The sequence below is a fragment of the Aeromonas sp. SrichE-2G genome (genome assembly GCF_017939565.1).
In the GTDB taxonomy this organism is placed as follows: Bacteria; Pseudomonadota; Gammaproteobacteria; order Enterobacterales; family Aeromonadaceae; genus Aeromonas; species Aeromonas taiwanensis.
Map to the genome: position 1 here is coordinate 474721 of NZ_JAGKRG010000053.1, position 114338 is coordinate 589058.

Consider the following 114338-nt stretch of genomic DNA (forward strand, 5'->3'; position numbering starts at 1 on the left):
TTACTTGTTGGTTAGAATGCACTACTAAGCTAGTGAAATGAGGTCAACATTGGACAGGTTATTATTAAAGAATATTTTTTCACTTTTTAGTATACAGGCTGTTAATTATATACTTCCTCTTTTGATTATACCTAGATTGGTGCAGGTTTTGGGGGTTGATCTTTTTGGTGTTTACATTCTTATATTTACTGTAATACAGTATTTTATAATATTAAGTGAGTATGGTTTTAACTTGACAGCAACGCGGAAGTTGGCGATAAATATTGATAATAAAAAATTTGTGTCGAAGGTTTTTTCTTCGGTGATTCTGTCAAAGTTAATGATAGCGGCTTTGGGCTTTTCTATAATAAACAGTTATGTACTTTTAACATCTACTTATAGAGAGCATTTGATATATTTTAATTTAGGTTATCTAAGTGTTTTTGGGAGTGTGTTTTTTCCTGTGTGGCTTTATCAGGCATATGAAAAAATGCAATGGATTGCTGTCTGTAATTTTATCTCTCGTGTTTCTGGTGTTGTTCTTATTTATATTTTAGTCAATGATAAGCATGATTTCTCTTTGGCTATTATATTACAGGCGAGTATGCCATTAGTTGCCTCTGTTATTTCACTTTTTTATTGTTTTTCAACCAGGATGGTTTTTTTTGCTAGGGTTAATTTTCAGGATATAGCTGTTGAGATAAAAGATGGGTGGGACATTTTTGTTTCTACATCTTTTGTCAGTCTTTATACAACAAGCGTCCCATTGATTTTAGGGTACACATCTGGGGCCGCCAGTGTTGGTATTTATGCAGCAGCAGACAAAATTAGATTAGCAGTGCAATCAATAATTAATCCCGTGTCTCAAGCATTGTACCCAAGGCTAAGCAGGTTAATGCTTGAGAAGCAGGATGAGGCTTATGGTATAATTAGAACGGTTTTCAAATTCTTTGTTATCCCATTTTTTGTTTTAAGTTTAATATTAATGTGTTTTTCTGAACACATTATTAATGTGTTGTATGGTGATAGCTTGCCGGGTGCTGTTATTGTACTGAAAATTTTAATTTGGATTCCACCTGTAGTTGCCATTGCAAATATGCTCGGTATTCAGATTATGCTGCCTAAGGGGATGACTAAAGAGTTTAGTATTACCTATATAGTCTCGGGTGTTATAGGATTCCCTCTTCTAATAACCGGCGCATATTATTTCTCAGTTATAGGTGTGAGCATAATATCTGTTTTTATTGAGGTTGTGGTTATTTCTTTGTTTTTGATGTTCCTGAAGGGGCGCTCAAGTTGTTCAAGTCATTAAAATCATTCAAGTCTATAATTGGTTGTGAGCAATGATAATTATCTCGGTTTGTATACCTACAAAAGATCGTTTCGAGTTGTTGGTGGACACAATTCAGTCTATTATTTCTGATGGTGTTCCTGTGTCAAAGTATGAAATAGTTGTTGCTGATAATTCAGATGGCTATCAGGTAGAGGAATATTGCGTTCTTCTAGCTGAGAAAGGATATAACATAAGGCATGTTCGTAATCCAGTATTGGGTTTTTATAATTCAATAATTGCATTGAAGTCTGGCTCTGGGCAGTTACTAAAACTACACAATGATTATAGCTGCTTTATACCAGGCATGTTTTCTAAAATGGTCGATGTGGTTGAAAGGAATTTAGTTGATAAATCAACTCTGTTTTTTTCTAATAATACCTTGGGTTTATCGAGTGACCGATATTGTAATGATTTGAATGAATTTATCGGCTGCACTAATTTTCAGAATACTTGGAGTTCTGCTTTTAGTATTTGGAAGGCGGACTTGGAAAGAGTGCCAAATGCGAAAGAGCAATTGAATTATATGTTTCCACATACTTCACTGCTTTTTAATTGCAATACAAAATACTTGGTTTTGACGGGTTATTATTTTGATAATAAATCTGTACCAGGGAAAGGTGGGTATAACTTATTTCACTGTTTTTGTGTTAATTATTTAGGGATGTTAAGAAATGAAGTGGCAAAAAAATGTGTAACTAAAAGTACGTACTTAAAAGTGAAGTGGCTTTTGTACGTGAAATTTATTATTCCTTGGTATTATAAAACAGTCTATACTAGTCAAGGATATACATATATTGTTGATGATGCGGACTCTATAATAAAAGAAACTTATGGAAGGGTGGCGCTTTTGGCAATGAGGTTTGCTTGCCGACTAAAAAATATCACAATGAGGTGATTGTTAAATGGTGTTGAGGTTATTGAGGGAGCGATTTTTGATCGCGGTTCTTCGTGTGTTTTCATTTTTTTTCTTAAAAATAAGAAATAAATACTATTCATATGCATTGAATGCAGTGAATCTAATCGTTGGTCGTGGTGTGTCTATTGTTGGGTCTAAAAATATTTTTATCGGGAGGGGGGTTAATCTTGGGCGGTTTACGTGGTTGGATGCGATAGGGGAGGGCATGATTCACATTGGTGATAATGTTTCTTTAAGTCAGAATGTTCATATTGCAGCAGCGAAACTTGTTGTTATAGGGGACGGGTGTCTGATTGGTAGTGATGTTTTGATTACAGATCATAACCATTCATTTGGTGTTGATTATCTTGATATTTTGCCGAGTTCTAGGCCTCTTGATGTTAGAGGGGGGACTGTTCTTGGTAAGCATATTTGGCTTGGTGATAATGTTAAAATTTTGTCGGGTGTTGTTTTGGGTGATAATGTAGTTGTGGCAGCTAATTCGGTTGTTACTAAATCTTTTCTTGGTAATGTAGTAATTGCTGGTAATCCTGCCAAGGTGATTAAAAACATCTTGTGAAAAAACTATTTTACCACAGAGTATTAATGATATGAGTACATGTTTATGAATAAAAAGGTATTAATAGTCGGTGGTTCAGGTTTCATTGCTAAAAATTTAATAGAAAAATTGGTTTCAGAATCTTATGATGTTTCGGTTTATGGTAGAAATAGTCCGTCTGTATGCACGGCTAATGTGAGATATATTGAGGGGGAGTTGGGTACTATAGCGTCAAACATGAGAGATATTGATGGCTCTTATTTTTCTGATGTTATATATTTATCAAACAATATCCCTGTTAATTCCTCTGTAAATAATTACAACGAGCTTGTTGGGATAAATAAAATCGCAATTGATTATCTTTGCAAAGTGACGAGTCGATTTGTTTTTTTTTCTTCCGGTGGAAGGGTTTATGCCGATAGTCTCTTCTCACATAGAGAGACAGATCTTCTTGGGGCCCGCTGCCTCTATGGTAAAAGTAAAATTGAACTTGAGCATTATGTATCGGCAGCGGCAAATATAAATAGATGTGATTTCTTGATTGTTCGCCCATCTAATCCTTATGGACGTTATCAGCTATTGAATTCTAACCAGGGGTTGATTTCAGTCACCATCGGTAAAGTATTGTCTAATAGTCCTGTCGAAATATGGGGTGGGGGGGCGGAGATTCGAGATTATATATTCATAGATGATTTCATTGACTCATTTTATCGTTTGTTATCGTTTCGTGCTCTTCCTTATAATATATTTAATATCGGTTCAGGACTCGGTCATTCAACATTAGAAGTTGTGACGACAATACTAAATTTGATGGGTAGACATGATGTTGTTGTTGATAAAGTTAATGTCAATCATGCCCTGATACCATCGAATATTCTTTGTAACGACAGATTGTATGAGGTTATTGGCCGTAAATCATACACCTCATTATCAGATGGTATCAGAAAACTCCTTGATTATCATCGTAACACGCCTTAATGATTATTATATTTAGGCTTGTGTTTTTAGGTGTGAATTTCATGTCCCTTTAGGTAGGGGATGTATAATTATTGTTTTATTTTCATGGAATATAAAGAATATAAAGAATGTAATAAATAATTTATTGATTTAATTAAGCTATCACTATGGAGTTAGATGGTGGAATTATCACTGCTTTTTTTTACATCATTTATGATTTTGTTTTTTGCAAGAAAGATTGCTCAAAAAATAAAATTGGTAGACAGGCCTAATGAGCGAAAACTACACCAGGGGCAGATTCCATTGGTTGGCGGCATATCAATATACTTAACATTGATGTTATCTTTATGGTATAAACCAGGTTTATTGGTTCACACTGACATTTATTTGCTTTGTTCTTCAGTTTTAGTAATTCTTGGTGCTATTGATGATAAATATGATGTTGACTATCGTATTCGTTTAGTTGCTCAAGTCTTTATTTCATGTGTGATGATTTTTGGTGCAGGTCTATCCTTAAAAAGTCTTGGTTTTCTATTTTTTGGTTATGAATTTAATTTAGGGCCGTTAGGATACATTGTAACTGTATTTGCTGTTCTAGGTGCAATAAACGCATTTAATATGGTGGATGGGATTGATGGGTTATTAGGTGGACTTACAATGGTTACCTTTGGTGCATTATCTTATATTCATTATGCTGATGGTCAATTGCCTCTCGCTCGTTTCTGTCTGTTGATGATGATTGTCGTTGTCCCCTATATTTGTTTGAATTTAGGATTCCCATTTGGCATGCGAAAAAAAGTATTTATGGGAGATGCTGGTAGCATGTTTATCGGCTTTACCGTTATATGGGTTTTGCTACAGGGGACTCAGGGGCCGAGGGCTCAAATGAACCCGGTTACAGCGCTTTGGTTGATTGCTATCCCATTAATGGACATGACATGTATTATGGTACGACGTATACGTAAAGGTGTTTCGCCATTTAAACCAGATCGTGAGCATCTACATCATATCTGCCTGCGAGCGGGGCTATCATCTCATCAGGCGTTGGTGGTAATTTGTGGTATTGCGATCTTGTTGGCCGTTACCGGTATTGCCCTTGAATATGGTGGTGTGCCTGAATGGATTAGCTTGCTGTTGTTTGCTCTGGTTTTTTTACTCTATTACAAGTTACTTAACAATATCTGGCGTATTCTGGCTAAAATAAGACCAAAGACTGCCAGTGAGCCTCGCTGAGTTACCTCCATTTTTTATTTCTCAACTACAGTCATTGTATCCTTGTTATTATTAGATGGTAACGGTTGATTTAGGTGGGTACTACTATGGCAATTAAATCCGATTCATTATCTGTGCATCTACAAGCAGGGGGATTACAATCTTAGCAGCTGGTTGCTTTGGTTCAACTGCTGTGGTTTAGTGCAACGATTACTATGTTCATTAACTGGAAACATTGCTTAAGTGGTCAGATCCGATACTGGCTATTGGGTGGCTCCTGATGGATAATTCGCCACTGTTTTTGTCAAACTAAGACAGTTTCGTTCCTTTTTTGGTAATCCCTTCATTTTTAGAGCCCAATATGAAAAAACAGGTACTCGATAATTCGAACAGTAAATTGCCTCAGGGTTGGCAAGCCTCTTCAGGTGACGAAATCGATCTTCGTGAATTGCTTCTGGTGTTGTGGCGCCAGAGACTCCTTATTTTGCTGATTTCGACCCTTTTTGCCGGGGTTGGCATCACCTATGCTCTGCTGGCTCCACAGACCTGGGTCAGTCAGGCCGAAATAAAGTTACCTACTCTCAAGGAGGTGGAGTCGCTTGAGCTCAACATTAATCAGTTGATCAATGCCCAAGTGCCTGCAACGGCTTTCACCTCCTTTGACAAGAAAGCGCTCTATGTTGACTTTGTCGATAATTTCAACAGCTTTAATAATAAGCGCCAATTCTTGGTTGAAAGGGGCTACTTGGACGCAGAGGCTACTCAGCGCGAGATCACTGATCCGAAAGGAAAACGGAGGTTGCTCAAGACGATGGCTGAGGGGATCAGCGCCAAGGCTCCGGACAAGTTGCGAGAGGATGTCACCCTTTCCTTCGCTGCAGACAGTGCGGTCGAAGCTAAGGCTCGCTTGGAGCAATACATCTCCTTTATCCAGCAGCAGGAGTCGACGAACAAGGGTAAGGAGCTCACCACCATCTGGCAGAGCCGGATCAAGACATTGCAAACCCAGTATGAAAGTGCCAAGGCCGATACTCTCAAGCAACTGGAAGATGACATACAGCGTACCTCATACAGCCTGCGTATCAGCCAAGCAGCAGGGATCGATTCTCCGGTCGAGAATCTCAATATCCGCGATGGTTTTGCTATCGACTTGGGAGCCCGCGCGTTGGCGGAGAAACTCAAGGTTTTAAAGGAGATAAAAAACCCTGATATATTAAATCCGGCTCTGAGTGCTCTTCGCCTACAACTGAGCAGCCTTCAGGCTATCAAGCCCGAGAAACTGCCATTCAACTCTTTCTCCTACTTAGCCTCGCCAAGCGAGCCCTTGAGCCGTGACAAGCCCAAGCGTCCCTTGGTCGTGGTGCTGGCCACCCTGCTTGGCGGCATGCTGGGAGTGGGAATCGTGCTGGTGCGCCATGCTTTTCGCAAGCATGAGCCAGAGCAGGCATAATCGTTACTAGATGAATCAAAGGGGGGCTTAGCCCCCTTTTTGTTTCTTGGGTGGAGTGATGAACATGAGTGAGTGGGGTCAGGGAAGATGACGTCAACTGCAAGGGCTTTTGTGGTGGTCAGCGTGCTGTACTGGCTGCTTGGCATGCATTTCTTTATGCACAACCCAGGCGGGGCCGGGCTCTATCTGCCGTTCAACGCCTGGGGCTGGATCTTCGCCAGCCTGGTCATGGCGCTTGGGCTGTGGCAGATCACGCTCAACCAGCGGCTGATCGCCTCGCCGCTGCTGATGACCTTGTGGTTTGCAGGTTTGCTGCTGCTGTTGCCCATGGCCTATCCAGGCTTTGAGCTCAAGGACTACGCCATTCCCCGTCTGCTGGGGCTGTTTGCCGGGCTGCTGTTTTTGGTGAGCCTCTATCAGTGGCGGTTTGATAGAGAGGCGCGCGACAGGCTGCTCTATTTGCTGCTCGGTGCCGTGGCAATCGAAGCGCTGCTCGGCCTGGTGCAGTATTACCTGCTGGTACCGGGTAACTGGATAGGCTACGACACCCGGGTCAACCGGCCCTACGGCATCTTTCAGCAGCCCAACGTGATGGCGAGTTTTATGGCGACCGGTCTGTCGCTGGCCATCTGGCTGGAGATGAGGGGGCACGCCAACCCCTGGCTCAAGGGATTGCGTTATGGCGTGATCCTCGCGACGTCGGTGTTGCTGGTGGTGTTGCAATCCCGGGTGGGGCAGCTGGGTGGGCTGCTGGCACTGTTCCTGCTTGTTCCGCAGCTCTATCGCCAGCACCAGCTGGGCAGGGTTCTGGCGCTGGTTGGGTTGGGCATCGCCCTGGGGCTGCTATCTCTGTACGGGTTGTCAGGGGCCAAGCGTGGACTGGAAGCATATCAATCCGGCGGCATGCGCTCCATCTACTGGCCTTACGCTGCCAAGCTTATCGCAGAGACACCCTGGACCGGCTGGGGTTATGGCAGCTTTGAGTCGGTGTTCCTCCATCACTACATGGCCGACAAGGCGCTGAACCCGGCCATGGTGCAGATCGAATACAACCTCGATCACCCTCACAACGAGTTCCTCTACTGGGCGGTGGAAGGAGGCCTGGCTCCCATGGTGGGCATGGTGCTGATGGGGGTTGCCCTGCTGTGGCGTGTGAGTCGGGCTGGCTGGGTCAAAGGCACCGCCTTGCTGGCGCTGGTGACCCCCATTCTGCTGCATACCCAGACCGAATACCCGTTCTACCACGCCATCGCCCTGTGGTGGGCGCTGTTGCTGCTTATCCATGTGGTGGACGCGGAAGTGGAGGAGCAGGAGCATGCGAATTGGCGGGAATATGTCTGTCGCCCCTGGCTCTTGTTGCGCTTCGCGGCTATCGCCATTCCCCTCATCGTCGTGCCCTTTATGCTGACGGCCATTCACACGGCCTGGGTGGTGACCAAATATGAGCGGGGCGGTTACAAACAGCCGGCACTCCTGCTCGACATCGTCAATCCCATGGCCTGGCTGGCCCGGGTGGAGTTTGACGTGAATGCGGTGCGCCTCATGGTGGGCCTGCAGGCCAACAACAAGGTCGAGCTGGAGGCCTATCTCGACTGGGGGAGGGCATTCGTGCGCCACACCCCCAGGGCCAACATCTACGCCAACATGGTGATCGCCCTCAATGCTCTGGGTCGCAGTGGGGAGGCTGAGCGCCTGCGCACCGAAGCCCTGATGCTCTATCCGGGTGAGCCCTTGCTCACCGGCTCGGCGGCCAAACCGGTTGCCGCGACGCTGGAGCGTGCCCCCTCTTCATAGTCAGGTGTGACAGCACTCGGGATCTCCATCACGGCCGCTTTGCGGCCGTGATCATTTCCACACTGGGCAAGCTGGCAGTCAGCTTGGATCAGGTAGCCTCCCGAGAGGGATGGCTGGCCGCGGCAAGGCGGTGCCATCGCGTCTTGACTGTTACCGGAGCCGATATCGTGAAGAAGAGTGCGTTCATCGTCATCAGCCTGTTCACCCTGATGGGGCCGCCCACGCTTGCGGGCACCAGCGCCGTGGTGGAATACGGCACAGTGCAGGAGAGTCGTCTCATCACCCAAGCGGCGTCTCACCAGAGCGGGGCCCGTCCTCTTCGCACCCTGGGAGCCGCGGCGCTCGGCGCCGCCGTGGGCAGCCAGTTTGGCGGTGGCTCAGGCCAGACAGTCGCGACCACAGTGGGGGCCGTCGCGGGGGCCGAGGTCTCGCGGCGCCGCCAGGGGGACAGCGTTCAGAGCAAGCCGAGGGTCGAGCTGCTGATCAAGACGGAGGCGGGAAAACTGCTGAGCGTCATGCAGGAGCAGGATCCTGCTTTCACCTTTGCCAGGGGGGAGAGGGTGCGCATCCTGACCATGGGGGCGGATACCCGGGTCGACAAGTCGCTCTAGGGCAGTGCCGGCAGTGGCGGATTGCTCAAGGTTGCAGCAAGGGGGTCATCGGTTCGCAAAAATGGGGTTCTCTGCTGGACGGCGGGCACGCCTTGGCTAAGATAACCGTCTTAACGTCTTGTTTGGCAAGGGAGTATGACATGGAGATAGTACTTGGCCCGCTGGAGGCTCGCGTTATCGGCTGCCTGATTGAGAAAGAGATCTGCACGCCGGATCAGTACCCTCTCTCGCTCAATGCGCTGGTCAACGCCTGCAACCAGAAGAGCAACCGCGAGCCCGTGCTGGAGCTCGCCGAGCTCGACATCCGCGCCGTGATCGACGAACTGATCCGCCGCCGCCTGGTGGTCAATACCGCCGGTTTCAACGCCCGGGTGCCCCGTTACCAACACCGCTTCTGCAACACCGAATTTGGCGAGCTCAAGTTCACGGCCCAGGAGCTCGGCATCGTCTGCGAGCTGCTGCTGCGCGGCCCGCAGACCCCGGGTGAACTGCGCTCGCGGACCAACCGTCTGTGCAGCTTCGACGACGTGACCGAGGTGGACGGGGTGCTGGCCGGGCTCATCGAGCGCGGCCCCTACGTGGTCAAGCTGCCCCGGGAGCCGGGCAAGCGGGAGTCCCGTTACGCCCACCTGTTCAGCGGGGAGATAGATCTGGATGCCCTCGCCGAACAGATGCCCGTTGCCGGCAATTATGCCTCGCCGGCGGCGGACAGGCTGGCGGCCCTGGAGGAGGAGGTCGTGACCCTCAAGGCGCAGTTGCAGGCCCTGGAAGCCCGCCTGGCACAGCTAGAAGGCTGAGCGCCAAGCCAGATCCCCCTCATGAGGCGCTGCGGCGCCTCTTTTATTGCGCCGGCCAACCTTCTGGTGGGCGACCCATCCGGCATTATCCTCCGCTTTTTTTGCACTATTTGATCCTTAAGGGTCGAGCCGCCGCCGCTTTCCCGTTAAAATTCCGCCTTTGCATCTGCCCGTGAGTTCCGATGTCAGCCTTCACCCTCTCTTCGGATTGCCATGCCCTGCTCAGCGAGCTGCAACTGCAGCGCGCCGCCAGCACCCGTTACCTGCAAGACACGCTGTACCCGCAGCACACGCCCGAGCAAACGCTGACCGACACCTTGAACCAGTTGCAACACCTGGGGCTGATCCGACAGCGTACGGAACAGCAGTGGAGCCTGACGGCGGAGGGAACCCTGACCCTGATCCTGGCGGTGCGAGCGGGGGAGTGCCCCATGCCGGACTGGAGCCGGGTGCCCTCGGTCACGGGCCAGGAGATGGCCCAAGGGGTGGTGCGTCAGCTCTGTCTGGGGGAGGCGGGGCAGATCCCGCCCTATTACTCGGCGGCTGAGCTGCTGAGCCTGCTGGATCTCCCCGATGCCCACCGCCTGCTGCCGGGCTCGAGCCCGGCCTGGCAAACCCTGCTGCTGGAACACTTCGCCCTGCAGACCCTGCTGGACGCCGAGCCGGACGCGAATTGGCCGCTGACCCCGGTGGTCGCGGCCTGTGGTCCGGCACTGACGGCGCAGGCCGATGCGCTGGCTGCCGAGTGGGCGTGGCTCTGCGGCCCGCTCGGCGGCGAGGTGATCACTCACTGGCCGGCGCTGCAGCGACTGGCCGAGCAGGGGGATGAAGGCCCCCTGCTCGAGCGGCTCCTGGGGGCCCTCGACCAGTGGCGGGCGGGGGGAGAAGCCTCCTGGCCCAGGATGTTCAGTGCCTTGCTCTGGTTGGGGTGGCTGCAACAGGCGGATCCCGTGCGGGCCAGCGAACAGCGCAAGAAGTGGCAGCGCAGCCTGGGTCATGGCTTCCCTTTGCTGGCGGATCTGCTGGGGCAGTGGGCCGGTGATCGCCACGGTCAGGCCGTCGGCCTGTTCGATACCCTGCAGTTACCGCCGGAGGAGCTCCACTGGGGCTACCTCTGGCTCGATCTCTGCGCCCTCGCGCGCCACGGCGAGCAGAGCCCCCAGGTGGTCATACTGCACAAGTGGGACCTCTCCCACGTGCTGGGGGCCGAGCCCCGCCACCGGCTGATGGCCTTCTGCCAGGATCTGCTGCGGCTCCTGCTGGGCAGGGAGGTGCGCCATGCCCCGCTGCATGCATTGCGTGTCGCCACCCAGGAGGAGGCTGAGCCGGATGACGAGGGCAAGGCGCCCGCATCGGCCAACTGGCTCAACTGGTTGCAGGGGCTGGGGCGCTCGAGCGGCGTGCGCAAGCCGCAGGAGCGGCTGGTCTGGCTGCTCCACGCCGAGGGACCCGAGCTCGAATGCAAGATCCAGAAGCAGAGCACCAAGGGGGAGTGGACCGCCGGGCGCCGGGTCGATCCGGCCCTGCTCTCCACCCAGTACGCCAGCCTGCTGGACGAGGCGGACTGGGCGTTGGTGCGCACCCTGCCACGCAACATGGGCAAGCTGCCGCGAGACGCCTGGGAGCCCCTGGCGAGCCATCCGCGCCTGTTCAATGCCAGGGGGCAGAGGCTGCAACTGGCCATCAGCGCCCCCCTGCTGCAGATAGTGCGGGTTGACGGTGCCGGCGAGCAGGCGCCTCACGAGGTGCACATGAGCGCCTTGCTGAGCCCGGCTGCCGCGGCCCGTGGCGCCCATATCGTGCCCCTGGCCCAGGATCTGTGGCAGCTGATCCTGACCCCCCAGGCGCTGGTCGACAGGCTGCCTGCACTGGCTTCCATTCCGATGCTGCCACCGGCGGGGCTGGAGGAGCTGCAACGGGTCCTGGATGCCATCCCGGATCTCCCCTGGCACAGCCAGGTGGCGGGGCTTTCGGGCAATGCCGAGTTGGCCCCCTGGCCCGGCGTCCCCTCGGTCCAGCTGGACTGGCAGGAGGGGCAGCTGGTGGTCCAGCTGGTGACCCGCGAGGGCGAACAGCCCCCCTTGCCCCTGGGCAAGGGGGAGGCCATCGTGCGCCAGGGGATCCGCGAGTACCACTATTGGCAGCGTGATCTGGCCGCCGAGAAGGCGGAGGCCCAGCGGCTGCGCAACCAGCTGCCCATCGGCCTGCCCGGTATCGAGTGGAAGCTGGATGGCGAGCAGGCGCTGACCCTGGTCAACGCCTTGCCCGAGCTGGTGGACGCCGGTGTGGTCGTGCACTGGCATCAGGACAGCGCAAGGCTCAAGAGCCTGGACGAGGCAGCCCTGAGCCTGCGCATCGAGCGGCGCCAGGACTGGTTCCAGGTGGAGGGGGCCCTGGCGCTGGACGAGCACCAGATCCTCGATCTGCGCCTCATCCTGCGCCAGCTGACTCCGGGTCAGCGCACCGTCCAGCTAGACGAGAAGACCAGCCTGATGCTGAGCGACAAGCTGGTGGAGCGCCTCACCGTGCTGGGGGCCATGCTGGACGGCGAGCAGCGCATCAGCCACAAGCTGGCCTACCCGCTCACCCGCCTGCTCTCCGTCATTACCACGGAGGGAGACGACGCCTGGCACGCCCTGCAGCAGGAGTGGCAACAGGAGGTGAGCTGCCCACCCGAGCTCCTGACGGCGCTGCGGGACTATCAGAAGGAGGGGGTGCGCTGGATGGCGACCCTTGCACACCACGGCTTCGGGGCCTGCCTGGCCGACGACATGGGCCTTGGCAAGACGCTGCAGGCGCTCATCGTACTGCGCATGCGCCAGCACCTGGGCCCGGCCCTGGTGGTGGTGCCCAAGTCAGTGGTCACCAACTGGCAGGAAGAGGTGGCACGGTTCGCCCCCGAGCTGGAGGTGGTGGTGTTCGACAACCCCGCCGAGCGGGCGACGCTGATCCAGGAGGCCAGGGCCGGGCAGATCGTCCTGGTCAACTACGGCATGCTCGGCAGCCTGTCCCAGTCCCTCAAGTCCCGCCATTGGGCGAGCATGGTGCTGGACGAGGCGCAGCAGATCAAGAATGCCGGCACCCAGCGCGCCAAGCTGCTGTTCCAGCTCGACGGTGATTTTCGCCTGGCCCTCTCCGGCACCCCCATCGAGAACCATCTGGGGGAGTTGTGGAGCCTGTTCAGCTTCATCAACCCCGGCCTGCTCGGCAGCCTCGGGGAGTTCAAGCGTCGCTTCGGCAAGGCGGTGAAGGATCCCCAGCACATGGCGATGCTGCGGGCGGTGATCAGCCCCTTCATCCTGCGTCGCCTCAAGCAACAGGTGCTGAAAGAGCTGCCGGACAAGACCGAGATCATCCACCACATCAGCCTCTCCCCGGAGGAGCGCCAGCTCTACGAGGCGACGCGGCGCGAGGTGGTGCAGCAGGTGCAAAGCGCCGATGGCCGGGCCCTGATGCACGTGCTGAGCGGCCTGACCCGGCTGCGGCGCCTCTGCTGCTCCCCCCAGCTGGTGATGCCGGAGTGGTCCCAGACCAGCAGCAAGCTGGACGAGGCCATGGCGCTGCTGGACGAGGCCATCGACGGCGGCCACCGGGTGCTGGTGTTCAGCCAGTTCGTCGATCTGCTGAGCCTGCTGCGCAGCCGCATCGAGCAGCGCCAGTGGGACTACTGCTATCTGGACGGTGGCTGCTCCGCCAAGTCCCGTCAGGAGTCCATCCTGCGCTTTCGCCACGAAGCGGTGCCCCTGTTTCTCATCAGCCTCAAGGCGGGGGGGACCGGGCTCAACCTGACCCAGGCCGATACCGTCTTGCACCTGGACCCCTGGTGGAACCCGGCGGTGGAGGATCAGGCGAGCGATCGGGCTCATCGCATGGGGCAGACCCAGCCGGTGACCGTGTACCGGCTGGTGTGCGAGCAGACGGTGGAGGAGAAGATAGTGGCGCTGCACGACGAGAAGCGGGCCCTGGCAGACGGCCTCCTGAGCGGCCAGTCCGAGGTGAAGGGGCTGGATGTGGAGAGCCTGCGGGCCCTGCTGATGAGCTGACGGGCAATCACGGACGAGGGGGAGCATCATGCTCCCCCTCGTCGTTTTCGGGTTGTGTGGCCGGCCGGTGCTGGCGAGGAGCGTTATTGCCCGTGTTACCCCTGATAGAGGTAGAGGTGCAGCCGCTCTATGATGGGATCGCCGCCAATCTTGCGATCCCGCCGGGCCTGGCGCAGCTTGGGCGGGTAGTGCCCCAGGTGGGTGACGCCGGGGGGCGTGTCGGAGCAGAGCAGCAGCGGCAGGCTCGCCTTGAGCTGCTGCTTGCGTGGCTCCCTGTCCTGCCAGAGCAGGTTGATCATGGGGTGGGTCTTGACCGGCCGGCGGATCCGAAGCTCGGCATCCGCCGGCAGACGGCGAATGTCGTACACCTCCTGATCCACCATCTTGCTCCACTCCTCGTTGTCCGACAGCGCCGGGATGTAGCGGCGGCTGCGCTCAAGCATCTCCAGCACCTGCTCGCGGCTGAGGCGGCTGATGCTCTGCTTGTCGGCCCAGGTGAAGCCGAGGGAGTGGAGCTCCCCCTCGAGCAGGGTCAGCTTGCGATAGACCTGCAGGGTGATGACGCCGGGCAGGGCGCCGTGCACCAGCTCGAACTTCTCGTCCCGCCCGCCGGCGGCCTGTACCAGGGTCTTGAAGGCGAGCTTGTGGCCGTTGATCTCTTCGAGCAGCGGGCGCAGCCATGCAGCGCTGGCGGCGGGGAAGCGCAGCCAGCCCGGCAGCCGGTGCGTGGCCTTGGTGGAGCAGCCGGGGCGGGCGCTGTGATCCTGAAAGGCCGCCAGGGTTGCGGCCAGCGCCGCCTCGCCCGAGAGGTGGCCCACGTCGATGGTCTCGATGGGATCGTGCTCTTCCCCCTGCGCCACGGGAGGGAGAGGATAGACATGGGCCTCCAGCAAATCGAGCTGGCCGAGCTGCCGGGCGAGGCGGGCCAGGGCCTCTTCCAGCAGGACCATCTGCTGACGCAGGGCGGCGGTGGGGGTGAAGGTATCCATCGGCAGGTCCTGTGTGTGGCCTCTCCATCGTTCACCGGGGAGGGCAGCATGATAAACTACTGTATAAATAACCATACCAGCATGTCGACAGAGTGCCAAGTGCCCCTTTTTCACCCCAAGCGGTGCAATCAGTCTGGCGGCCAGGCCGAGTTACCCATCAGTATCTTTCTGTTAAATAACGATCTTTAAATGATCCAATCGTTAACAATTGACGGTGAGGGCACCCGGGGCGCTCGTTGCCGCCCTAGTGACCAGTGCATAGCTAACATGGGAAAGTGCATAGTTAGAAGCCCGGGATGCAGGAGAAAATGCTGCCGAGTGGTCAAAGGTGATTGTTGGTTGTTATTTTGTAGATAATTCATGTGGTTACAGTGTTAGGTGTGGCGACATCAACCATTACTTTTACTAATGTAATGTATCAAAATTCGTCAATTGAGACGCCTCGGCGGCCTGACTAAGCTCTGCGCATCAAATCCGAGCCTTGCGCAGAACTAGAGAGAGGAGCCATATCATGGCCAACATGACTTATACCGAAGCCGGTTACCAGCATTCCAGCGAATCGAATCTGGTTGCTCGCGCCAAGATGACCGTACTGACCTGGCTGGAACGCAGCCGCAGCCGCCGCCAGCTCTCCGAGCTGCCCGCCTACCTGCTCAAGGACATCGGTCTGAACGAAGCCGACCGCTATCAAGAGACCACCAAGCCGTTCTGGCGTGGTTGATCAGCCGGGCATGGATGCCTTGTTTTTTTGCTGATTGTTTGGGCATGATGCCCATGGCCCGACCTGAGGCCTGATTTTCTCCCTGTGTGTTGCAGCCCCCCGATACGGCTTCCTGCCTTTTGCTCCCCCTTATGTTCGTGCCTCACGAGCAGCCATCATCAGTTGTTAATGTTGTATCCTTACTGTTTGAATTTGTTTAAAAACTGATTTTCAGCCCGCCCGCTTTACGTATAATCCGCCCATGGTATTCCCGACAAGAGGGTGAGATGGATGATTCCCCAGCATGACTTTTTGGCCCTGACACGCCGCCACGAGTGGCAGCTTGATCCCTTCGCCTTCGACCTGCCTGATGGCACCAGAGTGAGCGTATGGGACACAGGTGTGCTCTGCCTGGAACCTGCCCATGGGGCAGGGGAGCTGCCGGGGGGGCGCAAGGATATCGTGCTCTCCTGCGGCATCCACGGCAACGAGACCGCTCCCATCGAGATCTGCAACCAGCTGCTGGGCCGGCTGCTCAGCGGGGAGCTCAGGGCCCGCCACCGGGTGCTGTTCCTCTTTGGCAACCCCGCAGCCATGAACCAGGGGCTGCGGGAGGTGGAAGAGAACATGAACCGGCTCTTCTCCGGCGCCCACAGCAGGGGGGAGGGGCTGTGCAACCGGGAGCGCATTCGCGCCATGCGCCTGGAGCAGTATGTGAGCCGCTTCTTTGCCAACCCGGCCAGACCCCGCTATCACTACGATCTGCACACCGCCATCCGCGGCTCGCGCCACGAGAAGTTTGCCGTCTATCCCTTCCCCCACGAGCGCCCGCACTGCAAGGAGCAGGTGCGCTTCCTCGGGGCCTGCGGCGTACGCACCATACTGCTTTCGAGCGGTCCGACCACCACCTTCAGCTATTACAGCTCGCACCAGCACGGCGCCCATGCCTTCACCGTGGAGCTGGGCAAGGTGCGCCCCTTCGGCGAGAACGACATGACCCGTTTCATCGAGGCGCGCCAGGCGTTGCAGGAGCTGGTGACCCAGGACGAGGTGCAGCTCGAGCCCTGGCAGGCGGATGACTTCACTATCTTTGCCATCGATCGTGTGATCAACAAGCAGTCGGCCCAGTTCCGCTTCCTGTTTGCCAGCGACGTGGACAATTTCACCGAGTTTCCCCAGGGGTTTGTGCTGGCCGAAGACGGGGATCTGCAATACAAGGTAGAAAAACCGCGGGAGGCGGTGGTCTTCCCCAACGCCAACGTGGCCATCGGCCAGCGCACCATGCTGCTGGTGGTGCCTACCCGCTTGTGGGAGTGACTCGGGTCTGCCTTCTCGAAGCAAACCCGCGCCCCGGGCGGCCGACAGCGCCGCTCTTCGGGGAGAAGTGATCCCGAACTCACTCTGGAAGGGAGCCTGAATAGGCTCCCTTCTACGTTTCTGCTCGCCGAAAATTCACTGCCTTTCAGAAATTAAAGAAGTTTCTACTGGTCTTACCTGACTGAATCCCATTGCCCTTTGATTAACATTCTATTTACATTCTAAGGGTCACCTCATGGTGGTGACGATGACAACGGCAAGGAGCCAGTTATGACCCATGTCGACATCCCCTTCCTTCGTTACCTCGATGAGGAGGGGCGCCCGGTCGCAACACTGCCGACCTGGCTGGACAAGGCGATACTGCACACCTTCTACCGCAACATGGTGATGGTGCGCAGCTACGACAAGAAAGCGATTGCACTGCAGCGGACCGGCAAGCTCGGCACCTTCCCCTCCCACCTCGGTGCCGAGGCGGTAGGGATAGGGGTCGGTCTCGCCATGCAGCCCCAGGATGTCTATGTGCCCTACTATCGGGACATGCCCACCCTCTACGTGCGTGGGGTACCCATGGAGCAGAACCTGCAGTATTGGGGCGGGGATGAGAGGGGCAGCGTCTTTTACAAGGCCGATGGCGAGCTGTCGGAAGATCTGCCTATCTGTGTGCCCATCGCGACCCAGATCACCCACGCCGCCGGGGTGGCGGCCGCCTTCAAGCTGCGCAACCAGCCCAGGGTGGCCGTGGTCACCATCGGCGATGGCGGCACCTCCAAGGGGGACTTCCTCGAGGGGCTCAACTGCGCCGGTGTCTGGCATCTCCCCATGGTGATGATCATCAACAACAACCAGTGGGCCATCTCGGTGCCCCGCAAGCTGCAGTCGAGCGCCCCGACCCTGGCCCAGAAAGGGATAGGGGCCGGGGTGCGCAGCATCCAGGTCGACGGCAACGATGTGGTGGCCGTCTTCGATGCGACCCGCACCGCCATCGAGCGTGCCCGCAGTGGCAAGGGGCCGACCCTCATCGAGGCGGTCAGCTACCGGCTCGGGGATCACACCACCGCCGACGATGCGACCCGTTATCGCGACGGCGCCGAGGTGGAAGCCGCCTGGGCCAAGGAGCCTGTCAAGCGGCTGCGCCAGTTCATGGCCGGGCAGGGGTGGTGGGATGAAGCGCTGGAGCAGGCGCTGCTGGCGGAGGCAAGCCGGGAAGTCGAGCGCGCCGTCGCTGCCTATGAGGCCGTGACGCCCCAGGCGCCGGAAACACTGCTGGATTACCAGTTTGCCGAGCTGCCGAAGGACTATCACGCCCAGCGTCGGCGCATCATCGCCAAGGGCATGCAACAGCATGGCGGGGAGGAAGCATGAGTGATATGACGTTGCTTGAGGCCGTCAATCTGGCGTTGCACCACGAGATGGAACACGACCCCGACGTGGTGGTGCTGGGAGAGGACGTGGGGGTCAACGGCGGGGTATTTCGTGCCACCGTGGGCCTGCGCGACAAGTTCGGCTTCAAGCGGGTGATAGACACGCCGCTGGCGGAGGGGCTGATCGCCGGGGTGGCGGTGGGCATGGCAACCCAGGGGCTCAAACCCGTCGCCGAGTTCCAGTTCCAGGGGTTCATCTTCCCCGGCATGGAGCAGATCGTCTGCCAGGCGGCACGCATGCGCAACCGCACCCGTGGCCGCCTCACCTGCCCCATCGTATACCGCTCGCCCTATGGCGCCGGCATCCACTCCCCCGAACACCACAGCGAGAGCGTGGAGGCGTTGTTTGCCCACATCCCCGGGCTGAGAGTGGTCATCCCCTCCAGCCCGAGACGGGCCTATGGTCTGTTGCTCTCGGCCATTCGCGACCCGGATCCCGTGCTCTTCTTCGAGCCGGATCGCATCTATCGCTCCATGAAGTCGGACGTGGTGGATGACGGCGTCGGCCTGCCCCTGGATGTCTGCTTCACCCTGAGACCGGGCCGGGATCTGACCGTGGTCGCATGGGGGGCCTGCATCCAGGAGGTGATGCGGGCAGCCGCGCAGCTGGCGGAGCAGGACATCCAGTGCGAGGTGCTGGATCTCGCCACCATCAAGCCGCTGGACATGGAGACCATTCTGACCTCGGTACGCAAGACCGGGCGTCTGCTGGTGGTGCACGAGGCCTGCGGCAGCTTCGGGGTGGGGGCCGAGATAGTGGCGCGGGTGACCGAGGAGGCGCTTACCAGCCTCAAGGCTCCCCCCAGGAGGCTGACCGGGGTGGATGCCGCCGTCCCCTACTATCGCAACGAGGAGTATTACCTCATCACCGAGCAGGATATCGCGGAAGCGGCTCGCCAGTTGATGGAGAACAAATGGCTATGACGTTACAAGGATGTCTGCGAGCAGGCGGCCGGGCAACGCCCCGCCATGCATGCTGTCAACTTTTGGTGATGTCTCTGCGGATGGAGAACGGGTCATGAAATTTTTCAAATTACCGGATCTGGGTGAAGGACTGGCCGAGGCCGAGATCGTCGAATGGAAGGTGAGTGCCGGCGATACCGTGAGTGTCGATCAGGTGCTGTTGTCGGTGGAGACCGCCAAGGCGCTGGTGGATGTGCCCTCGCCGGTGGCCGGGGTGATCGCCCGGCTGTGCGGCCAGGAGGGGGACATCATGCACATCGGCGCCCCCCTGGTGGAATTCGAGGGGGGCGAGGACGACGGAACCGTGGTGGGCAAGGTCAGCTCCCATCAGCAGCACATCGAGGATCACTTCGTGGTGGGGGCCATGGCCCCCGGTGGTAGCCTGGTGCAAGCCATGCCTGCAGTGCGCCTGCTGGCGCAAAAGCTGGGGCTGGACATCGACAGGATCAAGGGCAGCGGCAACGCCGGCATGGTGACCGAACAGGACGTGCAGAGCGCCTTCGAGGGCCAGCAGGAGAGCGGCAACGAATTCCTCAAGGGATCGCGGCGCGCCATGGCAAAAGCGATGGAGCACTCTCACCAGACTGTGGTGCCGGTCAGCATCACGGACGAGGTGGATTTGCGCCACTGGCGGGCTGACGAAGACGTGACGGTGCGCCTCATCAAGGCGATTGGCGTCGCCTGTCGGGCCGAGCCTTCCATGAATGCCTGGTTTGACGGAGACACCCTGTCGCGGCGCCTGTTCAAGGAGGTCAACGTGGCCATTGCCGTGGATTCCAGGCACGGGCTCTATGTGCCGGTGATGGAGAATGTGGCAGAGCGGGGCAGGGCTGACATCCGCCAGGGGCTGGATCGGATGATCGCCGACGTGAAGGCGCGGGCCGTGCCGCGGGAGATGCTGCAGGGGGCGACCATCACGCTCACCAACTTCGGCGCCATCGCGGGCCGTTACGCCAGCCCCATCGTCACGCCACCCCAGGTGGCCATCATAGGGGCGGGGAAACTGTTCGAGAAGGTGGTGTTCGTGCATGGGGAAGCGCGCCCGGTGAGGGCACTGCCGCTGTCGATGACGTTCGATCACCGGGCCTGTACCGGCGGCGAGGCGGCACGCTTCCTCAAAGCCCTGGTTCAGGCACTGGAATCTGCGGAGGTATAAGCGTTTGTACCCTGCCTCTGGCAGGGTACAAATTTGTTTGCGTAATCGACAAAGGGACGTATAATCTCAACCAGCTTGAAAGGGCGATAGTTATGTCAATGAATATGATGTTTTGCATCTTTTCCTGTTGTTCATAAGTTAATCCCGTTTTTTGAGCTTTATCCGCTGAAAAGCATAAGTAATTATTTTGAATACAGGTTTAAAGATATGTCCAACATGATCACCGGTACCGTCAAGTTCTTCAACGAAACCAAAGGCTTTGGCTTCATTCAGCAAGAAAACGGCCCGGACGTTTTCGTTCACTTCAGCGCCATCCAAGGTAACGGCTTCCGTACCCTGGCTGAAGGTCAGCGCGTACAGTTCTCTGTGACCCAAGGTCAGAAAGGCCCGCAGGCTGAGAACGTAACTGCTCTGTAATTCTTACAGAATTTAAGAAAGCCGTGGTACCTCTGGTGCCACGGCTTTTTGTTTTGTGGCATCTTTATTATATCCCCTTGCCATGGCCCTCACTATGCTCCCATCACTCCTCTTGACTCTGACGCTGCTCACTCCCGTCAATGCCCAGATGGCGGATCCCGTTGCCCGCGATGCCGTGTCCGTGTGCCAGCAATTCGTTCAGGTCAGGCTGGGAGAGGCGACGCTGCCGGAAGAGGTGAAAGCACGGCCTGTACCAAAACGGGCGGGTGAGTGGCTGATCGATGGCAAGATAAAAGGACCCGAAGGTCCTTTGCTGTTTGCCTGTCTGCTGCGCCAGGGGGAGCACTGGGAGTTGCTCAACTTCTCGCTCTGGGCGCCGCAAGAACTCAACTCGGCTTGAGTGCGGCCAGCAGGTGCTGGAGATGTTCCAGCATGGTCATCCCGAAGGGGGTCAGATAGCCGCCATCGGTGGCGCTGATGAGGCCCTGGCTGTGCAGACGCTCCGCCGCCTGGCACAGCTCGCTGGACATGTCGCTGCGCAGCTTGATCCCCTGGCTCATGTTTGCCGGATCAAAGCATGCCAGTATTTTCAGCTCATTCACAAAATCGTCAGAAACCTGGTTGATCCCACTCATGGATGCACTCCTTAACGCTAAAGATGTATGCAACCTAGCATCCCCGGTGCCACTTTAGTGGGCGCTGGCTCAAACTATTGGCCTTTATCGGGACCCGTGCGGCGAGAACGCTGCTTTTTTGGGCTGTGACATGCCGCTCGCCGGGTGGGCGGGGCAGGGCCCGAGTCCCCCCAAACATGATAGAATGGGTTCTCGTTTACTCCCATGGCCGGGTATGACGCCGGGTCATTCAGTTCAAGGCGCGTCTCATGACAACTGTCACTCTGGTATCTCTGCTGCACTCCCTGGGCCCCCGTTTTCCCGTCTACGCCCCGTCCTTGCTGCTGCCCTTGCTCGATGGGCATCAGGGGGATCTCTGGTTGCCACCCATCGAGGGGGAGGATGTCGGTGCCCTGCGCCAACATGCCAAGGGGAAGGCAGCTCAGAGCCTGGCGCCGCTGGCGGCGGGCTGGTGTGACTTTGCACTCTCTGACGGGGGGGATGCGCCCGAACTCGAGGCGCTGGCGAGCTACGATGAGGAGATGCTGGACAACCTGCTGATGTACTGGCGCTACCCGGACAAGATAAACAGCCCGATCACCGATAACCTGTTCGAGCTGCGCCGGGAGGTGGTGGATGAGGCTCATGGCGCCAGACTGGCGGGGGTCTGGCAACAGCAACAGCAGGCGCGGCTCGGGCAGATCATGGAAGGGGCGCGGGCCGGGCGCGATCAACTCTGTTTCGTGGAGGTGGAGTCCGCCTACTGGCTGCGCCAGCAGTTGATGGAGCTGGATGGCATCACCCTGGTGACGCCGACCCTGGAATGAGGCGCCGACGTGTCTCCTGCTGGACAAGGCGACGGCAAGATGTGAACATGTCGCCCTTTATTGAATGAGAGACTTGACCGATGAGCTATGAACTTAGCGACACCGAGCGCAATGCCGCGCTGCAACTGAACGCCGACTACCGCTTTGATCACTTCATCAGCAAGCTGGTCGAGCATGAGGAGCTGTTTGTCCTGACCGACGAACACGGCGTCATGATGCTGACCACCGAAGAGGAAGACTGCATCCCGGTGTGGCCGCACCCCGACTACGCCAAGGCCTGGGCCGAAGGGGAGTGGGCCGAGTGCAAGCCGCAGTCCATCACCCTGAAGGTGTGGCTGGATCGCTGGGTGGACGGCATGGAGCAGGACGAACTCTGCGTCGCCGTGTTCCCGACGCCGGATCAGGAAGGTATCGTGCTGGATCCGGCCGACGTGGCCGACGCCATCGCCCAGAAGCAGGCCAAGCGCGGCTGATATCCCTCCGCTTGTCGCTGCCACCCTGATTGCAGAAAGACCCCGCCAATGTGCGGGGTCTTTTGTTTGTGGCGCGGCCAGGCCGCGCAAGCCGCCTCATTTCTGCTGATAGGTGGTATCAATCCGGGTGACAGGCGGGAAGGTCTGGCCTGACTTGATGGCGGCCCGGGTCTGCGCCTTCGCCTCTTCATCTATCCAGAGCAGGCCGCCATAGCTGTAGCCGCTGTTGCCACCGTCCAGCGGCCAGTAGAGCAGATCACTCTGGGGCGTGGCCGGCACCTTGGGCAGTCGTACCCAGCGCCAGGCACCGGCCCGGGTATAGGGGACCTGGTAGGCGGGGACGAAACTGGCGAGCTCATAGAGCCGCTGCTGGATCTGGCGCGAGAGCTCGGCCTTCTTGCCGAAGTCGAAGGCCTTGTCGTACTGCTCCACCAGGGCCGAGATGGCATCATCGTCGATGTTCATGATGTTGTTGGTCTGGGGTTTGTTGGCGTTGACCTTGTGGAAGAACTCCCAATAGGCGGGGTAGCGGCCACCGCTCCAGGCCATCCAGGCGCTCTGGTGTTTCTTCTCCAGCATGGATTTGAAGCCGGCTGAGGCATCCATCAGGTTCAGCTCCAGATTGAGCCCCGCCTTCTTCGCCTCTTCCCGCAGCAGGGTCAGGCGCTGGGCGTGCTCCGCAGTGGTGTAGGTGATGTTAAGGCTCAGGGGCTGGCCCTTGTCGTTCTGCAGGATCCCGTCCGGCCCGGTTTTGGTGAAGCCCGCCTTGGCGAAATATTCCCGCGCCAGCTTGGGATCGAAGGAGCGTGCCTTGATGTCGGTGTTGGTGAAGGCCCCCTGGCCAGAGCCATAGGTGTTGAGGCGCTGGTAATCCCCCCGCAGCAGGGTCTCGAGCATCTTGTCGAAGGCGAGGGCATGCTGGATGCCGAGGCGCACGTCGAGAGACGACAGCAAGGGGTCTGCGGTGTTGAGGTAGAGCCCCATGGGGGGCTGGGGCGTCTGGTTGTAGAACCAGAGCCGTTCGATATAGCCCTTCTCGAATTCGGCGGTCTTGCTCTTGTCATGCCACCAGTTGGGCATGGTCAGCGGGAAGGTATCCAGCTCGCCGCGCAGGAAGTGCTGCCAGGCGATGTTCTGGTCCCTGAGCACCTTGATCTCGATGCGATCCGGGTTGAAGCGGTGCTGGAAATAGCGCTCTCCGTCCCCCCACCAATCCTTGACCCGGTTGAAGGTGACCGACTTGCCCTTCTTCACCTCGCCGATCCGGTAGGCGCCGGTGACCGGCAGTACCTTCCAGTTGTACTCCTTGACCCAGTTGGCGGTGAGCTTGATGGCGTGGCTGGGCTCCGGGCTGAAGGGCAGGGATTCCAGCAAATCTTCCCGACTCTTCTCCGTACCGCTGGTGATGGCGAGGGTATGGTCGTCGAACTTGGTCACCTCGCTTATCTGGGTGCTGTAGTAGTTGTTGTACCAGGGGTCGTTGATCTCCTTGCTGCGCATCATCTTGAGGGTGAAGACCCAGTCGTCGGCGGTCACGGGCTGGCCATCCGACCAGCGTGCCTTGGGGTTGATGCGAAAATAGAGGGTCTTGTGATCGCTTCCGAAGGCCCACTGGTTGGCGAGCATGGGGAGGGGATTGCCGGTCACGGGGTGGGTGCTCAGGAGCGGCAGATTGGTCTCCCTGACATAGCCCGCGAAGCCGCCGTTGGAGTCGGGCCCGTACTTGCGCAGGGTGAGGGGGAAGCTCGACATGAACTCATGGAAGGTCCCCCCCCGTCTGGCGTCGGGGTCGGCATAGACGGGATCGGTGTCGTTGCTCTCCCACTTGAGATCCGCAGGCAGGGTGGCACTCCAGCCGAAGGTGCTCCAGCACAGGGGCAGCACGATGGCTGTGACCCGCAGGGCGCAGGGTAAAGAGGGAATGATCGAAGGTGACGGGTGACGCATGTCCTTGCTCTCCTGATGATGGCGTCCTGCCGGAATAACGGGATCGGGCCCAAGAGGGCCTGACCCATGATGGGAAGTTTCCCGGGTGAGGTCAATCCTCGGTTTGGACCCGGAAGAGGCGCATCTTGCCCCCCAGCAGATGGACCACGAAGCCGAGCAGCACCAGGCCCGATCCCAGCCATTGCAGGGAGGTGGGGTGCTCACCCAGCAGCAGGGTCGCGGCCACCATGCCGACACAGGGCACCAGCAGGGAGAGGGGGGCCACCTGGGCCACCGGATAGCGCATCAGCAGCCGGCCCCACAGGCCGTAACCGAGCCAGGTGGCGACCAGCGAGAGGTAGAGTACGCACAGGATCCCCTGCCAGCTGATGTGCAGCAGGCTGTCGGCCATGCGTTCCGGCCCCTCGAAGATCCAGGAGAGGGCGAGGAAGGGGAGGATGGGCACCAGGCCGCCCCAGGCGATAAGGCTCGGCAATGGTGTCTGATAGCGCAGCCCGATCTGGCGGTTGATGACGTTGCCAAGGCCCCAGCTGGCGGCGGCGCACAGGGTCAGTACGAAACCGAGCAGGGTGAGGTTGCCCTCGCCGTGGGTGGCGATGAGATAGAGCCCCAGCCCCGCCAGGGGCAGGGCTACCCAGTGATGGGGCTGCCAGCGCTCCCCCAGCCAGATCATGGCGAACAGCAGGGTGAAGATCACCTGGGATTGCAGCACCAGGGAGGCCATGCCCGCAGGCATACCGAACTTCATGGCGCAGAACAGGAAGGCGAACTGGCCCAGACTGATGGCTCCGCCATAGGCCAGCAGCCAGCGCCAGGGCATGGCGGGCCTGGGGACCAGCAGGATGGCGGGGAAGACCACGCCGACGAAGCGCAGGGCCCCGAGCAGCAGCGGCGGTATGCCCTCCAGCCCCCACTTGATGGCGACAAAGTTGAGACCCCAGCAGAGGATGACCAGGGCGGCCAGGCACTTGTCCTTGGTTTGCATGCAACGTCCTTGTATGAGCGGTACCGCGACGACATGGCACCGGAAGGGAACGAGCATACCCCCGTGAGGGTGGGCCGCGTCAAGCGGCCAGGCAGGGAGGTGTCAGGCCGCGAGCGGCAATGACGAGGTCAGGCGGTGACGCAGTAGAGGCTGATGCCACGGGCCGCGATCGCCGCCCGCATGGGGGCGGGCAGGGCATCGTCGGTGACGAGTACGCTTATCTCGCCGGGCTGGCCGAGGGGGCTCGGGTGGATGGCGCCGAACTTGCTGCTGTCGGTGATGACCACATTGGTCACCCCCTTGGCCAGTACGCTGTTGACCACGTCCGCCCGCATTATGTCGCGGCCGGTGAAGCCCACCTCGGGATGAAAGCCGTCTACCCCGATGAAGGCCTTGGAGAAGTGCACCTGCTCGATGCACAGGCGGGTCAAGGGCCCCACCACGCTCTCGCTCTGGTGTTGGAACAGGCCTCCGAGCAGTACTACCTGGGCCTGGGTGTCCTTGAGCAGGTGGGCGATATAGCTGCTGATGGTGATGATGGTGACCCGCTTGTGCAGGGCCAGATGACGGGCCAGCAGGGCGTTGGCGCTGCCCCCCTCGATGAAGACCGTCTCGCCATCTTCCACCAGCTGGGCCGCCCGCTCGGCGAGGCGCTCTTTCAGCAGGTAGTTGATATTCATCCGCGCGTCCGGATCGTCGCTCTCCAGCGCCATGGCCGAGCCGTGCACCCGTTTGAGCAGCCCCTGCTTCTCCAGGGCGGTGAGATCGTTGCGCACCGTCACCTCCGATACCCCGGTGCGTTGGGAGAGCTCGCTCACGCTCATCTTGCGGGCCTGGTGGACCAGGGTGAGGATCTGTTGGTGGCGTGAATTCATGGGACCTCGCAGGCGGGTGGATGGCGGCAAGCCCCCCTGGGGTGGCTTGCCTCTCTTTGATGCACTGGCTCTCTGGGGCTCGTCAGAGGCTGTGCTCGGTGCGGGCGATGATATCATCTTGCGCATCGGGGGATAAGGCGGTGAAGAAGGCCGAGTAGCCCGCCACCCGCACCACCAGATCCCGGTACTGATCCGGATGGGCCTTGGCCGCCAGCAGGGTCTCCCGCGAGACGATGTTGTACTGCACATGCCACCCCTTGTGGACCTCGAAGAAGGTGCGCAGCAGGCTCATCAGCTTGGCCTTGTCCCGCTCACTCTCAAGGCTCGCCGGGCTCAGCTTCTGGTTGAGCAGCACGCCACCGAGGATGGCCGGGGTGGGCAGCTTGCCGAGGGAGTTGAACACGGCCGTCGGGCCCAGGCGATCCGACCCCGATGCTGGGCTGGCCCCCTCCGCCAGCGGCGTCCTGGCATGACGGCCATCCGGGGTCGCCAGGGTAGCGGCACCGAACGGCACGTTGGCCGAGATGGAGGAGGTGCCGGCGTAGTAGGTGCCGCCGATGGGGCCGCGCCCGAAGCGGGTGTTGTGCAGCCCCTTGAGTTCGTCGATGTAGCTCTGGTAGGCCGCCACCAGCAGCAGATCCACTTCGTCCAGATCGTTGCCGTATTTGGGCGCTGCCTTGGTGAGGCGCTGGCGCAACTGCTCGCCGGCGAGCCCAGCAAAGTCTTGCTCCAGCGCTTCGGCCAGCTCGCGCTGATCCACCATCCCCTGCTCGAACACCAGCTTCTTGATGGCGGCCAGGCTGTTGCCCAGGTTCGCGATCCCCACCTGCAGGCCGGAGACCCAGTCATAGACGGCCCCACCCTCCTTGATGGTCTTGCCGCGCTCGATGCAGTCATCCACCAGGGTACTGCAGAGGATGTCGTGGGCCTGGGCCTCCAGCACGCTGTCCACCACGCAGTCGATCTCGATGGATTTGCGGGTGAAGTAGCGCACCTGCTCGTCCCAGCGGGCCATCACCTCGTCGAAGGAGGCAAAATTGCCTTCGCGCAGTGCCTGGGACTGGGGCAGGAAGACCTTGCCCGTGGTGGCATCGCGGCCGCCATCCAGTGCCGCCAGCAGGATGCGGGCGAAGTTGATGAAGCTCATGCCGGTGCAGCGATAGCCCCACTTGCCGGGCACCGCGGTCTCGATGCAGCCGATGGCGGCGTAGTGGTGGGCATCCTCCACGCTCACCCCGAGCCTGATGAACTCGGGGATCACCACCTCGTCGTTGTTGAAGGCGGGCATGCCAAAGCCGCAGCGGATCACCTGGATGCAGGCGTCGAGAAAATCCTCGCTCATGCCGGCGTGGTAGCGCACCGAGAGGTTGGGCTGGGTCGAGCGCAGCTGGCCGCAGGACTCCAGAATTGCGTAGGAGAGGCCGTTGACCGCGTCATGGGCACTGCCGTTCCGCCAATTCTGGCCGCCGATGGTGACGTTCTGGTAGAGCGGGCTGCCGGCGGACGCCTTGGAGTGGGTGCCGGAGCGGATCTTGTTCACCTCCAGCAGCTTGAGCCAGCAGGATTGCAGCAGTTCGATGGCTCGCTCGCGGGGCAGGGATTCCGACAGCTCCACCTCCCGGCGATACCAGGGATAGAGGTACTGATCCATCCGGCCGAAGGAGACAGAGTGGCCGTTGGATTCGATCTGCAGGATGAGCTGGATGAAGTAGCAGAGCTGCAGCGCCTGCCAGAAGGTCTCCGGGGGCTGGTGGGCGATACGGGCGCAGTTGGCGGACATGGTCAGCAGTTCGGTGCGCCGTTCGGGAGACAGTTCGCAATCCGCCATCTCGCGGGCGAGGGCGGCGTAGCGGGCAATGTGATCGCTGACTGCCTCCAGGGTGATGGCGACGGCCTGCAGGAACTGTTCGCGCTGCAGATCGGCCCAGTCAGTCAGATCCAGCCGGCCGCGCCGCTCGGCCACCCTGACCTTGAAGCCTGCCAACCCCAGGGTGAGCAGCTCCTCATAGTTGACCGCGAGGTGGGCATCCCCCGAGGTCATGTTGCCCTCGGCCTTGATGATGCCGCTCTCCAGCAATGCCTTTTGCTCGTCGGTGAAGAGGCCGTAGCAGCGATCCTGCACCGTCTGGCCGCGCCAGAAGGGGGTGAGGGCATGGATGGCCTGCTTGTCTGCTTCGCTTACCGCAAAGCCGGCACCGGGTCTGTCCGCCAGCTCGTCGATCTCCTTCTCGATCCAGCCGACCGTGTACTCGGGGAAGAGGGGGGCGGCGCGCACCTGGCTTGCCTGGTTGCCGACGATGAGTTCGTCGTGCTTGATCCAGATGGTGCGCTCCTTGAGGTGGTGAGCCAGCGCCAGGGCACGGCGCACCGGCAGGGGGCGGGCGAGATGGGCCTGATAGGCCTCTGTGTAGTGGCGGGCCCGCTCGGTGCAGACCGGTGGCTGGACAATGTGGATCAGGCTCTCCTTGTGGGCGCGGATCCGGGGGCTGAGGGTATTCAGATCGAGCTGGGTCATGAGCGTTTCCTCTGGTCGGGTGGGAAAGGGGGTCGGTGACTGGGTCATGGCGATGTGCCTATCCCCGGGTGACGGGGGCCAGCCCCCGTCGCCGGGCGCAGTCATGGGCGAAGGCGAGCAGTGCCGGGTCATCGAGTGGCTGGAGGGGGGCCTGATAGGGTTGGTCGAGCAGGGCATACTTGCCCACGCCCAGAGTGTGGTAGGGGAGAAAGTGGATCTCCTGCACCGTGCCGAGGCTGGCCGCGCTGTCGACGATGGCCGAGATGCTGGCCTCGTCGGCGTTGAAACCGGGGATGAGCGGTACCCGGATCTGCATGGGGATACCGGTGCCGGCGAGGCGCTGGAGGTTGTCCTGCACCCGTGCCACCTGGCCGCGGGTCCACTCGAAGAAGCGCTTCTCATCCACGTGTTTGAGGTCGGCCAGCACCAGATCGAGGTGAGGCAGACTCGGCGCTATGTGGTGCCAGGGCACGTGCAGGCAGGTTTCTACCGCGGTGTGCAGCCCCTCGGCCTTGCAGCGGGCCAGCAGGGCGGCCGAAAACTCGGGCTGCATAAAGGGCTCGCCGCCGGAGAGGGTGACACCGCCACCGCTGCGTTCGAAGAAGGGGCGGTCACGCAGTAGGGTGGTCATGAGCGCCTCCAGGCTCTCTTCCCGACCGCACACCTGCAGCGCCTCGCTCGGGCAGAGTCCGCGCAGCCGCTCCACGTCCTGGGCTCCGAGGTCGGCACGTATCAACCGGATGCCTTGATCGTTGCGCAAGATAGCCGGGCAGGCCTGGCTGCAGAGGTCACATCCCTCGATACAGTGGCGCCGATCAAACAGGATGTCCGGTCTCGGGGAGCGGCTCTCCGGGTTCTGGCACCAGCGGCAGGCCAGGGAGCACCCCTTGAGAAACACCAGGGTGCGAATGCCGGGGCCATCGTGAGTCGAGTAACGTTGCAGGTCAAAAATCATACCGCCTCCTTTTGTTTTTATTTTATTAACTTTCATTCGAAAGTTGATTTGATTTCGATCAAGCTTTTTGTGGATGCGTTATCGCTAGAATGGGGGCAGATTGAACATCCAACGAAGAGGAGTCAGACATGGAGCTTTATCTCGACACCGCCGATGTGACTGCGGTGCGCCGCTGGTCCAGGATCCTGCCGCTGGCCGGGGTCACCACCAATCCTTCCATCACCGCGGCCGGTGACATGCCGTTGTCCGAACTGCTGCCCGCCCTGCGGGAGGTGCTGGGGCCCAAGGGACGGCTGTTTGCCCAGGTGATGGGCAAGACCGAGAGCGAGATGGTGCGCGAGGCGCTGGCGCTGCGGGAGCTGGATCGGGATCTGGTGGTCAAGGTGCCGGTGTGCGCAGAGGGGTTGGCGGCCATCAAGGAGTTGATGGCGCTAGGGGTACCCACCCTGGGGACTGCCGTCTATACCCCGATGCAGGGTGCTCTGGCGGCTCTGGCCGGGGCCGAGTACGTGGCGCCTTACGTCAACCGGCTGGACGCTCAGGGGGGCGATGGCATCAAGGCCGTGCAGGAGCTGCAACAGTTGCTGGCGCTGCATGCACCCGGGAGCAAGGTACTGGCCGCGTCGTTTCGCACCCCGCGCCAGGCCCTCGATTGCCTGCTGGCAGGCTGCCAGTCCATCACCCTGCCGCTGGACGTGGCGGAGCAGCTGCTCAATGTGCCGGCGGTGGACGCGGCGCTCCTGAAGTTCGATCAGGATTGGCAGAGGGCATTCCCCGACGGCGGAGTGTGACGAGAGGCGCTATCAAGGGGCGGCGGGCGGGCTAAGCTAAACATAAGAGTGCCCGATATGGCGGGCCTGTAGCGATGGCTGACCGGAGGTGACCATGAGCGATCATACCCTGCTGCCCCATGGCGAGGATCTGCGCCGCGCCGTGCGCTGGCTCAGCGACCATCATCTGCACGATATCCGGGCCATCGAGGAGGCGTGCCTGCGCTTTGACCTCTCCCCGCTGGACGAGGAGTTCCTCATTCGCTACTGCCGCGAGCAGGCCCCGGAATCCCGGGTCCGCTAGACGAAGTTGGCCAGGTTGATGTCGAACTCCTTCGGGTCCACCGTGTTCTCTATGGACTCCTGCCCCCCGCTTCTCGCGAGGTCGAGCCACTGCACCTCGAGGTAGTGGCGATGGGCCGCGTGATAGATCACCTTCACCACGGGTTTGAGTGGCTGCTGCTCGTTGCGCTGCATCACGATGGCGAGCCGCTGGTTCGAGAGCATGACCAGGGTGCCGACCGGGTAGACCCCCATGCATTTGATGAACTTGGTGACCAACTCGGCATCGAAGTGGTGGTTGATGCCCTTTAGCAGGATGCGAAACGCCTGGGTCGGCGACATCCCCTGCTTGTAGACCCGGTCCGCCGTCACCGCGTCGTAGACATCGACGATGCCGCTCATGCGGGTGTAGAGGGAGAGTTCGTCCCCCTTGAGGCGCCGCGGGTAGCCGGTACCATCGAGGCGCTCGTGATGGTTGGCGGCCACCTCCAGCATGGTGGGGGTGATGCCGGCCGTCGCGATCAGGATGTCGTGACTGTGTACCACGTGCTCGCGCATGACTCTGAACTCGTCGTCCGTCAGCTTGCCCGGTTTGTTGAGCACGGCATCCGGGGTCATGATCTTCCCCACGTCGTGCAGCAGCCCCCCCAGAGTCAGCTCCTTGAGCACGCCGCGATCCAGCCCCAGGTAGCGGCCGAAGTTGGCGAGCAGGATGGCCACGTTCATGGAGTGCTCCATCAGATAGGCGTCCTTGGCCCGGATCCGTGCCAGGCAGAGCATGGCATCTCCGTGGGTGAACATGGTGTCCACCATCTCCTCGGCCACCGCGGCCAGCGGCGTAATATCGATGGGTTCCCCCGACTTGAGGTGGCGGATGAACTTGCCCTGCAGCTCCCGGGCCTCCTGATAGAGGCGACGGATCTTGAGGGCGCGCCCGTCACTGCTGCCGGCCGGCCGCAGGGCGCCGGACACAGCATGGGTGAGCTCCGGGACAATGGCCTGATCGTTTCCGGGCAGCTTGCTGCGGGCGAGATCCACCCGCACCGTCAGCACACCGCGCCGGATCAGCGTCTCCACCTGTTGACGGGTAGTGACCAGCCCCGTCTGGGCTATCTCCATGGTACCGGTCTGGCTGGTGATGGCCATCACGTACATGCCGGGCTTCAGGCGGCTGACGGGGATAACGGGATGAGGCTGGGTCGGCTTCATGGGCGGTCCTGCAATGAGTATCGGGCGTGGGGTCACGCTGCTGGCGGCAGTCTAACACCAGAGCCGGATGACGTCAGGCGCCATCCGCCACTCTTCCCGCTTAGTGCTGGTGTTGTGAGCATCGGCCTATATAATGTCGCCCCTTATCATGATGGCTTCCGAGGTTTTTGCATGCGGCTCGATAAATTTCTTTGCGATTGCTCCGACTTGACTCGCTCCCAGGCGGGCAAGCTGATCCGTCAGGGGGAGGTGCTGGTGGATGGTGTTCTGATCAAGCAGCCCGCCTTTCACATCAACGAGCAGAACGAGATCGAGTTTGACGGCGTCACGCTGACCCTGAACCGGGCCCATCGCTACTTCATGCTGCACAAACCGGAAGGCTACGTCTGCTCCAACGAGGATCCGGATCACGCCACCGTCTTCCATCTGCTCGATGAGCCCGCCATGGGCAAGCTGCACGTGGTGGGGCGTCTGGACCTCGACACCACGGGGCTGGTGCTGATCACCGACGACGGCCAGTGGTCCCACCGCATCACCTCGCCACGGCACGAGTGTGCCAAGACCTATCACGTCTGGTTGGCGGATCCGGTGAACGAGGAGGCCATTTCGCTGTTTGCCGACGGCGTCTATCTGCGCAACGAGACCGACAAGACCCGGCCCGCCGAGCTGGAAATCCTGGATGAGCGGGAGGCGCGCCTCACCATCCACGAGGGCAAGTACCACCAGGTGAAGCGGATGTTTGCCGCCATCGGCAACAAGGTGATCGGGCTGCACAGGGAGCAGATCGGCGATCTGGCCCTGGATGAGGAGCTGGCACCGGGCGAATACCGCGAACTCACTGCGGACGAAATCGCCCGTTTCTAATTCGGTGCAGGGAAGCGGGTAATGGCCATGCTGATCCGTTTGCCTGGCGATGGCCGCGTTCTATGGTGCTGCGGGCTCGAGTGAGCGATAAGGCGGGGGACTAGGCAGTCCCCCGCCTCGTTTATCCCGCCCCCAGCACCAGCGCCGTGCCCAGGGTGGCCAGGAGGGCGCCGGTCCAGGCGGGGAGCGAGGGTCGCATCCCGGAGTGCCACCACAGCAGGGGCAGCAGGATGACCGGGGTGGTGGAGGAGAGGATGGCCACCATGCCGACGTCCCCCTGACGCAGGGCCACCAGGATCAGCGTCATCCCCAGGGCCATCGCCAGAAAACCGTTGATGCCGATCATGCCGAGCACCTGGCGGTTGATGGGGTGTTGCGGCATGGCGAGCGGCAGGCGCACCGCCCGCAGGGCACAATGGGCCAGCAGGGCGCTGCCCATCCGGATGCCGGAGGCGCTCACCGCGTCCACGTCGCCGCTCATCATCACCGGCTTGGCGATGATGGCCCCCAGGCTCTGGCACAGGGCGGCGGTGAGGCCGAGGGCGATACCGACCACCAGGCTGCCGCGCACCTGTTCCCATTCACTCTGCTGGTTGTTGCCGCGCCGCCCGAACAGGATGGCGAGCATGACCCCGGCCAGCACCAGCAGGGCACCCAGCAGGCGCCAGCCACCGAGGTGCTCGCCAAACAGCCAGAGCCCGAGCAGGGCGGAGAAGAGCGCGTGGCAGGAGAACAACAGGCCGCTGCGCCTGGGCCCCAGCCGGTTCATGCAGGCAAAGAGGGCGGTGTCGCCGACGAAGATGCCGACGAGGCCGGAGAGGGCGAGCAGGGGAAGGGCGCTCTCGGTGAGGGTCTGCCAGCCCCCGGTGGCGAGGCTGGCAGCAGCCAGCATCAGGCTGACCAGGAACATCCGCCAGCGGCTGTAGGCAAAGGCTCCCAGATGACGCGCCGGTTTGACGGAAATGAGGGCGGCGATCGCCCATAAACTGGCGGCGGCCAGCGCCAGCCATTCGTAACCCATACAGACCCCTGAAACGGTAGACATCAGCCTGACGGACACCGGTGTCGGCCGTCATGGCGGCCCGATTGGCCGCCGGCAAGGCGAACTGGGCATGCCAGCGGCGGTGCTGGCATAAAAACCCCTGAAAAAATTAGCCCGAAAGACTCCATCTGCCGGGCAAGCCCGATACAATACGGGGCGTCTTCGGGGATAACAAGTGCGGTTTCATGCATTCGCTTTCAGGCGCGCCGCCGGCCTTCCCCACACCATGCAGTCCAAAGAATTGAATAGAGGTTGATGTCATGTTGTACCGTTTTGCCGCCAGGCCAGCCCGTCGCTGGCTCTCTCCCTTGCTGTTGGGGCTGATGATGACACCGTCGCTACAGGCGACCACGGTGGGGCAAACGCCCGTGCTGTCGGACAGGCAGGTCCTGGTCAAGGGGAACGGCGCCGAACCCGAGTCCCTCGATCCCGCCCTGATCCGTTCCGGCTTCCCGGGGGAGGTGGTGCTGGTGGACCTGTTCGAGGGGCTGGTGAGCGAGGACGGGCAGGGCAGGATAGTGCCCGCCCAGGCCCAGCGCTGGGAGATGCGGGAGGACGGGCTGGTGTGGCGCTTCTTCCTGCGCCCCCAGCTGAAGTGGTCCAACGGGGAGCCGCTCACCGCCAGGGACTTCGTCTACGCCTGGCGGCGGTTGCTGAACCCGGCCCTGGCCTCGCCTTCCGCCGGCCTGCTGCTGGCTACCGGGATCAACAATGCCCAGTCCATCTATGGTGGTGCCCTGGATCCCGAGGCCCTGGGGGTGGAGGCCGAGAGCGATCTCATCCTCAAGGTGACCCTGGAGCGTCCCGTGCCCTACTTCCTGCAGCTCATCAGCCAGCGCCCCTTCGTGCCGGTCAACGAGCAGGTCATCGCCAGGTTTGGCAAGGCATGGACCCAGCCCGGCAATCTGGTGAGCAACGGCGCCTACCGGCTGGTGAGCTGGGTGCCGAACGAGCGCATCGAGGCCGAGCGCAACCCCCAGTACTGGGATGACGCCCACACCCGGATCCAGCGGGTGACCTATCTGCCGCTGGCGTCCCAGCATGCGGAGCGGCTGCGCTACGAGGCGGGGGAGATCCAGCTCACCAACAAGGTGGCGCTGGAGTATTACCAGAAAACCATGGCGGAAGCGCCGGAGCGGATCTGGGGTCTGCCCCTGCTGGGTACCTATCTCTATACCTTCAATCTGCACCGCCCCGAGCTGCAGGACGTGCGGGTGCGCCGGGCGCTCTCCATGGCCATCGACCGTCGCCTGCTGACCGAGAAGGTGAGCGGCCAGGGAGAGCGTCCCGCCTGGTCCCTGCTGCCGGACATGCCGGGTTACGACGAGCTGGGATCCCCCCTTGCCCTGGAGGCGCCGGCCACCCGGCTGGCCCAGGCCTCGGCGCTGCTCGCCCAGGCCGGCTACAACAGCGCCCGTCCGCTCAAGCTGACCCTGACATACAACACCTCGGAGAACCACAAGAAACTGGCGCTGGCGGTGGCCGCCATGTGGAAGCCCCTGGGGGTCGAGGTTGCCCTCAACAACATGGAGTGGAATGCCTATCAGGTCGCCAAGGACAGCGGGGATTTCATGGTCGCCCGCTCCTTCCTGTTCGGTGACTATGTCGAGCCCTCATCCATGCTGGGCAGTTTCCGTTGCCAGGATCCCCAGAACGAGAGCGGTTACTGCAACCCGGCCTTCGACGGCCTGTTGCAGCAAGCATCGGATACCCTGGATGCCACGGCCCGGGCCGGGATCTATCATCAGGCCGAGCAGCTGCTGATGGAGGAGATGCCCGTCATCCCCGTCTACCACTACAACCAGATGCGGCTGGTGGACCCGCTCCTGCGCGGTTTGCCGAGCCGCAACCTGAAGGGGGCCATCGCCACCAAGGATCTCTACTTCGGCCAGCCATGAGGAGCGAGCGATGAAGATAGCCATCATTTCGGATCTGCACGGCAGCCTGCCTGCCCTGGAGCAGGTGCTGGCGCAACTGGCCCCCTGGCAGCCGGATCACTACCTGCTGCTCGGGGATTTGCTCAACCACGGACCACGCAATCCGGTGCCGGCGGGCTATGCGCCTGCCGACGTGGCGGCGCGACTCAACGAGCTGGCGCCCGGGATCATGGCGGTGCGGGGAAACTGCGACTCCGAGGTGGACCAGATGCTGCTCGACTTCCCCATCACCGCCCCCTACAACCAGTTGCTGGTGGACGGGCGGCGCTGGTTCGTCAGCCATGGTCATCTCTATAAACCGGATGCCGTGCCCCTGCCGGCAGGCAGCCTCTTCATCAGCGGCCACACCCATCTGCCGGTATTGCAGCGAGAAGGGGAGCTGGTGTTGATGAATCCGGGGTCCATCTGCTTTCCGAGGGGGGAGTGGGCGGCGAGCTACGGCCGTTACGAGGATGGCGTCATGAGCATCCACGCCTGCCAGGACGGGGCCACCCTGATGCGGCTGGTGCTCTGATGGCGTGACGTCGGGAAAGAGGGGACAAACCGGCCTTGCAGTAAAGTAAGGAGAGGGGCCTCAGGCCTTGATCCCCAGGGAGCGGGTGCCGGAGCGGGTGTTGCCCTTGGCATCGTAGGTCAGGGAATTGCTGTCTCTGAGCTTGCTGAGGAAGCTGGCCAGCCTGCGATTGGAGATGATGCTGAGCTCGAGCAGTCGGCCATTGAGGTCGTTCTGCTCCTGGCAGGCGCCCAGCTTGGCTTGCAGGGCCTGCAGCTCGCTGGGGAAGGCGTCGAGCTGTTGCTGGAGATCAGGCAACTCGGCCAGGGTCTTGTCCAGCGTCTCGATGGCCACCAGCAGTTGCTGCTTGCGATCGGCCAGAGCCGGCAAGGCGAGGGCACGGTGTGCCTTGAGCAGATCAAACTCCTCCGCCAGCAAACCCTGCATCTGGGAGAGGTTGTCGTCCTGGGCGCGCAGCAGCGAAGGCAGGTCCATCATCCCAGTCGCTTGTCCAGATCGGCTTCGAAGCTGAACATCTTCCGGGCCACGGCTTCGCTGTTGACCTTGTACTCCCCACTGGCCACGGCCTTCTTCAGGCTCTCGACGCGGCTCTCGTTACCGGTGGAGGCGGTGTTGAGGGTCTTCTGCATCTGTTGCAATTGCTGCGCCTCGCTGGTCAAGGAGACTGAGTCGCTCTTGACGGTCGTCGCGCGGTTGCCCTCGCTCGAGGTCGCGGACTTGGTGGCTACACCCTGACTGGTCCCGTTGTTTTGCAACCGGCTGTTAGCCAAGTTGTTGATATTGTTAATAGCCATACGGTTTACCTTTGTCTGCTTTGCTGTTCGCTTACCTGTATATCGGTGACGGCGGTCAGAACTTTAGAAAAAAATTGCGGCTGTCGTACTGTCAGAACGTGACGATCACGGACCCCACGGCACTGACCTGACCCTGCACCGCTCTGCCCGAGCGAATGTTGACAAGCCGGATCATGTCTCCGAAGCTGCCATCTTGCAAGGCACGGGCCATGGTTTTGATCTGCATGCTGCTGTTTTCGGCCACCAGGGTCACCTGATCCCCCTTGCAGACCACGCAGACCTGGGTGAGGCGAATGGGTTGGCCGGGCTTGAGCTCACGTTTGCTGCGCACCCCGATGAGGGCGGTCGGATCGGTCAGATAGTCGCCCCGGATCAGGGTCTGATCCTGATAGGCCAGGGTCAGCATGGACTCGCTCAGTATGTCGCCCTTGGCCACCGGGGCCGCGACCGTGACATAGGGCTTCTGGATGCTGACCCGTACCGGCAGGTAGAGATCCCAGGACTTTTCCTCTTCGCACTTCAGATAGACGGTGGTGTTGCGGCGCACCTCCATCCTGGCCGGCAGGGAGATGGTGAGCGCGTCCTCGCAGCGCGTCAGGGGGAGGCGTTCGTCAATGGTGCCGGCCTTTACCTCGGCCTGGGCGTCGAGGGGCATATCCAGCTGACCCAGCACGAACTCCTGCGCCTGCTCCTGCAGATAGTCGGTGACCTCGGATGCCACGGCGTGAGACAGGCTGCAAAACGGCAGTAAGATGAGGAAAAGTCTATTAATCATTTCTGCTTACCGGTCGATAAGTTATTCACGTCTACCACCGTAGTTAACTATGCTTGCACCAGAATTCGGTTGTGGAAACAACGATGGTCTGCTGCAAGCCAATGTGCATGGATAATAACATGCACGATCAGTGCCAAGCATTTTTAGGGAGTGTTTATGGCGAGTATTCTGGACTCGGTCAACCAGCGAACCCAGTTAGTGGGACAAAACCGGCTGGAGTTGCTGCTGTTTCGTCTCAACGGACGTCAAAGATTTGGCATCAACGTATTCAAGGTACGTGAGGTGCTGCAGTGCCCTCCCTTGACCGTCATGCCCAAGCTCAACTCCTGCATACGCGGTGTGGCCCACATTCGCGGCCAGACCATCTCGGTGATCGATCTCAGCATGGCGATGGGCAAGCGTCCCATCCAGGACCTCTCCAAGTGCTTCATCATCATCTCCGAGTACAACCGATCCATTCAGGGCTTCCTGGTCCATTCGGTGGAGCGCATCATCAACATGAACTGGGAGTCCATCCTGCCGCCCCCCAAGGGCGCGGGTCGCATCAACTACATGACGGCGGTGACCGAAGTGGATGGCGAGCTGGTGGAGATCCTGGACGTGGAGCGCATCCTCAACGAGATCTCGCCGGTCTCCACCGAGGTGAGCTCGGAGATCGTGGAGGCGAGCGTGGAGCGCAATCCCCACGGCCGTCCCGTGCTGGTGGCGGACGACTCCTCGGTGGCGCGCAAGCAGGTGCAGCGGGCGCTGGAGGCCATCGGGGTGCAGTGCGTGCTGGCCAAGGATGGACGGGAGGCGCTCAACATGCTGCTGGAGATGGCCAAACAGGGGCCCATCAAGGATCAGCTCGCCCTGGTCATCTCCGACATCGAGATGCCTGAGATGGACGGCTACACCTTCACGGCGGAGATCCGCAACAATCCCGCACTCAAGGATTTGCATGTTATCCTGCATACCTCCCTGAGTGGGGTATTCAATCAGGCTATGGTGCAGAAGGTTGGTGCTAACGACTTCATCGCCAAGTTCCAGCCTGATGAACTGGCCAAGGCCGTACAAGGCGCCCTCTAATCAAGAAGAACAACTGCATGAAGACAATTTCGGACGACTTATACAGGCAATTCAGCAATTTTCTGGCGCAACAGAGCGGCATAGTGCTGGGTGACAACAAACAGTATCTGGTCAAGAGTCGCCTGTCGCCCTTGATGACTCAGTTTGGTATCGAGAGTCTGTCTGAACTGGTCACCCGGGCGATGAGCGTGCGCGAGCGGGAACTCAAGATGGCGGTGGTCGATGCCATGACCACCAACGAGACCCTGTGGTTTCGCGACAGCTACCCGTTCCAGCTGCTGAGCGACAAGATATTCCCGGAGCTCGGCAAGAGCGGTCGCCCCATCAAGATCTGGTCGGCGGCCTCCTCGTCCGGGCAGGAGCCTTACTCCATCGCCATGACGGCGCTGGAGCAGCAGGTCAAGCGGCCGGGCACCCTGCCGGGCGGAGTGCAGATAGTGGGGACCGATATCTCCACCACCATGCTCAACCAGTGCAAGGAGGGGGTCTACGACAGCCTGGCGCTGGCGCGCGGTCTCTCCCCCGAGCGCAAACGGCTCTTCTTCGAGCCCTGTGGCGACAACAAGATGCGGGTCTCGGAACGTGTCAGAAAATTGACCAGCTTCCGTCCCCTGAACCTGCTGGAGAGCTACAGCCTGCTCGGCAAGTTTGACATCATCTTCTGTCGCAACGTGCTCATCTACTTTGCACCCGAGGTGAAGTCCAAGATCCTCAACCAGTTTGCCGGCAGCCTCAATCCTGGCGGCTATCTGATGCTGGGGGCCTCGGAGTCCCTGGCCGGCCTCACCGACAAGTTCGAGATGATCCGCTGCAACCCCGGCATCGTCTACAAAGTCAAATAACCCCTCCTTCAAGTCCCTCTTTGGCACACCTCTTGCTAAACATTCGTGAAGCAGGAGGTGTGCTATGGCAATTTCGTTCGACAAGGCATTCGGTGTTCACCAGTACACGCTGAGCGTGCGCGCCAAGCGTGCGGAGGTGTTGTCCAGCAACATCGCCAACGCGGATACGCCGGGTTTCAAGGCCCGTGACATCGACTTCTCCCAGGCGTTGCAGGATGCCCAGAGCCGGCAAGGGTTCGGGCTGAGCACCACCAGCGAGAAACACTTCGCCTTGCAGATGGATGCGTCCGGGTCGACCCAGTACCGCAACCCCCTGCAACCGGATACCGGTGATGGCAATACGGTGGACGTGCAGCAGGAGCGCAGCGAATTTCTGCGCAACAGCCTCGAATACCAGGCCTCCCTCGAATTCATGAACGGCAAGATAAGCGGCCTGCTCAAGGCACTGAAAGGAGAGCAAGGATGAGTTTGTTCAAGGTCTTTGACATTGCAGGCTCCGCCATGAGCGCGCAGTCCGTCCGCCTCAACACGGTGGCGAGCAACATGGCCAACGCAGACAGCGTCAGCTCCAGCGTGGAAAAAACTTACCATGCCAGGCGGCCAGTCTTTGCCGCCCAGCTGGATCAGGCCATGTCCGACAAGCAGGCCTCGGTCGGGGTGGATGTGAAGGGGATCGTCGAGAGCGATGCCCCCCTGCTCAAGGAGTACAACCCGAACCACCCGATGGCGGACAAGGACGGCTTCATCTTCAAGCCCAACGTCAACATGGTGGAGGAGATGGCGGACATGATCGCCGCCTCCCGCAGTTACCAGACCAACGTCCAGGTTGCCGATGCGGCGAAGAAGATGCTGCAACAGACCCTTGGCCTCGGCAAATCCTGATAGAGGTGGACCCAGATGACAGAGACCCATGACAGCCAGGCCGGCAGCTGCAAGCGACCGGACCGGCAAGCCCTAGAGGGGGACGCATAAGTGGCAGATACCTATGACAGCCTGCTGGGTGTCAACCGGACGACGTCGGCCCAGACCAGCACGGCCAGCACCAGCACCCAGAAGAAGGAGCTGGATCAGGAGTCTTTCCTGAAGCTGCTGACCATGCAGCTCTCCTATCAGGACCCGTTCAAGCCGGTGGACAACGCCCAGATGCTCTCCCAGATGACGTCCATGTCGACGTCACAGGGGATCAGCAGCCTCTCCACCCAGATGGAGAGTCTCAACAGCCTGATGACCTCCAGCCAGGCGCTGCAGGCGTCGGCCCTGGTGGGTCAGAACGTGCTCATTCCCTCCAACACCGGCTATGTGGAGAAGGGGGGCACCCTCTCCGGCGTCATCGCCACCGGTGACGGCGGCAGCAACATCAAGGTGACGGTGAAGGACGAGAGCGGTCAGGTGATCAAGGAGTTTTCCATCGAGGGGGATCAGAAAGGCAACGTGCCCTTCACGTGGGATGGCCTCGACAAGTCGGGCAATGCGGCCAAGAGCGGGAAGTATTCGATAGAAGCCTACGCCACCGTGGACGGCAAGTCGGAAAGCGTCCCCGCCCTGACCTACGCCAAGGTGGAGAGCGTTACCCTGGGCACCAGCTCCAACCCCAGTACCCTCAAGCTCAAGGGGCTGGGCGGCATCTATCTGACCGATGTATTGGAAATTGGCGGGACGACCGGCAACACGACGACCAAGTCGGCTTCGACCTCTAACGCAGTGATCTAAGGAGAAAGACATGTCATTCAACAATGCCCTCAGCGGCATCAATGCGGCTCAAAAAGACCTGAACGTCACCGCGAACAACATTGCCAACGTCAACACCACCGGCTTCAAGGAGTCCCGTGCCGAGTTCGCCGACGTCTACGCCAACTCCATCTTCGTCAACGCCAAGACCCAGGTCGGCAACGGGGTGGCGACTGGCGCTGTGGCCCAGCAGTTCCACCAGGGCGCGCTGCAATTCACCAACAACGCGCTGGATCTCGCCATCCAGGGCAACGGCTTCTTCGTGACCTCGGACGGCCTGACCAACCTGGATCGTACCTACACCCGTTCAGGCGCCTTCAAGCTCAATGAAAGCAGCTACATGGTCAGCAACTCCGGCGGTTATCTGCAAGGGTACGAGATCAACTCTGACGGCACGCCGAAGGCGGTGAGCATCAATGCCACCAAGCCCATCCAGATCCCGGACAAGGCCGGTGAGCCGGTGCAGACCACGACGGTCGAGGCTGGCTTCAACCTGCCTTCCAGCACGAAAACGCTGATGGATGTGAATGCCTCCAAGTTTGACCCCACGGATTCGAGCACATATGCCTCCTCCACCTCTGTGGTGGTCTACGACTCCCTAGGCGAGCCACACACCATCACCCAGTACTTCACCAAGGAAGCGGATCCGGCCGATCCTACCCAAGCGGCGGTGCCGACGGCCTGGCGCATGTACCTCTATGAAGGGGACAAGCCCATCGACATCGTAGGCGGTACGGCCACCACCATGGCGACCGGCGTCAGCCAGGCCCCCCTGAGTGCCCGGGTGACCTTCGATGCCTCCGGCAAGATGGTCACACCCACCACCCCGGCGGTCATCAAGACGGAACCCCTGGGGGCGGCGGGGGCTGGTATCATCACCAATGGCGCCGATGGCACCCAGGAGATCGAGTTCAAGCTCGGCACCGTGACCCAGTACGCCTCCCCCTTTGAAGTGAGCAAGCTGACCCAGGATGGTTCCACCGTCGGTCGCCTGACCAAGGTGGAGATCGGGGCGGATGGCATAGTCTCCGCTACTTACAGCAACGCCACCACCGTCAAGGTGGCCATGGTGGCCATGGCGAAGTTTGCCAATGCCCAGGGTCTCACCCAGGTCGGCGACACCTCCTGGCGCCAGTCCCTGCTCTCTGGCGATGCCTTGCCCGGCACCCCGAACTCTGGCACGTTTGGCTCCATCAAGTCGTCGGCGCTGGAGCAGTCCAACGTGGACCTCACCACCGAGCTGGTCGATCTCATCACTGCCCAGCGCAACTTCCAGGCGAACTCCCGTTCCCTGGAAGTGAACAGCTCCCTGCAGCAGAACATACTGCAGATCCGCTAAGCTTTTTGGCGGTTACAAGGGGCGCTTCGGCGCCCCTTGTCGTCTGCGGCAGGCGTATTTTCCTCCTCCATGTCGTCGCTCTTCTCTCTTCTTGGCATCCTACTTGCAGTTCTCCCGCGAGAGTCATCTGTTTGACGGAGGATCCCATGGATCACCTGCTTTACATTGCCATGTCCGGGGCCAAGGAGAACATGAACAGCCTGGCTGTGCGTGGCAACAACCTGGCCAACGCCAACACCATCGGCTTCAAGTCTGACTTCGAGCAGGCGCGCAGCATGCAGGCGTTTGGCGAAGGGCTGCCCACGCGGGTGTTCGCCATGACCGAGCGGCCGGGCCAGAACCTCCAGCACGGCATGCTGCAGACCACGGGCCGGGATCTTGACGTCGCCGTCGATGGGCCGGGCTGGATAGCGGTGCAGGATCCCAACGGTGGCGAAGCCTACACCCGCATGGGCAACCTCCAGCTCAATGCCACCGGCAACCTGCAGACCTCCACCGGTCTGAACGTGGTGGACGACGGCGGTCAGCCCATCGTGCTGCCGCTGCCCATGGAGAAGATCGAGATCAATCGGGATGGCACCATCAGCGGTCGCCCCGAGGGGGCCGCCGCCAACCTGCCGGAGGATTTCCAGCGCATCAAGCTGGTCAACCCGGCGGGGGATGCGGTTGAGAAGGGTCAGGATGGCCTGTTTCGCCGCAAGGATGGCCAGAAGGAAGCCGCTTCTGCCGAGGTGGGCCTGATCGCCGGTTCCCTTGAGGGGAGCAACGTCAACGTGGTCGACGAGATGACCAACCTTATTCGCCTGCAACGTCAGTTTGAAACTCAGGTCAAGATCATGAAGACCGCCGAGGAGAACGACGAGGCCCAAACCCAGCTGCTGCGTATCAGCTAATCAAGGAGCACACCATGAATCCTGCACTCTGGATCAGCAAGACCGGCCTCGATGCCCAGCAGACCAACATCTCGGTCACCTCGAACAACCTGGCGAACGCCAGCACCGTGGGCTACAAGAAGGCGCGAGCCATCTTCGAGGATCTGCTCTACCAGAACGTCAACCAGCCCGGTGGCCGCTCCTCGGCGGACACCGAACTGCCCTCCGGCCTGATGCTGGGGGCGGGGGCCAAAGTGGTTGCCACCCAGAAGAACCACAGCCAGGGCAACGTCCAGACCACGGACAACTCCCTGGACCTGATGATCAGCGGCCGCGGCTACTTCGAAATCCAGCTGCCGGACGGCAGCGCGGCCTACACCCGCAACGGCCAGTTCACCCTGAACGATGAGGGCACCATAGTGACCCCGGGCAACGGCTATCCGCTGCAGCCGGAGATCCAGATCCCCGAGAACGCCCAGAGCGTGACCGTGGGGGAGGATGGCCAGGTCTCGGTGCAGCTCAAGGGGGACGGCCAGTCCCAGGTGGTGGGCCAGATCAACACCACGGACTTCGTCAACCCGACCGGCTTGCAGCCAATGGGGGAGAACCTCTTCGTCGAGACCCAGTCCAGCGGCGCCCCCATCCAGGGAACCGCCGGTGCAGACGGGCTCGGGGTCATCAAACAGGGGATGCTGGAGACCTCCAACGTCAACGTGACCGAGGAGCTGGTGAACCTCATCCAGGCCCAGCGGGTGTACGAGATGAACTCCAAGGTCATCTCTGCGGTGGACTCAATGATGTCCTTCCTTACCCAGCGCACCTGATTAGGAGAGTCATGATGAAAGCCATCTGGATGCTGAGCCTGCTGACGCTGGCAGGCTGTACCAGTACCCTCAACACCCCGAGACCCGACGATCCCGAGTTCGCCCCCGTGTACGGCGAGTCGGAGCCGGTGTCGGTGCGCCCGACCGGGGCCATCTTCCAGCCCGAGCAGGTCAACGGTATCTACTCGGACATCAAGGCGCACCGGGTGGGTGACATCATCACCATCCAGTTGGCGGAGTCGACCTCGGCGTCGAAGAAGGCCAACACCCAGAGCGGCAAGGACAACAAGCTGGCGCTCGACCCCGTCACCCTGGGTGGCGTGCCGGTCACGGCGGGGCCCTACGATCTGTCGGCCTCCATCGGCCAGAACAGTGCGTTCAAGGGGCAGGCCAAGGCGGATCAGAGCAACAGCCTGCAGGGCAACATCTCGGTCAGCGTGGTCAAGGTGCTGCCGAACGGCAACCTGCTGGTGCGCGGCGAGAAGTGGATCATGCTCAACAACGGCAACGAATACATCCGCATCACCGGCCTGGTGCGCCCGGAGGACGTCAGCTCCGAGAACAGCGTGTCATCCCAGAAGGTGGCGAATGCGCGCATTCATTACGGTGGGACCGGCGATCTGGCCAACACCCAGGAACAGGGCTGGCTCACCAGCTTCTTCAATGGCCCCTGGTGGCCCATCTAAGCGTCAGGTGCCCGGACAACCCATTCGATCCGGGCCACAGTGGTTTTGTTAGGAGATGTCATGAACCGATTCCGTCTGCTTGCCCTGCTGTGCTGCCTGTTGCCGCTCGGGCTGGCGCACGCGTCCCGCATCAAGGATCTCGCCTCGGTGGAAGGGGTGCGCAGCAACCAGCTGATCGGTTACGGTCTGGTGGTGGGTCTGCCCGGCACGGGTGAGAAGAACAACGCCTTCACCGAGCAGACCTTCAGGACCATGCTCAACAACTTCGGCATCAAGGTGCCGGACAACATCAAGCCCAAGATCAAGGACGTGGCGCCGGTGGCCATCCACGCAGACCTGCCTCCCTTCTCCAAGCCGGGCCAGACCATAGACGTCACCGTCTCCGCCATCGGCGAGGCGAAGAGCCTGCGGGGCGGCACCCTGCTGCAGACCTTCCTCAAGGGGCTGGACGGCCGCGTCTATGCGGTGGCCCAGGGCAGCCTGGTGGTCGGTGGCCTGGGTGCCGAGGGGGCGGACGGATCCAAGGTGGTGATCAATACCCCGACCGTGGGACGCATCGCCAACGGGGCGACCGTGGAGCGGGAGGTGCCGAACTCCTTCAGCCAGGGGGACACCATCACCTTCAACCTGAACCGGCCGGACTTCACTACCGCTCGCCGGGTGGCTGACGTGGTCAATGATCTGGTGGGGCCCAACACCGCCCAGGCGCAGGATGCCACCTCCATCAAGGTGTTCGCGCCGCGGGATCCGGCCCAGCGGGTCTCCTACCTCTCCACCATCGAGAACCTGGAGGTGGATCCGGCGAGCGAGTCCGCCAAGATCATCGTCAACTCCCGTACCGGCACCATCGTCATAGGCAGCGAGGTCAGGTTGCGCCCGGCCGCCATCAGCCACGGCGGCCTGACGGTCACCATTGCCGAGAACCAGCAGGTTTCCCAGCCCAATCCGCTGGCGGGCGGGCAGACGGCGGTCACCAACAACTCCACCATCAATGTGCAGCAGGATCCGGGGCGGATGTTCAAGTTCGATACCGGCGCGACCCTGGACGATCTGGTGCGGGCGGTGAACCAGGTGGGGGTGGCCCCGGGCGACCTGATGGCGATCCTGGAGGCGCTGCAGCAGGCGGGCGCGATCCAGGGGCAGCTGGTCATTCTGTAGTTTCTTGAGCGGCAAGCGGTTGCCACGGGCGGCAAAGAGGTAGTTATGGCAGAGTTCGACACCCAGAGCGGTATCAATCTTGGCATGGTGCAGGACGTCCAGAACCTGGACAAGCTGCGGCGCATGAGCCAGAGCAAGGAAGGGCAGCAGGGGGCACTGATGGCGGCAGCCCGCCAGTTCGAGTCCATCTTCACCCAGACCCTGTTCAAGGGGATGCGCCAGGCCAACTCGGTGCTGACCGAGGGCAACCCGATGAACAGCAGCTACACCCAGTTCTATGAAGGGATGCTGGACGAGCAGCGGGTTGCCGACATGTCGAGCAAAGGGGGGCTCGGCATTGCCGAGATGGTGGCCAGACAGCTCTCCCCCGAGAAGACCTTCACCCATCAGGACGGGCGCGTGCTCAAGCTGCCCGAGCGTACCGAGCGGGTTTACAAGCCCTATCAGCCCCCCAGTGCTTCCAACGATCTGATCGCGGCCTCCAAAGTTGGCAAAGATTTTGCTGATAACGAAATGAAGAGCGAGATGAATGGGGGTGAGTCCCGGCTGGCCCCGCCTCGTCGCCCTCACCGCACCGTGCCGCCCATGGGCAGTATCCAGCGGGCGCCGGCCCTGGATGGCAGTGCCAAGGTGTTCGACAGTCCGGAAGAGTTCGTCGACAGGCTGATGCCGCTCGCCAAGAAGGCGGCGGACAAACTGGGGCTGAGTCCGGCGGTGCTGGTGGCCCAGGCGGCCCTGGAGAGCGGTTGGGGCAAGCGGGTGATCAAGGACGGGGAGGGGCAGATAACCCACAACCTTTTCGGCATCAAGGCCGATCCGCGCTGGGAAGGGCCCAAGGCCGTGGTGAGCACTCTGGAGTATGAACAAGGGGTGGCGTCGCGTCAGAAGGCGGCGTTTCGTTCCTACGAGTCGTTCGAGGAGAGCTTCAACGACTATGTGGACTTCCTGACCTCGGGCACCCGCTACAAGGGGGCCCTGGCCAAGGTCGACAGCCCGGACCGCTATTTCGAGGCACTGCAGCAGGCCGGGTATGCCACCGACCCCCAGTACGCCAAAAAACTTAAACAAGTGTTGCGCAGCGATGCCATCGCCGGCTACTCGGCGCCCGGCAACGCTGCGACCAGGAACACAGAGATGGAGCTGTAAGCTATGGCAAGCGATCTGCTTGGAATCGGGACATCGGGTGTATTGGCCCAGCAGCGGCTGCTGCAGACCACCAGTAACAACATCGTCAACGTCAATAGCCAGGGCTATGTACGTGAACGCACCCTGATCTACACCAATTCCATCGGATTGGGGACGGGGGACATGGTGAGCGAGCGCGTCATCAACGCCTATGCCCAGGCCGAGATGCGTCGGGACACCTCCGCCTACCACGCCTCAGGGGCGCGCTACGATCAGCTGTTCCAGCTCGACAGTCTGCTCGGTGACAGCAGCAACAGCGTGGGCACCACGATCACCTCCTATTTCAAGGCCTTCCATACCGCCAACGAGTCGCCCGCCGAGATCGGGGGGCGCAAGACCACATTGAGCGAGCTCAACGGCATGGTGGACAGGTTCCATACCCTCTCCGCCCAGCTCGACAAGCAGAGCGACACCATCAATGCCACCATAGGCGACGAGACGGACAGGGTGAACAGCCTGCTGAACAGCATCAACGACCTGAACCAGGCCATCATCCGCACCCAGGGCTCGCCGGAAGAGAGCCTGATGCTGTTCGATCAGCGGGACGAGGCCATCCGCCAGCTCTCCGAGAAGATGGAGATCCGCACCGTGACCCAGCCCAACGGCAGCATGCTGGTCAACATGAGCACCGGGCACTCCCTGGTGCTGGACGGTGGCGTGGCCCAGTTCAAGGTGGTAGCGGGCAACCCTGACTCCCGGGATGCGACGTTGCAGCTGACCCTGGGGGCCAACAAGGCCACCATCAGCGACAAGGACATGGGGGGGACCATAGGCGGCCTCTTCACCGCGCGCCGTGATCTGGAGCCGACCAAGCGGGAGCTGGGGCAGCTGGCCGTCGCCCTGGGGGACGCCATGAACCAGCAGAACCGGCTGGGGATGGATCTGGACAACGAGCTGGGAGGGGATCTCTTCACCCTCGAGGGGAGCCAGGGGTTGCCGTATGCCGGCAACCAGGGCAGTGGCGCCGCCAGCGTGAACTTCGTGCCCGGCAAGGGCAGCGAGGTGACCACCTTCGACTACGAGGTGCAGTTCAACGGCCCCACCGGCTATGAGGTCTTCTCCATCGATGCCAGTGGCCAGCGCACCTCGGTGGCGACCGGCACCACTCCGCCCGCCAAGTTCGAGGTAGCGGGGCACGGCATCGAAATAGAGCTTTCCGGCGCCCCGGTGGCCGGCGACAAAATTGTGCTGCAACCCACCAAACATGCCGCCGCCGGCCTCGAGGCCGCCATCACCCGGCCCGAGGACATCGCGCTGGCGTCCCCCATCAAGGCGGACAAGAACGCCCAGAACCTGGGCTCGGGCGAGATCACCATCAGCAGCCTCTACAACACGGGAACGGGGTCGGGCTTTGGCACCAACACCCTGGACCCGAGTGCCCCCCAGGTCATCAAGATCGACGGTAGTGGCAATTACGAGGTCTACGACAAGAACAACAACCTGCTCGGGGTGGCGCCGGCTTCCACCAAGGGGCAGAACCTGATGTCCGCTCTGGAGATGCCGCTTGGCACCCCCATAGTGCCGGCCCTGACCCCGGGCTACGACTTCAGCATCACCGGCAAGGTGGAGGCCAATGACAGCTTCACCCTGAGCTACAACAAGGACGGCTTCGCCGACAACGCCAACGGCCTGGCGCTGGCGGAGCTGCAGAACAAGGAGCTGGTGCGCAAGAACAACAACGCCGCCACCAGCAACGACAAGATGACCTTCAACGACGCCTACTCCGGGCTGGTGAGCGGGATTGGCAACAAGACCAGCCAGGCCAAGACCCTGCTGGAGGCCAACGAGGCGAAGCTGACCCAGAGCACCGGCATCTACGAGAGCGTCTCCGGGGTCAACCTGGAGGAGGAGGCGGCCAACCTCATCCGCTTCCAGCAGTCCTATGCGGCCTCTGCCCAGATAGTGAACACCGCCAAGACCATCTTCGACACCCTGCTCTCCTCCGTGAGGTAAGTCATGCGCATTACCACCAACATGATCTATGACCGCAACCTGGCCACCATGAGCAAGGTCAGCGAACGCCAGAACACGGCCTACAACCAGCTGATGACGGGGGACAAGTTCACCCGCTCCGGCGAGGATCCCTCCGGCATGAGCCAGAAGATGGCGCTCACCAAGGAGATCGACCTCTTCAAGCAATACGGCGTCAACGGCAGCCTGCTGGAGAACAGCCTGGGCCACGAGGAAACGGTGCTCACCTCCCTCAACAGCGCCATGATGAGCGCCCAGACCCTGATCCAGAAGGCGAACAACTCCGCCATGGGCGCCGAGGAGCGCAGCGCCATCGCAAGCGAACTGGAGGGGCTGCAAAAACAGATGTTCGATCTGATGAACAGCAAGAACTCCCAGGGGGAGTTCATCTTCGGCGGCAACCAGAGCAAGACTCAACCCTTCATTCAGGATGCCAGTGGCAACTACGTGTTCCAGGGGGACACGGGCCAGCGCAGCATCCAGATCTCCCCCACGGTCAAGATCCCGGCCAACGACTCCGGCTTCGATCTGTTCGAGACGGTGGCCACCCGACGCACCGCCAGTGCCACCAGCACCAACATCCAGGTGGGGGTCGGGGATCAGGGGAACTTCGAGAGCTTCTATCGCAACAACTACGACCCGGCCACGGCGGCCAACAACCAGTTCACGGTGAGCACCCTGGCGGGCCCGCCGGATACCTACGAAATCAAGGACAGCGGCGGCAACCTGCTGCAGAGCGGCGACTATGTAGCGGGTAACAAGATTCCCTTCAACGGGCTGGAGCTGACCCTGGATCTGCCAGCCGGAGGGACGGATCAGACCTTCGCGCTGGACACCCCGACAAACGACAGCGTGCTCAATGGCATGTCCGACTTCATCTCGGCCTTGCGCGACCCCGCGCTCCCGGCAAGCGACTTCCAGCTGGCGGTGGCGGATGCCACCACCCATATAAACAACGCCAGAACCAAAGTGGACCGGGGTCTTGGGGAACTGGGGGGGCGGATGAACAGCCTGGAGCAGGTGATGGGCTCCAATGAGGGGCTGAGCACCCTGAACCAGCAGGCGCGGGCCAAGGTCTCGGAGGCCGACATGTACGAGGTGATCGCGACCCTCTCCAAGGAGGATGCGGCCATGAGCGCCTCCCAGCTCGCCTTCAGCAAGATAAGCAAGCTGACCCTGTTCGACTATATCCGCTGATATCTGCTATCTGCCGTTGACCGCTGCTCCCTCGTGGCCCTGGCCCGGGGGAGCGATCTTTTCATCCCCAGCCAGCCTCTTGCCCAAATTGTAACAACCCGTTGCCAGGGGCCGAACCGCCTTGACGTCATAGGCCCGGGCGCCGATGATGCCGACCGCACGGCACGCCGTGCGCATCATTCGCAGCATCTCGTTAGGCGAGGCTCCTGCATAAACACAGGCCACTGATCTCACGACGTCCAGAGACGCCCAAGATCAGGACAGTTTTCATCGGATTAAGGTGTCAACCCAAGTGGCTTCCGGCATGCCGGATACGTTATGCAGTGCTAAAGCTGGTACGTGGGGATGAAAACACGCCGGACGGCGTCATTTCCTGCCTGTTACTCGTCAATCAAATTGCTGTTTTCTTGCAAACGGCAGCCGGTATGACCGGCTGCTCCCGGGCCCGACCCGGGATCACATGAGGACATCTGTGATGAAGAAAACACACACCCTGCTCAACCGTCATCAACTGCTCGACCCTGTCGCCCTGCGGGGTTGGCTTGCACACAACCAGGATCCGGTGGCTCGCGCCGATCAGCTCCTGGTCCTGCGTCCGGAAGAGCTCAACTGCATCTTCGATACCCTGCCCGAGCGCGAAGGGGCGGCCTTGCTAGGCTCCCTGCCTGCGGCATGTGCCGGCCAGCTGCTGCTCAGGCTCCATGGCAGCATCGTCGGGGTCCTGCAGGGGGCCATCGCTCGTCGCGACCTGCTGACCATGCTGCGCAGGCTCGATGAGCACGATCGCAAGACCCTGCTCGCCCGTCTGCCCGATCCGGCAAGGCGCGTCTTCCTGTCGCTGCTGGCCTGGCCGGGCGAGTCGGTGGGGACCAACATGCGCCATGAATACCTTTCTGTGACGGAGGGGGCGACGGTGGAGAGCGCCAGGCAGCTGATCCACGGCGCCTGGGATCAGGCCCGGCTGTTCGGGCACCTCTATGTGGTGGACGACGAGGGGCGTCTGCTGGGCCACGTCTCTCTCAAGTCGCTGCTGATCGCCGATCCCCGGCAGGGGGTGGGGGAGCTGATGGACAGGGAGACGGTGCGCATCAATGCCCGGGCGGATCAGGAGCTGGCTGCCCGCCTGCTGATCGATCGCGACCTCTCCATCCTGCCGGTGGAAGATCAGGGGCGTCTGGTGGGGGTCTTCCACGTGGACGATGCCGCCGACATCCTGGAGCTCGAATCCACCGAAGATGCTGAGTTGCAGGGGGGATCCTCGCCGCTGGACACGCCCTACCTGCAGGCGACCCCCTGGCAGCTGTGGCGAAAGCGGGTGGGCTGGCTGCTCATCCTGTTCGTGGCGGAGGCTTACACGGGCACGGTGCTGCGGGCCTTCGAGGAGCAGCTGGAGGCAGCCATCGCGCTCGCCTTCTTCATTCCGCTCCTGATCGGGACCGGCGGCAACAGCGGCACCCAGATCACCACCACGATCGTGCGGGCCATGGCGGTGGGGGAGGTGAGCCTGAAAAACCTTGGCACCGTGCTCAAAAAAGAGCTCTCCACCGGCCTGCTCATCTCGGCGGCCATTGCCCTGGCCGCCTGGGTGAGGGCCTGGAGCCTGGGGGTGGGGCCCGAGATCGGCATGGTCGTGACCCTGACCATCGTCGCCATCGTGCTGTGGAGTGCCACCGTCGCCTCGGTGATCCCCATGGTGCTGCGCCGCCTGCGCATCGACCCGGCCGTGGTCTCGGCCCCCTTCATCGCCACCCTGGTGGACGGCACCGGCCTCATCATCTACTTCGAGATAGCCAAGCTGATCCTGCCTGACCTGCAGTGAGACCGGCATAACGACAAAAGGCAGCCATCGGCTGCCTTTTCGTCTGGGTTTGGCCCTTATCCGAGCTGGAACAGCAGGGGCCAGCCCTGCTCCTGGCAGTAGCGGTGCTCCTTCTCCAGATTCTGCATCAGGAGCCGGTTCTCGTCGCACCAGTCGAGCGGCAGGGTGACCACCAGTTGATCGCCGGCGGCCTGCACGTTCCACTCGGGCAGCAGGTTGTCCTGGCGCCTGTGGTGGGCCGCCACCGCGAGGCGCAGGATGCGGATGCAGCGCAGCACCGTCTGCTCGTCGTGGTTCGGCAGGGCGGGCAGCTCGGCGAGCTTGAGTCCCTTGCGCTGGAAGCGCACCAGGGCCGCGAGCAGGGCCTGATCGTCCTGGTTGAAACCGGGCAGGTCGGTGTTTTGCAAGATGTAGGCTGAGTGTTTGTGGATGCCGCTGTAGTTGATGGCGAGGCCTATCTCGTGCAGTCGCGCCGCCCAGCCAAGAATGGCGCGATAGGGCTCCTCCGGCATCTCCCAGGGGCCGCTCAGGGCATCGAACAGGGCGAGAACGCTCTGCTCCACCCGGGTGGCCTGGCGCTTGTCGATGTGATAGTGGGTGGAGAGGGCCAGGGCGGTGCGCTCGCGAATGTCGTGGTGCTGCAACCGCTCCTCGAACTCGTAGAGCAGCCCCTCGCGCAGGGCGCCGTCAGAGTACTCCATCCGCTCGATGGGCAGGGAAGTGAAGAGCCCGAGCAGGATGGCCACGGCGGCGGCGAACACCCCCTGGCGCTCCTCGGTGAGGCCCGCCAGCTTGAGCTGGTCGACCTTCTTGTGCTTGAGCATCTCGGTTTTGAGGCGCTCCAGGCCCGCCAGGGTGATGGCGCCGTCGGTCCACTCCTCCCCCTGCAATACGTCACGCACGGTGCGAATGGATCCGGAGCTGCCAAGGCAGCTCTGCCAGCCGAGCTTGCGGTACTGGTTGATGATGGGGGCGAGCTGGTGCTGGGCCTCCAGCACGGCGCCGTTGAAGGCCTTCTCGCTCAGCTTGCCGTTGGGGAAGAAGCTCTGGGTGAAGCTGACGCAGCCCATCTTGCGGCTGGTGAGGGCCTTGGGCTCGAACCCCTCGCCGATGATGAGCTCGGTGCTGCCACCGCCGATGTCCACCACCAGCACCTGGCCCTCGATGTGCTGGGTATGGGCGACCCCCTGATAGATGAGGCGCGCCTCCTCCTGGCCGCTGATGATCTCGATGGGGTGGTTGAGCACCTTGGCCGCCTCGCTCACGAAGGCGCGGGCGTTGCTGGCGCGGCGCAGTGTGTAGGTGCCTGCGATGCGGATCTGATCCGGCTTGATGTTGGTCAGGCGCTCGGCAAACAGGGCGAGGCAGTCGAGGCCGCGGGCCATGGCCTCCTCCGACATGCGGCGCTGCTCGTCCATCCCTTCCGCGAGGCGCACCCGCTCCTTGATGCGATCGACGATCTGCATCCGCCCCTCGTTGAGGCGGGCGATGACCATGTGGAAGCTGTTCGACCCCAGATCGACAGCGGCGTACAGACTATTGTCCATGGTGTGACTCTATGCGTTTGAGGTAGTCGTAAATCGCGACCTGGGAACGGACCTTGCGGCGGTTGCCCCGCTTCACGTACTCGTTCTTCTGGTCTGCATCGATGACCCGTGCCTTGCAGGTGTCGCCCAGCTGCAGCTCGAGAATGTCGAGGATGCGCTGCTTGAGCCGCTCGTCATAGATGGGGGTACCCACCTCGATGCGGCCGTCGATGTTGCGGCTCATCCAGTCGGCACTGGAGATGTAGAGCTGGGGGTTGCCCTTGTTGTGGAACACCATGACCCGCGGGTGCTCGAGGAAGCGGTCGATGATGCTGATGACCCGGATGTTGTCGCTCAGGCCCGGTACGCCCGGGCGCAGGGCGCACATGCCGCGGATGATCATCTGGATGGGCACCCCGGCCTGACCGGCGGCATAGAGCCGGTTGATGAGGTCCCTGTCCACCAGATTGTTGATCTTGAGGGTAATGCCGCTGGGCTGCCCTGCCTTGGCGTTGGCCAGCTCGTTGTCGATGAGGCGATAGAGCTGGCGTCGGCTGTTGATGGGGGAGACCAGCAGGTGGTTGAACTTGTAGCGCCGGTACGGGTATTCGATGTACTCGAACACGCTCTCCACCTCGGCGGTGATGTCCGGGTGGCGGGTCAGCAGGGAGAAGTCGGTGTAGATCTTGGCGGTCTTCTCGTTGAAGTTGCCGGTGCCGATGTGGGCGTAGCGCACCGCTTCGCCGTTCTCGTGGCGGGTAATGAGGCAGAGCTTGGAGTGGATCTTGAGACTCGGCACCCCGAACACCACCTTGACCCCCGCATCGGTCAGGATATTGGCCCAGTCGATGTTGGCCGCCTCGTCGAAGCGGGCGCGCAGCTCCACCACCACAGTCACCTTCTTGCCGTTGTTGGCGGCGTCGATGAGGGAGTGGATGATCCGCGATTTCTTGGCGACCCGGTAGATATTGATGCGAATGGCGCTGACCGCCGGATCGAACGCCGCCTGGCGCACCAGCTCCGTGAAGTGGTGGAACTTGTGGTACGGGTAGTAGAGCAAGATGTCCTGTTTGGTGATGGCGTCGAAGGCGTTGACGAAGCCGTCGAAGTCGCGGCAGTCCAGCGCCGGCAGCTTGGGGTTTTCCAGGTAATCCCGGCCCACGTTGGGGAAGCCGATGAAATCCTTGAAGTTGTGATAGCGCCCGCCCGGCATGATGGCGTCGTAGGAGCTGATCTGCAGCTTGAGCTTCAGGAAGCTTATCATGGCCGCGGGCATCTCCCGCTCGTAGACGAAGCGCACCGGCATGGCGGTGAGGCGCTGCTTCAGGCCATCACTCATCTTGTCCACCAGGCTGAGGTCCAGCTGGTCGGAGAGATCGTATTCGGCATCCCGGGTCAGTTTGACCGCGTAGGCCGCAATCTCGTCGTAGTCGAAGAAGCCCTTGAAGATCTCGTCGAGACAGAAGCGGATGACGTTGTCCAGGATGATGATCTGCTTCTTGCGGCGAGTCCCCTCCGGCGGCAGCTGGAAGAAGCGGGGCAGATCGTCGGTCGGCACCTCCACCAGGGCGTACTGGATCACCTGGCCGTTCTTTTTCATCTCGATGGCGAGATAGGTGTGCTCGTCTTTCAGGAACTTGACCGGGTTGACCTCCTTGTTGAGGAGGATGGGGATGATGTGCCGCAGCACCTTTTCCCGGAAGAAGACCCGCAACCACTGCTGGATGGACTCGGAGAGCTGGTTCTCGTTGACCAGGAAGATGTTGTGGCGGGCGAGGGCGAGCAGCAGCTCCTTGTAGGTGTTGTCGAATGCCTCGCCGAGGGCCATCACCTTCTGCTGGATGGCCCGCAGCAGCACCTTGGCCTCGTCGTCGCCGCCGTGCACCTCGTTGATGAGGATGCGGCGCTTGACGTCCGAGACCCGTACCTTGAAAAACTCGTCCTGGTTGGAGGAGAAGATCCCGAGGAAGCGGACCCGCTCGATGAGGGGGACCGTCTTGTCCATGGCTTCTTGCAACACCCGTTCATTGAATGAGAGCCAGCTAAGCTCTTTCTCTTCATACTGCTTGTCGGTGCTCATCTGGTTCCTCTGTGCTCTGATTGCGTCTGCGCGGAAGTTATGGCGTCAAACCATGACGGATTTATGACAGTCAGCGCTATTCGCTCAGATCCTGATCGATGTCGACCACCAGGTCGTCGGAGAGGGACTCCAGGGCGGTGACGAGATCGTCCAGTGCCACCTGCGGCGGCAGGGCCACCAGGGCATGGGCATAGAAGAGGGGGGCGCCGGAGTGGGGCGCGGGTTCGCAGCCCGTGGTGAGGTCGGCGACGTTGACGTTGAGCTGGCGCAGTATGCTGGCCACCTCGTGGACGATGCCCGGCCTGTCGTTGCCGGTGACGCTCAGCATCACCTGACAGGCCGGTTCCGGGCTGAGCTGGCCTTCGGCGAAACTGACGGTGAGACCGGGCAGCATCACCAGCGCCTCGCACAGGCTGCGGTAGTGTTCGTCGGGGACGGCGACATGCAGGATGCCGGCGAATTGCCCTGCCAGTTCACTCATGGAGCTCGCCAGCCAGTTACCCTGCTGTCGGGTGATGGTGTCCGCCAGGCTCTCGACGATACCGGGCTTGTCTGCGCCGATCACGGTGACGACCAATTGCTTTTGCATCCTGCTCTCCTTGAATGGGCTGCTTGGGGTCTGTTGACGTCTGGGGACGACCGCGCGTGGGCCAAACGTCCATGGGCTCTAGCATTGTGCCTGCTGTGACAGGCCAGATGAAGCCCGCCCCGCGCAAATTTAGTGAAAAAACGCGAATGCCGGAGCGGCGTCGATTTCCGCTCTGCCTGAGGCGCGTCCCCCGTGGTAGAGTGTGGCCCCTTCGTGTTGGTTTGAGCTGAATATGTCTTGTGAACGGGATGTGCGTGTATGAATAGCCTCGTCGTATCGGGATCCGTGTTGTTGGTGCTGCTCCTGCTGGTGATCGTCTGGCGTCGGGGCAAAGAGAGCAGGGCCGAGCCCTATGAGTTGCAGGAAACCTTGCTGAGCCCTGCCGAGCGCACCTTCCTCGGTGCGCTGGATCAGGCCGTGGGCGACCAGGCGCGGGTCTTTGCCAAGGTGCGCGCCTCTCTGGTGCTGACGCCGGAGGCACGCCTGGGCAAGGGCAAGCGGCAGCAGGCGCTTGGCAAGATTGGCGACAGGCACTTCGACTACCTGCTCTGCCATCCGGCGGATCTCTCCTTCCTCTGCGCCGTCGAGCTCGATGAGAGCGGCCACCGCCATCAGAAACGCAGCAAGGGGCGGGATCTTTTCCTCAAAGCCGCCTGCGATGGTGCGGGCCTGCCGTTGCTGCAGATCCCGGCTGGCAGCCATTATGATGTGGAGGAGCTGCGGGAGCAGCTGCTGCCCCTGCTGACAACGGCGAGCGCCCCGTCGGAGGATCTGCTGCCGGGGGAGCGCCGCGAGCCGACCTTCAGTCCATTGCTGCTCGATGGGGTGGATCTCGGCGCCCCCGGGCATGGCGCGGGCATGCCACTGATGGCGTCCCCTTCAACCGTGGAGACGCCCGTGGAGCCGGAGCCCCTTGTTGCTGCTTCCCAGCTCGTGGCGCCTGAGCCCCTGCTGGTGGACAACTCCTTCCTCGACCCGGATGAGGATGATGACTCCCGGACCGAGACTCCGCACTGCCCCCGCTGCGCGGCCCCCCTGGTGGAGCGAGAGGCCAAGAAAGGCCCCCACGCCGGCCGCCTCTTCCTCGCGTGCAGCCGCTTCCCCGAGTGCCGTTACGCCGCCCCCCAGGACAGGGTCAAGCACTGATCCTGTTCGAGGCGCCGGTCCCTGCCGGCGCCTCGCTTTCCCCCTGTCAGACTTTCGCATGACACCGGGTTTACCGAGAGCGTGATCCCCGTCCCGCCCAGACAGGCTATAATCCGACAAGTTTTGACAATCCGCCGGAATTTTGGCACTTTGTGCCCCTCGTGGCACAGTGCATAGCTGTTTATAATAAATACTTTAAAAACAATAACTTGGCTTCAGGTGTGAAAAATATGGATAGGATGGCTATGGGGGTGCTGCTCGTTGATGGGGATGAGCAGCGGCGTCAGCAATTGGGGACAGTGCTCTCCTTCATGGGGATACCCTGGCAGGAGGTGGTGGAGGCCGATCTCGACGTGGCCATCGACTCTTCCGGTCCGCTGCAGGGGATCCTGGCGGGCGGATTGAGCGAGCGCCCCCTCGGCGAGCTGCTGGCCACCTACCCGCGCATCCCGTTCATCTCCCTGATGCCGGAAGACCATGGCTCAAGCAACTTCATCGGGGTGGCCGAAGCGCCTTTCACCTATGAGTCCCTGACCCGTCACCTGCACTTCTGCCAGGCGTTCATCTCCCTCCATCCCCGTCACCAGCTCCACGACAAGGGCCAGACGCTGCTGCGCCTGCTGGTGGGCAAAGGGAAGGGGATCCAGGAGGTGCGCCGCCTCATCGGCCAGGTGGCGGAGACCGACGCCAACGTGCTGATCCTGGGGGAATCCGGGACCGGCAAGGAGGTGGTGGCCCGTGCCATCCACGAGCTTTCCTCCCGCAGTCACGGTCCCTTCGTGCCCATCAACTGCGGCGCCATTCCCGCAGAGCTCCTGGAGAGCGAGCTGTTTGGCCACGAGAAGGGGGCCTTTACCGGCGCAATCGCCGCCCGGCGCGGCCGCTTCGAGCTGGCCCAGGGGGGGACCCTCTTCCTCGACGAGATCGGCGACATGCCGCTGCCCATGCAGGTCAAGCTGCTGCGGGTGCTTCAGGAGCGCCAGTTCGATCGGGTCGGGGGAGGCAAGACGGTGCAGGCGGACGTGCGGGTGATCGCGGCGACCCACCGGGATCTGGAGGCGATGATCCGCACCCAGGCGTTTCGCGAGGATCTCTACTATCGCCTCAATGTCTTCCCCATCGAGACGCCGCCGCTGCGGGATCGTTGCGACGATATTCCGCTGCTGCTGCAGGAGCTGCTCAATCGCCATGCGGAGCAGCACAGGGGTATCATTCGCCTGACCCAGCGGGCCATGGAATCCCTGATGCAGTACCCCTGGCCCGGCAACGTGCGCGAGCTGTCGAACCTCATCGAACGCCTGCTGATCCTCTATCCGAACCAGATCGTCGACGTGGCGGACCTGCCCGGGCGCTACCGGCTGCTGCCCTGCGAGCCCAGGGACGAGCGTCTCACCGAGATGGATGAGCGGGATGCCCTGGCCGCCGTGTTCCAGTCCCCCCCGGTGCTGGATCCGGGCATCGCCATGCCCCTGCCCATGCAACTGCCCCAGGAGGGGGTCAATCTCAAGGAGATGCTGGCCGACCTCGAGGTGGAGCTGATCCGTCAGGCCCTGGAGTCCCAGGACGGGGTCGTGGCCCGCGCCGCCGACCTGCTCAGCATGCGCCGCACCACCCTGGTGGAGAAGATGAAGAAATACGGCATGAGCAAGGACAACTGAGGTCAATGCTTTGACACTCTGCTCTCAACGTATTGATATATAGTGTTTTATTAGCTGGCATGGAAATTGAATAAGCTGACTCAATCGCCAGTTTGAGGTCAGCTTTATGACAATCTCGCCGCAGGACCACCCGCTCCAGTCTCACGAAGTGAGCCAGCTGTACGCCATCTTCACGGCACTGCCGACCGGCGTGCTGCTGCTCGATGGCGAGGGGCTGATCACCCGCGCAAACCCTGCCGCCCTGACGCTGCTGGGTGAGCCGCTGGAGGGTCTCTCCTGGCGCCAGATCATCGCCCGCTGTTTCCAGCCCCGCGAGGACGACGGCCACGAGATCTCCCTGCGGGACGGTCGCCGGGTGCAGCTCTCCACCCAGCCGTTGCCGGATCAGCCGGGTCAGCTGGTGTTCATCACCGATCTCACCGAGACCCGCCAGCTGCAGGACAGGGTCAACCACATGAAACGCTTGTCGGCGCTGGGCAACATGGCGGCGTCCCTTGCGCACCAGATCCGCACCCCGCTCTCTGCCGCCATGCTCTATGCGGCCAATCTGGCCAACCGCACCCTCAAGCCCGAATCCCGCAGCCAGTTCCAGCAGAAGCTGATGGCCAGGTTGCAAGACCTGGAGAAACAGATCAACGACATCCTGCTGTTCGCCCGCAACGGCGACAACCAGGTGGTGTCCCCCATCTCGGTGCAGGGGTTGCTGGCGGAGGTTCAGGCCGGTGCCGAGGCCTTCTGCCAGCAGCAGGGCTGCGCCCTGCACCTGGAGGCACCGGAGCCCGATCTCTGCCTGCTCGCCAACAGCAGCGCCCTGGCCGGGGCCATCAACAACCTGATCGCCAACGCCCGGCAGGCCGGCGCCGACTCCCTGCTGGTGAGCGCGGTGCGCAGCGGCAGCCGGGTGGAGATGCGCGTTCTCGACAATGGCAAGGGGATGCCCGCCGCCTTGCTCGGCCAGATCTTCGAACCCTTCTTCACCACGCGCTCCCAGGGCACAGGTCTCGGGCTTGCCGTGGTGCAATCCGTGGTACGTGCCCACCAGGGGGAGGTCAGCGTGGCCTCGGTGCCCGGCGAGGGCACCTGCTTTACCCTGTCGTTCCCCCTGCACCAGCAAGCGGTGCAGCTTGGAGGTGTAGCATGAATCACGTCTTGCCCCACTGGGCGTACCCGATCCCCGCCGCAGGAGGTGCAGCATGACCCAGGCCCGCATCCTGGTGGTGGAAGATGACAATGGCCTGCGCGAGGCTCTGGTGGATACCCTGCTGCTCGGGGGCTACGAGTGCCGCGAGGTCGACAGTGCCGAGAAGGCGTTGCTGACGCTCTCCCGTCAGCGCTTTGACATGGTGATCTCCGATATCCAGATGGGGGGCATGGACGGCCTCACCCTGCTGGCGAACATCCGCCAGCAGTACCCCCAGGTGCCCGTGCTCCTGATGACCGCCTACGCCAATATCGACGGGGCGGTGCGTGCCATGCGCGAGGGGGCCATCGACTACCTGGCCAAGCCCTTCTCCCCCGAGGTGCTGCTCAACCAGGTCAGCCGCTACGTGCCGGCCCAGAAAGTGGAGAAGCGCGCCGTGGTGTTCGGGGATCCCAAGACCGCCGAGCTGTTCCAGCTGGCGACCCGGGTCGCCAGGAGCGAGGCCACCGTCATGGTGAGCGGTCCGAGCGGGACGGGCAAAGAGGTGCTGGCCCGCTACATCCACGACAACTCCAACCGGTCCGAACAGGCTTTCGTCGCCATCAACTGCGCCGCCATTCCCGAGAACATGCTGGAGGCGACCCTGTTCGGCTACGAGAAGGGGGCCTTCACCGGGGCGGTACAGGGGTGTCCGGGCAAGTTCGAGCAGGCCCAGGGGGGAACCCTGCTGCTCGACGAGATCACCGAGATGGATCTGGGGCTGCAGGCCAAGCTGCTGCGGGTGCTACAGGAGAAAGAGGTGGAGCGGCTTGGCAGCCGCAAGATGATCCCGCTCGATGTGCGGGTCATCGCCACCAGCAACCGTGATCTGAAGAAGGCGGTGCAGGACGGGTTGTTCCGCGAAGATCTCTACTACCGTCTCAACGTCTTCCCCCTGCGCTGGGCGTCGCTCTGGGAGCGTCCGGGTGACATCCTGCCCCTGGCGGAGCACCTGCTGGCGCTGCACGCCAGTCAGCAGGGGCTGCCGGCGCCCCGGCTCTCTGATGAGGCCCGAGAGCGCCTGCTCCGTCACCCCTGGCCCGGCAACGTGCGCGAGCTGGACAACGTGGTGCAGCGCGCCCTGATCCTCTGCCCGGAGGGGGTGGTCGGCTGCGAACACCTGATCCTGGAGGAGACGGACGAGGAGCTGGTGCGTCCCCTGGAGCGCCTGTCTGTGGAGGGGCTGGGAGGGGAGCTCAAGCAGCAGGAGCACCAGATCATCCTGGACACCCTGCAGGAGTGCAATGGCAGCCGCAAGGCGGTGGCCGACAAGCTCGGCATCAGCCCGCGCACCCTGCGCTACAAGCTGGCCCAGATGCGTGACGCCGGCATCGAGCTGCCCGCCTAGGAGCGGCATACCGTGGCCTTGCCGGTCCGGCTCGATTATCATGGTCCCCTGACGATCTCAATCCGGCTCCCTGCGATCCTGCGCAGGGAGCCCTGTTAGGAGACTCCCATGATCTCTCATCGTAAACTCGAAAGCCTGCTCAACCACCTGCTCGAACCCCATGCCATCAAGGATTACTGCCCCAACGGCCTGCAGGTGGAAGGGCGCGAGCGCATTCGCAAGGTGGTGACCGGCGTCACAGCCAGCCAGGCCCTGATCGATGCGGCCGTGGCGGCCGAGGCTGACGCCATTCTGGTCCATCACGGCTACTTCTGGAGTGGCGAACCTGCCCAGATCACCGGCATGAAGCGGCGCCGTCTCAAGACCCTGCTGACCCACGATATCAACCTGTTTGCCTACCACCTGCCCCTGGACGTACACCCCGAGGTGGGCAACAACGCCCAGCTCGCCAAGCTGCTTGGCATCAAGGTGCGCCGCGGCCTGGAGCCCTGGAACAGCAAGAGCGTGGCCATGGTGGGCAAGCTGGAAGAGCCCATGAGCGGCGCCGATTTTGCCAAGCTGATTGCCGAGCGTCTCGGTCGTGAACCGCTCCACTGCGGCGACAGCGGCCCTGAGCTCATCAGCTCGGTGGCCTGGTGCACCGGCGGTGGCCAGAGCTACATCAGCCAGGCGGCGGAGCAGGGGATAGACGCCTTCATCTCCGGCGAGGCCTCCGAGCAGACCATCCACACCGCCCGGGAGATGGGCATGCACTTCTACGCCGCCGGCCACCACGCTACCGAGCGCTACGGCATCAAGGCACTGGGGGAGTGGCTCGCTACCGTGCACGGGCTGGATGTCACCTTTATCGATATCGACAATCCGGTTTAACCCCGCCAATGGCCTTGCTGCCTGCGTCTTTCAATAAGCATGGCGCTGCATGAGGAAAACAAGAGCGACAAATAGAAAAGGGAGGCCAGAGGCCTCCCTTTTTACATTCCGTTCCCGGTCATTCGCTGGCATAACCCGCAGGGTCGAGCCGCACGCCGTCGAGCAGGGCGGCACCCTCCTGCATCTGCAGCCTGCCCTCGCAGAACCACTGCACCACCAGGGGGTAGATGCTGTGCTCCTGTACCTGTACCCGTGCAGCGACCTCGTCGGCCGTGTCCTCTTCGAAGATAGGGACCCGGGCCTGGAGGATCACCGGCCCGCCGTCGAGCTCCTCGGTGACGAAGTGCACGCTGGCACCGTGCTCGTCATCGCCGGCCTCGATGGCGCGCTGGTGGGTATGCAGCCCCTGGTACTTCGGCAGCAGGGAGGGGTGGATGTTGATCATCCGCCCGGCGAAGTGGCGCACGAGATCGGCGCTCAGGATCCGCATAAACCCGGCCAGCACCACCAGATCCGGCGCATAGTCCGCCATCAGGGCCAGCAGGGCGGCGTCATATTCCTCCCGGCTGGCAAACTGCTGCTGGGACAGGATGGCGGTGGCCACCCCGGCTTCCCGGGCTCGCACCAGGCCATAGGCATCGGCCTTGTTGCTGATGACGCCGACCACCTCACCGGCCATCTTGCCGGTGGCGCAGTGGTCGAGGATGGCTTGCAGGTTGCTGCCGCTGCCTGAGATCAGGACGAGGATGCGTTTCATAGGGGAGGTCATTTAATGATGACCTGCTCCTCGCCATCGGCCGCCTTGGCGATGTGACCGATATGCCAGGCGTTCTCGCCTTCGGCCTTGAGCAGGGCCAGGGCTTTTTCCAGCTGATCCGCCGGCAGGGCGATGATCATGCCGACGCCGCAGTTGAAGGTACGGTACATCTCGTGACGGGTGACGTTGCCGGCCTGCTGCAGCCAGCTGAACACCGCCGGCCACTGCCAGCTCTGTTCGTCGATCACCGCCTGGGTGTTGGCGGGCAGCACGCGGGGGATGTTCTCCCAGAAGCCACCGCCGGTGATGTGGGACAGGGCGTGGATCTCGCACTCCTTGATGAGCTTGAGCACGGGTTTGACATAGATGCGGGTCGGCTCCAGCAGGGCATTGGCCAGGGTGGTATCGCTCAGCGGCTGGTGCACGTCCGCCTTGGAGACTTCCAGGATCTTGCGGATCAGGGAGAAACCGTTGGAGTGGGGGCCGCTGGCGGCCAGGGCGATCAGGGCATCCCCTTCGCCGACCTTGCTGCCGTCGATGATCTCGCTCTTCTCCACCACGCCGACACAGAAACCGGCGATGTCGTAGTCTTCCCCTTCATACATGCCCGGCATCTCGGCGGTCTCGCCGCCCACCAGGGCGCAGCCGGACTGCTCGCAGCCGGCACCGATGCCGGTGACCACAGCGGCGGCGGTATCGACGTCCAGCTTGCCGGTGGCATAGTAGTCGAGGAAGAAGAGGGGCTCGGCGCCCTGCACGATCAGGTCATTGACGCACATGGCCACCAGATCGATGCCCACGGTGTCGTGCTTCTTCAGGTCGATGGCCAGACGCAGCTTGGTGCCCACCCCGTCGGTACCGGAGACCAGTACCGGTTCCTTGTAGCCAGCAGGGATCTGACACAGGGCCCCAAAGCCGCCAAGACCACCAAGGACTTCAGGACGACGAGTGCGCTTTGACACGCCCTTGATACGTTCAACCAGTGCATTGCCGGCATCGATATCCACGCCAGCATCCTTGTAGCTCAGTGAGGTTTTGTCAGTCACGCGTATTCCCCGTCATATAAAGAAGTGGAGGGTAAAATTCGGGGCGTATTCTAACAGTGGCGGTGAAAAACCAGAAAGGAAATCGTTTGCGCGTTTTTGCTCGGAAATGCTCTACAAACGGCGGCTTTTGTTGTATGATTCCGCGATTTTTTTGCGGCAGTTAGAGGAGATAATAATGAAAGTCGTTGAAGTCAAACACCCCCTGGTCAAGCACAAGATCGGTCTGATGCGTGAAGGCGATATCAGCACCAAGCGTTTCCGTGAACTGGCCAAGGAAGTGGGCAGTTTGTTGACCTACGAAGCGACCTCTGACTTCGAAACCGAGAAGGTTACCATCGATGGCTGGAACGGGCCAGTAGAAGTTGACCAGATCAAGGGCAAGAAAGTCACCGTCGTGCCCATCCTGCGTGCCGGTCTTGGCATGATGGACGGCGTGCTGGAGCACATGCCGAGCGCCCGCGTCAGCGTGGTCGGCATCTACCGCGACGAAGAGACCCTGCAGCCTGTTCCCTATTTCGAGAAGATCGTCAGCAACATCGAAGAGCGTCTGGCCCTGGTCATCGACCCCATGCTGGCCACCGGCGGCTCCATGATCGCCACCATCGATCTGCTCAAGAAGAAGGGCTGCCAGTCCATCAAGGTGCTGGTGCTGGTTGCCGCGCCGGAAGGGATCAAGGCCCTGGAAGCCGCTCACCCGGACGTGGAGCTGTTCTGCGCCTCCATCGACCAGGGGCTGAACGAGAAGGGCTATATCGTGCCTGGTCTGGGCGACGCCGGTGACAAGATCTTCGGCACCAAGTAAGCACTGACCCTGCAGTCGCGCGTTTCATCCGCGCGCAAACGGAGCCGGCCCCCCGCCGGCTCTGCTGTTTATCCCCCGTCGGCTTGCTGCCATGCGCGCCTTGCCGCTACCATAAGCACCATCTCCCATTTCGAGAATCTTCTTTATGCTGAAATGCTTAGCGACGTTCCTCTGCTGCTGGCTGCCGCTCGTGGCCTCAGCTGCCCAGGTGACCGATCTCTACCAGGGCAAGGCGCCCACCAGCGGTGACATGACGGCTGCCCAGACCCAGGCGCTGGGGGATGTGCTCGTCAAGGTGACCGGCCGGCGCGACATCCTGACCCAGCCGGAGGTGGTCAAGGCACTGGCCGCCCCCGCTGACTACGTGCAGCGCTACGGTTACCAGGACGAAGGGTCGGTGAAGTTTCTCAAGGCCGATTTCGACGTGGCCAAGGTCAATGCCCTGGTAGGCCAGAGCAAGTTTGCCCTGCTCGGCCCCGTGCGTCCGCAGGTGGCCGTCTGGCTGGTGATCGACGAAGGGGAACGGCGTATTCTGCCGGATCAGTCCAACGACGGCTGGTCTGCCGCCCTGCGCACCCAGGCCCAGGCCATGGGGCTGCCGATCAGCATCCCGCTGATGGACCTCGACGACAACATGGCGGTCAATGCCACCGACGTCTGGGGGCGTTTCGCCGATCCCGTGCTGAGTGCGAGCCAGCGCTATGGTGCCGAGATGGTGGTGCTGGGCAAGCTGACGCCGGAGGGGGAAACCTGGAACCTCGACTGGGGGCTTTACGGTGTCAAGCCGGGTGCCCAGACGAGGGAGCTGACCGAGCTGACCAAGGGGTCGGGGTCGGGTGCCCAGGCCGAGGTGGCACAAGGGTTTGCCGACGCCCTGGCCGGCTGGCTGGTGCAGCAATATGGCACCCGCCTCTCCGGAGTGGCGTCCAGCCAGACTCTGGTGGTGGAGGGGCTGGCCGACATCGACGGCATGATCCAGATACAGAAGTTGTTGCAGGGCATGGCCAGCGTCACCAAGGTGACGATCGGCAAGCTGGAGGGGGACAAGGTCACCTTCAACCTCTCCCTGCAGGGTGACAAAACGGAGCTGGTGCGTGGCTTGCAACTGGAGAGCCGCCTGCACCAGGTCGAAGACAGCGAGAGCGGCCTGCGTTACCAGTGGTCGCAGTGATCCTGCATCGGGATCCCTGCCCACCCCAATGGCACCCTGAGGCGTGCGACCTGCGTAACCCCTGGTCGCATGGATGATCCCGCAAGAGGATCCTGACCGTCCGGCATGACCCGGGCGGTTCTCTATCTGCCGCTCTGGTGATACACTTGGCCGCAAATATCACAGTCAAAGCCCAACGAGTGAAGCAACCGGCCCAACTGTCTTTAGCCGTACAACTACCGGATGATGAAACCTTCGCCAGTTTTTATCCCGGCAACAACGCCCATCTGATCACCGCCCTGAAAAATGCGGCCATTGGTCAGGGCTCACCCTTCCTCTATTTCTGGGGGGCCAAGGGCTCGGGTCGCTCCCATCTGCTCCACGCCACCTGCGCCGAGGTCAATGCGCGGGATGCTGCGGCCGCCTATCTCTCCCTCGATCAGTTCGAACAGCTGGATCCCAGCATGCTGGATGCCCTGGAGAGCCTGCCCCTGGTCTGTCTCGACAGCCTGGAGGCGATCGCCGGCAACGCCCTGTGGGAGCGGGCCCTGTTCGACTTCTACAATCGCTGGAAGGAGAAGGGGGAGGGGACCCTGGTGGTGACCGGTTGCAGTGCGCCGCGCAAGCTGGGGCTGCAGTTGCCGGATCTCGCTTCCCGCCTCGATTGGGGGGTGAGCTTCCACCTCGACGAGCTGGACGACGAGGGCAAGCTCAGCGCCCTGCAACTGCGCGCCGAGCTGCGGGGCTTCAAACTGCCCATCGACGTGGGTCGCTTCCTGCTCAACCGGCTGTCACGCGACATGCGCACCCTGCTGGAGACCCTCAACCGCCTCGACAACGCCTCCTTCCGTGCCAAGCGCAAGCTCACCATCCCCTTTGTCAAAGAGATCCTGGAGCTCTGAGCCCGCGATGATGTGGCGGGGAGTGACCCATTGACAGGATGAGAAGCAGCACAAAAAGAAACCCCGGCACCAGGCCGGGGTTTTTGATTGCAGCCGTCAGGTGATCAGTGGAACTGATCTTCTTCGGTAGAGCCGGTCAACGCAGTCACCGAGGACTGGCCACCCTGGATGACGGTGGTTACCTTGTCGAAGTAACCGGTGCCCACCTCCTGCTGGTGCGCCACGAAGGTGTAGCCCCGCTCGGCGGCGGCAAACTCCGGCTGCTGCACCATCTCGACATAGTGCTTCATCCCCTCGCCACGGGCGTACTGGTAGGCCAGCTCGTACATGTGGAACCACATGTTGTGGATGCCCGCGAGAGTGATGAACTGGTACTTGTAGCCCATGTCGGAGAGTTCCTGCTGGAAGCGGGCGATGGTGGCATCGTCCAGGTTCTTCTTCCAGTTGAAGCTCGGGGAGCAGTTGTAGGCCAGGATCTTGTCCGGGAACTTGGCCTTGATGGCCTCGGCAAACTGGCGTGCCTCGTCCAGATCCGGCTTGGCCGTCTCGCACCACACCATGTCGGCATAGGGGGCGTAGGCCAGGCCGCGGGAGATGGCCTGCTCGATGCCGGCCTGCACCTTGTAGAAGCCCTCGCTGGTGCGCTCACCGGTCAGGAAGCCGGCGTCATAGGGGTCGGCGTCCGTGGTCAGGAGATCCGCCGCGTTGGCGTCGGTGCGGGCGATCACCAGGGTGGTGGTGCCGCACACGTCTGCCGCGAGGCGAGCTGCGACGAGCTTTTGCACCGCTTCCTGGGTCGGGACCAGCACCTTGCCGCCCATATGACCGCACTTCTTGACGGAAGCGAGCTGATCCTCGAAGTGGACGCCGGCGGCGCCCGCCTCGATCATCCCCTTCATCAGCTCGAAGGCGTTCAGCACGCCGCCAAAGCCGGCTTCCGCATCCGCCACGATGGGCAGGAAGTAGTCGATGAAGCCCTTGTCCTGCGGGCCCACCTTGTTGGCCCACTGGATCTGGTCGGCGCGGGCGAAGGAGTTGTTGATGCGCTCCACCACCGAGGGCACGGAGTTGGCCGGGTAGAGGGACTGATCCGGGTACATGGTGGAGGAGAGGTTGTTGTCCGCCGCCACCTGCCAGCCGGAGAGGTAGATGGCCTCGATGCCGGCCTTGGCCTGCTGCACCGCCTGGCCGCCGGTCAGGGCGCCGAGGCAGTTCACGTAGCCCTTCTTGGCGCCGCCGTGGATCAGCTCCCACAGCTTGTCGGCACCCCGTTGGGCCAGGGTGTGTGCCGGCTGCAGGCTGCCGCGCAGGTTCACCACGTCCTCGGCGCTGTAGCCGCGCTTGATCCCTTTCCAGCGGGGGTTTTCTGCCCAGTCTTTCTCGATAGCCTGGATCTGTTGCTCACGGGTCAGTGCCATATCAGTTCCCTCTTTCATTGATTTCACGTTTCCATTGACTTGTTATGGGGGCCGTCACCGGCCCGGATTTCACAGCCGCTCGTAACCGGGCAGCGTCAGAAAATCGATGAGCGTGTCGGCGCAGGTGATCTCGTCCATCAGCGCGCTCGCCTCGGCGAAGCGCCCTGACTGCCAGCGGGCCTCGCCCACTTCGCCTCTGACCACCTCCTGCTCCTCGGCCAGCATCTGGCGGAACAGCGCCTTGGTGACCACCTGACCGTTGGAGAGCGTCTTGCCGTGGCGGATCCACTGCCAGATGGAGGTGCGGGAGATCTCGGCGGTGGCGGCATCTTCCATCAATCCGTAGATGGGCACGCAGCCGTTGCCGTTGATCCAGGCCTCCAGATACTGCAGGGCGACACGGATGTTGGTGCGCATGCCCGCTTCGGTGCGATCACCCCCGCAGGGGGCCAGCAGATCCGACGCCGTGATGGAGGCATCCTGCTCGCGCAGCACGCCGATCTGGTTCCTGGCGCCAGCCGGGATGGTGGCGTTGAACACCGCCATGGCGGTGTCGGCCAGGCCCGGGTGGGCCACCCAGGTGCCATCGTGGCCGTTGTCGGCCTCCCGCTGCTTGTCCGCCAGTACCTTGGCAAACACCTGCTCGTTGACTGCCGGATCCTTGGCCGGGATGAAGGCGGCCATGCCGCCCATGGCCAGGGCGCCACGCTTGTGGCAGGTCTTGATGAGCAGACGCGAATAGGCACTCAGGAATGGTTTGTCCATGGTGACCACCTGTCTGTCCGGCAGGACGCGGTCGGGGTGGTTCTTCAGGGTCTTGATGTAGCTGAAGATGTAGTCCCAGCGACCGCAGTTGAGCGCGACGATGTGATCCTTCATCTGGTAGAGCAGCTCGTCCATCTCGAACACCGCCGGCAGGGTCTCGATGAGCACGGTCGCCTTGATGGTGCCACGGGGCAGGCCGAACCTGTCCTCGGTCCAGGCGAACACCTCGCTCCACCAGCGACCCTCCAGGTGGCTCTGCAGCTTGGGCACGTAGAAGTAGGGACCGGAGCCCTTGGCCAGCAGCGCCTTGTGGTTGTGCAGGAAATAGAGCGCGAAGTCGAACAGGCCGCCAGGAACGGGCTCACCCTCGAAGGTGACGTGTTTCTCCGGCAGGTGCAGACCGCGCACCCGGCAGATGAGCACAGCCGGATCGGAACTCAGGGTATAGGACTTCCCCTCCGGGCTCTGGTAGGAAATCGTGCCGTTCACCGCATCGCGCAGGTTGATCTGACCCTCGATTACCTTGTTCCAGGCGGGGGCCAGGGAGTCCTCGAAGTCCGCCATGAACACCTTGACGTTGGCGTTGAGGGCGTTGATCACCATCTTGCGCTCGACCGGCCCGGTGATCTCCACACGCCTGTCCTGCAGGTCGGCGGGGATGCCACGAATGGTCCAGTCGCCGTCGCGGATGTGAGCGGTTTCGGGCAGGAAGTCGGGCAGCTCGCCTGCGTCGATGCGGGCCTGACGGGCGACCCGCTGTTTGAGCAGTTCATTGCGTTGAGGGGCGAAGCGTTCCACCAGTTCGGATACCAGGGCCACCGCATCCGGCGTCAGGATCTGCGCGTAATCGGGAAGCATCTCGCCTTGAATGCGCAGGCGGGTGCTGCTGAGGGTCTGGGCCGGTGCCGACATAGTGGGTACTCCTCCAAAAGTTACATTTTTAATTTATTAACTACGACTAACGTCTATATCCCTTTCTCTTAAACTCCCCGAAACGGCGGGGTAACACGATTGATAAGGTGCAAAATAATGGCGTTGTCGTCAACTTGATTTTTAAAACAGGTGTTTTTGGTTGGAAGTTAAGTGGCTGTTTTTAGGTGGTTTATGTGATTGGTGTAAAAGCTCTATGTAGATGGTTATGCTCTTGGTCGTACGGGGCGTCAGGGAGGGGGGATGCGCCTTGCAGGAGACATGCAAAATGTAATTTATTACGTAATAAAATTACAAATGCAAAAAGAAATCCCGACCTCACTCCAAGGTTGTCAAAAACATCTGTATGAAATGCGTGCAGTCGGTGCAGGAGGCATCTGGCCTACAAAAAGGTTGACCTATGAACCTGCGTTTAAAACCGCGCGGTCAAATACGGTGAAAATGGCGCAAAGAGGAGATCCCATGGAAATGACGGGCAATGACGTAGGTTTGTATCAAAGAATGAGGATGGGGGAGAAGGAGGCGAAGGGGTATCAGGTAGTGAATAGAACCAAGTTTTGGCTATATCTTGGTGTTTTATCGTTATTTGCGTTGGTGGTGTCTTGACCAGGGAAAAAGCGGTGCCGGACAGCAAAACCGGCGCATTGAACCGCAGTGCGGGGACTGGCCCTCAATAGTCCTCGTCCGGAGCGGCGAGATCGATCACGTCGAGTCGCACCGAGTCGCCGACCCCGTTCTCAGGGGTATCGAGAGTGGAGGGGGTGGTCGAGATCAGGGGCTGAACAGGCGGAGTGTCAACAGCTTGGGTCATGGGTGCTTGCCTCTTTGGATTGCAAGCCGGTCGGTGATTCCATCACCCTGATATCCACCTCCCTGTTTTCTGGCCGGCGGAAAAGTTGCGTATCCTAACGGCACTTTGTGAAAGCTTCAAGCGGTTCTGTATAAATTTCACGCCGATCTGGCTGTGGCGGCTGGAAAAGGCACGGAAAAAAGGGGAGGCGAGACAAAAAAATAGCCCAGTCGTCTGACTGGGCTATTTTCGGGGAATTTGGTCGGTGTGAGAGGATTCGAACCTCCGACCCTCTACACCCCATGCAGATGCGCTACCTGGCTGCGCTACACACCGACGGAGTCAGCTCGGCTGACGGGGAGGAAGTCTAATAGGATGACCTGACGGGTGCAACTCCTTTTTTATCAGAGAGATGCTGACTGCTTCTTTATTGTTCAGACGAGATGCTCCTTGGGCCTTGGCCGGAGTTTTGGCATAATCTCGACCCCCTGATGCGGCCCCGTCCTCCTGGACCGGACCCTCCGGTGGGGCCAACATTAAATGAACGCAGACAGACGAGAGGAGCGGGCGTGGAGCCAGCACAAGAGAGCCCAGAGGCGTTGCTACAGGCACAGGACGAACGCTGGATGCGCCATGCCATGGCCCTGGCCGCCCGGGCGGAAGGGATCGGCGAGATCCCGGTCGGCGCCGTGCTGGTGCTGGGTGACGAGATCCTGGGGGAGGGGTGGAACCGTTCCATCAGCGACCACGATGCCTGCGCCCATGCGGAGATCATGGCACTGCGCGCCGCGGGTGCCCGGCTGGAAAACTACCGGCTGCTCGACACCACCCTCTATGTGACCCTGGAGCCCTGCTGCATGTGCGCCGGCGCCCTCATCCACAGCCGGGTCAAACGGGTGGTCTACGGGGCCCGGGATCTCAAGACGGGGGCGGCGGGGTCGGTGTTCGATATCCTGATGGACCCGCGCCACAATCACAGCGTGGCGTTGACAGGTGGCGTGCTGGCAGAGGTCTGCTCGGCCCAGCTGTCGGATTTCTTCAAGCGGCGCCGTGCCGAGAAGAAGGCGGCGAAGCTGGCCGCAAGGCAACCCGCTTCCTCCTGATGCAGAAGGGGGCGCCCGCCCCGTTTTCCCATCTTTATATCTCTCCAGATAAGACCTTCGAATGTTCCCTTTCTGCCGGACGCGCTGGCCGACGACGCGGGGTTTTCCGCCGGTTTTCCGGGTGTGCACGGGAGTGGATTTCTAACGTTTCGATGTAACAAAACTGTCATGCAACCGCCATATAATGCCGCGAAGCCTAGCTCACATTGAGGTCTTGCATGTCATCGGAATCGTTAAACCTGGTCATGGCGGGTAGTAAAAAACGCCGGATCAAGGATAAGTTGGCCAAATACGGCGTTACCACAGGGGGAGCCCTGGTGCTGGTGGCGCTGCTGCTTATCTTCTTCTATCTGCTCTATGTGGTGAAACCCATCTTCAATGGCGCCAGCATGGAGAGCACCTCCTCCTTCACGCTGCCTGTCCAGGGCAAGACCGCCTGGCTCGGCGTCGAGGAGCAGAACGAGATAGGCTATCGCTTCAGCGACCAGGGCAAGGTGAAATTCTTTGCCGTTCAGCCGGATGGCAACATCAAGGTGGGTCAGGTGATAGGCGACGCGCAAATCCCCGGTGAGATCACCACGGTGGCACCGCCGGCACCGGGCCAGAAGCTCATCGCCTATGGCTTTGCCGATGGCAAGGCGCAGGTGGCACAACCGGCGTTCAAGGTCTCCTATCCGAACGACGTGCGCGTCATCGAACCCAGCCTGCAATATCCCCTCGGCGAAGAGCCGGTGGTGATCGACCCCGAGGGCAAGGCGCTGACGCGCATGGTCTTCGAGGCCACCAAGGAGAAGATGGCCACTGCCGCCGTGACCGAGGATGGCCGTGGCGTGCTGATGGTCATGAGCGGCGAGGAGAACTTCATCTCCGGCGAGATCGAGTGGAGCAGCGAGAACTACACCATTCCCTCCCTGCCGCGCCACGTGGATCAGATGCTGCTGACCCCCAACCTGCGCATCCTGTTCGTGCGCGAGGGCAATCGCCTCTCCGTCTATGACATCCACAACCTGAGCGATATCTCCCTGCGCGACGTGCTGGAGATCAACGCCCCCAATGCGAACGTGACCCGGATTGAGCTGCTCTCCGGCGCCTCCTCGTTGCTGGTGGGCAACGACAACGGCGTCATCTCCCAGTGGTTCGAGGTGGCCAAAGAGGGCAAGCGCCAGTTCACCCAGATCCGTGACTTCAAGAGCGACGGTGTCGTCGATCTGCTGACGCCGGAGCATTTTCGCAAGGGCTTCATCAGTGCGGACAAGCAGGGGGGCATCAACTTCTTCCACGCGACCGGCGAGAGCAAGCTGCTGAGCGAGAAGATGGACGGGGGCGAACTCTCCGCCCTGGCCATCTCGCCGCGCCACAACCTGTTGCTGACCCAGCAGGGGGATCTCTTCAAGGTCTTCGATGTGGAGAACGATCACCCCGAGGTGACCTGGTCCGCCCTGTGGCAACAGGTGTGGTATGAAGGCTACCCCGAGCCCCAGTACGTGTGGCAGTCCACCTCCGCCAGCAACGACTTCGAAGCCAAGCTGAGCCTGGTGCCCCTGGTGTTCGGTACCCTCAAGGCCTCCTTCTACGCCATGGTGTTCGCGGTGCCCCTCGGCGTCGCCGGCGCCATCTACACCGCCTACTTCATGTCGGCGGGGCTGCGCAAATACGTCAAGCCGACGGTGGAGATCATGGCGGCGCTGCCGACCGTCATCCTGGGCTTCCTGGCGGGTCTGTGGCTCGCCCCCATCATCGAGGGGGCCCTGCCCGGGGTGATCCTGCTGCTGATCCTGCTGCCCATGGGCATGCTGCTGACCGCACTGGTATGGAACTATCTGCCGGAGCGTGGCCGTACCTGGCTGCCGGAAGGTTGGCACGCCATCCTGCTCATCCCGGTGCTGCTGGTCATCGGCTGGGGGGCCTTTGCCCTGAGTCCCATCATCGAGAACGCCTTCATGCACGGTGATTCCCGCATCTGGCTGACCCACGAGATGGGCATCAAGTTTGACCAGCGCAACTCCCTGGTGGTCGGCATCGCCATGGGCTTTGCGGTCATTCCCACCATCTTCTCCATCGCCGAAGACGCCGTCTTCTCGGTGCCCAAGCACCTGACCCAGGGCTCCCTGGCGCTGGGCGCCACCCCGTGGCAGACCCTGAGCCGTGTGGTGATCCTGACCGCGAGCCCGGGCATCTTCTCGGCGGTGATGATGGGTCTTGGCCGCGCCGTGGGCGAGACCATGATAGTGCTGATGGCCACCGGCAACACCCCCATCATGGACTTCTCCATGTTCCAGGGGCTGCGGACCCTGGCGGCCAACATCGCGGTGGAGATGCCGGAATCGGAAGTGGGCAGCTCCCACTACCGGGTGCTCTTCCTCGCCGCCTTCGTGCTGTTTGTGTTCACCTTCTTGTTCAATACCCTGGCCGAGTTCATCCGTCAGCGGTTGCGTGAAAAGTACAGCTCTCTGTAAGGACTAAGGAATCGACAATGGGTAAGTGGTTTAAATCGGGGGCCCCCTGGATCTGGATGACGGGGGGCGCCGTCAGCCTGAGTCTGGTGGCCGTACTGGGTTTGTTGTTGCTCATCGGCTGGCGTGGTCTGGTCTACTTCTGGCCGCACCCCATCTATGAGTGGCAGCTGGAAGACGAGAGCGGCAACAAGAGTGTGCTGATAGGCGAGATCAACGATCGCGAGCTGGTGCCGGTGGAGCGGCTGCGTGCCTCCGGGCTGGCCCTGAAAGGGGAAGAGCGCGAGGAGCTGACCCGCTATCTGGTCAAGACCGGCAACCGTGAGTTCGTCGATCTGGACTTCCGCTGGGTGCTGGAGACCGACATCAAGTCGCGCACCCAGCCGGCCGAGCTCGCCATGGTGGAGCGTGCCACCAACGGCAACTTCTACGGCTACATCACCTCGGTGAAGGAAGACGGTCGCGAGGTCACCACGGATCTGCATCCCGCCCTGCTGCGGGTGCTGGCCCGGGCCAATGCCCTGTCGAGCCAGGCCAACGACCTGCAGAAAGGGGACATCGGCAGCATCAACTACCAGCTTGAGCGCCTGCGCCTCAAAGAGCGCAAGGCGGAGCTGGACGACAAGCTGACCGATCAGCTGAAAGCCGAGCTGGCGAGCGAGCGTCAGGCCCTGAACGATCGCTATCAGGTGCTGGAGAAGGAGCTCTTCTCCCTGCGCAGCCAGGCGGACAGAGACAGCATCACCGTCAAGGACATGCGCGGCGAGCTGGTGACCATGCCCATGTCCCGGGTGCTGGACGTGGTCTGGCCCAACGACATGAGCCTGATGGCCAAGGTGGGTCACTGGTTCCACCAGACGGCCAAGTTCGTCACCGACGATCCCCGCGAGGCAAACACCGAAGGGGGCGTGTTCCCGGCCATCTTCGGCACCGTCTTCATGGTGATCCTGATGGCGATCATCGTGACCCCGCTCGGCGTGGTGGCGGCGGTCTACCTGCACGAGTACGCAGGCAAGAACAGCCTGACCAAGATCATCCGCATTGCGGTGATCAACCTGGCTGGCGTGCCCTCCATCGTGTACGGCGTGTTTGGCCTGGGCTTCTTCGTCTATACCCTGGGGGGCAGCATCGACCGCCTCTTCTACCCGGAAGCGCTGCCGAGCCCGACCTTCGGCTCCCCCGGCGTCATCTGGTCGGCCCTGACCCTGGCCATCCTGACCCTGCCGGTGGTGATCGTCTCCACCGAAGAGGGGCTGGCCCGGATCCCGAGCACCATCCGCCAGGGCTCCCTGGCCCTGGGCGCCACCCAGGCCGAGACCCTGTGGCGCATCGTGCTGCCCATGGCGAGCCCGGCCATCATGACCGGCCTCATCCTGGCGATAGCCCGTGCGGCCGGTGAGGTGGCGCCCCTGATGCTGGTGGGGGTGGTGAAGCTGGCCCCGACCCTGCCGATGGACGGCAACTTCCCGTACCTGCACGTGGAGCGCAAGTTCATGCACCTGGGCTTCCACATCTATGACGTGGGCTTCCAGAGCCCGAACGTCGAGGCGGCGCGTCCCCTGGTCTACGCCACCTCCTTCCTGCTGGTGACGGTGATCGTAGGCCTCAACCTGACGGCCATCGGTATCCGCAACCACTTGCGTGAGAAGTTCCGTTCTTTGGAACATTGATGACGATGAGCCTGACGGGCATGCGCAACCACTTGCGCGAAAAATTCCGGTCGCTGGAGCATTGATAGACCAGCCACCACAGAGACGGGCAGGGGCCTTCCCTGCCAGCCAAGCGTTCCGGCCGCGGGCAATGAGCTTGCCCGCCGCCACAAAGAGAATTTGAGGTAACAGATGATCAACGTAACACCGAGTTCGGCCCCGCACACCGCCACCGATCTGCTCAACCTGACCCCGGAGCAGACGGCCCTGGAGGTGAAGGATCTCAACCTGTACTACGGCAACAAGCAGGCGCTGTTCAACGTCAACATGAAGATCCCGAAGGGCCAGGTCACCGCCTTTATCGGCCCCTCAGGGTGTGGGAAATCGACCCTGCTGCGCTGCATCAACCGGATGAACGATCTGGTGGAGATCTGCCGCATCGAGGGGGAGATCCAGCTGCACGGCCACAACATCTACGACAAGAGCGTGGATGTTTCCGCCCTGCGTCGTCAGGTGGGCATGGTGTTCCAGCGCCCCAACCCCTTCCCCAAGTCCATCTACGAGAACGTGGTCTATGGCCTGCGCCTGCAGGGCATCAACGACCGCCGTACCCTGGACGAGGCAGCCGAGCGCTCCCTGCGCGGTGCGGCCCTGTGGGACGAGGTGAAGGATCGTCTGCACGACAACGCCTTCGGCCTCTCCGGTGGTCAGCAGCAGCGTCTGGTGATTGCCCGCGCCATCGCCATCGAGCCGGAAGTGCTGCTGCTGGATGAACCGACCTCGGCGCTCGACCCCATCTCCACCCTCACCATCGAGGAGCTGATCAACGAGCTCAAGAGCCAGTTCACCGTGGTGATCGTGACCCACAACATGCAGCAGGCGGCGCGGGTCTCTGATCAGACCGCCTTCATGTACATGGGGGAGCTCATCGAGTACTCGAACACCAACACCATCTTCACCACCCCGGCCAAGAAGAAGACCGAGGACTACATCACCGGCCGTTACGGCTAAGGCATGTTGGTGCAACAGGGGTGATTGAGATGAGCAAGATGATCATCAACAAACAGATTGGCAGTCGGTTCAACGACTAGGGCATACTCGGAGCAACAAGGATTACTGGTATGGACAATATGAATCTCAACAAACACATCTCCGGTCAGTTCAATGCCGAGCTCGAGAGCGTGCGCAACCAGGTGCTGGTGATGGGGGGGCTGGTGGAGAAGCAGCTCACCGACGCCATCGCCGCCATCCATGGCCAGGATCTGGATGCGGCCCGCAAGATAGTGGCCAACGATCACAAGGTCAACGCCATGGAAGTGGCGATCGATGAGGAGTGCACCCGCATCATCGCCAAGCGCCAGCCCACCGCGTCCGACCTGCGCCTGGTGATGGCCATCATCAAGACCATCACGGATCTGGAGCGCATTGGCGATGTGGCGGACAAGATCGCCCGCATGCTGACCGACAATGCCAACAAGCCCCAGCCGCCGCTGGTGTCCCTGGAAAACATGGGCCGTCGCACCATCAAGATGCTGCACGACGTGCTCGACGCCTTCGCGCGCATGGATCTGGAGGCGGCGCTCGCGGTCTACAAGGAAGATGACAAGGTGGACCGGGAGTACGAGTCCATCATCCGCGAGCTGATGACCTACATGATGGAAGATCCCCGCACCATCCCCCAGGTGCTGAACGTCCTGTGGGCGGCGCGGGCCATCGAGCGGGTCGGCGATCGCTGCCAGCACATCTGCGAGTACATCGTCTACTACGTCAAGGGCAAGGATGTGCGCCACACCAAGGCCGATGAGTTGACCGATCTGCTGGGCAAAAACTGATCCCGACATGAATAAAAAGGCGCGTAAAGCGCCTTTTTTATTGCATTTTCGGACAGCTTAAGATAACGCCCCCCAACGAGGGCTTTTCTGCTAGAATATGGCCCCTGTGTGAGTCCCGGATGGAGTCACGGTCCGGTTTCCCGGGCCCAGTTTGCCGTCTTGTGTCAAGGCGGCTGTAGCAATAGGTTAATCATGAGTTTTGCCGATAGTTTGTTCTTTCTGATGCTGCTGGTCGCCGGCAGTGTGTTCTTCTCGCTTTCCGAGATCTCCCTCGCCGCCTCCCGCAAGATCAAGTTGCAGGTGATGGCTGACGAGGGCAACCGCCATGCCGAGAAGGTACTGGCACTGCAGGCCCAGCCTGGCAACTTCTTCACCGTGGTGCAGATAGGCCTCAATACCGTCGCCATCCTGGGCGGCATCCTGGGCGAGTCCGCCCTGAACCCGGCCATCAAGGAGCTGGTCTCCGAGTTCTATCAGGGGCCCTGGTTGAGTGAAATCAGCTCGGCAGCCTCCTTCGTCTTCGTCACCGGCATGTTCATCCTCATAGCCGATCTGATGCCCAAGCGCCTGGCGATGACCATGCCGGAGCGGATCGCCGTGGTGGTGGTGCGCCCCATGCTGCTGTGCGTCACCCTGCTGATGCCGCTGGTGTGGCTGTTCAACGGCATGGCCAACGGACTGTTCCGCCTGCTGCGCATCTCCATGGTGCGCAACGACGAGATCACCTCCGACGATATCTATGCGGTGATGGATGCGGGCGCCGAGGCCGGCGTCATCCAGCGCGAGGAGCATCAGCTCATCGAGAACGTGTTCGAGCTGCAGTCCCTTGGCGTCACCTCTGCCATGACGGCCCGCGAGAGCCTCATCTACTTCACCCTGCAGGAGGGGGAGGAGAGCATCAAGGCCAAGATCGCCGAGCACCCTCACAACAAGTTCCTGGTGTGCGACCACAACCTCGACAGCATCAAGGGCTTCGTCGACTCCAAGGAGCTGCTGATCCGTGTCATCAGCGGCCAGAGCATCGATCTCAACAGCGGCTCCCTGGTGCAGAACGTCATCATCATCCCCGACACCCTGAACCTCTACGAGGCGATGGAGTACTTCAAGAATCACAGGGGCGATTTCGCCGTGGTGATGAACGAGTACGCCCTGGTGGTGGGGATCGTCACCATGAACGATCTGATGAGCACCGTCATGGGGGAGTGGGCCACCCACGTGGTGGAAGAGCAGATCGTGCAGCGGGACGAGAACTCCTGGCTGGTGGACGGGGTCACCCCCATCTCCGACGTGATGCGCGCCTTCGACATCGAGGAGTTCCCGGAAAACCAGAACTACGAGACCATTGCCGGCTTCATCATGTACATGCTGCGCAAGATCCCCAAGCGCACCGACTCGGTGAAGTACGCCGGTTACAAGTTCGAAGTGGTCGACATCGACAGTTACAAGATCGACCAGCTGCTGGTCACCCGGGTAGAGGCCACGTCGGCCGAGAAGCCTGTTCAGGAATCGTAAAAGGAGCTCGTTAGCAATCATGAAGATGCAGTCTCATTCCCGTGCGCTGGCCTGTGTAGCGCTCGCCCTGGCACTCGGTGCCTGCAGCCAGAGCGCACCGCGCAAGGCCACTCCCGTCGCCAAGCCGGCAGCTCCCCAGGCAGCCGTGGTCGTGCCGCAGCCGGATCCCGATGCGGTGGTGCAGAGCGCCGTGGCAGAGCCCAGCCCGGTGTTCGACGAGGAGTATCACGGTCCGGATCAAGGGTCGCTCGAGTCGGTGACCGCCCTGTTCGCCCGCGGCTACATCGAGTCGGCCATGCGCGAGACCATGCTGGCGGCGGTGCACAGTGACTACCCCCTGCTTGGCATGCGGGACGTGCGCCTGACCGATCCCGTCTCCAAGTTCCTCACCTCGGCCCAGGCTCGCACCACGGCCCACGACTACCTCTATGCCGGGGTGCAGCGCCGGTTGGGCCGCCCGCTCAGCCCGGCGCAGTGGGAACAGATTTGGCAGGGGTATTCCCAGCAGGGTCGTGTCTCCGACTGGGTCAAGCAGACCAAGCGGGTGCTGGCCGGGCGCTGAGTCGCCAAGCCATCGGCGGGCGAGCCCGTCTTGATCCCCTGTTTCACAAGAGGCCACCTTCGGGTGGCCTCTTGTCGTTTCAGTGCCTGGCCAGGTGATGCCTGTGCCGGGGAGACCTCCCTTTGCCGCCATCATCCTGAGCTTGCTCGGATTTGTTCGTAGCCCCCGATTGCCTCTTTCTCTGCTTTGGGTCATGATATTTGGGATTTCTAGCCGTCTAGATGTTTTGATGGCTTAATGTGGTTTCACACAATAAACACCCGTCATGACGGGAACATGCAGAGAGACAGAGATGGACAAGCAGGATTTGTGGGTACTGGATGGGGGCATGGGGCGCGAGCTGGCACGGCGGGGCGCGCCGTTCCGTCAACCGGAGTGGTCGGCGCTGGCGCTGATGGAGGCCCCCGAGACGGTGCGCGAGGTGCATCAGGCCTATGCGGCGAGCGGTGCCCGGGTCATCACCACCAACAGCTATGCCCTGGTGCCGTTCCATATCGGTGAGGCGCGCTTTGCGGCAGAGGGGGAGCGGCTGGCGACCCTGGCCGGGCAACTGGCCCGGGAGGTGGCCGACGAGCAGCCGGGCTCCGTGCAGGTGGCCGGCTCCTTGCCGCCGCTCTTTGGTTCCTACCGCGCCGACCTGTTCGACGCGAGCAGGGTGAGCGAGCTGGCGACCCCGCTGATCCGGGCGCTTTCCCCCCGAGTGGATTTCTGGCTGGCGGAGACCATGAGCCTCATCGCCGAGCCGCTGGCCCTCAAGGCTCTGTTGCCACAGGACGGCAAGCCGTTCTGGGTCTCCTTTACTCTGGAAGACGAGGCGCCGGGCAGTGAGCCGACCCTGCGCTCCGGCGAGCGGGTGGCCGATGCCGTGGTCGCCCTGGCGTCGGCCGGGGTGAACGCCATCCTGTTCAACTGCTGTCAGCCCGAGGTGATTGAGGGGGCGCTCAAGGTGGCTGGGGCCGGCCTGCAGGCCCTGGGGCGCACCGACGTTCGCCTCGGCGCCTATGCCAACGCCTTCCCGCCCCAGCCCAAGGAGGCGACCGCCAACGACGGGCTGGACGAGATCCGCACCGATCTGGGGCCGCTGGATTATCTGGGCTGGGCCGAGCGCTGGCGCGCTGCCGGGGCAAACCTCATCGGCGGCTGCTGCGGCATCGGCCCGGAACACATCGAGGCGCTGGCCAGCCGGCTGCGCTAAGGAGAGCCCATGAAAGAGAGCAAGATCGGGCTCTGGTCCCTCACCGCCCTGGTGTTCAGCTCCATGGTGGGGGCGGGCGTCTTCAGCCTGCCCCAGAACATGGCCGATGTAGCGGGGGCCCGCGCTGTGCTGATCGGCTGGGCCGTGACCGGGGTCGGCATCCTGGCGCTGGCCGCGAGTTTCCTCTACCTGTCGCGACTCAAACCCGAGCTCGATGGCGGCATCTACAGTTATGCCCGGGCCGGTTTCGGCGAGCTGGTGGGCTTCTTCTCCGCCTGGGGCTATTGGCTCTGCGCCACCATCGGCGTGGTGGGCTATCTGGTGATCGCCTTCGCGGCGCTGGGCAGCTTCGTCGACACCCCGGAGCGGGTCTGGTTTGGCGAGGGCAATACCCTGGCGGCCTTCATCGGCGAGTCCTGCATCCTCTGGGCGGTGCACCTGCTGGTGGCCCGCGGCGTGCAGCAGGCGGCCCTGTTCAACCTGGTGGCGACCCTGGCCAAGAGCCTGCCGCTGCTGCTGTTCATCCTGTTCGCCTGCTACTGGTTCGATCCGGTCACTTTCGCGGCGGATCAGGAGGGCAGCACCCTGGCGGTGCCGGTCTCCGAGCAGGTGCGCAACACCATGCTCATCACTCTCTGGGTCTTCACCGGCATCGAGGGGGCGGCGGTGCTGTCTGCCCGGGCGAGAAACAAGCGGGACGTGGGCACGGCCACCGTGCTCGGCGTGGTGCTGGCGCTGCTGCTCTATGTGCTCATTTCGGTGCTGGCGCTCGGGATCCTGAGTCGCCCCGAGCTTGCGGCCCTGCCCAATCCCTCCATGGCGGGACTGATGGCCCAGATGACGGGCTCCTGGGGCAAGCTGCTCATCAGCGCCGGCCTCATCGTGTCGGTGCTCGCCTCCTACGTGAGCTGGACCCTCTTCTCGGCCGAGGTGCCGTTCAGTGCGGCGCGCCACGGCGCCTTCCCGGCCATCTTCCGGCGCCAGAACGACAACGGCACCCCCATCGCCTCGCTCTGGCTCACCAGCCTGACGGTGCAGGGCTGTCTGCTGCTGGTGTGGCTGCTTGGCAAGGGCTACACCAACCTGCTGCTCATCTCCACCTCCATGATCCTGGTGCCCTACCTGCTGATCGGCCTGTTCCTGCTCAAGCTCTCCTTGCGTAGGGAGGGCAATGGCCTGATGCGGGCGGTGGCGCTGGTGTCGAGCGGCTATGGTCTCTGGCTGCTCTATGCCGCCGGGGTGGAGTATCTGCTGCTCTCCTTGTTGCTCTACGGGCCGGGTCTGCTGCTGTTCCTCTACAGCCGTCGCCAGCTCGGGGCCGGGCAGCGGCTCAGCGGACGCGAGCGGTTGCTGGCCGGGGTGACGCTGCTGAGCCTCATTCCCGCCATCTGGTCCTTTGCCCACGTTTGAGTGAGGTGGTGACCCAATGCAAGAGAGCGCCCAAGGGGCGCTCTCTTTTTGTCTGCGGGTTGTCTGCAGTGCGTGCTCAGCGGCTGGCGGGGCCCGCCGGTTTGCCGAACAGCACGGCGAGCTTCTGCCGCCAGGGGAGGCCCCGGGCCTCTTGCAGCATGTCGCGCCACTCGTGGAAGGTGAGGGTGAGGGGGTTGAAGCTGTGAATGGGCTTGGTGATGCCGAAGCGGCACGGCTCGGCGGGGTCTTCCTCCACGAAGGTGCCAAACAGCCTGTCCCAGATGATGAGCACCCCGGCGAAGTTGCGATCGATATATCTGGCGTTGCTGGCGTGGTGCACCCTGTGGTGGGAGGGGGTGTTGAAGATCCACTCCAGCCAGCCGAGCTTGCCCACCACCTGGGTGTGGACGAAGAACTGAAAGCCCAGGCTCAAGAGCACGGTCGTGACCACCGCCTCGGGCGGGAAGCCGATGAGGATCATGGGGATCCAGAACAGCCACATACCGGAGACGGGGTAGGTCAGGCTCTGGCGGAAGGCGGTGGAGAGGTTGAGCCGCTCCGAGCTGTGGTGCACCACGTGGGAGGCCCAGAGCCAGCGCACATGGTGGCTCGCGAAGTGGAACAGCCAGTAGCAGAGATCCTGCAGCAGGAAGAGCAGCAACAGGCTCCAGACGTTCAGATCTATGTCCAGCAGCCGCCAGCCCCAGAGGGCGTCATAGAGGTAGGCGATGGCGATGGCCGCCAGGGCATCGCCCCCCTGGTGCATCAGCGCCAGGGTGGCGTTGGCGAAGAGATCCTTCCACTGGTAGCCTGCGGTGGGAAAGGCGGCGCCATGCTTGCGCAGGTAGAGCATTTCCCAGCCGATAAAGGCCAGAAAGAGGGGCGAGAGGTAGAGCAGGAGCAGTTGCACATCCATGTGAGGCATCCGGTTGGACCAGTTGGATGTCAGCATACCGGATGAATTTAAAATTTCATTAACATACTTGTCCCGTCCGGGTGGTGAACAACCCGACGGCGAGAGGCTGCGGCAAGGGAGGGGCCAGTGGAATGGCCCGGGTGTGGATGACGAAGAGAGGCATGAAAGAGGGAGCCATGGGCTCCCTCTTCGTGTTTGTGCATCGCGGGTTACAACACCTGGCTCAGAAACTGGCGCAGGTGGGGGCGCGTTGGATGGTCTAAGCCACAGCGGTTGTCATAACACCAGGCTTATAGCACCTGGCTCAGGAACTGGCGCAGGCGAGGGGAGGGGGGATTGTCGAAGAAATCCGCCGGCTTCTCGTCCACCAGCAGCTCGCCGCTCTCCATGAAGAGCACCCGATCCGCCACTTCCCGGGCGAAGCCCATCTCGTGGGTCACCACCACCATGGTCATTCCCTCGCGGGCGAGCCCCTTCATGACGTCCAGCACTTCCCCCACCATCTCGGGGTCGAGGGCACTGGTGGGCTCGTCAAACAGCATGATGCGCGGCTGCATGGCGAGCGCCCGGGCGATGGCCACCCGCTGCTGCTGGCCGCCCGAAAGCTGGGAGGGGTAACTCTGGGCCTTGTTGGAGAGCCCCACCTTGAGCAGCAGATTCTTGGCTCTGTCCTCCGCATCCTTGCGCGACAGCCCCCGCACCTTCTGGGGAGCGAGGCAGATGTTGTCCAGCACCGTCAGATGGGGGAAGAGATTGAAGGACTGGAACACCATGCCCACCTCCTCCCGCAGCTTGTTGACGTCGCCGGGCTCGGTGAGGCTGATGCCGTCGACGACGATGTCACCGTCGTTGATGGTCTCGAGCTGGTTGAGGGTGCGCAGGAAGGTGGACTTGCCCGAGCCGCTCGGGCCCACGATCACCACCACTTCCCCTTCCGCCACCTGGGTGCTGACGTTCTTCAGGGCGTGTACCTCGGTGCCGTAGAACTTCTCTACCCCGGCTGCACGGATGATGGGATCAGTTGCTGCGCGCATATTTCACCTCCAGACGACGCACCAGGAAGGAGAGGGTGCCGGTGAGCACCAGATAGAGCAGGGCCACGGTGAACCACACCTCGAACGGGCTGAAGGTGGAGCTGACCACCTCGCGCCCCGCCTTGGTGAGATCCGTGATGGAGATGACCGACACCAGGGAGGAGTCCTTGATGAGGTTGATGAACTGGCCCGCCAGCGGCGGCAGTACCCGCTTGAATGCCTGGGGCAGGATGACGTAGCGCATGGTCTGGGCCGAGGTCATGCCGAGGCTTCTGCCCGCTTCCATCTGCCCCTTGTGGATGGAGCTGATGCCGGCGCGCACGATTTCGGCCACGTAGGCACCGGTGAAGACTGCGAGGGCTGCCACCCCGGCGGTGAAGCGATCCAGATTGAGTACAGTGCCGATAAAGAAGTAGACGATGAAGATCTGCACCAGCAGCGGGGTGCCGCGAATAAGCTCCACATAGGTCACGGCCAGGTTGCGCAGGGCCGGGTTGGGTGAGAGTCGTGCAAGCCCGGCCAGGGTGCCGAGCAGGATGGCGAAGACGCCCGCCACCAGGGATAGCTTGACGGTGACCCAGATGCCCCAGGCGATGGGGCCTGCGGTCCAGCTGAATTGGGAGTCGAGGGTATCGCCGAGGAAGACGGTGTCCCCTTCGGCTACCTGGACATGTTCGGTGCCAATGGCCTGACGGCGATTGGGGTCGAGATCGTCTTGCAGGAAGAGCTGCCCCTTCTCGGCAATCACGGTGCCGTCAAACTCGGCGTAGTGTTTCTGTTCAGCCTGATAGGCGATGTACTGGGGAATACGCTCCCAGCGCCAGGTGTAGTCCACCGCCTGTACGGCCTTGTAGATGCCGAAGATGGCGGCCAGCACCAGCAGCAGGAAGACGCCGTGCCAGAGCAGCAGGTTGGGCTGTTTTTCCATCTGTCTTGTGAGTTTGGGGTTGATCACGTTCACAACCTCTCTTGTCGTTATTGTGGTGAAGTCTGCGGGTAAGGGGCGGCGAACCGCCCCTTGAGAGGTTATTTCAGCTGGTTCAACCAGGCGGTGGATTCAAACCACTTCTTGTAGAGACGGTCGTAGCTGCCGTCGCCCTTGATCTGGCGCAGGTAGTTGTTCAGCCAGTTGAGGGTGTCCTGATCCCCTTTGCGGATGGCCCAGGCCAGCGGCTCGAAGGTGAAGGGCTTGTCCAGGTGCACCACGGCGCCGGTGTTCTGGGAGGCGAAGATAGCGTTGTAGGGCAGGTCGTAGACGAAGGCATCCACCTTGCCGTTGATCACTTCCAGCTTGGCGTCGTCCTGGGTTTCAAACTGCAGCAGGGTGGCTTTCGGGATCATGCGCTTGACCGCCTGCTCGCCCGTGGTGCCGAGCTTGACCGCGATCTTGTACTTGGGATCGTTCAGATCGCTGAAGGACTTGATCTCGCCCGCCTTGTCCTTGCGCAGGACGATGGTCTGGCCAACGACGATGTAGGGATCGGCGAAGTTCACACGCAGGTTACGCTGGGGCGTGACCGTCATGCCGCCCATGATGACGTCGAACTTGTCGGTCAAGAGGGCCGGGATGATGCCGTCCCAGGCGGTGTTGACGAACTCCACCTTCACGCCCATCTCCTTGGCGACCATCTTGGCCAGATCCACGTCAAAGCCGATGTACTGGCCCTGCTTGTTGGTCATCTCGAAGGGTTGGTAGCCGGCGTCGAAGCCGACGCGCAGCACACCGCGCTCCAGCACGGCATCCAGGGTGGAGCTGGGGGCAGCATGGGCCAGCCCGCAGAGCAGCAGGGTAGAGAGAATGAGTTTTTTGATCATAAATGACGTCTCTGTCGAAAGTGTGTTCGGCCTTGAACCTGCTCCCGTGCGACTCCATGGCACAAGAGACTGCTGCATCCGGCAGCAGGCAAGACAGGATTATTGTCTTGGTCGGGGCAAAAGCCCCATATGAGATTCTATGAATGCCGCCTTGAGTGAAAAATGTACCGAAATCTGATTGTGCCAGAAGACTCAATAAGTTATGGGCGCTTTTCTCCCTCGTGGCGACTCATAAAACCACACGAAAACAACATATCTATCTAATGGCGCCGGTTCAAGTGCAAAATTTCAGGCGGTGGTGTCGGTGAAAAATTCGGTTTCGAAAGGAGCGTTATCTGGCAGGGGAGAGGGATCTGCCACCAGAGTGACATCTCAGGAGCTGGCCACAGCCCAAGGGGCTTCAGGCCTGTGGTGAGAGAGAACGAAAGGAAGGGGCTCTGATTTGATACCGGGTCTGGGCACACATCTCCCGGGGAGGCGCGTGCCCGACCTCTTCAGCGGTGCAGCTCGCCGGCGCGCTCCGGCTGATAGACCACTTCCAGGATCTCCACCTGGATGGTGCGACCGGCCGGGCCCGGCCAGGCGATGCTGTCGCCGACTTTCAGCCCGAGCAGGGCGCTGCCGACGGGGGCCAGCACGGAGATCTTCGACTCGTCCCCCTGCACGTCCTTCGGGTAGACCAGGGTCAGGCAGAAGTCGTTGCCGCTGTTTTGCATCTTGAAGCGCACCGTGCTGTTCATGGTCACCACGTCCGGCGGCATGTCGGCGGGTTCGCGGATCTCGGCGCGATCCAGCTCCTCCTGCAGGGCCAGGTGCTGCGGGTGGCTGCCGAGCAGCTGTTCGATGCGATCCAGGTCCAGGCTGGAGATGACGAGATGAGGTTGTTTCATAGGGTATTCCTTATCAATGGCTGACGAGACCAGCATGGCGGGCAGGCTGGTCGGAAAAGGGTTGGATGGTGTGTCACGATCGCAAGCGCGATGCCCCCGGGCGACTCGCGCGGCGGGGCGAGGGCGGGGGCTCAGCGGGGTGTGAGCAGGTTGGAAAAAATCATGAGTGCTTTCATGGGGATACCATAACCATTCTGGGGGGCTTTGGCAATTCAGGGTGCCTGATAATCGTACTGGAAAAGGATGTGAGCGAGGCTACCATCCTGTCGCATCTCCTGGATGACCCTGCGCCAGCGCATCGCCTCGCTCGGAGAGAAGCGGGGACTGGCGGCCAGGTAGAGGGTGCTCCGCTGCAAGGTCTGGCCACGCACCAGATCCGGGAGGGGCAGACCGGCCCGCTGCTGGTTGTAGCGGGCGGTATTCCAGGCTACGGCCCAGCCCTGGATGCGGCCCCGCGCCAGCTTGCTGGCATTGTTGATCTCTTCGCTGACCAGCTCCTGGGTCACGCCCTCGAGGAGCGGGATCAGACTCTGGCCATGGGAGCCCCGCATCGCTCCCACGGTGAGGCCGGGCAGATCCGCAACGGTGAGGGGGGCCGGGTGATGGTTGCGGTGGCTGACCAGCACGAAGGCCTCCTCCAGCAGGGGGGCAATCCAGAGAAACTGGGATTCTCGCTGGGGATTCCTGGCGGGTGGCAGCAGCAGGACATCCGGCCGATGGCGGGTCTGGCTGAGGGCGCGGGCGAGCGGCATCAGCTCGATCTCGAGCGTCTCCCCGAGGCGGCGGGCCGCCTCTTCCAGCACCTCGATGGCCATGCCGCTCGGAGCTCCCTGCTGGGAGCGAATGACATAGGGGGGGATGTCAGCGGCCACGACCACCACGGCCCGGGCCGGGAGGGAGGTGAAGAGCGTGGGGCAGAGCAGCAGGAGCAGGGTGACGAGGCGCATGGGAGACAGTATCCGGGATGAGTACTCAAGAGTGTAACATCCCGTTACGCAATGTCAGCCTGCCCGTCCGGGGCAGGGGCTCAGTCGAAGAAGTCGCGCAGATCCATCGCCTGGTACCCGTCCAGCTGTTGCCAGGGCAGGGTCTTGGGCAGGGATTTGAGGGTCACCTCCATCCGGTAGCTGCGATAGCCGTCGAGGCTTGCGGACTCCACCACCAGGGGGATCTGCCACTGATGTGACCAGAGGATGCGGGTACGCTGCTTGCCTTCCCGGCGTTCGAACCAGCGCGCCTGCGGGGGGGCGTCCTCCTCCAGGGGGGTCATGCCTTGCAGCAGGGCCGGGTCCACCAGGTGGCGCAGGCGATCCCAGTCGGGCTTGAAGGCCACCTGGCCATACTCCTCCGGCGGTACCTCCACCAGCTGGCTGTGCCAGGCGTCGGCGTAACGCAGTTGCAGTGCGCCCTGCTCGTCCTGGGTGACCCAGCGGGCGGCCATCTGGTGGGTGAAGTGCTTGTGACCCGGGCGGGCGTCATGGGTTGCGTGATAGGCCCGGGCCAGGGGGAGGGGAATGAGCCGCTGGCTCCACACCTGGTTGCCGACCCGCAACCACTTCTCCTGCCACTGGTTCTCCCGGGCGATGCCGTCGCTGCCGGTGACCCTGTCCTCGTAGCGGATGCGGGCGGCCAGATCGGGGACTTCATCGGCCAGGAGGGGGAAGGAGAGGGTGCAGCCCAAGAGCCACAGCGGAAGTAAGGTTCGTCTCATGGTTCATCGCTCGATGGCGAAGAGGCCCGGCGCAGGCCGGGCCTCCCTCGCTCACAGGCCGAGCGCCTCCCTGAGCTTGCCGAACACCTTGGTGTTGTCCAGCGTCCCCTTGAAGCGTCCGCTGCCGGCACCGTCTGCAAACAGCATGACATCGCCCCCGCCATGGGTCTCGGAACCCAGCTTGACCCCGGTCTCCTGCAGGTAGTCATCCGCCATCACCTGCTCGCTGGTGAGGGTGGGGCGCTGATCCTGGCGGTTGGGGCCGTTGCCGAACACCAGGGTAGTGAACGGCTTGCCGTCCACGTCGTTCTGCGTGGAGCCGTCACCGTTCTTGACCAGATCCAGCACAGGGTTGCCCTTGGCGGCGTAGCCGTTGATGGTCATGGTGTGGTCGTGGTCGGCGGTGACCACGATCAGGGTATCCTTCAGGTCGACCTTGCCCAGCGCCGTCTTGACCGCCTCGTCCAGCGCCACCGCATCGGTGAGCGACCGTTTGGCGTTGGTGGCGTGCAGGGCGTGGTCGATGCGGCCCCCTTCCACCATCAGGAAGTAGCCCTGACTATTCTGGCTGAGCAGATCGATCGCCTTGGCGGTCATCTCGGAGAGGGACGGCTGGGTGCTGGCCGCCCCCTTGGCAACCCGGTCCAGCTCGTAGTCGAGGTGGGACTTGGCGCTGAACAGGCCCAGCACCTTGCCGCTCTCGACCTTGGCGAGATCGCTCCTGGTGGTGACATAGCTGTACCCCTGGGCGCTCAGCTCGGCGGTCAGATCCCGGCCGTCGGCCCGGCCGCCCTTGTTACTGTCGCTGTAGGGCGTCCAGTGGTTGGCACCGCCCCCCATCAGCACATCCACCCCGTCCCCCAGCGCCTGGTTGAAACCGGCGCTGCCCGGCACCGCCTGCTCGGCGATGGCGTAGGCCGCATCCCGGTGGCAGATGTGGGAATAGGTGGCCGCGGGGGTGGCATGGGTCAACTCGGTGGTGGTGACAGCCCCCACCGACTTGCCCGCCGCCTTGGCCAGCTCGAGGATGGTCGGCACCGGGGTGCCGTTGTCGCTGGTGCAGTTGTTGATGCCCTTGTTGCCGTTGGCATCCTTGGCCGGCGCCACGGCCCTGGTGTCGCTGCTCATGGCGATCACCTCGTTGTTCATCTTGACGCCCGTGGTGTAGGCCGCCATGGAGGGGGCGGAGTCCGTGGTCTGGGCATCGTGGGAGAAGGTCTTGATGCGGGCGCTGCGCGCCAGCTTCATCATCTCGAGATCCCCCTCTTCCCCCACCTTGTAGAGGCGGGTGGCAGTGAGCACGGTGGGGCCCATGCCGTCGCCAATGAAGAGGATCACGTTTTTGGCGTCGGCGGCGTGCGCCTGGGAGAGGCCCCCCAGTGTCCCGTAAAGGGTGCCGAGCAGGGCGGTGCAGACCAGCGTCTTGTTCATGGTGATGTTCATCCTGTATTCCCTTACAGCTTGGCCGCAGCCTTGACCTTGCCGAAGACGGCGGTGTTGTCGAGTGAGCCGTGGAAGCTCTCCGCTCCCTGGCCGATGGCGCCGAGGAAGACATCGGTACCACCGTGGGTCTCGTTGCCTATCTCGCCCACCTTGACCACGACCTCCTGGTGATAGTCGTCGGCGGAGACGGTGGCGTCGTCAAGGGGCGCCACGCTGCTGCGCGGACCGTCCACCCGGTTGTAGCCATTGCCAAAGCCGATGATGGTGTAGGGCATGCCATCGCTGTCCTTGCTCGGTTCGCCGGTCTCGTAGTTCTTCACCAGCCCGAGCACGCCCGGATTGCCGGCCGTGGTCTTGCCGGTGCGCTTGGCGTAGCCGTTGAGCACCAGGGTGTGGTCATGGTCGGCGGTGACCACGATCAGGGTGTTCTTCAGCTCGGGGTCCGTTTTCTTCACCTCCTCGATGGCGGCCTGGATGGCGTCGTCGAAGGCGAGGGTGTCCTGCAGGGCGCGCTTGGCGTTGGTGTCGTGCAGGGCATGGTCGATGCGCCCCCCTTCCACCATCAGGAAGTAGCCCTTCTCTTTATCCTTGAGCTGCTTGATGGCGGCCAGGGTCATCTGGGCCAGAGATGGCTCGCTGGCGGGCCTGTCCAGGTCGTATTTCATGTGGCTTGAGCCGAACAGGCCCAGCAGCGGCTTGCCGGCCTCGGCCTTATCCAGCTCATCCAGGGTGCTGGCAAACTGGTAGCCTTGCGCCTGCATCTCGGTGATGAGGTTGCGACCGTCTTCCCGCTTGCCCTTGTCGGCCAGGGGCTTGAAGAAGCCGCTGCCGCCTCCCAGCACCACGTCCAGCCCCTCTTTCAAGGCGCTGTTGTAACCGGCACCGCCCGGCACCAGCTGGGCGGCGATGTCGGCCTCCAGATCCCGGTTGCAGATGTGGGCATAGGTGGCGGCCGGGGTGGCGTGGGTCACCCGGGTGGTGGTGACGACGCCGGTGCCGCGGCCATCGGCCTTGGCCAGCTCCAGCAGGGTGGTGACCGGCTTGCCTGCACTCTGGCTGCAGTCGCTCTCCTGGGTGGCGTCGCTGTCCATGCTGATGACGCCGTTGTTGCTCTTGACCCCGGTCATGTAGGCGGACATGGAGGGGGCCGAGTCGGTCACCTGGGCGTCGTGGGAGAAGGTCTTGATGAAGGCTGTCTCGGGCAGGGTGTCGATGGTGAGGCTGCCCTCTTCACCGACGCCGTAGATGCGGGAGGCGGTCAGGGTGTTGAGGCCCATGCCGTCCCCGAGGAAGAAGATCACGTTCCTGGCGCTGGGTTCCGGGGTGGTGCTGTCGTTGTTGGAGTTGCAGCCGGCGGCCAGGGCGGCGCCTATCATCACTGCAAGTCCTGCCATCTTTCTCATTGGGGTTCGCTCCTTGTGAAACCTGAGCGCAGCCTAGAGGGGGCAGATGACACTTTTAGTGAAGAGAGATGACAATACGGTGAAGGTGCCTTGTAAATGTTATCTTATATCAATGAGTTATGCTGGTCGTGTGCGGACGCTCCCGGCCCGGGGGCGCCACGGGCATCCGCCACCGGGGTGACAACACCCGGCCAGAATGGCCTGTCAAATCGGGGCCGCAGCAGGTAAAATGCGCCCCCTTGCGATGAGTGCCAGCAGTCTGGCGCATCACCACGCGCCCGCAGCCCCGAGCGCCCGCAGCCCCGAGAGGGGCCCGCATTCCAATGAGAGAGTAACGGATATGTCCATCAACTGGTTCCCCGGCCACATGCACAAGGCCCGCAAAGAGATTGCAGAGGTCATGCCCCAGGTCGATGTCATCATCGAGATGCTCGACGCCCGCATTCCCTTCTCCAGCGAGAACCCCCTGGTGCCGGAGCTGCGCGGCGAGACGCCGGTGATCAAGGTGCTGAACAAGGCAGACCTCGCCGACCCCGAGATCACCGCGCTCTGGGTGGCCCACATGGAGCAGGAGAAGGGGATCAAGGCATTGCCCCTGACCCAGCAGGAGCCGGAGAAGATCAAGCAGTTGCTGACCCTGTGCCACGAGATGCTGCCGGAGCGCAACTTCGAGCTGCGCGGGGTGCGCGCCATGATCATGGGCATCCCCAACGTGGGCAAGTCCACCCTGATCAACACCCTGGCGGGTCGCATCATCGCCAAGACCGGCAACGAGGCGGGGGTGACCAAGTCCCAGCAGCGGATCAAGCTGGACAACCACGTCATCCTGACGGATACCCCGGGCTTCCTCTGGCCCAAGCTCAACCCGCCCTCCTGTGGCTATCGCCTGGCGATCACCGCGGCCATCAAGGACACCGTCTTCGACTACGCCGACATCGCCATGTTCGCCGCCGACTACTTCATCAAGGCCTATCCGGAGCGGATCAAGGCGCGCTACCAGTTGAGCGAGCTGCCCGAAACCGAGATCGAGCTGCTGGATCTCATCGCTCGCCAGCGCGGTTTCATGCGCAAGGGGGGCCTGGCGGATCTGCACAAGGCGTCCGAGATCCTGGTCAACGAATTCCGCTCCGGCATGCTGGGCCGCATCTCCCTGGAGACCCCGGAGATGGTGAGGGCCGAGATCGTGGAGGCCGAAGCCGAGGCCGAACAGAAGGCCAAGGAGAAGGCCGAGCGGGAAGAGGAGCGCCAGGCCCGGGCCCGTCGCAAGTACGCCAAGAAGCGCCAGCGCTGACCGGCATAGTGTGCGATGTAAACAGTGCTCGATATCAAGAAGAGGCGGCCCAAGGGTCGCCTCTTCTTGTTTGGGCCTTCAGGGTTGTGGAGAGGCCACAAGGTCGATGCTCAACCGGCCCATGATCGTCATCATGGCTAAAGCGCTAGTTAATCAAGAGGATAGGGTTAGCGTTAAGGGGGGGCCGTGGTGCTTGGCAAGAGCGGCGTGCCGCCACACCTTGCGATCCCTACTCAGCGCCGATTGACAATGGCATTGGCGGTGGCATGATGCGCTCGCATTTTGCCTCTCCCCACGGTTTTATCCATGACCACATATTCCCGCCCGGTGCTGCTTCTGCTCTGTGGCCTGCTGTTGCTGACCCTGGCCATCGCGGTATTGAACACCCTGGTGCCGCTCTGGCTCGCCCACGACAATCTGCCGACCTGGCAGGTGGGCATGGTCGGCTCCTCCTATTTTACCGGTAACCTGCTGGGCACCCTGCTGGCGGGGTCGCTGATCAAGCGCCTCGGGTTCAATCGCAGCTACTACCTGGCGTCTGCCATCTTTGCCGCAGGCTGCGTCGGCCTGGGGGTCACCCAGGGGTTCTGGAGCTGGCTGACATGGCGCTTCATCGCCGGTGTGGGCTGCGCCATCATCTGGGTGGTGGTGGAGAGCGCCCTCATGTGCAGCGGCAATGCGCGCAACCGGGGCCGTCTGCTGGCGGCCTACATGATGGTCTATTACCTGGGCACAGTGCTCGGGCAACTGCTGGTCAGCAAGGTATCGACGGGGCTGATGGATGTCCTCCCCTGGGTGAGCGCCCTGGTACTGGCAGCCGTCTTGCCGCTGCTGTTTGCCCGCATCGTCAACGCGCGCAGCGAACAGGAGACGAGTGCCCTGGTGTGGCCCATGCTGCGCCTTCGCCAGGCCCGGCTGGGGGTCAACGGCTGCATCATCTCCGGCATGGTGCTGGGCTCTCTCTATGGGCTGATGCCTCTTTATCTCAACCGTCAGGGGGTGAGCGACTCCGGCATCGGCTTCTGGATGGCGGTGATGGTCAGCGCCGGCATTCTGGGGCAGTGGCCCATCGGCCGTCTGGCGGAGCGCTTCGGGCGCTTGCCTGTGCTGCGGGTGCAGGTGTTTGCCGTGATCCTGGGGTGCATGGCGATGCTCGGCGGTGCCGTCATGGGACCGGCGCTGTTTATGCTGGGGGCCGCGTGTTTTACGCTCTACCCCGTGGCCATGGCCTGGGCCTGCGAAAAAGTGGCGCACCATCAGCTGGTGGCCATGAACCAGGCGCTGCTGCTGAGCTACACCATCGGCAGCCTGCTCGGCCCGACCCTGACGGCACTCCTGATGCAGCGCTACTCGGACAACCTGCTGTTCATCGTGATCGCCTGCGTGTCGTTTATCTATCTGCTGATGCTGCTGCGCAAAATGGGAGAACACCCGACGCCGGTGGCCCATGCCTGAGGACTGTCGGGCTTCTCTGACGCCTTCATAGGGGCGATCTCTGACGGGCCTTTCCGGGGGGCACGGCTGGGGGAGAGGGGGAGGGCTGGCGTTGTTGTGCTTTATATAAAGAAGAGGTGGCCCAGGTGCCGCCTTTTTTGTGGCCGGGAGGGGGGTGAGCATCGCCATGTGCTAGCCGTAGCGGCGTCTGGCCTCCTCGAACAGAGACATGTGCAAGGGGATCAACCGCTGCCAGTCGCGCCGGTAGCCGCCACCGGGCACGGCGGCAATGGGCAGGCCGTGGCGCCGGGCACAGTCAAAGACCATGGCATCGCGCCGGCGTACCCCCTGATCGCTCAAAGAGAGGTAGCCGAGCTCGTCGTCCCGGTGTACGTCCACCCCGGCCTGATAGAGGATGAGGTCGGGTTGATAGAGGCGAAGCGCCAGGCTCAGTGCCTGCTCCAGGGTAGTGAGGTAGGCATCGTCCTCCATGCCGGTGGGCAGCGGGAAGTCCAGGTGGGAGGCAGGCTTGTGGCGGGGAAAGTTGTGCTCCCCGTGCAGGGAGAGGGTGATGATGTCGCGGCTGCCTGCACACAGGGCGGCGCTGCCATCCCCCTGATGGACATCGAGATCCACGATCAGCACCTGCTCGCAGCGCCCCTCGTCCAGGCAGGCCCTCGCCGCAATCACCAGATCGTTGAACAGGCAGAAGCCGCTGCCAAAGTCCCGGTGGGCGTGGTGATAACCACCGGAGATCTGCAGGCCGCAGCCGTGCGTCAGGGCGTGACGGCTGGCTGCCAGGGTGGCCCCCACCGAACGCAGGGTACGTTCAATCAGCATGGGGGACCAGGGGAAACCGAGCCGGCGGATGGCGGCTTGGTCGAGGCACCCCTGGAGGGCAGCATCCACAAAGTTGGCCTCATGGACCCGCACTATCTGCTCGCGGCTCGCGGTGGGGGCCTCGAGAAGCGGATACCCCTCTGTCGACAGCTGCCGATGCAGCGCCTGGTACTTGGCCAGGGGGAAGCGGTGGCGCTCGGGCAGCACCAGGGCGGAGTAGTGGGGGTGATAGAAGATACGAAGTGACATGCGGAGCCTATCCGGATGGATATGAAAAAGGGGAGCCAGGCTCCCCTCTATACAGGCGTGCGATGCGCCCTTATTGCTGCTGGATGACCCAGATCTGGAAGGCTTTGCGGGTCTCCGCATCGGCCTTGTTGTACCAGTTCTGCATCTGGGTCAGGGCTTCGGGGTTGCTCTGGGCCTTGCTCGGGGCCACTTCGGCCGGTGCACTGGCGGCGGCCATCACGGCGGCGCTGGAGATGGCGACGGTCTTGGGCTGGTTGAAGGCCTTGCCCATATTGATCAGCTCCTGCTGATAGTCGCGGGTCAGCTGGAAGCCACCCACGGTCGGCATGACGAACTGCTCGCTCTCGACGGTCTGGCCGCTGGCCTTGTCCTTGAGGACCACTTTCTGATCTTTCAGGAAGGCCTTGGCTTCCGCTTCGTTGCGGGGCTTCTTGTAGTCCAGCACCAGGGTCTGGTTGTCGGCGGCGGTGAAGTTGATCACCAGGGGCTCGGCGGTCACCAGCTTGATTTCGCTACGGTTGGAGTAGTTGCCCTCGAAGGCCACCACCAACTGGTGCTTGCCGGCGCTGATGGGGAAGCTGCTGGTCTTTTCAAGCAGCTTGGGGTTGATGGACTCCCCGTCGATGAGCTGGACCACATAGGGGTTGGTTATTTCCAGTTGGCTATTAGCCAGGGCGCTACCTGCCCACAACAGACCAGCCAGGGCCGGCACCAGAACAGTCAGTTTCATTTCATCTCCTTGAACAGTCAGGCGATTGCCCACTGAAAAATAGGGGCTCATTTTTGCAGGTTTGCCCTGGAGCGGCAATAGCCGTTTATGGCGCGGCCCTGCCGACGGGAGAGCCGATCCTACTCGATTCGCCGGGTGAAAGGAGGCAGGGCGTCCAGCAGCCCCTTGCCATAGCGTTTGGTCAACAGACGCCGGTCGAGAATGGTCACGCGCCCCCGATCCGCCTCTTTGCGGATGAGGCGGCCACAGGCCTGGATAAGCTTGCGCGACGCCTCCGGCACCGTCAGTTGCAGGAAGGGGTTGCCGCCGCGCTGCTCTATCCACTCGGCGGTGGCCTCTTCCACCGGCGAGTTCGGCACCGCAAAGGGCAACTTGGTGATCACCAGGTTGGTGAGGTAGTGCCCCGGCAGATCCAGCCCCTCGGAGAAACTGCCGGTGCCAAAGAGGATGCTGGCCTGGCCGCCGTCGCACTTCTGTTTGTGCAAGAGGAGCAGGGCGCTGCGCGACGCTTCCCCCTGCACCAGCAGCGACATCCCCTTGGCCCTGAGCCCCGCCGCCACCTCGTTCATCTGCCGGTAGGAGGAGAAGAGCACCAGGCTCGCCTCCTTGCCTGCCAGCAGGCGAGGCAGGGTGTCGATCAGTTCCTGGGTAAAGGCGGGGGCGCTCGGTTCATGAGCCATCCTGGGCAGATAGAGCTCGGCCTTGTGGTAGTCGAAGGGGGATCGCAGGCGCAGATAGCGGGTGCCATCGTGCTCCTTGAGCCCCACCTGGTGGCGGAAATAGCTGAAGGAGGAGAGGGCGGTGAGGGTGGCAGAGACCAGCACGGCCCCGAGGCAGCGGGACCAGAGCCACTCTTCCAGCAGATAGCCCACCTCGATGGGGGAGGCGTGCAGCCAGATGTCCCCGTCCTCGCTCCTGGCCATCCAGCGGGCGAGCGGTGTTTTGCCGGCGGGCACGTGGCGGCTCAGCATCTCCCACAGGGCGCAGAAGTTTTCCAGGCGCTGCAGGTGAAAGCCGCTCTCCGCCAGCAGGGGCTCGGCCTCCTTGCGGCGGATCTCGCCATCTTTGAGCGCCTCGCCGATGGCCCCCTGCATCCTGTCCAGCGCCCGCAGCGCCTTCTTGCTCGCCTCTTTCAGGTTCTCCGCCAGCATGGGCAGGGGGTCGGGCAGGACACCGTCGGCAAACCTGTGGTGCTGCTCGGCGCCAAACAGCTGCTCGTGGCTGCCGAGCCACTGCTCCAGCGCCTTCAGGTCCGGCTGCAAAGAGGCCAGGGCATCCTGCAGCTTCAGCTGGGGATCGAGCAGGCTCTCCTTGTTGAGGGCCCGCGCCAGCTTGCCGGCACTTTGCACCAGCTTCTCCAGCCAGCGGCGGGAGCCCTTGATGCTGGCGCTCGCTGCGCCGTGATCCCGGGCGATGGTCGGCAGGTGGTGAGCCTCATCCAGCACATAGATGCACTCGTCGGGGGGAGGCAGGATGATGCCGCCCCCCATGGTGAGGTCGGAGAGCAGCAGGGCATGGTTGACCACCAGCACGTCGGCGGCGTCCATGTCGTTGCGGGCACGGTGGAAGGGGCAGTGCTGGTGGTGGCTGAGCGCCTTGTTGCAGGTGTGGCGATCGGCGGCGATGCGATCCCAGCAGGCGTCGGGGATGGGTTTGGGCCAGTTGTCCCGATCACCGTCCCACTTGCCCCCCGTGTAGGCCTGCCACAACGCCTCATAGCACGCCTTGTCGGAGTCTGACGGCTTGTGTTTGCTCAAACTCCCGAAGTCGAGCTCGAAGTTGGCCATGTCGATGCCGCTCGCCGCCTGCTCCAGCAGGTGTTCGCAGCAGTAACGCTGGCGCCCCTTGACCAGCATGAAGCGAAACGGCAGCTCGCTGTGGCGGTGGTAGAAAGGCAGGTCCTTGTGGATCAACTGCTCCTGCAGGGCGACGGTGGCGGTGGAGATCACCAGCTTCTTCTGGGTGAGCCGTGCCACCGGGATGGCGCCCTGGGCATAGGAGAGGGATTTGCCGATGCCGGTGCCGGCCTCTGCCACCAGGATGCGGCGACTCCTGTCATATTCCCCCGTCAGGGTCTTGGCGATTTCGGCCACCAGAAAGTTCTGCTCCTTGCGCGGCACAAAACCGGGTAAACCATCGGCAATCTGGCGATAGGTATTGCGGATGGTGGCTTTGAGGCGAGTCGATAGCATAAATAAGGTGCGGCCGTGTGGAGATGAATGAACACAGGATACCCGCAAGAGGTGACCGGGGTCGAGGCAAGGGAAGGCAGTGAGCGCCGACGTGCCTCTGCACATATGTCATGGGGCGGATGGGGCGTGCAATAAACCACCAGGAAAGGTGTTTTGGGCAGCAACTATCGCTGTAAACGTTTACCCTGGTGGGGCAAACGTTGTGGGATTCAGCTCACAAAAATCCCCCTATGACTATGGTTTTCATAAAAAGTTCCAAGTTTTTTCATTGCGGATTGGAAAACCCGGTGATAGTCTCGGCGCCATAGTGATGCAAAGAACATCGCTAACACAGGGAATAACAAGGACTTAGTGTTTAATTACAGTAGGCATTGGAAACTATGAAAAAGACAATTCTGGCTATTGCTATCCCGGCTCTGTTCGCATCCGCAGCCAACGCTGCTGTCGTTTACGACAAAGACGGCACCTCTTTTGATATCTACGGCCGTGTTCAGGCTAACATGTACGCTGACCACAACGATGAAGATGCAGAACTGGTTGGTTCCTCCCGTCTGGGCTGGTCCGGCAAAGTTGCTCTGAACGACACCTGGTCCGGTATCGCCAAGACCGAGTGGCAAGTTTCTGCCGAAAACTCCGACAACAAGTTTGACTCCCGTCACATCTGGGTTGGCTTCGACGGCACCCAGTACGGCAAGATCATCTTCGGCCAGACCGACACCGCGTTCTACGACGTGCTGGAGCCGACCGATATCTTCAACGAGTGGGGCGACGCTGGTAACTTCTACGACGGTCGTCAAGAAGGCCAGGTTATCTACTCCAACAGCTTCGGTGGCTTCAAGGGCAAACTGTCCTACCAGACCAACGATGACGAAGCTGTCAAGGTTACCGACGTAGGTGGCAACTCCTTCACTACCGAATTCCCGGACATCAAGCGTAACTGGGCCTATGCTGCCGCAGTTGGCTATGACTTCGACTTCGGTCTGGGCTTCAACGGTGGTTACGCTTACTCCGACCTGGAATCGACCACCAACAGCAACACCGGTGAGAAATCCGAGTGGGCTCTGGGCGCACACTACGCCATCAACGGCTTCTACTTCGCCGGTATGTACACCGAAGGCGACCTGAAGAACGACAGCACCGGTTACAAGGGTGAAGGTCGTGGCTACGAGCTGGCTGCTTCCTACAACGTCGACGCCTGGACCTTCCTGGCTGGCTACAACTTCAAGGAAGGCAAGGACAACACTGCCGGTTCTTCCTACGAAGACATGCTGGACGAAACCCTGCTGGGCGTACAGTACAACTTCACTTCCAAGCTGAAGGCGTACACCGAGTACAAGATCCAGGGTATCGACGGTCTGGACGACGAGTTCACTGTTGCTCTGCAATACAACTTCTAATCCTGTCCTAGCACGGATTTAGTGAGTAAACGGCCAAGCTTGCTTGGCCGTTTTGTTTTGTCTGCTTCCTTGATGTGCCCGAGCCGTCCGGCTTGCCCTCCGGCCCTGCGCCAGGTCACGTTGTCTTCCTTGTCCCCTTGGCTCTCTTCTCGTAAATCGCTAGATTATTCAATTCGTTGAAACAGGGCTGGCCAACAGGGAAGGATACCTTTTGATCGATTTCACTCACCCCGAGTGGCGCGCGTTGGCGCAGCAGTTGTTGAGCGGGGCCCCCCAGATTGTTCGCGGTCGCCAGTGGCAGCCCCTTATCGGCATGTTGAAGGACAACCAGCTGCTGCTGACCCTGGGCAACCATCGCTACGAGCTGACCCCGGCCGGGCGGCGCTACCTGACCCGCGAGCTGATGCTGGCGGAGATGGCCTGCGCGCCCCCGGAGCCGGAGGAGTGGCTTCATACCCAGGGCTGGCAGCTGGGGGAGAGGGTCAACGAACGGGTGCTGGCGGCCCTCTATCGCAAGGGGGAGACGGGTTTCAGCCCCATCGAGCAGATCGATTTCGAGGACAAGGGGATCCGGCCGTGCAGCGATCTGCCCCTGCGCCTGCGCGCCGCCCGCCCGTTCAGCCTCTTCTTCAGCGGGGGCACCCTGCTCGATGCCACGTCCTGGCTCCAGACCCTGGGGGAGGTGGCGCTGCCCGCCCGCACCCTGGCGGGGCTTGGCAAGGTCCTCTGGGGGGAGGGGGAGATCCAGCGGGTGATCACGACCGACGTCGTCGGTGCCTTTGCCGACGTACACCTGCCCGCCGATGCCCTGCTGGTCTGGTATCCGGCCCAGGATCCCGGCACCTTGCAACCCCTGATCGCTGCCTTGCCCCCCCAGACGCTCTGGAGCCACCTCACCGCCCTGGATCCTGCCGGGGTCGACAGGGTGCTGACCCTGGCCCAGCGCCTGGGGCGCCCGGCGAGCTGGTGGCTGCCACGGGATCTCGTGCCCATCAAGACGGCCTACGGGGTCCCCCTGCACGACTCGCGTCCCTGGGAGCCGAGCCGGATCCCTCGCTCATTGCTGGCACAGTGCAGCGATCTGGTGGAGTCGGGCCACGGTCTCTCGGCGGAAGTCTGTGCCCTGGCGCCCGATTGGCACGCGGTCGGGTGAGAGGCTCCCCTGCTGCCTCGAGAAAGCGGTTTTCCCCTATGGAAGGCAGTGGTATAAAGAGTTGGCGGAGCGCTCCCTGGATGGGCGCTTTTGTTTGCCAACCTACTTTGCCAGCCAACGAACTCAACGGAATACAGGGAATACCATGTTTGAAAAGGTTGTTGCCGCCCCAGCGGATCCGATCCTGGGCCTGACCGAAGCCTTCCGTGCCGACACTCGCAGCCACAAGATCAATCTGGGGGTCGGGATCTACAAGGATGAGACCGGTGCCACTCCTATCCTTCACTGCGTCAAGAAAGCCGAACAGAAGCTTTTGACCGACGAGAAGACCAAGAATTACCTCGGTATTGAAGGCAATATCGAGTACGGCCGCATCGTGCAGCAGTTGCTGTTTGGGCAGGACTCCGCCCTCGTCAACAGCGGCCGCGCCAAGACAGCGCAAGCCCCGGGCGGTACCGGTGCCCTGCGTATCGCCGCCGAGTTCGTGGTGCGCAACAATCTCGCCAAGACCGTCTGGATCTCCGACCCCACCTGGGCCAACCACGTCAGCGTGTTCCAGTCCGCGGGTCTGACCGTCAAGTGGTACAAGTACTACGATGCGGCGACCAAGGGGCTCGACTTTGCCGCCATGCAGGCGTCTCTCTCCGAGGCACAGGCCGGCGATCTGGTACTGCTGCACGGCTGCTGCCACAACCCGACCGGTATCGACCCGACCGCTGATCAGTGGCGCGCCCTGGCCAAGCAGAGCGCCGCCGCAGGCTGGCTGCCGCTGTTCGACTTCGCCTATCAGGGCTTTGCCCGCGGTATCGAGGAAGATGCCGAAGGCCTGCGCATCTTCGCCGAGTGCCACGACGAGCTGCTGGTGGCGAGCTCCTTCTCCAAGAACTTCGGTCTCTACAACGAGCGGGTCGGGGCCTTCACCCTGGTCTGTGCGACCAAGGCGGTGGCCGACGTGGCCTTCACCCAGGTCAAGACCGTCATTCGCGCCAACTACTCCAACCCGCCGTCCCACGGCGCCGCCGTCGTCACCGCCGTGGTGAGCGATCCTGCCCTCTATGCCGAGTGGGTGGAAGAGGTGGCCGCCATGCGGGTGCGCATTCGCGAGATGCGCGAACTGCTGGTGGAGAAGCTGGCCGCCCGTGGCGTGAGTCAGGACTTCGGTTTCATCCGCGAGCAGAACGGCATGTTCTCCTTCTCCGGTCTCAGCAAGGATCAGGTGGAGCGCCTCAAGAGCGAGTTCGCCATCTACATCGTCGGCTCCGGCCGGATCAGCGTAGCCGGTATCACCCGCGCCAACATTGACCCGCTGTGCGACGCCATCGCCAAGGTGCTGTAAGCGAGTCATCGCCATCCGTTCAATAAAAAGCCCGCCGGGGAGACCCGGCGGGCTTTTTCGTTCCTGCGGTGTTCACCGTCAGCGACGGCGCTTGCCCCCCCCCAGCAGGGAGCCGAGCACCCCGCGGACCAGCTGGCGCCCCACCTCGTTGCCCAGGGTACGGGCCACGCTCTTGGCGGCGGTCTGTACCACTCCGTCGTGCTGGCCGCCGCGCGGGCCGGTGCGGCCAAAGAGGATGTCGTTGAGGGCATCGAGCAGGCCGCCCTCGGGCTCGCCACGGGATTGGGGGGGATCATCGGCGGCCACGGCCGGCCGAGCGCCGTTGAGGCGCTCGAAGGCCGACTCCCGATCCTCCGGTGTCTCGTAGCGGCCGTGCAGCAAGGAGCCCTGGATCAGGGCCTGCCGCTCACCGTCGGTCAGCGGTCCGATACGGCTGGCCGGCGGGGCGATGAAGGCGCGCTCCACCACGCCGGGGCGCCCCTTCTCGTCGAGCAGGGAGATGAGCGCCTCGCCGACGCCGAGTTCGGTGATGACGCCGGCGGCATCGAAGGCCGGGTTGGCCCGCAGGGTGTTGGCGGCGATGCGCACCGCCTTCTGATCGCTCGGGGTGAAGGCGCGCAGGGCGTGCTGCACCCGGTTGCCGAGCTGTCCCAGCACGCTGTCGGGGATGTCCGCCGGGCTCTGGGTCACGAAGTAGATACCCACCCCCTTGGAGCGAATGAGTCGAACCACCAGCTCGATCTTCTCCAGCAGCGCCTTGGGGGCGTCGTTGAACAGGAGGTGCGCCTCGTCGAAGAAGAAGACCAGGATGGGCTTGTCAGGATCCCCCACCTCGGGCAATTGCTCGAACAGCTCGGAGAGCAGCCAGAGCAGGAAGCAGGCATAGAGCCGGCTGGACTGGGTCAGCTTGCCCGCGGCCAGTACATTGATATGGCCGTGGCCGGCCTCGTCGGTCTGCAGCAGATCCTGAATGTCCAGCATGGGCTCGCCGAAGAAGTGATCGCCCCCGGCGCTCTCCAGAGTGAGCAGGTTGCGCAGGATGGCGCCGATGGAGGCGGTCGATACGTTGCCGTAGCGGGTGGTGAGGGTCTTGGCGTTGTCCCCCGCGAACTGCACCATGGCCCGCAGATCCTTGAGATCCAGCAGCAACAGCCCTTCGTCGTCTGCCACCTTGAACACCAGCTCCAGCACCCCGCTCTGGGTGTCGTTCAGACCGAGCAGACGGGAGAGCAGCAGCGGCCCCATGTCGGAAACGGTGGCCCGCACCGGGTGCCCCTGCAGGGCGAAGAGATCCCAGAACAGGGTGGGGTTGGCAGCAAAGCTCGGGGCCGGGATGCCGAGCTGTGCCAGTCTGGCGTCCAGCTTGGTGGACGGGGTGCCGGCGGCGCCCAGCCCGCTGAGATCACCCTTCACATCCGCCAGAAAGACGGGGACCCCGAGGCGGGAGAAGCCCTCTGCCAGCACCTGCAGGGTGACCGTTTTGCCGGTGCCGGTGGCGCCGGTAATGAGGCCGTGGCGGTTGGCCATGGCGGGCAGCAGAGTGAGGGGGCGGCCATTGGCGTGGGCCAGGGTCAGGGGTTCGGCCATGGTGGGCTCCTTGTCTTGGCGGATGGCGGCAAGCCGGGGTTACAAGGAGTGTGGTGGCAGAGCCAAATGATGGCAAGCCGCGCACCCCGGGGGCGCGGGGGAGCCTGCTCAGCGGGCGCGGATCAGCCTGTCGAGTTGCAGTATCAGCAGGGTGAACAGGGCGCCGGCGGCGGCAGTGAGCAGGGCCAGCAGCAGGCTGCCGAGCAGGAAGGGGGGCACCAGGGTGGCCGCCTCGTGCTCCAGCCAGTGCAGGGACCAGGTGAGGTGGAAGGGCTCCGGGGTTTCGCGCAGTACCAGACAGCCGGTGCGATAGGCGTAGAGGTACATGAAGGGTAGCGTCAGCGGGTTGTTGAACCAGACCGCCAGCAGGGCCAGCGGCAGGTTGAGGCTGAATGCCAGCGCCAGGGCGACGGCTACCAGGGAGTGCATGGGCATCGGGATCCAGCTGGCGAACAGACCGGCCGCCACGGCACCGCACAGGGCCCGGGTCCCTCTCTGCCAGAGGGCGGGGGTCAGCAGGCGCTCACCGAACAGGGCAAACCACTTCTGCTGGCGCAGGGTGTCCGGATCCAGCCGGAAGCGGGCGAACCAGCGGCTCAGCATGCCCGCGCCACCCGGCGTTTTTTCCACTGTCGTACCGTGCTCAGGCGCCAGAAGGTGCGGATCAGGGCATAGCCAATCAGAGAGCTCAGCAGGGCGAGCACCAGGGAGCCCAGCAAGAGCGGCGGTGCCACCGTTTCGAACACCGACATCAGCCAGGCCCAGGTAAACTCGATGTCGATGGGCTGGGCGTGCCGACCCAGCAGCTGGCAGCCGGTCAGGTAGGCGCCATAGAACAGGGGCGGCATGGTCAGGGGGTTGGAGAGCCAGACCAGAGCCACCGAGAGGGGCAGGTTGACCCGAAACAGGATGGCCCCCCCGGCCGCCAGCAACATCTGGCAGGGCAGGGGGATCCAGGCCATGAAGAGGCCGACCGCGAAGGCCCCTGCGGCGGATCGCCGGTTGAGATGCCAGAGGTTGGCATCGAGCAGCAGCTTGCCGAACAGGCGCAAGTGCTTGTGCTCTTTCAGGCTCTGCTGATCGGGCATCCAGCGCTGTATGATTCGTTTGGGCATGTTTTAAACCTTGCTAGATACTTGCTCCATGGATCTGCGTCTGTTGTCGTTTGCCCTTGGGGCAAGCTCCTCACTGCTTTGGCCATGGCTGCCTTCATGGGAATGGGGGGGCCTGATGCTGCTGCTCGCGCTCCCCCTCGCCGCCTGCCGCTGCTGGCGGCTGCTGTTTTTACTGTCTGGCATTCTCTGGATGCAGGGAAATCTGCACTACCGGCTGGCCTGGCTGGACCAGCTTGGCAAAAAAACGAGTCACATCATAACCGCACAAGTGCAAAGTGCGGAGCCCTCCGGCGACAAAGATCGCGATCATTTTACGCGCCTGCTGCTGCGGGTCGAGACCCTGGATGCCCTTCCCCTCACGCCGGCCCCCCTGGTGCGGGTGAACGCCTATCAGGCGCTGCCGCCCCTGCCCGCCGGCAGTCGCGTCACCCTGGTGACCAGCCTCAAGCCTGCCCATGGCCTCGCGAACGAAGCAGGGATGGACGGGCGACGGCTGCTGCTCGGCAAGGGGATCACGGCCACCGGCAATCTGCGCCGGATCATCGAGGTGACGGCAGCGCCGCCGGGCTGGCGTGAGCGCTGGCTGACCGCCGCCGACACGGCTTGGCAGGGATTGGTGCAGGCCCCCCTGCTGGCGGCACTCACCTTCGGGGAGCAGGAGGGCATCACGGATGCCCAGTGGGATCTCTTTCGCGGCAGCGGCCTGACCCATATCATCGCCATCTCCGGCCAGCATATCGCCCTGGTGGCGGTGCTCGGCTGGTGGCTGGGCAGGTTGTTCGGGTTGCGGGGGGCAATCTGCGTGTCACTCCTGTTTGCGGCCACCTACAGCTGGCTGGCCGGGTTTGCGGTGGCGACTGAACGGGCCCTCATCATGGTGCTGGTATGGAGCCTGCTGCGCTGGCTGAAACGGGACTGGCCGAGCCACCGCATCTGGCTGTGGGCCTTCGTGGTGATCGCGCTCTGGGATCCCTTCGCCCTCTATTCGGCGGGTTTCTGGCTCTCCTTCCTGGCGGTGGCCCTGCTGTTGCTGGCGAGCCTGCTGCACGAGCGTCCCGGCCTGGTGCGCCTGCAACTCTTGCTGCTGCTCGGGTTGTTGCCCCTGCAACTGCTGCTGTTCGAGGGGATGGCACCCCTGGCGCTCCTGCTCAACCTGTTGGCATTGCCGCTTTTCTGCTTCGGGATCATCCCCCTTGCCCTCATCGGCGTCCTGCTGGCTCCCCTCTCAACCACCCTGGCCCACGGCCTGCTCTGGCTGTCCGATCTTGGCCTGGAATGGGTGCTCTGGGGGCTGGCGCGGCTGGCGAGTCAGGTTCGGCTATGGTGGCCGGTACCGGGCTGGCTGATGCCCGCCAGCACCCTGCTGATCCTGCTGTGGGCGGGCCGGCAGCTGCCAGGAGGTCGCTTCCTGCTGCTCCCCGTGGCGGCGGCCCTGGTGCTGGCCGCCTGGCCCACACCCGCCCCCTGGCAGGTGCGGGTGCTGGACGTGGGGCAGGGGCTCTCCGTGCTCATCACCCGGGGAGAGCGCGGCATCCTCTTCGATACCGGGGATCGCTACCCCGGTGGCTACAACATGGCGGACGCGGTCATCCAGCCCGTGCTGAACCGGCTCGGAGTGAGGGTGATAGATACCCTCGTCATCAGCCACAGGGACCGGGATCACGCGGGCAACCGGCAGGCTGTGCTGCAGGGGATACCGGTGCGCCGCGAGCTCTCCTCCTTCCCGTTCGCGCCGAGTACCCAGGCCTGTCGCCGTGGCCAGCAGTGGCGCTGGCAGGGGCTCGACCTGCGCGTGCTCTGGCCCGAGCGACCGGGGGCGGGGCGCAACAACGACAGCTGCGTCGTGCAGATCAGCGACGGACGGCATCGCCTCCTGCTCAGCGGTGACATCGAGCAGTTGGCGGAACATCGCCTGCTGGCCCTGGAGAGCGGGGAGGGCGGGGGAGAGGGGTTGGCGAGCACCCTGCTGGTGAGTCCCCACCACGGCAGCCGCACCTCCTCGATCCCGGCCTTTGTGGCGGCGGTGCGGCCGACCTTCGTCGTGCACAGCGCTGGCTTCATGAACCAGTGGGGATTTCCCCGCCCCGACGTGGTGGCGCGTTATCAGGGCGCGCAGCAATGGGTGACCGGTGAGGATGGCGCCATCCTGATCGAGGGCGGCGATGATGGCCTGCGGATCCGGGCCGAGCGGGAGCAGGGACCCTGGTACAGGCGAAGTGGGACCTGGTGGAAACCCACGCCATGGAAAGAGGAGTGAGCGGCCGGTCTTTACTCGTGCGCAAGGGGCTTGACGCGGGATGGGGGCGCCGTCATTTGTGACCCGGGTTCGATACCCGACTGCCTGCGACGCTTGGTGAAGCCCCAAGGTTTGGCTAGAATAGCCCGTCATTTCCCTTATTAACGGCTATTCATGCAACAAGAAACCTCACAAGAGAGCTGGCCCGTCTTCAAGCGCCTGCTCGGTTATGTCCGGGATCGCAAACTGGGTCTGGTGGGCGGCATCATCGGCATGCTGGGTTATGCGGCCGTGGATACCACCTTCGTCTATTCCATCAAGCCGCTTATCGATCAGGGGCTCAACGGCAACGACAGCAGCGTGCTCAAGTGGATGCCCTTCTTCGTGCTCGGCATCGTGGCCCTGCGCGGCTGCGCCGCCTTCCTCTCCAACTACTGCATGGCCTGGGTCGGCAACCACGTGGTGATGCGCCTGCAGCAGCAGGTGTTCAGCCACCTGATGGCCATGCCCATGAGCTTCTTCGATCGCCAGAATACCGGCAACCTGCTCTCCAAGGTGACCTATGACGCCGGCCAGGTGTCGTCTGCGGCGAGCTCCACCCTGGTCTCCCTGGTGCGGGAAGGGGCCACCGTCATCGGCCTGCTCGGCCTGATGTTCTGGCACTCCTGGCAGCTGTCGGTGATCTTCCTGGTGGTGGGCCCCCTGGTCGGGATCCTCATCAGCCTCATCAGCCGACGTTTTCGCAAGATAAGCCGCCAGATCCAGCAGGCAGTCGGGGACATCACCACCTCCACCGAGCAGATGCTCAAGGGGCACAAAGAGGTGCTGATGTTCGGTGGCCAGGAGGTGGAAGACAAGCGCTTCTACCGGGTGAGCAACCGGATGCGCCAGCAGACCATGAAGATGGTCGCGGCCGACGCCATCGGCAGCCCCATTGTCCAGATGGTGGCCTCCGTGGCCCTCGCGGTCTTCCTCTATGTGGCGACCATCGACAGCGTCAAGGCGACCCTGACCGCGGGGACTTTCACCGTCATGGTCACCTCCATGATGATGCTGCTCAAGCCGCTGAAAAGCCTGACCGACGTGAACAACCAGTTCCAGCGCGGCATCACCGCCTGCCAGAGCCTGTTTGGCCTGCTGGACTCCGCCCCGGAGCAGGACACCGGCACCCGCACCCTGGAGCGCGCCCGCGGCGAGATTGAGTTTCGCAATGTCACCTTCACCTACCCGACCAAGGAGGTGCCGGCGCTGCACAACGTCAGCTTCAAGGTGGAGGCGGGCAAGTCCGTGGCCCTGGTGGGGCGCTCCGGCTCCGGCAAGAGCACCATAGCGAGCCTCCTGACCCGCTTCTACGACATCGAGCAGGGGGAGATCCTGCTGGATGGCGTCAACATCCGCGAATACCGCTTGAGCGAGCTGCGCAAGCAGTACGCCCTGGTCTCACAGCATGTGCACCTGTTCAACGACTCCGTGGCCAACAACATCGCCTACGCGGCGGAGGAGCGCTACAGCCGGGAAGAGGTGCAGCAGGCTGCCCGCATCGCCCATGCGGACGACTTCGTGCGCAAGATGCCGGAAGGCTATGACACCGTCATCGGCGAGAACGGCGCGTCCCTCTCCGGTGGCCAGCGCCAGCGCATCGCCATCGCCCGCGCCCTGCTGCGGGACTCCCCGGTGCTGCTGCTGGACGAGGCCACCTCGGCCCTGGACACCGAGTCCGAACGCCACATCCAGGCCGCCATCGACGAGCTGTGCAAGGCGCGCACTTCACTCGTGATCGCCCACCGCCTCTCCACCATCGAGAAGGCGGACGAGATCCTGGTGATCGACGAGGGTCACATCGTCGAGCGCGGCAACCACCAGGCCCTGATGGCCCTGCAGGGCACCTATGCCCAGCTGCGCGCCATCCAGTTCGGCAACGGCGCCGCCGCAGGCAACCAAGGCTGATGCTGGCGCGGCTCTGGTACGGGAACAGCGGCTGGCGCTGGTGGCTGGCCCCCTTCGCCCTGCTGTTCTCCCTTGTCAGCGGCGTGCGCCGCTTCGCCTATCGCCGGGGCTGGTTCAAGGCCTATCGCGCCGGCCTGCCGGTCATCGTCGTGGGCAACATCTCTGTGGGGGGCAACGGCAAGACCCCGGTGGTGGTCTGGCTGGTGGAACAGCTGCAGGCGCGGGGTTTCAGGCCCGGCGTGGTGAGCCGCGGTTATGGCGGCAAGGCGCCCCATTATCCCTATCGGCTCGATGAGACCAGCACCACGGCGCAGGCGGGGGACGAGCCCGTGCTCATCGCCCGTCGCTGTGGCTGCCCGGTGGCGGTGGCCCCCAAACGGGCCGATGCGGTGCGCCAGCTGGAGCAAAGTGGCGAGGTGGACATCATCGTCACCGACGACGGCCTGCAGCACTACGCCCTGGCCCGGGACATCGAGCTGGTGGTGGTGGACGGGGCGCGCCGGTTCGGCAATGGCTGCCTGCTGCCCATGGGGCCGCTGCGCGAGCCCATCAGTCGTTTGAAGCGCGTGGACGCCATCATCTGCAATGGTGGCGAGCCGGGCAGGGGCGAATATGCCATGCACCTGGCCCCTGGCACGCCCCGTCGGGTGTGCGACGATGCGCCGCTCACCGCGCCCCTTCAGGGGCCGGTGGATGCCCTGGCGGGCATCGGCCATCCCCCCCGTTTCTTCGCGACCCTGACCGCGCTCGGCTATGAGCTGGCGCAGAGCGTCGGCTATGCGGATCACCAGGCGTTCGACGCCGCCGAGCTGCTCGCCCGCTTCGGCGAGCGCCCCTTGCTGATGACGGAGAAGGATGCGGTCAAGTGCCGTGCCTTCGCGCCGGCGCACTGGTGGTACCTGCCGGTGAGCGCCGAGCTGCCGGATGCCCTGGGTGAGGTCCTGCTGCGGACCCTGAAGGGGGCCGGAGGCCGACAATCATAAAAGGCACGCGGCCCCTTCGACCCGATCCCTGTGCCATGACGGCACCTCGGGGCGGCCGGGGGCGGCGCCAGCCGACGGGTCGGGCCCGGCTGCGGGCCCGGCACAGCATATCAATGGCCAGGCATCATCGCCTGCCCGACATCGTTAAAGGAGTTTGGTTGTGGCACTGGATATTAAACTGCTCGACATCATCGCCTGCCCGGTCTGCAAGGGTAAGCTGCACTATCAGGCTCACGCGGGTTCCCAGGAGCTGATCTGCCGCTTCGACAGGCTGGCCTACCCGATGGAGGAGGGGATCCCCGTCCTGCTGGAGAACCGGGCCCGCCACCTGGCGCTGGAAGAGCTGAAGCCATGAGTTTCGTCGTCGTCATTCCGGCCCGCTACGCCTCCACCCGGCTGCCGGGCAAACCGCTTGCGGACATCCACGGCAAGCCCATGGTGCAGCACGTGGTGGAGAAGGCCCTGCAATCCGGCGCGGACCGGGTGATCGTCGCGACCGACGATGAGCGGGTGCAGCAGGCGCTGGCGCCGTTTGCCGCACAGGCCGGCTTCGAGGTGTGCATGACCTCACCGGATCACCAGTCCGGTACCGAGCGCCTCGCCGAGGTGAGCCGTCACTACGGCTTTGCCGCCGACACCATAGTGGTCAACGTGCAGGGGGATGAGCCCCTCATCCCGCCGTCCATCATTCGTCAGGTAGCGGACAACCTGGCCGCCGCCAGCGCCCCCATGGCCACGCTGTCGGTGCCGATCCAGGATGCCGAAGAGGCGTTCAACCCGAACGCCGTCAAGGTGGTGACCGACAAGGATGGCTACGCCCTCTACTTCAGCCGTGCCTCCATTCCCTGGGATCGGGATGCGTTCGCCAGGAGCCGCGAGCAGATAGGCCCCCACTACCAGCGCCACATCGGCATCTACGCCTATCGCGCCGGTTTTATCCAGCGTTACGTGGACTGGGCGCCGAGTCAGCTCGAGCAAGTAGAGGCGCTGGAGCAGCTGCGTGTGCTCTGGTACGGGGAGAAGATCCACGTCGCCCAGGCCCTGGAGGCGCCGCCGGTCGGGGTGGATACCCAGGCCGATCTCGACAAGGTGCGTGCGCTGCTGGCCGGTTGAGGCTGGCGGAACGGCTTTGATGCAAAACGGCGCCCCAGGGCGCCGTTTTTTAATTGGTTCTTTGTATAGTAATTTGATTTAAAAAGGATTTTACGAGCAATTTCAAACTTTTCCCGGCCATGGTTTGCCAAATCATCGAGTTTGGTTATGATGCAAGACGCCGTGTTAACCCTAACTGGCATATAACGAGATAAAAAACGGGGTGTTTGGGTGATTAATGTATTCCTGGTCGATGATCATGAGTTGGTGCGTACAGGGATAAGACGCATTTTGGAAGACGTCCGCGGGATCAAGGTGGTGGGCGAGGCGCAGAGCGGGGAGACCGCGGTGGCCTTCTGTCGGCAACATCACCCCGATGTGATCCTGATGGACATGAACATGCCGGGCATCGGCGGTCTGGAAGCGACCCGCAAGATCCTGCGGATCCGCCCCGATGTGCGCATCATAGTGCTGACCATTCATTCAGAAAATCCGTTCCCCACCAAGGTGATGCAGGCGGGCGCCGCCGGGTATCTCACCAAGGGGGCTGCGCCGGACGAGATGATCCACGCCATTCGCCTGGTTCACTCAGGTCAGCGTTACATCTCCCCGGAGATCGCCCAGCAGATGGCCCTGAGCCAGTTTGCCTCCGCCGACGAGAACCCCTTCAAGTCCCTCTCCGAGCGCGAGCTGCAGATCATGATGATGATCACCAAGGGGCAGAAGGTGACCGACATCTCCGAGCAGCTCAACCTGAGCCCGAAGACGGTCAACAGCTATCGCTACCGCCTGTTCAGCAAGCTGGGCATCAATGGCGACGTGGAGCTGACCCATCTTGCCATTCGCTATGGCATGCTGGATGCCGACACCCTGTAAGGGGCGGCGTGTGGCCATCGAAGGCGGCGTGGGCCGCCTTTTGCTTTCTTGCCCCTTTTGCTTTTCAGTCAGCGGGCGCAGTATGCTCTTCCCCGTCTTTTTGCATTCATCCGTTGAGTCGAGTTGCCCATGACCCCCTCTCCCGAGCCCCTGTTTGACAGCAAGGCATTCCTCGGCGCCGTCACCCACCAGAGCGGCGTCTACCGCATGTACGACAGCGGCGGTACCGTCATCTACGTGGGCAAGGCCAAGGATCTCAAGAAACGGCTCGCCTCCTACTTCCGGGCCAACGTCGACAGCATCAAGACCCGCACCCTGGTGCGCCAGATCGCCGATGTGCAGGTGACGGTTACCCACACCGAGACCGAGGCGCTGATCCTCGAGCACAACCTCATCAAGCAGTACCAGCCCCGCTACAACGTGTTGCTGCGGGACGACAAGTCCTACCCCTGGATCATCATCACCGACCACCAGCACCCGCGTATCGGCGTCCACCGCGGCGCCCGCAAGGTGAAGGGGGAGTATTTCGGCCCTTATCCTTCCGGCGGCGCGGTGCGAGAGAGCCTGCACCTGATGCAGAAGATCTTTCCCGTGCGCCAGTGCGAGGACGCGGTCTATGCCAACCGCACCCGTCCCTGTCTGCTTTACCAGCTCAAGCGTTGCGCCGGCCCCTGTGTGGCGGGGCTGGTGAGCGAGGCGGAATACGCCCAGCAGGTGGCGCTGGCCAAGCTGTTCCTCGCAGGCAAGAACCAGCAGGTGATAGGGGAACTGGTGGGCAAGATGGAGTCCGCCAGCGGCGATCTGCGCTTCGAGGAGGCGGCCCGCTACCGGGATCAGATCCAGGCCCTGCGCCGGGTCACCGAGCAGCAGTCGGTGAGCGGCAACGTGCTGGACGAGCTCGACGTGGTCGGGGTCACCTTCGAGCAGGGGACAGCCTGCATCCACGTGCTCTTCATCCGTCAGGGCAAGGTGCTGGGCTCGCGCAGCTACTTCCCGAAAGTGCCGGCCGATACCCAGCTCGACGAGGTGGTGCAATCCTTCCTGCTGCAGTTCTACCTGTCGGGGCAGGGGGGGCGGCAGATCCCGAGCGAGGTGCTGCTGGACGTGGCGCTGGAGGATGAGAGCGTCATCGCCGACACCCTGAGCCAGACCGCCGGCTACAAGGTGCGGGTGGTGAGCCGGACGCGCAGCGAGCGGGCGCGTTTCATCAAGCTCGCCTCCATCAACGCCCAGACCGCGCTGCGCTCGCGCCTCGCCCACAAGAGCACCATCACCGCACGCTACGATCAGCTGGAGGAGCTGCTGGAGCTCGAGACCCCCATCGCCCGCATGGAG

103 protein-coding genes, 1 tRNA gene and 1 riboswitch (1 of these 105 running past the window's edge) are annotated in these 114338 nt (G+C 62.0%); of the genes, 68 read left to right on the forward strand and 36 right to left on the reverse strand.

The features are described from left to right. The first annotated feature begins 49 nt into the window (after positions 1-49). From J9885_RS18570 to J9885_RS18615, 10 genes are all read left to right on the forward strand, one after another. Positions 50-1291: a flippase gene (locus tag J9885_RS18570; protein ID WP_210550346.1), complete on the forward strand. Its 1242-nt coding sequence runs from the start codon at positions 50-52 to the stop codon at positions 1289-1291. Positions 1292-1322: 31 nt separating this feature from the next. Then, complete coding sequence (locus J9885_RS18575; RefSeq protein WP_349237398.1) at positions 1323-2207, forward strand: glycosyltransferase family 2 protein; 885 nt, start codon at positions 1323-1325, stop codon at positions 2205-2207. A 37-nt stretch (positions 2208-2244) separates the two neighbouring features. Continuing rightward, a complete protein-coding gene (locus tag J9885_RS20145; RefSeq protein ID WP_282598313.1) occupies positions 2245-2787 on the forward strand; it encodes a DapH/DapD/GlmU-related protein in 543 nt (180 codons plus the stop codon). A 45-nt stretch (positions 2788-2832) separates the two neighbouring features. Beyond that, on the forward strand, positions 2833-3744 hold the full coding sequence (locus tag J9885_RS18585) for an NAD-dependent epimerase/dehydratase family protein (RefSeq protein WP_210550348.1): 912 nt from the start codon (positions 2833-2835) through the stop codon (positions 3742-3744). Positions 3745-3903: 159 nt separating this feature from the next. Further along, entirely contained in the window at positions 3904-4956 is a 1053-nt protein-coding gene (gene wecA / locus J9885_RS18590) for a UDP-N-acetylglucosamine--undecaprenyl-phosphate N-acetylglucosaminephosphotransferase (protein WP_210550349.1), read from the forward strand. Between the two features lie 340 nt (positions 4957-5296). After that, entirely contained in the window at positions 5297-6385 is a 1089-nt protein-coding gene (locus J9885_RS18595; protein ID WP_210550350.1) for a Wzz/FepE/Etk N-terminal domain-containing protein, read from the forward strand. 87 nt (positions 6386-6472) lie between these two features. Then, positions 6473-8179 (forward strand): Wzy polymerase domain-containing protein, encoded by a 1707-nt coding sequence (locus tag J9885_RS18600; RefSeq protein ID WP_210550351.1) that lies wholly within the window; start codon positions 6473-6475, stop codon positions 8177-8179. Positions 8180-8346: 167 nt separating this feature from the next. Beyond that, a complete protein-coding gene (locus J9885_RS18605) occupies positions 8347-8790 on the forward strand; it encodes a glycine zipper 2TM domain-containing protein (protein ID WP_210550352.1) in 444 nt (147 codons plus the stop codon). 140 nt (positions 8791-8930) lie between these two features. Then, the gene (locus J9885_RS18610) at positions 8931-9587 is read left to right on the forward strand and encodes a DUF480 domain-containing protein (RefSeq protein WP_210550353.1); all 657 of its coding nucleotides are present in this window, start codon (positions 8931-8933) and stop codon (positions 9585-9587) included. Positions 9588-9769: 182 nt separating this feature from the next. Beyond that, positions 9770-13630 (forward strand): DEAD/DEAH box helicase, encoded by a 3861-nt coding sequence (locus tag J9885_RS18615; protein ID WP_210550354.1) that lies wholly within the window; start codon positions 9770-9772, stop codon positions 13628-13630. 95 nt (positions 13631-13725) lie between these two features. Here the strand turns inward: J9885_RS18615 and J9885_RS18620 are convergent, their stop codons facing one another. Further along, the gene (locus J9885_RS18620; protein ID WP_210550355.1) at positions 13726-14619 is read right to left on the reverse strand and encodes a DNA replication terminus site-binding protein; all 894 of its coding nucleotides are present in this window, start codon (positions 14617-14619) and stop codon (positions 13726-13728) included. 511 nt (positions 14620-15130) lie between these two features. Between J9885_RS18620 and J9885_RS18625 the strand changes: the two genes are divergently transcribed. The 7 genes from J9885_RS18625 (at position 15131) to J9885_RS18655 (ending at position 20993) form a co-directional block, all read left to right on the forward strand. Beyond that, the gene (locus tag J9885_RS18625; protein WP_043759354.1) at positions 15131-15340 is read left to right on the forward strand and encodes a DUF1127 domain-containing protein; all 210 of its coding nucleotides are present in this window, start codon (positions 15131-15133) and stop codon (positions 15338-15340) included. A 270-nt stretch (positions 15341-15610) separates the two neighbouring features. After that, entirely contained in the window at positions 15611-16636 is a 1026-nt protein-coding gene (gene astE / locus J9885_RS18630) for a succinylglutamate desuccinylase (RefSeq protein WP_210550356.1), read from the forward strand. Positions 16637-16906: 270 nt separating this feature from the next. After that, positions 16907-17998, forward strand: coding sequence for a pyruvate dehydrogenase (acetyl-transferring) E1 component subunit alpha (gene pdhA, locus J9885_RS18635; RefSeq protein WP_210550357.1), 1092 nt, complete (start codon positions 16907-16909; stop codon positions 17996-17998). After that, the gene (locus J9885_RS18640) at positions 17995-18981 is read left to right on the forward strand and encodes an alpha-ketoacid dehydrogenase subunit beta (protein ID WP_134695122.1); all 987 of its coding nucleotides are present in this window, start codon (positions 17995-17997) and stop codon (positions 18979-18981) included. Before pdhA ends, J9885_RS18640 begins: the two co-directional genes overlap by 4 nt. A 94-nt stretch (positions 18982-19075) precedes the next feature. Continuing rightward, on the forward strand, positions 19076-20176 hold the full coding sequence (locus J9885_RS18645) for a dihydrolipoamide acetyltransferase family protein (protein ID WP_210550358.1): 1101 nt from the start codon (positions 19076-19078) through the stop codon (positions 20174-20176). Between the two features lie 207 nt (positions 20177-20383). Further along, positions 20384-20593, forward strand: a complete 210-nt coding sequence (locus J9885_RS18650; protein WP_005302803.1) for a cold-shock protein — start codon at positions 20384-20386, stop codon at positions 20591-20593. Positions 20594-20687: 94 nt separating this feature from the next. Next, a complete protein-coding gene (locus tag J9885_RS18655; RefSeq protein WP_210550359.1) occupies positions 20688-20993 on the forward strand; it encodes a hypothetical protein in 306 nt (101 codons plus the stop codon). Here the strand turns inward: J9885_RS18655 and J9885_RS18660 are convergent. After that, a complete protein-coding gene (locus J9885_RS18660) occupies positions 20980-21228 on the reverse strand; it encodes a TIGR02647 family protein (RefSeq protein ID WP_210550360.1) in 249 nt (82 codons plus the stop codon). The genes J9885_RS18655 and J9885_RS18660 overlap by 14 nt on opposite strands. A gap of 248 nt (positions 21229-21476) precedes the next feature. Here J9885_RS18660 and J9885_RS18665 point away from each other — a divergent pair, with 248 nt between their 5' ends. Next, positions 21477-22034, forward strand: coding sequence for a hypothetical protein (locus tag J9885_RS18665; RefSeq protein ID WP_210550361.1), 558 nt, complete (start codon positions 21477-21479; stop codon positions 22032-22034). Positions 22035-22114: 80 nt separating this feature from the next. Then, positions 22115-22507, forward strand: coding sequence for a DUF2750 domain-containing protein (locus tag J9885_RS18670; RefSeq protein WP_043759364.1), 393 nt, complete (start codon positions 22115-22117; stop codon positions 22505-22507). A gap of 96 nt (positions 22508-22603) precedes the next feature. On the opposite strand, the gene J9885_RS18675 is transcribed toward J9885_RS18670, so the two are convergent. The 5 genes from J9885_RS18675 to J9885_RS18695 form a co-directional block, all read right to left on the reverse strand. Continuing rightward, complete coding sequence (locus J9885_RS18675; protein ID WP_210550362.1) at positions 22604-24454, reverse strand: extracellular solute-binding protein; 1851 nt, start codon at positions 24452-24454, stop codon at positions 22604-22606. A gap of 91 nt (positions 24455-24545) precedes the next feature. Then, positions 24546-25439 carry an EamA family transporter gene (locus tag J9885_RS18680; protein ID WP_210550363.1) on the reverse strand — a complete coding sequence of 298 codons (894 nt, stop codon included), beginning with the start codon at positions 25437-25439 and terminating at the stop codon, positions 24546-24548. 128 nt (positions 25440-25567) lie between these two features. Further along, positions 25568-26314, reverse strand: coding sequence for a DNA-binding transcriptional regulator YciT (locus tag J9885_RS18685; RefSeq protein WP_210550364.1), 747 nt, complete (start codon positions 26312-26314; stop codon positions 25568-25570). A gap of 82 nt (positions 26315-26396) precedes the next feature. After that, entirely contained in the window at positions 26397-28829 is a 2433-nt protein-coding gene (locus J9885_RS18690) for a formate C-acetyltransferase/glycerol dehydratase family glycyl radical enzyme (RefSeq protein WP_210550365.1), read from the reverse strand. 58 nt (positions 28830-28887) lie between these two features. Next, positions 28888-29784, reverse strand: coding sequence for a glycyl-radical enzyme activating protein (locus tag J9885_RS18695; protein ID WP_210550366.1), 897 nt, complete (start codon positions 29782-29784; stop codon positions 28888-28890). Between the two features lie 128 nt (positions 29785-29912). Between J9885_RS18695 and fsa the strand changes: the two genes are divergently transcribed. Both fsa and J9885_RS18705 read left to right on the forward strand, forming a co-directional pair. Further along, a complete protein-coding gene (gene fsa / locus J9885_RS18700; RefSeq protein WP_210550367.1) occupies positions 29913-30575 on the forward strand; it encodes a fructose-6-phosphate aldolase in 663 nt (220 codons plus the stop codon). A 94-nt stretch (positions 30576-30669) separates the two neighbouring features. Further along, entirely contained in the window at positions 30670-30858 is a 189-nt protein-coding gene (locus J9885_RS18705; RefSeq protein WP_042076666.1) for a hypothetical protein, read from the forward strand. Here the strand turns inward: J9885_RS18705 and J9885_RS18710 are convergent. Then, positions 30855-32045: an HD-GYP domain-containing protein gene (locus J9885_RS18710; protein ID WP_210550368.1), complete on the reverse strand. Its 1191-nt coding sequence runs from the start codon at positions 32043-32045 to the stop codon at positions 30855-30857. The two genes, J9885_RS18705 and J9885_RS18710, sit on opposite strands and share 4 nt — an antisense overlap. A gap of 171 nt (positions 32046-32216) precedes the next feature. Here J9885_RS18710 and rsuA point away from each other — a divergent pair, with 171 nt between their 5' ends. Next, on the forward strand, positions 32217-32909 hold the full coding sequence (gene rsuA, locus J9885_RS18715) for a 16S rRNA pseudouridine(516) synthase RsuA (protein ID WP_134695134.1): 693 nt from the start codon (positions 32217-32219) through the stop codon (positions 32907-32909). A 121-nt stretch (positions 32910-33030) separates the two neighbouring features. Here the strand turns inward: rsuA and J9885_RS18720 are convergent, their stop codons facing one another. After that, positions 33031-33930 carry a DMT family transporter gene (locus J9885_RS18720; RefSeq protein ID WP_210550369.1) on the reverse strand — a complete coding sequence of 300 codons (900 nt, stop codon included), beginning with the start codon at positions 33928-33930 and terminating at the stop codon, positions 33031-33033. A 281-nt stretch (positions 33931-34211) separates the two neighbouring features. Between J9885_RS18720 and J9885_RS18725 the strand changes: the two genes are divergently transcribed. Both J9885_RS18725 and yfcE read left to right on the forward strand, forming a co-directional pair. Beyond that, positions 34212-35849: a peptide ABC transporter substrate-binding protein gene (locus tag J9885_RS18725; RefSeq protein WP_210550370.1), complete on the forward strand. Its 1638-nt coding sequence runs from the start codon at positions 34212-34214 to the stop codon at positions 35847-35849. A 10-nt stretch (positions 35850-35859) separates the two neighbouring features. Beyond that, positions 35860-36402 carry a phosphodiesterase gene (gene yfcE, locus J9885_RS18730; protein WP_210550371.1) on the forward strand — a complete coding sequence of 181 codons (543 nt, stop codon included), beginning with the start codon at positions 35860-35862 and terminating at the stop codon, positions 36400-36402. Positions 36403-36462: 60 nt separating this feature from the next. On the opposite strand, the gene J9885_RS18735 is transcribed toward yfcE, so the two are convergent. The 3 genes from J9885_RS18735 to flgA form a co-directional block, all read right to left on the reverse strand. Next, positions 36463-36879 (reverse strand): flagellar protein FlgN, encoded by a 417-nt coding sequence (locus J9885_RS18735; protein ID WP_043808356.1) that lies wholly within the window; start codon positions 36877-36879, stop codon positions 36463-36465. Beyond that, positions 36876-37196, reverse strand: a complete 321-nt coding sequence (flgM, locus tag J9885_RS18740) for a flagellar biosynthesis anti-sigma factor FlgM (protein ID WP_043759383.1) — start codon at positions 37194-37196, stop codon at positions 36876-36878. The genes J9885_RS18735 and flgM overlap by 4 nt, the downstream gene beginning before the upstream one ends. Positions 37197-37287: 91 nt before the next feature. Further along, a complete protein-coding gene (flgA, locus tag J9885_RS18745; RefSeq protein WP_349237402.1) occupies positions 37288-37893 on the reverse strand; it encodes a flagellar basal body P-ring formation chaperone FlgA in 606 nt (201 codons plus the stop codon). Between the two features lie 234 nt (positions 37894-38127). Between flgA and J9885_RS18750 the strand changes: the two genes are divergently transcribed. The 14 genes from J9885_RS18750 (at position 38128) to mgtE (ending at position 52660) form a co-directional block, all read left to right on the forward strand. After that, positions 38128-39039, forward strand: a complete 912-nt coding sequence (locus tag J9885_RS18750) for a chemotaxis protein CheV (protein WP_043759384.1) — start codon at positions 38128-38130, stop codon at positions 39037-39039. Between the two features lie 17 nt (positions 39040-39056). Next, positions 39057-39881 carry a protein-glutamate O-methyltransferase gene (locus J9885_RS18755; protein WP_210550373.1) on the forward strand — a complete coding sequence of 275 codons (825 nt, stop codon included), beginning with the start codon at positions 39057-39059 and terminating at the stop codon, positions 39879-39881. A 64-nt stretch (positions 39882-39945) separates the two neighbouring features. Next, on the forward strand, positions 39946-40347 hold the full coding sequence (gene flgB, locus J9885_RS18760) for a flagellar basal body rod protein FlgB (protein WP_043759386.1): 402 nt from the start codon (positions 39946-39948) through the stop codon (positions 40345-40347). Then, the gene (gene flgC, locus J9885_RS18765; protein WP_005329775.1) at positions 40344-40763 is read left to right on the forward strand and encodes a flagellar basal body rod protein FlgC; all 420 of its coding nucleotides are present in this window, start codon (positions 40344-40346) and stop codon (positions 40761-40763) included. The genes flgB and flgC overlap by 4 nt, the downstream gene beginning before the upstream one ends. Positions 40764-40853: 90 nt before the next feature. Continuing rightward, a complete protein-coding gene (locus J9885_RS18770) occupies positions 40854-41591 on the forward strand; it encodes a flagellar hook assembly protein FlgD (protein WP_210550374.1) in 738 nt (245 codons plus the stop codon). Positions 41592-41601: 10 nt separating this feature from the next. Beyond that, on the forward strand, positions 41602-42948 hold the full coding sequence (flgE, locus tag J9885_RS18775; RefSeq protein ID WP_210550375.1) for a flagellar hook protein FlgE: 1347 nt from the start codon (positions 41602-41604) through the stop codon (positions 42946-42948). Between the two features lie 146 nt (positions 42949-43094). Further along, a complete protein-coding gene (gene flgF, locus J9885_RS18780) occupies positions 43095-43841 on the forward strand; it encodes a flagellar basal-body rod protein FlgF (RefSeq protein ID WP_043759391.1) in 747 nt (248 codons plus the stop codon). 14 nt (positions 43842-43855) lie between these two features. Beyond that, positions 43856-44644, forward strand: coding sequence for a flagellar basal-body rod protein FlgG (flgG, locus tag J9885_RS18785; protein WP_005329779.1), 789 nt, complete (start codon positions 43856-43858; stop codon positions 44642-44644). A 14-nt stretch (positions 44645-44658) separates the two neighbouring features. After that, positions 44659-45330, forward strand: coding sequence for a flagellar basal body L-ring protein FlgH (gene flgH, locus J9885_RS18790; RefSeq protein WP_043759393.1), 672 nt, complete (start codon positions 44659-44661; stop codon positions 45328-45330). A 60-nt stretch (positions 45331-45390) separates the two neighbouring features. Next, positions 45391-46488, forward strand: coding sequence for a flagellar basal body P-ring protein FlgI (locus J9885_RS18795; protein WP_043759395.1), 1098 nt, complete (start codon positions 45391-45393; stop codon positions 46486-46488). A 45-nt stretch (positions 46489-46533) separates the two neighbouring features. Next, positions 46534-47634: a flagellar assembly peptidoglycan hydrolase FlgJ gene (gene flgJ / locus J9885_RS18800; RefSeq protein ID WP_210550376.1), complete on the forward strand. Its 1101-nt coding sequence runs from the start codon at positions 46534-46536 to the stop codon at positions 47632-47634. Between the two features lie 3 nt (positions 47635-47637). Then, positions 47638-49626, forward strand: a complete 1989-nt coding sequence (locus tag J9885_RS18805) for a flagellar basal body rod C-terminal domain-containing protein (protein ID WP_043759399.1) — start codon at positions 47638-47640, stop codon at positions 49624-49626. A gap of 3 nt (positions 49627-49629) precedes the next feature. After that, positions 49630-50841, forward strand: a complete 1212-nt coding sequence (gene flgL / locus J9885_RS18810) for a flagellar hook-associated protein FlgL (protein WP_210550377.1) — start codon at positions 49630-49632, stop codon at positions 50839-50841. 182 nt (positions 50842-51023) lie between these two features. Then, positions 51024-51193: riboswitch (M-box (ykoK) riboswitch) on the forward strand. A 123-nt stretch (positions 51194-51316) separates the two neighbouring features. Beyond that, on the forward strand, positions 51317-52660 hold the full coding sequence (gene mgtE / locus J9885_RS18815) for a magnesium transporter (protein ID WP_210550378.1): 1344 nt from the start codon (positions 51317-51319) through the stop codon (positions 52658-52660). 56 nt (positions 52661-52716) lie between these two features. On the opposite strand, the gene ppx is transcribed toward mgtE, so the two are convergent. The 3 genes from ppx to J9885_RS18830 all read right to left on the reverse strand — a co-directional run bounded on the left by ppx (position 52717) and on the right by J9885_RS18830 (position 56855). Continuing rightward, the gene (gene ppx / locus J9885_RS18820) at positions 52717-54207 is read right to left on the reverse strand and encodes an exopolyphosphatase (protein ID WP_043759411.1); all 1491 of its coding nucleotides are present in this window, start codon (positions 54205-54207) and stop codon (positions 52717-52719) included. Further along, positions 54197-56266 (reverse strand): polyphosphate kinase 1, encoded by a 2070-nt coding sequence (gene ppk1, locus J9885_RS18825; protein ID WP_043759414.1) that lies wholly within the window; start codon positions 56264-56266, stop codon positions 54197-54199. The genes ppx and ppk1 overlap by 11 nt, the downstream gene beginning before the upstream one ends. Before the next feature lie 76 nt (positions 56267-56342). Continuing rightward, a complete protein-coding gene (locus tag J9885_RS18830) occupies positions 56343-56855 on the reverse strand; it encodes an ACT domain-containing protein (protein WP_043759419.1) in 513 nt (170 codons plus the stop codon). A gap of 258 nt (positions 56856-57113) precedes the next feature. Here J9885_RS18830 and J9885_RS18835 point away from each other — a divergent pair, with 258 nt between their 5' ends. From J9885_RS18835 to J9885_RS18855, 5 genes are all read left to right on the forward strand, one after another. Continuing rightward, positions 57114-58001, forward strand: coding sequence for a DUF2726 domain-containing protein (locus J9885_RS18835; protein WP_210550379.1), 888 nt, complete (start codon positions 57114-57116; stop codon positions 57999-58001). A 239-nt stretch (positions 58002-58240) separates the two neighbouring features. Next, positions 58241-59659, forward strand: a complete 1419-nt coding sequence (locus tag J9885_RS18840) for a sigma-54 dependent transcriptional regulator (RefSeq protein WP_282598318.1) — start codon at positions 58241-58243, stop codon at positions 59657-59659. A gap of 106 nt (positions 59660-59765) precedes the next feature. Then, a complete protein-coding gene (locus J9885_RS18845; RefSeq protein ID WP_210550381.1) occupies positions 59766-60800 on the forward strand; it encodes an ATP-binding protein in 1035 nt (344 codons plus the stop codon). Positions 60801-60852: 52 nt separating this feature from the next. Further along, positions 60853-62187, forward strand: coding sequence for a sigma-54 dependent transcriptional regulator (locus J9885_RS18850; protein ID WP_210550382.1), 1335 nt, complete (start codon positions 60853-60855; stop codon positions 62185-62187). Between the two features lie 108 nt (positions 62188-62295). Continuing rightward, positions 62296-63057 (forward strand): Nif3-like dinuclear metal center hexameric protein, encoded by a 762-nt coding sequence (locus J9885_RS18855; protein WP_043759437.1) that lies wholly within the window; start codon positions 62296-62298, stop codon positions 63055-63057. 118 nt (positions 63058-63175) lie between these two features. On the opposite strand, the gene purN is transcribed toward J9885_RS18855, so the two are convergent. Continuing rightward, on the reverse strand, positions 63176-63814 hold the full coding sequence (gene purN / locus J9885_RS18860; RefSeq protein ID WP_210550383.1) for a phosphoribosylglycinamide formyltransferase: 639 nt from the start codon (positions 63812-63814) through the stop codon (positions 63176-63178). Positions 63815-63822: 8 nt separating this feature from the next. Continuing rightward, positions 63823-64860: a phosphoribosylformylglycinamidine cyclo-ligase gene (gene purM / locus J9885_RS18865; protein WP_210550384.1), complete on the reverse strand. Its 1038-nt coding sequence runs from the start codon at positions 64858-64860 to the stop codon at positions 63823-63825. 175 nt (positions 64861-65035) lie between these two features. Here purM and upp point away from each other — a divergent pair, with 175 nt between their 5' ends. The 3 genes from upp to hda all read left to right on the forward strand — a co-directional run bounded on the left by upp (position 65036) and on the right by hda (position 67714). Then, entirely contained in the window at positions 65036-65662 is a 627-nt protein-coding gene (gene upp, locus J9885_RS18870) for a uracil phosphoribosyltransferase (protein ID WP_005302745.1), read from the forward strand. A 145-nt stretch (positions 65663-65807) separates the two neighbouring features. Beyond that, positions 65808-66833 (forward strand): DUF2066 domain-containing protein, encoded by a 1026-nt coding sequence (locus J9885_RS18875; RefSeq protein WP_210550385.1) that lies wholly within the window; start codon positions 65808-65810, stop codon positions 66831-66833. A gap of 179 nt (positions 66834-67012) precedes the next feature. Continuing rightward, positions 67013-67714, forward strand: a complete 702-nt coding sequence (hda, locus tag J9885_RS18880; RefSeq protein ID WP_043759448.1) for a DnaA inactivator Hda — start codon at positions 67013-67015, stop codon at positions 67712-67714. A 104-nt stretch (positions 67715-67818) separates the two neighbouring features. Here hda and aceA read toward each other — a convergent pair whose 3' ends face one another. Together aceA and aceB are read right to left on the reverse strand one after the other, a co-directional pair. Continuing rightward, complete coding sequence (aceA, locus tag J9885_RS18885) at positions 67819-69132, reverse strand: isocitrate lyase (protein ID WP_043759450.1); 1314 nt, start codon at positions 69130-69132, stop codon at positions 67819-67821. A 69-nt stretch (positions 69133-69201) separates the two neighbouring features. Further along, positions 69202-70809, reverse strand: a complete 1608-nt coding sequence (aceB, locus tag J9885_RS18890; protein ID WP_210550386.1) for a malate synthase A — start codon at positions 70807-70809, stop codon at positions 69202-69204. 261 nt (positions 70810-71070) lie between these two features. On the opposite strand from aceB, the gene J9885_RS18895 reads away from it, so the two are divergent. Next, complete coding sequence (locus tag J9885_RS18895; RefSeq protein ID WP_210550387.1) at positions 71071-71433, forward strand: hypothetical protein; 363 nt, start codon at positions 71071-71073, stop codon at positions 71431-71433. 64 nt (positions 71434-71497) lie between these two features. On the opposite strand, the gene J9885_RS18900 is transcribed toward J9885_RS18895, so the two are convergent. Both J9885_RS18900 and J9885_RS18905 read right to left on the reverse strand, forming a co-directional pair. Then, a complete protein-coding gene (locus tag J9885_RS18900) occupies positions 71498-71638 on the reverse strand; it encodes a hypothetical protein (RefSeq protein ID WP_167332220.1) in 141 nt (46 codons plus the stop codon). A 238-nt stretch (positions 71639-71876) separates the two neighbouring features. Beyond that, a tRNA-Pro gene (locus J9885_RS18905) sits at positions 71877-71953 on the reverse strand. A gap of 155 nt (positions 71954-72108) precedes the next feature. On the opposite strand from J9885_RS18905, the gene tadA reads away from it, so the two are divergent. The 9 genes from tadA to J9885_RS18950 all read left to right on the forward strand — a co-directional run bounded on the left by tadA (position 72109) and on the right by J9885_RS18950 (position 83333). Further along, on the forward strand, positions 72109-72720 hold the full coding sequence (gene tadA / locus J9885_RS18910; RefSeq protein WP_210550388.1) for a tRNA adenosine(34) deaminase TadA: 612 nt from the start codon (positions 72109-72111) through the stop codon (positions 72718-72720). Between the two features lie 218 nt (positions 72721-72938). Continuing rightward, a complete protein-coding gene (locus J9885_RS18915; RefSeq protein ID WP_043759461.1) occupies positions 72939-75176 on the forward strand; it encodes an ABC transporter permease subunit in 2238 nt (745 codons plus the stop codon). A gap of 17 nt (positions 75177-75193) precedes the next feature. Beyond that, a complete protein-coding gene (gene pstA / locus J9885_RS18920; RefSeq protein ID WP_043759466.1) occupies positions 75194-76843 on the forward strand; it encodes a phosphate ABC transporter permease PstA in 1650 nt (549 codons plus the stop codon). Between the two features lie 171 nt (positions 76844-77014). Next, positions 77015-77833 carry a phosphate ABC transporter ATP-binding protein PstB gene (gene pstB, locus J9885_RS18925; protein ID WP_043759467.1) on the forward strand — a complete coding sequence of 273 codons (819 nt, stop codon included), beginning with the start codon at positions 77015-77017 and terminating at the stop codon, positions 77831-77833. 110 nt (positions 77834-77943) lie between these two features. Continuing rightward, positions 77944-78654: a phosphate signaling complex protein PhoU gene (gene phoU, locus J9885_RS18930; RefSeq protein WP_134695154.1), complete on the forward strand. Its 711-nt coding sequence runs from the start codon at positions 77944-77946 to the stop codon at positions 78652-78654. A gap of 192 nt (positions 78655-78846) precedes the next feature. Then, positions 78847-80166 (forward strand): hemolysin family protein, encoded by a 1320-nt coding sequence (locus tag J9885_RS18935; RefSeq protein ID WP_134695155.1) that lies wholly within the window; start codon positions 78847-78849, stop codon positions 80164-80166. A 19-nt stretch (positions 80167-80185) separates the two neighbouring features. Next, positions 80186-80728, forward strand: coding sequence for a hypothetical protein (locus tag J9885_RS18940; protein WP_043759473.1), 543 nt, complete (start codon positions 80186-80188; stop codon positions 80726-80728). A 292-nt stretch (positions 80729-81020) separates the two neighbouring features. Next, positions 81021-81923 carry a homocysteine S-methyltransferase family protein gene (locus J9885_RS18945; RefSeq protein WP_210550389.1) on the forward strand — a complete coding sequence of 301 codons (903 nt, stop codon included), beginning with the start codon at positions 81021-81023 and terminating at the stop codon, positions 81921-81923. Between the two features lie 9 nt (positions 81924-81932). Further along, positions 81933-83333, forward strand: a complete 1401-nt coding sequence (locus J9885_RS18950; protein WP_134695157.1) for a basic amino acid/polyamine antiporter — start codon at positions 81933-81935, stop codon at positions 83331-83333. 76 nt (positions 83334-83409) lie between these two features. On the opposite strand, the gene J9885_RS18955 is transcribed toward J9885_RS18950, so the two are convergent. From J9885_RS18955 to J9885_RS18995, 9 genes are all read right to left on the reverse strand, one after another. Continuing rightward, positions 83410-84249: a sterol desaturase family protein gene (locus J9885_RS18955; RefSeq protein WP_167576596.1), complete on the reverse strand. Its 840-nt coding sequence runs from the start codon at positions 84247-84249 to the stop codon at positions 83410-83412. Between the two features lie 290 nt (positions 84250-84539). Then, a complete protein-coding gene (locus tag J9885_RS18960) occupies positions 84540-85283 on the reverse strand; it encodes an amino acid ABC transporter ATP-binding protein (protein ID WP_043759481.1) in 744 nt (247 codons plus the stop codon). Beyond that, complete coding sequence (locus J9885_RS18965) at positions 85267-86211, reverse strand: amino acid ABC transporter permease (protein ID WP_043759603.1); 945 nt, start codon at positions 86209-86211, stop codon at positions 85267-85269. Before J9885_RS18965 ends, J9885_RS18960 begins: the two co-directional genes overlap by 17 nt. Positions 86212-86309: 98 nt before the next feature. Then, on the reverse strand, positions 86310-87098 hold the full coding sequence (locus J9885_RS18970; RefSeq protein ID WP_043759484.1) for a transporter substrate-binding domain-containing protein: 789 nt from the start codon (positions 87096-87098) through the stop codon (positions 86310-86312). Positions 87099-87592: 494 nt separating this feature from the next. Next, positions 87593-87988: a nucleoside diphosphate kinase regulator gene (gene rnk, locus J9885_RS18975; protein WP_043759486.1), complete on the reverse strand. Its 396-nt coding sequence runs from the start codon at positions 87986-87988 to the stop codon at positions 87593-87595. A 212-nt stretch (positions 87989-88200) separates the two neighbouring features. After that, positions 88201-88935 carry a transporter substrate-binding domain-containing protein gene (locus tag J9885_RS18980; RefSeq protein WP_210550390.1) on the reverse strand — a complete coding sequence of 245 codons (735 nt, stop codon included), beginning with the start codon at positions 88933-88935 and terminating at the stop codon, positions 88201-88203. A gap of 80 nt (positions 88936-89015) precedes the next feature. Then, a complete protein-coding gene (locus tag J9885_RS18985) occupies positions 89016-89699 on the reverse strand; it encodes a hypothetical protein (protein WP_210550391.1) in 684 nt (227 codons plus the stop codon). 51 nt (positions 89700-89750) lie between these two features. Next, the gene (locus tag J9885_RS18990) at positions 89751-91142 is read right to left on the reverse strand and encodes an alkaline phosphatase (protein ID WP_210550392.1); all 1392 of its coding nucleotides are present in this window, start codon (positions 91140-91142) and stop codon (positions 89751-89753) included. Between the two features lie 11 nt (positions 91143-91153). Beyond that, on the reverse strand, positions 91154-92545 hold the full coding sequence (locus J9885_RS18995; RefSeq protein WP_210550393.1) for an alkaline phosphatase: 1392 nt from the start codon (positions 92543-92545) through the stop codon (positions 91154-91156). Between the two features lie 340 nt (positions 92546-92885). On the opposite strand from J9885_RS18995, the gene ylqF reads away from it, so the two are divergent. Beyond that, positions 92886-93836, forward strand: a complete 951-nt coding sequence (gene ylqF / locus J9885_RS19000; RefSeq protein WP_210550394.1) for a ribosome biogenesis GTPase YlqF — start codon at positions 92886-92888, stop codon at positions 93834-93836. A 306-nt stretch (positions 93837-94142) separates the two neighbouring features. Beyond that, the gene (locus J9885_RS19005; protein WP_210550395.1) at positions 94143-95291 is read left to right on the forward strand and encodes an MFS transporter; all 1149 of its coding nucleotides are present in this window, start codon (positions 94143-94145) and stop codon (positions 95289-95291) included. 171 nt (positions 95292-95462) lie between these two features. Here the strand turns inward: J9885_RS19005 and J9885_RS19010 are convergent, their stop codons facing one another. The 3 genes from J9885_RS19010 to dinG all read right to left on the reverse strand — a co-directional run bounded on the left by J9885_RS19010 (position 95463) and on the right by dinG (position 99281). After that, positions 95463-96359, reverse strand: a complete 897-nt coding sequence (locus tag J9885_RS19010; protein WP_210550396.1) for a histone deacetylase — start codon at positions 96357-96359, stop codon at positions 95463-95465. Between the two features lie 70 nt (positions 96360-96429). Then, complete coding sequence (locus tag J9885_RS19015) at positions 96430-97089, reverse strand: DUF2057 domain-containing protein (protein WP_043759504.1); 660 nt, start codon at positions 97087-97089, stop codon at positions 96430-96432. Between the two features lie 119 nt (positions 97090-97208). Then, entirely contained in the window at positions 97209-99281 is a 2073-nt protein-coding gene (gene dinG / locus J9885_RS19020) for an ATP-dependent DNA helicase DinG (RefSeq protein WP_210550397.1), read from the reverse strand. Positions 99282-99661: 380 nt separating this feature from the next. Here dinG and J9885_RS19025 point away from each other — a divergent pair, with 380 nt between their 5' ends. From J9885_RS19025 to J9885_RS19035, 3 genes are all read left to right on the forward strand, one after another. After that, positions 99662-100678: a porin gene (locus J9885_RS19025; protein WP_210550398.1), complete on the forward strand. Its 1017-nt coding sequence runs from the start codon at positions 99662-99664 to the stop codon at positions 100676-100678. Positions 100679-100889: 211 nt separating this feature from the next. Next, positions 100890-101831 (forward strand): hypothetical protein, encoded by a 942-nt coding sequence (locus tag J9885_RS19030; protein WP_210550399.1) that lies wholly within the window; start codon positions 100890-100892, stop codon positions 101829-101831. Positions 101832-101976: 145 nt separating this feature from the next. Further along, positions 101977-103167, forward strand: coding sequence for an amino acid aminotransferase (locus J9885_RS19035; RefSeq protein WP_134697194.1), 1191 nt, complete (start codon positions 101977-101979; stop codon positions 103165-103167). Positions 103168-103245: 78 nt separating this feature from the next. Here J9885_RS19035 and J9885_RS19040 read toward each other — a convergent pair whose 3' ends face one another. From J9885_RS19040 to J9885_RS19050, 3 genes are all read right to left on the reverse strand, one after another. Continuing rightward, positions 103246-104754 carry a helicase HerA-like domain-containing protein gene (locus J9885_RS19040; protein WP_210550400.1) on the reverse strand — a complete coding sequence of 503 codons (1509 nt, stop codon included), beginning with the start codon at positions 104752-104754 and terminating at the stop codon, positions 103246-103248. A gap of 108 nt (positions 104755-104862) precedes the next feature. Next, positions 104863-105357, reverse strand: coding sequence for a DUF2062 domain-containing protein (locus tag J9885_RS19045; protein ID WP_210550459.1), 495 nt, complete (start codon positions 105355-105357; stop codon positions 104863-104865). After that, the gene (locus J9885_RS19050; RefSeq protein ID WP_210550401.1) at positions 105351-105869 is read right to left on the reverse strand and encodes a DUF2062 domain-containing protein; all 519 of its coding nucleotides are present in this window, start codon (positions 105867-105869) and stop codon (positions 105351-105353) included. The genes J9885_RS19045 and J9885_RS19050 overlap by 7 nt, the downstream gene beginning before the upstream one ends. 28 nt (positions 105870-105897) lie before the next feature. On the opposite strand from J9885_RS19050, the gene J9885_RS19055 reads away from it, so the two are divergent. The 7 genes from J9885_RS19055 to uvrC all read left to right on the forward strand — a co-directional run. Next, positions 105898-108126, forward strand: coding sequence for a DNA internalization-related competence protein ComEC/Rec2 (locus J9885_RS19055; RefSeq protein WP_210550402.1), 2229 nt, complete (start codon positions 105898-105900; stop codon positions 108124-108126). Positions 108127-108279: 153 nt separating this feature from the next. Beyond that, a complete protein-coding gene (msbA, locus tag J9885_RS19060; protein WP_210550403.1) occupies positions 108280-110052 on the forward strand; it encodes a lipid A ABC transporter ATP-binding protein/permease MsbA in 1773 nt (590 codons plus the stop codon). Further along, on the forward strand, positions 110052-111035 hold the full coding sequence (gene lpxK, locus J9885_RS19065; protein ID WP_210550404.1) for a tetraacyldisaccharide 4'-kinase: 984 nt from the start codon (positions 110052-110054) through the stop codon (positions 111033-111035). The genes msbA and lpxK overlap by 1 nt, the downstream gene beginning before the upstream one ends. Before the next feature lie 160 nt (positions 111036-111195). Next, positions 111196-111390 carry a Trm112 family protein gene (locus J9885_RS19070; protein WP_043759525.1) on the forward strand — a complete coding sequence of 65 codons (195 nt, stop codon included), beginning with the start codon at positions 111196-111198 and terminating at the stop codon, positions 111388-111390. Then, positions 111387-112148, forward strand: coding sequence for a 3-deoxy-manno-octulosonate cytidylyltransferase (gene kdsB / locus J9885_RS19075; protein ID WP_210550405.1), 762 nt, complete (start codon positions 111387-111389; stop codon positions 112146-112148). The genes J9885_RS19070 and kdsB overlap by 4 nt, the downstream gene beginning before the upstream one ends. A gap of 210 nt (positions 112149-112358) precedes the next feature. After that, positions 112359-113003, forward strand: coding sequence for a UvrY/SirA/GacA family response regulator transcription factor (gene uvrY, locus J9885_RS19080; protein WP_010675231.1), 645 nt, complete (start codon positions 112359-112361; stop codon positions 113001-113003). Positions 113004-113132: 129 nt separating this feature from the next. Continuing rightward, positions 113133-114338, forward strand: the 5' portion of a protein-coding gene (uvrC, locus tag J9885_RS19085; protein ID WP_210550406.1) for an excinuclease ABC subunit UvrC. The gene runs 648 nt beyond the window's last position; only the first 1206 of its 1854 coding nucleotides appear in the window; it begins with the start codon at positions 113133-113135; its stop codon lies off the right edge, out of view.

Excerpts from the sequence above, each read along its gene's own strand:
- J9885_RS18575 (WP_349237398.1), top strand. The coding sequence starts at position 1,323 with ATGATAATTATCTCGGTTTGTATACCTACAAAAGATCGTTTCGAGTTG.
- J9885_RS18585 (WP_210550348.1), top strand. The coding sequence starts at position 2,833 with ATGAATAAAAAGGTATTAATAGTCGGTGGTTCAGGTTTCATTGCTAAA.
- J9885_RS18595 (WP_210550350.1), top strand. The coding sequence starts at position 5,297 with ATGAAAAAACAGGTACTCGATAATTCGAACAGTAAATTGCCTCAGGGT.
- J9885_RS18600 (WP_210550351.1), top strand. The coding sequence starts at position 6,473 with ATGACGTCAACTGCAAGGGCTTTTGTGGTGGTCAGCGTGCTGTACTGG.
- J9885_RS18610 (WP_210550353.1), top strand. The coding sequence starts at position 8,931 with ATGGAGATAGTACTTGGCCCGCTGGAGGCTCGCGTTATCGGCTGCCTG.
- J9885_RS18615 (WP_210550354.1), top strand. The coding sequence starts at position 9,770 with ATGTCAGCCTTCACCCTCTCTTCGGATTGCCATGCCCTGCTCAGCGAG.
- J9885_RS18620 (WP_210550355.1), bottom strand. The coding sequence starts at position 14,619 with ATGGATACCTTCACCCCCACCGCCGCCCTGCGTCAGCAGATGGTCCTG.
- J9885_RS18625 (WP_043759354.1), top strand. The coding sequence starts at position 15,131 with ATGGCCAACATGACTTATACCGAAGCCGGTTACCAGCATTCCAGCGAA.
- astE (WP_210550356.1), top strand. The coding sequence starts at position 15,611 with ATGATTCCCCAGCATGACTTTTTGGCCCTGACACGCCGCCACGAGTGG.
- pdhA (WP_210550357.1), top strand. The coding sequence starts at position 16,907 with ATGACCCATGTCGACATCCCCTTCCTTCGTTACCTCGATGAGGAGGGG.
- J9885_RS18640 (WP_134695122.1), top strand. The coding sequence starts at position 17,995 with ATGAGTGATATGACGTTGCTTGAGGCCGTCAATCTGGCGTTGCACCAC.
- J9885_RS18645 (WP_210550358.1), top strand. The coding sequence starts at position 19,076 with ATGAAATTTTTCAAATTACCGGATCTGGGTGAAGGACTGGCCGAGGCC.
- J9885_RS18650 (WP_005302803.1), top strand. The coding sequence starts at position 20,384 with ATGTCCAACATGATCACCGGTACCGTCAAGTTCTTCAACGAAACCAAA.
- J9885_RS18655 (WP_210550359.1), top strand. The coding sequence starts at position 20,688 with ATGCTCCCATCACTCCTCTTGACTCTGACGCTGCTCACTCCCGTCAAT.
- J9885_RS18660 (WP_210550360.1), bottom strand. The coding sequence starts at position 21,228 with ATGAGTGGGATCAACCAGGTTTCTGACGATTTTGTGAATGAGCTGAAA.
- J9885_RS18665 (WP_210550361.1), top strand. The coding sequence starts at position 21,477 with ATGACAACTGTCACTCTGGTATCTCTGCTGCACTCCCTGGGCCCCCGT.
- J9885_RS18670 (WP_043759364.1), top strand. The coding sequence starts at position 22,115 with ATGAGCTATGAACTTAGCGACACCGAGCGCAATGCCGCGCTGCAACTG.
- J9885_RS18675 (WP_210550362.1), bottom strand. The coding sequence starts at position 24,454 with ATGCGTCACCCGTCACCTTCGATCATTCCCTCTTTACCCTGCGCCCTG.
- J9885_RS18680 (WP_210550363.1), bottom strand. The coding sequence starts at position 25,439 with ATGCAAACCAAGGACAAGTGCCTGGCCGCCCTGGTCATCCTCTGCTGG.
- J9885_RS18685 (WP_210550364.1), bottom strand. The coding sequence starts at position 26,314 with ATGAATTCACGCCACCAACAGATCCTCACCCTGGTCCACCAGGCCCGC.
- J9885_RS18690 (WP_210550365.1), bottom strand. The coding sequence starts at position 28,829 with ATGACCCAGCTCGATCTGAATACCCTCAGCCCCCGGATCCGCGCCCAC.
- J9885_RS18695 (WP_210550366.1), bottom strand. The coding sequence starts at position 29,784 with ATGATTTTTGACCTGCAACGTTACTCGACTCACGATGGCCCCGGCATT.
- fsa (WP_210550367.1), top strand. The coding sequence starts at position 29,913 with ATGGAGCTTTATCTCGACACCGCCGATGTGACTGCGGTGCGCCGCTGG.
- J9885_RS18705 (WP_042076666.1), top strand. The coding sequence starts at position 30,670 with ATGAGCGATCATACCCTGCTGCCCCATGGCGAGGATCTGCGCCGCGCC.
- J9885_RS18710 (WP_210550368.1), bottom strand. The coding sequence starts at position 32,045 with ATGAAGCCGACCCAGCCTCATCCCGTTATCCCCGTCAGCCGCCTGAAG.
- rsuA (WP_134695134.1), top strand. The coding sequence starts at position 32,217 with ATGCGGCTCGATAAATTTCTTTGCGATTGCTCCGACTTGACTCGCTCC.
- J9885_RS18720 (WP_210550369.1), bottom strand. The coding sequence starts at position 33,930 with ATGGGTTACGAATGGCTGGCGCTGGCCGCCGCCAGTTTATGGGCGATC.
- J9885_RS18725 (WP_210550370.1), top strand. The coding sequence starts at position 34,212 with ATGTTGTACCGTTTTGCCGCCAGGCCAGCCCGTCGCTGGCTCTCTCCC.
- yfcE (WP_210550371.1), top strand. The coding sequence starts at position 35,860 with ATGAAGATAGCCATCATTTCGGATCTGCACGGCAGCCTGCCTGCCCTG.
- J9885_RS18735 (WP_043808356.1), bottom strand. The coding sequence starts at position 36,879 with ATGATGGACCTGCCTTCGCTGCTGCGCGCCCAGGACGACAACCTCTCC.
- flgM (WP_043759383.1), bottom strand. The coding sequence starts at position 37,196 with ATGGCTATTAACAATATCAACAACTTGGCTAACAGCCGGTTGCAAAAC.
- J9885_RS18750 (WP_043759384.1), top strand. The coding sequence starts at position 38,128 with ATGGCGAGTATTCTGGACTCGGTCAACCAGCGAACCCAGTTAGTGGGA.
- J9885_RS18755 (WP_210550373.1), top strand. The coding sequence starts at position 39,057 with ATGAAGACAATTTCGGACGACTTATACAGGCAATTCAGCAATTTTCTG.
- flgB (WP_043759386.1), top strand. The coding sequence starts at position 39,946 with ATGGCAATTTCGTTCGACAAGGCATTCGGTGTTCACCAGTACACGCTG.
- flgC (WP_005329775.1), top strand. The coding sequence starts at position 40,344 with ATGAGTTTGTTCAAGGTCTTTGACATTGCAGGCTCCGCCATGAGCGCG.
- flgE (WP_210550375.1), top strand. The coding sequence starts at position 41,602 with ATGTCATTCAACAATGCCCTCAGCGGCATCAATGCGGCTCAAAAAGAC.
- flgF (WP_043759391.1), top strand. The coding sequence starts at position 43,095 with ATGGATCACCTGCTTTACATTGCCATGTCCGGGGCCAAGGAGAACATG.
- flgG (WP_005329779.1), top strand. The coding sequence starts at position 43,856 with ATGAATCCTGCACTCTGGATCAGCAAGACCGGCCTCGATGCCCAGCAG.
- flgH (WP_043759393.1), top strand. The coding sequence starts at position 44,659 with ATGAAAGCCATCTGGATGCTGAGCCTGCTGACGCTGGCAGGCTGTACC.
- J9885_RS18795 (WP_043759395.1), top strand. The coding sequence starts at position 45,391 with ATGAACCGATTCCGTCTGCTTGCCCTGCTGTGCTGCCTGTTGCCGCTC.
- flgJ (WP_210550376.1), top strand. The coding sequence starts at position 46,534 with ATGGCAGAGTTCGACACCCAGAGCGGTATCAATCTTGGCATGGTGCAG.
- J9885_RS18805 (WP_043759399.1), top strand. The coding sequence starts at position 47,638 with ATGGCAAGCGATCTGCTTGGAATCGGGACATCGGGTGTATTGGCCCAG.
- flgL (WP_210550377.1), top strand. The coding sequence starts at position 49,630 with ATGCGCATTACCACCAACATGATCTATGACCGCAACCTGGCCACCATG.
- mgtE (WP_210550378.1), top strand. The coding sequence starts at position 51,317 with ATGAAGAAAACACACACCCTGCTCAACCGTCATCAACTGCTCGACCCT.
- ppx (WP_043759411.1), bottom strand. The coding sequence starts at position 54,207 with ATGGACAATAGTCTGTACGCCGCTGTCGATCTGGGGTCGAACAGCTTC.
- ppk1 (WP_043759414.1), bottom strand. The coding sequence starts at position 56,266 with ATGAGCACCGACAAGCAGTATGAAGAGAAAGAGCTTAGCTGGCTCTCA.
- J9885_RS18830 (WP_043759419.1), bottom strand. The coding sequence starts at position 56,855 with ATGCAAAAGCAATTGGTCGTCACCGTGATCGGCGCAGACAAGCCCGGT.
- J9885_RS18835 (WP_210550379.1), top strand. The coding sequence starts at position 57,114 with ATGAATAGCCTCGTCGTATCGGGATCCGTGTTGTTGGTGCTGCTCCTG.
- J9885_RS18840 (WP_282598318.1), top strand. The coding sequence starts at position 58,241 with ATGGCTATGGGGGTGCTGCTCGTTGATGGGGATGAGCAGCGGCGTCAG.
- J9885_RS18845 (WP_210550381.1), top strand. The coding sequence starts at position 59,766 with ATGACAATCTCGCCGCAGGACCACCCGCTCCAGTCTCACGAAGTGAGC.
- J9885_RS18850 (WP_210550382.1), top strand. The coding sequence starts at position 60,853 with ATGACCCAGGCCCGCATCCTGGTGGTGGAAGATGACAATGGCCTGCGC.
- J9885_RS18855 (WP_043759437.1), top strand. The coding sequence starts at position 62,296 with ATGATCTCTCATCGTAAACTCGAAAGCCTGCTCAACCACCTGCTCGAA.
- purN (WP_210550383.1), bottom strand. The coding sequence starts at position 63,814 with ATGAAACGCATCCTCGTCCTGATCTCAGGCAGCGGCAGCAACCTGCAA.
- upp (WP_005302745.1), top strand. The coding sequence starts at position 65,036 with ATGAAAGTCGTTGAAGTCAAACACCCCCTGGTCAAGCACAAGATCGGT.
- J9885_RS18875 (WP_210550385.1), top strand. The coding sequence starts at position 65,808 with ATGCTGAAATGCTTAGCGACGTTCCTCTGCTGCTGGCTGCCGCTCGTG.
- aceA (WP_043759450.1), bottom strand. The coding sequence starts at position 69,132 with ATGGCACTGACCCGTGAGCAACAGATCCAGGCTATCGAGAAAGACTGG.
- aceB (WP_210550386.1), bottom strand. The coding sequence starts at position 70,809 with ATGTCGGCACCGGCCCAGACCCTCAGCAGCACCCGCCTGCGCATTCAA.
- J9885_RS18895 (WP_210550387.1), top strand. The coding sequence starts at position 71,071 with ATGCGCCTTGCAGGAGACATGCAAAATGTAATTTATTACGTAATAAAA.
- J9885_RS18900 (WP_167332220.1), bottom strand. The coding sequence starts at position 71,638 with ATGACCCAAGCTGTTGACACTCCGCCTGTTCAGCCCCTGATCTCGACC.
- tadA (WP_210550388.1), top strand. The coding sequence starts at position 72,109 with ATGCGGCCCCGTCCTCCTGGACCGGACCCTCCGGTGGGGCCAACATTA.
- J9885_RS18915 (WP_043759461.1), top strand. The coding sequence starts at position 72,939 with ATGTCATCGGAATCGTTAAACCTGGTCATGGCGGGTAGTAAAAAACGC.
- pstA (WP_043759466.1), top strand. The coding sequence starts at position 75,194 with ATGGGTAAGTGGTTTAAATCGGGGGCCCCCTGGATCTGGATGACGGGG.
- pstB (WP_043759467.1), top strand. The coding sequence starts at position 77,015 with ATGATCAACGTAACACCGAGTTCGGCCCCGCACACCGCCACCGATCTG.
- phoU (WP_134695154.1), top strand. The coding sequence starts at position 77,944 with ATGGACAATATGAATCTCAACAAACACATCTCCGGTCAGTTCAATGCC.
- J9885_RS18935 (WP_134695155.1), top strand. The coding sequence starts at position 78,847 with ATGAGTTTTGCCGATAGTTTGTTCTTTCTGATGCTGCTGGTCGCCGGC.
- J9885_RS18940 (WP_043759473.1), top strand. The coding sequence starts at position 80,186 with ATGAAGATGCAGTCTCATTCCCGTGCGCTGGCCTGTGTAGCGCTCGCC.
- J9885_RS18945 (WP_210550389.1), top strand. The coding sequence starts at position 81,021 with ATGGACAAGCAGGATTTGTGGGTACTGGATGGGGGCATGGGGCGCGAG.
- J9885_RS18950 (WP_134695157.1), top strand. The coding sequence starts at position 81,933 with ATGAAAGAGAGCAAGATCGGGCTCTGGTCCCTCACCGCCCTGGTGTTC.
- J9885_RS18955 (WP_167576596.1), bottom strand. The coding sequence starts at position 84,249 with ATGGATGTGCAACTGCTCCTGCTCTACCTCTCGCCCCTCTTTCTGGCC.
- J9885_RS18960 (WP_043759481.1), bottom strand. The coding sequence starts at position 85,283 with ATGCGCGCAGCAACTGATCCCATCATCCGTGCAGCCGGGGTAGAGAAG.
- J9885_RS18965 (WP_043759603.1), bottom strand. The coding sequence starts at position 86,211 with ATGGAAAAACAGCCCAACCTGCTGCTCTGGCACGGCGTCTTCCTGCTG.
- J9885_RS18970 (WP_043759484.1), bottom strand. The coding sequence starts at position 87,098 with ATGATCAAAAAACTCATTCTCTCTACCCTGCTGCTCTGCGGGCTGGCC.
- rnk (WP_043759486.1), bottom strand. The coding sequence starts at position 87,988 with ATGAAACAACCTCATCTCGTCATCTCCAGCCTGGACCTGGATCGCATC.
- J9885_RS18980 (WP_210550390.1), bottom strand. The coding sequence starts at position 88,935 with ATGCGCCTCGTCACCCTGCTCCTGCTGCTCTGCCCCACGCTCTTCACC.
- J9885_RS18985 (WP_210550391.1), bottom strand. The coding sequence starts at position 89,699 with ATGAGACGAACCTTACTTCCGCTGTGGCTCTTGGGCTGCACCCTCTCC.
- J9885_RS18990 (WP_210550392.1), bottom strand. The coding sequence starts at position 91,142 with ATGAACATCACCATGAACAAGACGCTGGTCTGCACCGCCCTGCTCGGC.
- J9885_RS18995 (WP_210550393.1), bottom strand. The coding sequence starts at position 92,545 with ATGAGAAAGATGGCAGGACTTGCAGTGATGATAGGCGCCGCCCTGGCC.
- ylqF (WP_210550394.1), top strand. The coding sequence starts at position 92,886 with ATGTCCATCAACTGGTTCCCCGGCCACATGCACAAGGCCCGCAAAGAG.
- J9885_RS19005 (WP_210550395.1), top strand. The coding sequence starts at position 94,143 with ATGACCACATATTCCCGCCCGGTGCTGCTTCTGCTCTGTGGCCTGCTG.
- J9885_RS19010 (WP_210550396.1), bottom strand. The coding sequence starts at position 96,359 with ATGTCACTTCGTATCTTCTATCACCCCCACTACTCCGCCCTGGTGCTG.
- J9885_RS19015 (WP_043759504.1), bottom strand. The coding sequence starts at position 97,089 with ATGAAACTGACTGTTCTGGTGCCGGCCCTGGCTGGTCTGTTGTGGGCA.
- dinG (WP_210550397.1), bottom strand. The coding sequence starts at position 99,281 with ATGCTATCGACTCGCCTCAAAGCCACCATCCGCAATACCTATCGCCAG.
- J9885_RS19025 (WP_210550398.1), top strand. The coding sequence starts at position 99,662 with ATGAAAAAGACAATTCTGGCTATTGCTATCCCGGCTCTGTTCGCATCC.
- J9885_RS19035 (WP_134697194.1), top strand. The coding sequence starts at position 101,977 with ATGTTTGAAAAGGTTGTTGCCGCCCCAGCGGATCCGATCCTGGGCCTG.
- J9885_RS19040 (WP_210550400.1), bottom strand. The coding sequence starts at position 104,754 with ATGGCCGAACCCCTGACCCTGGCCCACGCCAATGGCCGCCCCCTCACT.
- J9885_RS19045 (WP_210550459.1), bottom strand. The coding sequence starts at position 105,357 with ATGCTGAGCCGCTGGTTCGCCCGCTTCCGGCTGGATCCGGACACCCTG.
- J9885_RS19050 (WP_210550401.1), bottom strand. The coding sequence starts at position 105,869 with ATGCCCAAACGAATCATACAGCGCTGGATGCCCGATCAGCAGAGCCTG.
- J9885_RS19055 (WP_210550402.1), top strand. The coding sequence starts at position 105,898 with ATGGATCTGCGTCTGTTGTCGTTTGCCCTTGGGGCAAGCTCCTCACTG.
- msbA (WP_210550403.1), top strand. The coding sequence starts at position 108,280 with ATGCAACAAGAAACCTCACAAGAGAGCTGGCCCGTCTTCAAGCGCCTG.
- lpxK (WP_210550404.1), top strand. The coding sequence starts at position 110,052 with ATGCTGGCGCGGCTCTGGTACGGGAACAGCGGCTGGCGCTGGTGGCTG.
- kdsB (WP_210550405.1), top strand. The coding sequence starts at position 111,387 with ATGAGTTTCGTCGTCGTCATTCCGGCCCGCTACGCCTCCACCCGGCTG.